Source organism: Nocardiopsis coralliicola (assembly GCF_054779695.1).
On sequence record NZ_BAAGXT010000003.1, the window covers coordinates 169,346 to 264,555 of the forward strand.

Here is a 95,210-nt window from a genome sequence, read left to right on the forward strand (position 1 = left end):
AGACTGGCTGCATGAACGCTTCCGCTGCCCCCGCGCCCGCCCGCAGCCACGGTGACCGCAGCGCCGCGCTCACGCGCGTTGCAGGCTGGACCGCCGCCGCCCACTGGCTCCTCTACACCGCAGAGAAGGTGTATCTGGCCTCCACCGGCACGATCGGCATGGTGGGCTCACCCGCCGGCCCCGACGCGTACGCCGAGATCCCCGATGCCGCCGCCGCTCAGCTGGGAAACGCGGCCATGGGGGCGGTGGCCGCGGCCGTCGTACTGCTCGCCCTCTCCCCCGTCGGCCCCCGCCTCCCGCGCTTCCTGCTGCTGCCCGCGCTGTGGGCGGTCACGGCGGTCACGGCTGCAGCGGTGGCACTGGTGGCCTCGCACGGCAACCTGCCGCACACAGCGGTGTCGGCAGTGGGGCTGGCGGGCAGCGCAGTGTTCGCCTACGCGCTGACACGTCACCCGCTCCGTAGCGGCAACGCGCCGGCGATGACCCTGTCGACCTCGCCGGCGAAGGCGGAGACCCGGGTGAAGTAGTCCGGGCTGCCCGGGTGGGCGCTGGGCGACCACGCGGCCACACCGGCCAGCGCGCCGTCCACGACCAGCGGCGATCCGCTGTCCGTCGCCCGCACCGGGACGGCGTCTCCATCCGCGCCGGCGCAGAGGTAGGCGCCCGCCGCGTAGCGGGTGCCGTGCAGCGCGGGGAGCACGAACCGAACCGAGTCCGCGGCGCGCCGGACGCACTCGCGCTCGGAGAGCAGGGTGGCGGAGGTCTGCCAGAGGACCGGATCGTCCTGCGGCGAGATCCGCCATCCGAGCAGCTGCCCGATCTCCCCTTCGGGAACGGGCGCACCCGCGGCAGCCATCGGCAGCGGTTCGGCGTCCAGCGGCTCGTCCAGGACGACGACCCCGATGTCGTCGGGGGCGGTCTCCACCGCCGTGGCCAGTCCCGCCAGCGCGAAAGGCGGCTCGAACCCCGCGAAGCCGGGCGCCGTCCACAGCTCGGCGGCTGCGACCGTGCGCCCCTCGCCGGTCCGCAGATCGGTGCGGCCGGCGACGACGGCGACCTCGTCCGGTTCCCGCACCGCGATGCAGTGGCCGGCGGTCACCACCGCCTGCGGATGTACGAGCGTCCCCACGCACCCCTTCTCCGAGGGGGTGCCGCGCCGGGCCTGCGGATAGCTGACCGCCACCAGCCAGGGGTGGTCGGCGGTCGCCGCGGGGCCCGCGGTCGGCTTTGCGGGCGGCTGCCCGCGCGTGTACTCCCACGCGATACCGCACGCATAGGCGGCCACCGCCAGGCCGAGCACTGCCGCCACTCCGGCGCCGATCCTCCGCATTCCACCCCTCCTGTCCGATACCAACCTGCTTACCGGAGGCGGGCGCGGCGGCACCGGCCATTCGGGCAGAACAGCAGGAACCCTGCGCGCCAGCGAAAGCAGGCGCGGAGCGTCAGGGCCGCGCGGGCGGAGCGTCCGTGCCGGCGGAGCCGGGTTCTGCGGAGCGGCGGGCGAAGAGGACGGCTTGGGGCGTGCGCTCGTGCGGGTGGGCGGGCCGCTGGCGGCGTTCCGTCTCGGCGAAGCCCGCCGCGGTGAGGAGGGCGGCGATCCGGTCGGGCTCCCACCGGTGGAAGTCGACGTCCATGCGGTGTCCGAACGCCTGGTCCAGGCGGAGCGCCCCGTCGCCCACCTGGAATGCCAGCAGGAGCGCCCCACCGGGGCGCAGCACCCGGTGGAATTCGGCGAACACCGCGGCCATCCGCTCCGGCGGGGTGTGGATGACCGAGTACCAGGCCACGATGCCGGCGAACGCGCGGTCGCCGTCGGGCAGCGCGTCCATAGAGCCGGTGTCGAAGCGGAGTCCGGGGTTTCTGGCGCGGGCAACGCGCACCATCTCCGGCGACAGGTCCGTGCCCCGCACGTCTGCCCCCAGGGCGTGCAGGTGGGCGGTGGTCCATCCGGGTCCGCAGCCGGCGTCCAGTACCGGGCCGCCGGTGCCGTCGCCAGAGCCGACCGCCGCTGGCACGCTCTGCGCGAAGTCGCGCAGCGCCGCATGCTCCCACTCCTGGCCGGCGAACTCGGCGGCGAAGTGCTCCGCGTAGGAGTCGGCGATGGCGTCGTAGGCGCGGCGTGCGGCGGCGAGGTGGTCCATGGCGCGCAGCCTAGGGGGCCTGTCGGACAGTGCGCCGGCGGGGCGGTCAACCGCCCTCGCGGACGAAGGTCGCCGCGATGGGCCGGTGGTCGGAGAGCGGGAGGTCCGGCGCGGCGGTATCGGCGGGCCGCAGACCGGGGGTCGCGAGCAGGTGGTCGATCTGCAGGGGGTCGCCGCCGCCGGTGGCGAGGGTGTTCACCGGCCGGTCGCCGGCGAAGGCGTCGGCGAGCCCGGTGCCGGTGAGGGCCGACCAGGCCGGACCGCCGGGCTCCAGGTTGAGGTCGCCGCCGAGGATGACGGGGCCCTCCTTCTGCGCGTCCTCCACGATGCGGGTGAGCGCCAGCAGCTGCGCGGTGTCGGCCGCGCTGTCCGCCGCGAACCCGTCGGCGGGCTGCAGGTGGGTGGCGATGGCGGTGACCGCGGTGCCGTCCCAGTCGAGTTCGGCGGCCAGCGCCTGCGCCCCCGTCGGCCCGGCGCTCGGCAGCGCGTGGCTTTCGGTGCGGGTGACCGGGAGCGACGTGAGGAGCGCGTCGCCCCACAGCGGCCCGTCCGCGGGTGCCCAGACGGCGGCCATCCCCAGTTGGCGCTCCATGGTCCGGAGCCCGTCGTGCCCGCCGTTGAGCGCCCATCCGCGGTCCAGTTCGGACAGGAAGACGACGTGGGGGTCGAGGGAGCGGACCGCGTCGGCCTGCGCCCCGGCGGAGTAGCGGCCGTCCAGGGCGAAGCCCATGCGGACGTTGTACGCGGCAACGCGCAGGCCCGCTGCGCCGGCCTGCTCGGGCGCGGCTGCAGGGGGCGGCGCGGCCGGCGCCGGCAGAACGGCTACGGCGGCCGCACCCGCCGCAAGCGCAGCCGCCGCGACCCCTCCCACGACCCTCGCCGGCAGCGCGGGGTCCCGCTTGAGGGACCGCACCCGCGGCACACCGGCGAGGGCGCACACGGCGAGCAGGCCCGCCGCGGCGAACGGCACGGGCGCATTGGAGAAGTGCAGGTCGTAGGCGGCGTAGAAGGCGAACATGAGGACGGGGAACAGCAGCACACCGCCGAGCGCCCCCGCCCCGGAGCGCAGCGGGCCCGCCGCCCGGCCGCTCCCCTGCACGGCCCAACCCGCGCACGCGGCAACCGCGAAGTGCCCCGCGACCTGCGCTGCGACCGCCCAGCCGGGAAGCACGTCGCGCATCCCCGCGGCGTCGGACGGAGCCAGCACGAAGGCTGCGGCCGCAGCGAGCACAGCGGCCGACGGAACTGCGGGATGGCCGGTCCACTGCGGGCGCTCGGCGAGCAGCACGGCGAGCACGGCCGCACCGCACACTGCGGCAGCCGCGGCCGGGTGCGGTTCGGCCACTCCGGTGACGGCGGTGTTCGCGGTGAACAGCGCCGGCAGGAAGAGCAGCGGGCCGAGGGCGAACCAGCCGGAGCCCGCACGCGCACCGCGCGCAGAGCGCGCGCCGGGACGGCCCGCCTCTGCGCGCGCGGCCCAGGACGCTGCGAGGAACACCGCCGCATACACGGCGGCAGTTCCCACCGCGGCGATTCCGCCGCGCCAGATCGGATCCACGGTATGCAGCAGCGTCTGCTGGACGGCCGTGACCGCGATACCCGCGGTGACACCGCTGACCACCGCACGGCTCTCCGCAGTGGCACAGAGCGCGACCAGCCACGCAGCGGCGAGGGCCACCGCCGCGGCCGATCCGTAGAGCTGCGCCGCTCCGCCGCCTGCCGCAGCCAGGGCGAGCGCCGCCGCGGCCGCAGCGCCGGCCGATCCGAGGACCGCGGTGCGCGGCGCCCGGCCGACCAGCGGCAGAACGGCGGCCGGCACCAGGAACACGGCCAGGGCGAACGCGCCCATGAAGAGCGGGTCGGTCTCTCCGGCACGCCCGAAGAGCGTGGTCAGCGAGGGGAAGAAGACACGGCAGGCCGCCAGGAGCAGGACGGTTCCGAAGGCTGCGGCGACGCGCACGCGCATGGGGGCTCCGCAATGGGGGGGACGGGGCATCAGACATGAATATTCTTCACTCTTTGGGCTCGGTGGGACAAGGCGTGCAGCCGCCGGGCGGCCGCCGGCACCGGTGCCGGCGGGCTGGAACACGTCCGCTTCCGGCCGCGGAACCTTCGCGGGAGCGCCGGTACGCCCCTCGCGCAAGCCGGGCGATCCGCAAGAATCGATGCATGGCCGACACACCGCAGGACCGGCGTGCGCTGCGCGCCTCGGACGCCGACCGCGACGCTGTCGCCCAGAACCTGCGCGAGGCGCTCGCCGAGGGCCGCCTCACCCCCGACGAGCACGGCGACCGCCTCGATGCCGTATACGCGGCGAAGACCATGGGCGAGCTCGAGCCGCTCACCGCGGACCTCCCCGCGGCCGGCGCCCCCGCGCTGGCTGTCCGCTCCGACTCCGTGCAGCCGTTCTCTTCACCGCGTCCGCCCTATGCCGGCGAGCGCGTGGTGGACGGAGCGCCCACCAGCCGGTTCGCGATCGCGGTGATGGGCGGGGCGGACCGCAGCGGGCACTGGGTGGTGCCGCCGAGCCACGTCTCGTTCACGGTGTGGGGCGGCGTCAACCTGGACCTGCGGGAGGCCCGGTTCACCGCCCGCGAGACCACGGTCTGGATCTACGCGCTGATGGGCGGCGGCGGAGTCACCGTCCCCGATGACATCCACGTCCGCGTGCACGGATTCGCCTTCATGGGCGGCTTCGGCGGCAGCGGCGACACCGCGGCCACCGTGCCGCCGGACGCCCCTGTCGTGCACATCCGCGGCATCGCCCTCATGGGCGGCGTCGGAGTCCGCCGCCGCCCCCGCAGCCACCAGAGGCGCACCGAGGACGACGGCGAGGACTGATCCGGGCGCCGCGCTCCGCCGCTAGCGGGAATCCGCGCCGTCCGGCAGCGCTACCGTCCGCGGGCTGCCGCACGAGGAGTCACGCCGGCGATCGTGAAACCCCGCCCGCCTGACCGCGGCGGCGCAGCCACCGCCGCGAAGGCCTCCCCTCGGCACGCGGCTCGGACGGGGCTCAGCGGGTGCCCCCGAACCCGGCGCCGGGGAGCGGACCGCGCGCTCCGGTCCGGACGAGGAAGCGCCCACGGGCCTGCTGGTGCCAACGGGCATCCTCCTGGGGGCAGAGGACCTCGAACCGGACTCTTGACGGCCTCCCAGCGGAGCTTCCACCCCCGAGTCCGCGGCACCACCGTCCTGCGGCACTGGTGCGGCCGCAGGGGGCAGCCCCGGGTCGGGAACCCGCGCTCCGGGTCGGGCGTCTCACCCGCCCGAGGCGGATCCGCCGCCGGCGGGCCATCCCCCGAGAAGGAGCACTCCGATGACGCTGAAGCCCATCACCCTCCTGACCGCCGCCGGAGCGGCCGTCGTCCTCGCCGCCAGCGGGTGCGGCATGCTCCCCGGCGGCGGATCCGCCTCGGGCGGCGGCGAGAGCACCGGCGGCGGCGACAGCGGCGAGGCGGCGCTGGACCCGGTGGCGATCGTGGAGAAGGCGGTGAACGGCGCCTCCGACGCCGACACCTATACCGCCACCATGACGATGTCGGGCAGTATCGAGGGCGCCTCGATGGACACCACCTCCGACATCCAGTACACGGCGGACCCCGAGCCCACCGTGAAGATGGAGACCATGGGCGAGGCCGCCGGCGAGTCGACCCTGATGATGCGCGGCTCGGAGGCGCTGCTGCTGGACCCCGGCAGCGGTGACTGGCTGCGGTTCGGCCCTTCCAATCCACGGTTCGACGTCGCGGCCCAGAACCCGTTGGCGGAAGTGGAGAAGCTGCTGGCGGCGGAGGGTGTCGAGGAGGCCGGGGAAGAGGAGGTCTCCGGGGAGGCGACCACGCATTACACCGGGTCGTTCACGGCGGAGGAGGCCGCGGCGGAGATCGGGGACGAGGAGCTGGCCGAGCTGGCGCGGGAGACCTACGCGCAGCTGGGCGTCGAGAGTGTCGACTTCGAAATCTGGGTGGACGGCGACGGGCTGCCGCGGAAGGTGACGCACTCGGCGGGGGATGCGGTGACGACTGTGCTGGAGTTCGAGGCGTTCAACGAGCCGGTCGACATCAGCTACCCGTCGGACGACGAGATCACCGACTTCGACCGGATGATGGAGGACATGGGGGCCTGAGTCAGCGCCTCCAGCGAGCCATCCGGCAGAGGCGGGCACCCGGGGGCCGGCCTCTGTGTATGTACGGCATCGGTAGCGCGGTGCCGGGCCGTTAGCCGTGGGCGACGCCCTCGAAGGACGGGAACTGTCCGAAGGTGATGTCGACGGTGGGAACTTCCGGAACGAAGGCCAGGGCGTAGTACTCCTGGGTGTCGCCGGCGTCCATGTTCCCATACCGCGCGGTCGCCGAGCAGGCGCAGCCGGTCTTGGGGATGCTCCCGTCGCGGTCCGGCTCCGATGGTGCCGGCGGCGGCGCGGTGGGGCGACCGTGGCGGCGCTTCGGTTCGGTGGGCCTGCTCGCGGCGCGGGGGTGTCTGTTCCGGACCGGGGGCTGGGTCAGCCGGCGGTGATCTTGAGTTCGCGGAAGCCCGGGGTGGCGGCGGTGGCGAGGACGGCGTCCCAGAGGCGGCCGGCGTCCTCGCCGTCCGGTGGGGCGTCGAGCACGGGGCCGAAGAAGGCTGTGGTCCCGCGGTCGGCGGTGCGGGCGGCGATGACCGGCGACCCGGCGTCGCCGGGAGCCAGGGTGCGCGCCTGGCGGTGCGAGGCGCGCAGTGCGCGGCCGGCCGGGTCGTCGGCGCCGATGCCGGTGGGACCGCTGGCTCCGCTGCCGCCCGCGTCGGCGGTCTCCGGCGGCAGCCCGGCGGCCTCGAGCGCCGCGCGGAGGTCGCCGATCCAGTCGCCGCCGCTGCGCTCGGTGTCGGCCCACAGGGCGTTGTGGAAGCGGTGCAGGGCCTCGGAGCCGTGCTCGGCACGGATGAGCGCGGCGATACGGGCGGGGATGAGGAGGTAGCCCTCGGGGTCGCCTTCCGGGTCCTCGGCCAGGCCGGCGTTGAGCAGGGTGAGGCTCATGACCTCCCAGGTGGGGGCGAATCCGCGCGCCTGCCCCGCGGCGGCGAGCCAGCGGGCGGTGATCCTGCTCAGCGGGCAGGAGGGATCGAACCACATTGTGACCGCGGTGCCGTCGACCATGGGGCGATCCTAAGGGAGCGGGCGGCTCCGGGAGGAGAGGTGCGGCAGCGGGTCTGGCGCCGGATCCGGCCGGGCGTGCCGCCGGCGGTCAGTTGGGCTCCAGGCGGCCGTTCTCAATGGTCAGCTGCGCCTGCGGGCCCTGTTCGCCGCATCCGGGGCCGTTGGGCTCGACCATTTCGGGGCGGACCGCAGCAGTCTCGTCGAAGACCTCCGCTCCGTCATCGGCGGTCAGCACCACCCGGACGTCGACCTGCTGGGTGGGCAGCCCGTCGAACTGGGCTTTGCCGCGCATCCCCCCGGTGGGTTCGGACCGGGCCGAGCAGGATCCGCCGTCGCAGCCCTCGTCGACGGTGCGCGTCTCGTCGGAGAGCTCCAGGTCCTCGGTGGTGCAGTCGCCGCCGTCGCAGACCTCGACTGTTCCACTGCGCACGTCCTCCGCGTCGCCGGGCGCGATCTCCACCGCGACCATCTCCGGGGCGCCGATCGCGGTGCACGGCTTCCCAGGGCCGGCACCGGGTTCGCCCCCGGCTCCGCACCCTGCCGCCCCCAGCAGCGGAACCCCTGCCAGCAGCAAGGCCGCCGACACCCCGATGGCGTACAGCCTGCTCCCCATCGCCGTTCCTCCTCGCCGGTCGCTGTCGCCGGTTGCCGTCGCCGGATTGGACGCAGCCGGCGGAGCCCGCGCTCCGGATGTTCCGCAAGGCGCGCGCAGACGCGGGCAGCGGGGGCAGCAGCGGCTGCGGTCTTCCCGGCCCGCTAGCGCACGAGCTCCTCGGCGAGCAGGTCCATGAGCAGCCCGTCGTGGAACGCGCCGTCGGGTCCGCGCTCGTAGGAACGCATCACCCCGACGGGCCGGAAGCCGACCTTCGTGTAGCAGCGGATGGCCGCGGTGTTGCCGGCCGCGGGGTCGATGGTGATGCGGTGGTGGCCGCGGCCGTCGATCAGGTAGGCGGCTGCGGTGCGCACCGCGTCCTCGCCCAGCCCGCGCCCGTGGAGCGAGGGGTCGAGGTAGATGTCGATGCCGGCGTGCCGGTAGGCCGGATCCGTCTCCTCGTGCCAGTGCAGGGCACCGGCGACGCGCCCTCGGCGGACGATCGCGAGGACATGCGAGGCGGGGTCACCGACCTCCGCGCGGACGACCTGTTCGAGCCGGCCGGGGTCGGCTGGCCCCCAAACGGCGTGGACTTCAGGCGTGGCGCGCACTGCGGCGAGCGCCGGGATATCGCCGGCCGCGGCGGTCCGCAGCAGGACGTGCGCGCCGCGGAGCACAGGGGTATCGCCGTCCGGGCCGCTGCCCTGCGCGGGCGCCGTGCCGTGTGCTGGCCCTGCTCGGGCCCCGGTGTGCTCTGGCGTCATGGGCCGAAGCTATCCCGCGCCCCGCGCCGCCTCCAGGGGATTTCCCAGGGCGGCGCGGGGCGGTGGGGCGCTACCGGACGGGCACGTCGAGCTCGCCTTCGCCGAAGGAGCCGGTGTGCAGCACGAACGACTCCCCCGGTTCTTCCGGCGCGGGGAAGTAGGCGATGGCGCGGTAGGCGGCGCCGGGAGCGAGCTCGTAGAGCGGCTCGGCGAGCGGGCCGTACTCCTCCTCGTGGACCGCCTGGGCCGGGTAGCGGACCGTGCCTTCACCGTCGGTCAGGCGCAGGGCGCCGAGCGAGTCGTCGGCGAAGCGGAGCGGCGCGCCGGCGTCGGAGCCGAATTCGGGGACCGCGGGCTCGTCGCCCTCGTTGGTGAGGGTGACGGTGGCGGCGAGGAACGCGCCGTCCTGCACGAGCGGCTGGACGTCCATCCGGACACCGCCCTCGGTCTGGGTTGCGGCCGGCTCGGGCTCCTCCACGATGAACGGGGCGGGGTCGCCCGTGTGCAGTTCGGCGGACTCAAGGCCCTGCTCGCCGTCCCCGCCGCCGCCCTCTTCCCCGGGCGCACCGGCCCGCGAACCGCGGTCGGTGGAGACGGCGTAGGTGATCTCGACGCGGCGGTTTGCGGCGCGGGCCTCGTCGTCCCCGGACCCGCCCTCCTCGGCGACCGGCTCCTCGGCGCCGCGGCCGGACACGTCGAGCTCGGTGCCGCCGAGCTCCTTCTCCAGCTGCTCGGCGACCGCCTCCGCGCGGTCCTCGGAGAGCTGCTGGTTGTAGTCGTCGTCCCCGGTGCCGTCGGTGTGGCCGGTCACGGCGACCGGGGTGTCGCCGTCGGCGCGGCGCGATCCGATGGTCGCGGCGGCTTCGGCGACGGTGGCGCCGGAGCCCTCGACCGGCTCGGCCTCGTCGTGGTCGAACATGACGTCGGAGTGCAGCGAGATGGTCTCGGTGTCCCCGGTGCGCGAGGTGGACGCCTCTTCGGTCTCGACGACGCCTTCGACCGGGTAGACGCCCTCCTCGGCACCGGATTCGGGCGCCTCTTCATCGAAGACGACGGGCGTTCCGTCCGGCGGCGGGTCGTCTTCGCTGAACTCCTCGTAGTTGGGGTCGGGGACGGGAATCTCCTCGGCGTCGGACACGGGGATGCCGGTCATGGCGCCGGTGCCGAAGCCGGCGAAGGTGACCTGCTCGGCGCCGTCTTCCAGGCGCGGATAGTAGATGCGCAGCGTGTGCGGCACATCCGTCCAGCCGAACCGGAGCATCCCGCCGCCGGGCAGGCTGGTGCCGTACACGTCGCCGCCGGGTGACTCCAGCGGCTCGTACGCGCGGCGTCCCTCAGCGTCGACCAGGACGGGGAAGTTCTGCTCGGCGGTCCCCTCGGGCACCGCGTCGCCGAGGGCGGTGACCTCGAGGTCGACCGCGGTGGCGTCGGGGCCGCGGGTGAGGCCGGTGACGGCGACCTGGACGTCGACGGCCTCGCCGGCTGCGCCGGCGAGGGCGCCTTCGCGGACGAACGGGAACTCGGTGCTGGTGGCGGGGTCGGCCGCGCCCTCCCCGTCGCCGCCTCCCCCGCTGCCTGCGGTATCGCCGCCGCCTGAGCAGCCGGTGAGCAGGACGGCTGCAGCGAGGGTTGCTGCGGCGGTGCGGGGACCGTGGGGCATGGGTCTCTCCCTCGATGACGGGTCAGGTCCGGGGTCCGACGTGCGGCGGCCGGAATCGCGTTCCCCGGCCCGCAGCGCCTGGCCGCATCCGGTCGCGCCCCCGCTGCGCTCCGTAACCCGGCGGGCCGATGCCGCACTTCGCGGCGGGGTCCGCCCGGCGCTGGGGGCGGAGGGGCCCCCGGGGAGCACGGTCCGGCTGGGGCGGGCGGGGCGGGTGCCGATCCCAGCGGCAGGCGGCAATTCCCGTGACAACCCCTTCACGGCGCGTTGTGGCACGTGCCATGATGGGCGGCGCTCGACGGTATGCGGTATGCGGTGTTGACAGGGAGCCGTCTCGGGGGCGCGGCCGCGACGTGGAAGCCGAGGTGGTCGGGTGTCGGCGTTGAGCGTGCTGGACCGGGAGCGGTCGGTCGCCCCGTGGAACTACAGCCGGTGGCTGATCCCGCCGGCGGCACTGGCGGTGCACCTGTCCATCGGGCAGGCATACGCCACGAGCGTCTACAAGAACTCGCTCGTGGCGCACTTCGGCACCGGCCAGACCGAGATCGGGATCATCTTCTCCATCGCCATCGTGATGCTGGGGCTGTCCGCCGCGGTCGGCGGAACCTGGGTGGAGCGGGCGGGCCCGCGCAAGGCGATGCTGGTGTCCGCGCTGTTCTGGAGCGCGGGCTTCTTCGTGAGCGCCGTCGGGATCGCGCTCGGGCAGCTGTGGCTGGTGTATGCGGGCTACGGCGTCCTGGGCGGGATCGGCCTGGGCATCGGCTACATCAGCCCGGTGTCGACGCTGATCAAGTGGTTTCCGGACCGCCCCGGCCTGGCCACCGGCATGGCGATCATGGGGTTCGGCGGCGGCGCGCTGATCGCGACGCCGCTCTCGGACGAGCTGATGCAGCTCTACGACCCCTCCTACGACTCCGGTGCGGCCGGCTCGGTGGCGTCCGGCGGCGCGCTGGTCGGCCTGTTCGCCACGCTCGGCGCCGGCTACCTGCTGCTGATGCTGATGGGCGTCCTGCTGATCCGCGTGCCCCCGGAGGGGTGGGCGCCCCCCGGATACAATCCGGCGGCCGCCGCGCGCGCCCCGATGGTCACGTCGGCGAGCGTGTCCGCCGCCAACGCGGTAAGGACACCGCAGTTCTGGCTCCTGTGGACGGTGCTGTTCACCAACGTCACGGCCGGCATCGGCATCCTGGAGCAGGCGAGCCCGCTGATCCAGGACTTCTTCCGCGAGGACGGGGTGACGCCGGTGACGGCGGTCGCCGCGGGCGGCTTCGTCGGCATGCTCTCGCTGTTCAACATGGGCGGCCGCTTCATCTGGTCGACCACCTCGGACTACATCGGCCGGAAGCCGATGTACATGGTCTATCTGGGCGTCGGCGCGGTGCTGTACACGGTGATGGCGACGGCGGGCGGCACCTCGATGCTGCTGTTCACCGCCACGGCCTGCATCATCCTGTCCTTCTACGGCGGCGGCTTCTCCACGGTGCCCGCCTACCTGCGGGACCTGTTCGGCACCTTCCAGGTCGGCGCGATCCACGGGCGGCTGCTGACCGCGTGGTCGGCGGCCGGGATCGCCGGCCCGCTGATCGTCAACACGTTCCTCGACTCCCAGGGCGAGCCGGGGACGCTGACCCAGGACGCCTACCACGCACCGCTGTTCACGATGGTGGGCCTGCTCGTCGTCGGGTTCATCGCGAACCTGCTGATCCGGCCGGTCAGCCGGCGCTTCCACGAGCCCGAGCCTCCGGCGGCCGCGCCGGGCGCGGCCGGGGGCTCCGGTGCAGCGGCCGGGGCACCGGCCGCGGAGCGCACCACCACGCCGCTGCCCGGCCGCCGGGTGTGGCTCACGCTCTCGTGGGGCGTGGTGACGGTCCTCCTCGGCTACGCCGTGGTCCGCATCCTGATGACGGCGGCGCTGCTCTTCGCCAGCTGACGCCGGCGCGCCCTGCCGCCGGCCGCCCTTGACCGCCCACTGGCCGAAAACTGGCGTGTCGGTGGTCATCAGGGCGGCCGGCGGTGGTGAGGTCTCCTGCAGCGGGCGCGCGGCGCCGCACCGGCGGCGCCGCGCCTGCACGGTGCAGGCACCCCGCACGGGGCGAGGAGGCGGTATGGCCGACGGGAAGAGCACGGCGCGCAGGACAGACGGGCAGACGGGCGGGGCGGAGCACGACGGCCTGAGCGCGGGCGCGCCGGGCGAGCCGGCGGCGGGGCGCGGCCCCGGCGGCGGCGTCCCGGAGCAGCAGGACTACGACCATCCCACGGCCGGATGGGGTGCGGCGCGCAGCGTGGGCAGCGTCATCGCGGGCACCCGCGAGCCGGTGGAGGGCGTGCGCGCCACGCTGCGGATGAACCACGAGAACAAGGGGTTCGACTGCCCGGGCTGCGCGTGGCCGGACGACCGCAAGGGCCTGCACCTCGACATCTGCGAGAACGGCATCAAGCACGTCACCTGGGAGATGACGGCCAAGCGGGTGGGCAAGGAGTTCTTCGCCCAGCACACCGTGAGCGAGCTCGCCGAGTGGTCCGACTACGCGCTGGAGGCGCAGGGCCGGCTGGTCGGCCCGCTGCGCTACGACGCGGCGACCGACACCTACCGGCCCATCGCCTGGGAGGACGCCTTCGCGCTGATCGGCGAGCGGCTGCGCGGCCTCGACTCGCCCGACCGGGCCGCGTTCTACACCTCCGGCCGACTCAGCAACGAGGGCTCCTTCCTCTACCAGCTGATGGCGCGGGCTCTGGGCACCAACAACCTGCCCGACTGCTCCAACATGTGCCACGAGGCGAGCGGCCGGGCGCTGACGGCGTCGATCGGCACCGGCAAGGGCACGGTCATGCTGGACGACTGGGACCAGGCCGAGGCGATCTTCGTGCTGGGCGCGAACGCGGCCTCGAACGCTCCGCGGATGCTGACCCGGCTCGCCGAGGGGTACCGCCGCGGCACCCGGATCGTGCACATCAACCCCCTGGTGGAGGCCGCCTCCGGGCGGACGATCGTGCCGCACGACTTCGTGGCGATGGGCACCTTCCACGCCACGCCGACCGGGTCCATGGACATCCAGCCGCGCATCGGCGGCGACATGGCGCTGATCCGCGGCACCGCGAAGGCCGTGCTGGCGCGGGCCGAATCCGACCCGAGCGCGATCGACCAGGAGTTCCTCGACCGGCACACCAGCGGCTTCGACGAGTACCGGGCCGCGGTGGCCGCCGAGGACTGGTCCGAGCTGGAGCGCCGGTCCGGCGTCAGCCGCCCCGCGATGGAGCGCCTGGCCGACATCTACCTGGGGTCGCGGCGCACCATCATCTCCTGGTGCCTGGGCATCACCCAGCAGGAGCACGGGGTGGACACGGTCCGCGAGATCATGAACCTCCTGCTGCTGCGCGGCAACATCGGCCGCGAAGGCGCCGGCCCCTGCCCGATCCGCGGGCACAGCAACGTGCAGGGCAACCGGACCTGCGGCATCGCGCACCGCCCGCCGGAGTCGCTCTCGGCCCGCCTGGAGGAGCTGTACGGGATCGACGCGCCGCGGGATCCGGGGCTGGACACCGTCTCCACGATCGAGGCCATGCTGCGCGGCGACGTGTCGGTGTTCGTCGGCATGGGCGGCAACTTCGCGCTGGCGGCGCCGGACACCGCGCGCACCGCGGCGGCGCTGCGCGGCTGCGACCTCACCGTTCACGTCAGCACCAAGCTCAACCGGAGCCACCTCGTGCACGGCAGGGACGCGCTGATCCTGCCCTGCCTGGCCCGCAGCGAGGTGGATTCGGCGGGCGGCACCAAGCAGGGCGTCACCGTCGAAGACTCGATGAGCATGGTGCACCTGTCCTACGGCATGAAGCGCCCCGCGTCGCCGCACCTGCTCTCCGAGCCCGCGATCATCTCCGGGATGGCGCGGGCGGCGCTGCCGGACAGTTCGATCCCATGGGAGCGGTACGCCCGCGACTACGATGCGGTGCGCGACGCGATGGGGCACGTGCTCGACGGGTTCGAGGACTTCAACCGGCGGGTGCGCCGGCCGCTGGGGTTCCGCATCGCCCAGCCGGCCCGCGAGCGGGTGTTCCTGACGCCGTCGGAGCGGGCCGAGTTCTCTGCGGCGCCGGTACCCGACCCGGACCCGGGCGAGGGGCGGCTGATGCTCAGCACGATGCGCTCGCACGACCAGTGGAACACCACGATCTACTCCGACAACGACCGGTACCGGGGGCTGAAGAACCTGCGCACCGCGGTCTTCATGAACGCCGACGACATGGCGGACCGCGGCTTGGACAAGTTCTCCCCGGTTGACGTCACCAGCATCGCCAAGGACGGGTCGCGGCGCACCGTCTACGGCTACAAGGCGGTCCCCTACGACATCCCGCGGGGCTGCGCGGCCGGGTACATGCCGGAGATGAACGCGCTGTGCCCCCTCGGGGACTTCAGCGCGCAGAGCGATCAGCCGCTGATGAAGCACGTGGTGGTGGAGGTGGCGCCGGCGGGCTGAGCCTCCGGGGCGGGGAACGGCTCCTCCCTCTGGTGTGGGGGACCACCCCCACGCCCCCGCAACCCGCGGCCTTCTACCGCTGCTTCCCCGGCAATAGTGCTTCCCGTAGCAGCAGGGGGCAGAGAACGGAGCGGCACGCGCGGACGTCGGATCCGCGCGTGCCGCTCGCTGCGTTGCGCTGCAGGGTGGCGCGGTACCGCCCGGCTGCGGCAGCACGCGCCCGCGGCGGTACTCTGCTCGCGCCGCTGTCCCCTTCCTCCCGCTACGCCCCCGAGGAGACCGATGTTCGGGCTCGACACCGAAGCGACGATCGCTCTCGCCGTCCTCGGCGGCGCCGTGCTGTTCAACCTGGCCAAGATGGCCTGGAAGGCCTACCGCAAGTCCCGCCGGGCGCAGGGGCCCGAAGTGGAGGCGGTGGTGGAGGCCGTGCTCCCCTTCGAGCCGCCGCAGAGCACGCAGCACCCCTTCGTGCTGCGCTACGCCGCTCCGTCCGGCCACGAGTACCGGGAGCGGTTCGACCGGGGGTTCGAGGGCGTGGTCCCGGCGGAGGGATGGCGGGTGAAGGTGCGGTACGCGCCGGACGACCCCGCCAACGCCGAGATCACCGAGAACCCCTATCTGCACCCGATCCCCGGCGCGCCGCCCGCGCAGCGCCCGAGCCGCGCGGTACCCGTGGCGATGCGCGTCGGCGCCCTGGCCGGGGTGGCCGCGTTCGCGTTCATCTTCGTTGCGGACCGGACCGGCGCCGCCGACCCGCTGCTGCCGATGGGCCTGTTCTTCATCGTGATCGCGTCGACGATCCTGGTGGCGGCCGTCGCCTCGTGGCGGTCGCAGCGGGGCGTACGCGAGGGCGAGTACGCGGTGGGGACCGTGCGCCACTCGTGGACGGAGCGCCGGCGCCGCAGGCGCGACAACCACGTCAGGGTCACCATCGTGAACGCCTACTCGGTCGAGTACGCGGTCGCGGACGGGCGGCGGATCCTCCGGCGCGCGCCGGAGGCGTCCAGCCACGTCCGGTACCAGCCCGGGCAGCAGGTCCACGTCTACTACGACCCGTCGTCTCCGTGGACGTTCTCCCCGCACAGGCCCGGCGGCGGATCGTCGGCCGGCGCGATGGTCGGTATCGGCCTCTCGGTGCTCTTCATCGCGGTGGGCACCGTGTTGGTCGCGTTCGGGCTCTCCTGACCCGCGCCTGCTGAACGTGCGCGCCGCGCCCGGAGGAGCCGCGCGGACGTTCCGAGCATCGGCCCCCATTCCCCACTATTCCGACCGCACTCCACCGTTGATCCTCCGCAATCCCGCACCGAATTCCAGCCGAAACCAGAACTCCACCAGCAGCCCCACGCGCCCCTCCATGCGCAAAAACCGGAAGGGCGCTCTGGTTCGTCCACAGGAATGGCGCGGGGGATTGACCGGAACGGCGGCTGATCCCTAGGTTCGTCGACACGCGCACCCGCTCGCCGAGGAGCGGGCACCGCCGCGAGGAGCCGAGGAGGACCATGTCCGCCACCGTCCGAGCAGCACTCGTCCAGACCGAATGGCCCGGCGACACGGAGTCCGCGCTCGCGGCGCACGAGCGCTACGCGCGCGACGCCGCAGCCCAGGGAGCCCGGATCATCGGGTTCCAGGAGGTCTTCAACGCGCCCTACTTCTGCCAGGTCCAGGACGAGGAGCACTACCACTGGGCCGAGCCGGTGCCGGACGGGCCCACCGTCGCCCGGTTCTCCGCGCTCGCCGCGGAACTGGGAATGGTCATGGTACTGCCCGTCTTCGAAGTGGACGGCTCCGGCTTCTACTACAATACCGCGGCCGTGGTCGATGCGGACGGCAGCTATCTCGGGAAATACCGCAAACACCATCTTCCGCAGCTGAAAGGGTTCTGGGAGAAGTTCTATTTCCGCCCCGGGAACCTGGGCTGGCCGGTTTTCGACACCGCGGTCGGGCGGGTCGGCGTCTACATCTGCTACGACCGGCACTTCCCGGAGGGCTGGCGCGCCCTGGGGCTGGCCGGTGCGCAGATCGTCTACAACCCCTCGGCCACCAGCCGCGGGCTCTCGTCGTACCTGTGGAAGCTGGAGCAGCCCGCTGCTGCGGTCGCCAACGAGTACTTCGTGGCGGCGATCAACCGGGTCGGCACCGAGCCCTACGGCGACAACGACTTCTACGGCACCAGCTACTTCGCGGACCCCCGCGGCCAGTTCGTGGGCGCCCCCGCCTCCGACACCAAGGCGGAGCTGGTGGTGCGCGACCTCGACCTCGGCCTGATCGACGAGGTGCGGCACCAGTGGGCCTTCTACCGCGACCGCCGGCCGGACGCCTACGGCCCGCTGACGGAAGCCTGAGCCGCCCGTACCGATCCGCGCAAGGAGCTGGACGTGCAGAGAACCCGCATTGCAGGCGGCCTGGTGGTGACCGAGTCAGGGACTGCCGAGGCCGACGTTCTGATCGAGGGCGAGCAGGTGGCCGCCGTCGCCGCACGCGGCAGCGAGGCCGCCCAGACCTGGGCGCGCAGCGGTGCCGACACCATCGACGCCGCCGGGCACTACGTCATCCCGGGCGGCGTCGACGCCCACACCCACATGGAGATGCCGTTCGGCGGCACCTACGCCTCCGACACGTTCGAGACCGGCACGCGCGCGGCGGCGTGGGGCGGCACCACCACCATCGTCGACTTCGCGATCCAGCCCATGGGCGGCTCGGTCCGAGAAGGGGTGGACGCCTGGCACGCCAAGGCGGAGGGCGCCTGCGCCGTCGACTACGGGTTCCACGCCATCCTCTCCGACGTCACCGAGGACTCCCTCAAGGAGCTCGACGCGCTGGTCGGCGAGGGCATCACGTCGTTCAAGATGTTCATGGCCTACCCCGGCGTGTTCTACAGCGACGACGGCAAGATCCTGCGGGCCATGCAGCGCGCGGCGGACAACGGCGGCCTCGTCATGATGCACGCCGAGAACGGCATCGCGATCGACGTGCTCGTGGAGCAGGCACTGGCCGCGGGCCGCACCGATCCGCGGATGCACGGCGAGGTGCGCCGGGAGCTGCTGGAGTCGGAGGCGGTGCACCGCGCGATCCAGCTGTCCCGGGTGGCCGGCTGCCCGCTGTACGTCGTGCACGTCTCAGCCGAGCAGGCCGTGGACGAGCTGGTGCGCGCCCGCGACCTGGGGCTGCCGGTCTTCGCCGAGACCTGCCCGCAGTACCTCTTCCTGACGGTGGACGAGCTCGCCCGCCCCGGCTTCGAGGGCGCCAAGTACGTGTGCTCGACGCCGCTGCGCCCGCAGGAGCACCAGGCGGCGCTCTGGCGCGGGCTGCGCACCGGCGACCTCTCCGTGGTCTCCACCGATCACTGCCCGTTCTGCTTCACCGGGCAGAAGGACCTGGGCACCGGCGACTTCTCCAAGATCCCGAACGGCATGCCGGGCGTGGAGAACCGGATGGACCTCCTGCACCAGGCCGTGCTGGACGGCCGGATCAGCCTGCGCAAGTGGATCGAGATCGCCTGCGCCGCCCCGGCGCGCATGTTCGGGCTCTATCCGCGCAAGGGCACGGTGGCGCCCGGCGCAGACGCCGACCTGGTGGTCTACGACCCCTCGGCCGAGCAGGTGATCTCCGCCGAGACGCACCACATGAACGTCGACTACTCGGCCTATGAGGGCAAGCGCGTCACCGGGAGGGCCCGGACAGTGCTGTCCCGCGGCCGGGTCGTGGTGGACGGCGGCGCCTACGTCGGCTCGGCCGGCCAGGGGTGCTTCGTTGAGCGCTCCACGTGCGGCTTCCTGGAGTAGTCAGCGCCGGGGCGGCGACCGCCCCTGGTGCGGCGCGCGGACGGCGCCGACGCGGCCGGGGCGTTCCCGGCACCGAGCGATGGAGGGGCCCGGGTGGACTACGGACTCGTACTGCAGACCGACCCGCCGGCGTCGGCGCTGGTGGAGCGGATGCGCCGCGCGGAGGACGGCGGCTTCAGCCACGGATGGACGTTCGACTCCTGCGTGCTGTGGCAGGAGCCGTTCACCGTGTTCGGCCGCATCCTGGACGCGACCGAGCGGATGCACGTCGGCACGATGGTCACCAATCCCAGCACCCGCACCTGGGAGGTGACGGCGTCGTCGTTCGCGACGCTCAACGACATGTACGGCAACCGGACGGTGTGCGGCATCGGCCGCGGCGACTCGGCGGTCCGGGTTGCCGGGCGCCAGCCGGCGACGCTGGCGCGGCTGGAGCAGGCGGTGACGGCGATCCGCGACCTCGCCGCGGGGCGCGAGGCCGATGTCGAGGGGGCCGCGCTCCGCTTCCCGTGGGTGGACGGCGGGCACCTGCCGGTATGGGTCGCCGCCTACGGGCCGAAGGCCCTGGCGATGGCGGGCCGCTGCGCCGACGGCCTCATCCTGCAGCTCGCCGACCCGGACCTGGTGGGCTGGATGGCCGGCGCCGCCCGCTCGGCGGCGGCCGATGCGGGTCGCGACCCGGCCGAGCTGTCGGTGTGCGTCGCCGCCCCCGCCTACGTCACCGGCAAGGGCACCGGGGCCGGGTCCGAGGAGGAGCTGGCGCACGCCCGCGAGCAGTGCCGCTGGTTCGGCGGGATGGTCGGCAACCACGTGGCCGACCTGGTCGCGCGGTACGGCGCGAAATCAGACGCGGTGCCCGAGGAGCTCACCGCCTACATCAAGGACCGGGAGGGCTACGACTACGGCCACCACGGCCGCGCCGGCAACCCCGACACCGCGTTCGTCCCGGACGCCATCGTCGACCGGTTCTGCCTGATCGGCCCGCCAGAGGCCCAGCTGGACAAGCTGGCCACCCTGCGCGACCGCGGCGCCGACCAGTTCGCCATCTACGCCATGCACGACGCCATCGACTCCACCATCGACGCCTACGCCCGCGACGTGATCCCGGCCGGCGTCTGACCGGCCGCCGGGAACCGCGCGGCCCCCGGCGGCGTCGGACCCGCCGAGCGGCCCGACGCCGCCGCACCGCGCCACCACCGGAGAGCGAGACCCATGCCGAACACCGAGGCCTACGCCGCCACCTTCGCCCTCGTCGACACCGACGGCAGCGGCCGGATCAGCCCGGCCGAACTCGTCAGCCTGATGGAGGCCCTCGGCGAACCCTGCACCCCCGCCCGCGCCCAGGAGGCCGTCGCCGCCATGGACAGCGACGGCGACAACCGCATCACCCTCCCCGAGTTCGCCCGGTACATGGAGCAGACCAAGCCCTGACCCCCCGGCCCTGCGGGGGCGGCGGGGATGCACGGCAGGCACCCCAGTACTCCCCGCCTCCCCCGCGCTCACCGCGCATGCCCGCGGTAACGGGCCCGCAGCGGGTCAGCCGCAGGGGACGTCGGTGTAGGCGAAGAGGGGCATCTCGTGCCACTGCTCGCCCTCCTGGTAGCAGACGCGCCCCGGCTTCCAGTCGTCATCCGTAGCATGTCCCCACAGCTCGTCCGGCGTCGTGTAGACGACCATCGGAACCGGGCGGCCGCCTTCAGAGCGGGGTGCGTCCGGGAACCGGACCGTGAACGGGGCCGGCGCGCCGCCGGCCTCTGCCTTGGCGAGGGCCCCCTCATCCGCGGCCGGCACGGGCTCGGGCGGGTCGTCGCCAATCTCCTCCGGGCTCTCCGCAACACCGCCGGCGGGCTGCACGGAGAGGTCGTCGCTGTGCAGCACGTACCCGCCGGTGTCGCCGCGATAGGCTGCCTCACCCTGTACTTCGAGTACGTCTCCATCGTGAACGGCGCTGTGGAAAGTCAGTGTGAAGCGCGGCTCCCACCCTTCCTGCTCTTCCCCCGCCCCTTCCTGGACCGCGTTGGGCACATCCCCGGCTCCGTCGGTCGGCTCCGCGCGGGTAGCGAGTTCGACGGTGTCGGGCGCCACCGCTTCCGTTTTGACCGCCCGCACCTCAAAGTCGGCGTTCCCGACCGGTCCGCCTTCGGTTGGCTCGGAAGCCGACGGGCTCTCCGCCCCGGCCGGCTCTTCTCCGCCGCTATCACCGCTGCCCGCCGCGCATCCTCCGGCGAGCAGGACTACGCACAGCGCGGCCGTTTGTCCGATGCGCCTCTGGACTCCTATCACCGTGGATCCCCACCCTTTCGGTAGCGGGCGCGCACCCGGGGTACGCGGTCCGCAGAGCGTCCCGCGAGCGCCCCGGGGAACCGCCTCCTCGGGGAGGGCTCGGGAGACCGGACGCGAAGTAGGACGCCGGCACTGAGCGGAACGGTTCCTCCTGCGGCCCATCGCGCCGCTGTGCAACCCCGCCCGGCAGCCGAACGCCCTGAGTGAGGCCGGTTCCGGCCAGGGTGGGGGGTGGTATAGAGGCGGACATTCCGGGGCAGAGTATTCGCAACACCCGCCACGCGGGGCCGACAGGACCCCAGGACCCCCCGACCTATCCCCTGACGCGTCCGGCTGAGGCCGACGGGACGCGGCCGCCCAGGTCAACTGCGGAGAGTAGCGAAACCGAACGCCAGCGACTCTGCACCCGAGCGATGACCAGGAGAGCCCATCGATGACCCCCTCCTCCTCCCCCACCGTCCTCATCGCCGACGACAACCTCGTCATGCGTGCGGGACTGGCGCACCAGCTGCAGCGCGCGGCGGAGCTCTCCGTCGTGGAGAGCGGCTCGGCCGCTGAAGCAGTGAAAGCCGCCGGTGAGGCACACCCCGATGCCGTGCTCGTCGACGCCCGCGTGATCCGCAACGGCGAGCCCGGCACGGTGCGGGAGCTGGCCGCAGCGGCCCCCGTGGTCGTCCTCGCGTTCAGCGGCGACGCCGCCGTCGCATCCGACTGCGTCGCCCAGGGCGCGCTGGCCTCGCTGCGCTACGGCGAGTTCACACCGCCCGAGCTGGCCGAGGTGGTGACCGCCCTGGCCCGGCCGGAGGGGCCGCCCGCCACGGCCGAGGAGATCGCCGGCCTGGTGGGCCGCGCCGGGCCCGCCACCGCCGCCGCGCTGCGCACCGAGAGCGGGCTGACCGAGCGCGAGGCCCAGGTGCTGCGGATGGTCGCCGGCGGCATGTCGAACGCGATGATCGCCGACCACCTGGTGGTGTCGGAGAAGACCGTGAAGAACCACATCAACCACATCTACGCCAAGCTCCACGTGCGCAACCGCGCCGAAGCGGTGGAGCTGTGGCGGTCGGCCTCCTCGGCCCTGGTGTAGCCGGGCAGTCGCGGCGCACCGCCCTCGCCGGGTGTCCGCCGCTGCGGCGGCCGGGGCCCGGTGCGGGGCCGCGCCGCCGCACCCGGCCAGTGCCCCGGCATTCCCGACGCTCTGCAGCCCGCCCCGCTCCCGCCCGGCCCGGGTGCCGTCCCGCTCCGGCCGCCTGTCCGGCGTCCGTCCCGCGCAACGGGGGGACTTGTGCACACGGAGTGGCGGTTCTTCTCTAGAGTGGGGGTTTTCCGCCCACGTCCGGCTCTGAAGGTGTCCGCCCCCGATGACCGCTCCGCCCCGACGACGACCGATCGGCGCCGCCGCAGCGGTCGTGCTGGCACTGGCCGCCGGGTGCGCGCCGGACGGCGGCACGGCCGAGCAGCAGGGCGCCCGCGACGAGGTCTACGATCCCCCCACCGAGTTCGACGCCGAGGCCGGCGTCCCCATCGACCTGGGTGAGCACCACGGGACCGGCATGCCGGCGTTCGACGCCGGCACGGTCTTCGTCGCCGACGCCGAGGGCGTGCACGCGCGCGACGGGCTGCGCGAGCAGGAGGAGTGGAGCGTCGAGGTGTCGCGGATGGCGCGCGGTGTCCGCCCGGACGCGGCCGCCGTCACCGAGCTGGACGGGCGCACCGCGGTCGTTGCGGCCTTCTCCACGATCGCTGGGGAGGGGGGCGCGGCGCACCGGATCGAGGTGGTCGCCGTGGACGCCGACAGCGGCGAGGAGCTGTGGCGGGCCGAGGAGCCGGTCGACGGCCCCGCGCCCGACCCGGCCGACGTGCAGGCGATCGGCGCCGGCGGCGGGTCCGTCGTCGTCTCCTACGGCGGGACCTACGCCTTCTCCGCCGCGGACGGTGCACTGCTCTGGAGTGACCCGGAGCTGAGGCCGGCCGCGGTGGAGAGCGGCGCCGTCGTGGGCTGGAGCACCGGGGAGGGCAGCGCCGCCCCCGGCGCCCTGCTCGCCCGGGACGCCGGCGACGGCGCGGAGCTGTGGGAGCTGTGGGAGGGCGCGGGCGACACGGCGCGCCCGGTCCACGCCGCGCCGCTGGACGACGGCCTGGTCCTGGTGGCCCGGCGCGACGGCAGCGGCGAAGGCACCCTCGACACGCTGGACGGGGTCTCCGAACGCGGCACGGATCCCGGCGCGGCCCCGGCGCCGACGCCGTCCGCCCGCGCCGGAACCGGTCCGGCCCCGGTGGAGTGGGCGGCGGTGGACACCGCCGACGGCACGGTCGCCTACTGGCCGGACCCGGTGGAGGACCAGTTCTGCCGCTACGACGAGCAGTCGCTGCTGGTGTGCTGGACGACGGGGTCCTCCCCGTCGGCGCAGGTGTACACGGCCGCGACCGGCGACCGGCTCTGGCGCGAAGACGGCCTGGGCGGCGGCGGGCCGATGGCGGTGCGCGGCGTCTGGCACGGCGTGGTCTACACCGACAAGGGCGTCGGCGGATCCGGCAGCGGCATCCTCAGCCTCGACTTCCAGGATGAGCTGGACCTCGATCCGCAGGTGGCGCCGGACGCGACGGACGGCATCATCGGGCTGCGCCTGCACGGCGACGGCACCCTCACCTCCTACCCTGCTGTCTCCTGAGCCGGGCTGCTGTTCACGGCGCGCCTGCCCGCCGCCCTGCTCCGCACGCGGCGCAGGCGGTGGGCGGGGGCGAATACAGTTCTCGTGGTCAGGGCGGCCGAGTGGGAGAGGGTATGGACGGGATCGATCCAGCGCGGCTGGAGGCGTGCCTGGAGGTGCTCGCCGAGGTGGACGGGCTGCCGCCGGAGCACCCCGATGCGGTGCGGGTGCAGCGGGCGACCGCGCGGCTCTTCAAGAACCTCAAGCGGCAGCGGCGCAGGGAGCGCCGTGCGGCGGTGACCGCCGCCGACGCCGCCGTCACCGCGCGCACCGCGACCGCAGCCCCCGGCCGCACGGACGACGAGACCCGCGGTGCTCCTCCGCTGCCCGGCCCCGCGCCGGCTCACGCAGCGGTGGCCGCAGGCAGCGGAGGCAGCGCGGCGGACTCAGCGGGCGCCGCCACGATCCGCACCGCCGGCCGGGACGGCGCAGCGGCCGCATCGCCCGGCACCGCCGGTGTCCTCAACCGGGCCCGGGCCTGCTATGTCTGCAAGGCGCGGTACCGCACCGTCGACGCCTTCTACCACCAGCTCTGCCCGGACTGCGCGGCCGAGAACCGGGCCCGGCGCGACGCCCGTACGGACCTCTCCGGCAAGCGCGCACTGCTGACCGGCGGCCGCGCCAAGATCGGCATGTACATCGCGCTGAGGCTGCTCCGCGACGGCGCGCACACCACCGTCACGACCCGCTTCCCCGGCGATGCCGCGCGCCGCTTCGCAGCGCTCGCCGACAGCGCCGAATGGCTGGACCGGCTCCGCATCGTCGGCGTCGACCTGCGCGACCCCGCCCAGGTGGTGCGGCTCGCCGACGAGACGGCGGCCGCGGGGCCGCTCGACATCCTGATCAACAACGCCGCGCAGACCGTGCGCCGGCCGCCGGAGTCCTACGCGCGGCTGGCCGAAGCCGAGGCCCAGCCGCCGGCGCTGCCGCCGGGCGTACAGCTCCCCGAGACCCGGATCCTCGGCGAGGCGGCCGGTGCCGGCGGTACCGCCCTGGCCGCCGGCGGAGCGCAGCCGGCGGCAGGCGCGGCGCTGACCGCGCTGGCGCTCACCGCCGGCTCGGCCGCACCGGCCCGGATCGCGGCCGGCACCGCCGTCGACGCGGGCGGACTCGTGCCCGACCTGGCACCGGTGAACAGCTGGACGCAGAGCGTGGAGCAGGTCGACCCGGTCGAGATGCTGGAAGTCCAGCTGTGCAACGTGACCGCGCCGTTCATCCTGGTGGGGCGGCTCCGGGCGGCGATGGCGGCCGCGCCGTCGCGGCGCACGCACGTCGTCAACGTCTCGGCGATGGAGGGCGTGTTCGGCCGCGGCTACAAGGGGGCGGGCCACCCGCACACGAACATGGCCAAGGCGTCGCTGAACATGCTGACGCGCACCAGCGCCCAGGAGATGCTCGCCGACGGGATCCTGATGAACGCCGTCGACACCGGCTGGATCACCGACGAGCGGCCGCATCCGGACCGGGTCCGGCTGGCCGGCTCCGGCTTCCACGCGCCGCTGGACCTGGTGGACGGAGCGGCCCGAGTCTACGACCCGATCGTGCGCGGCGAGGCCGGCGAGGACCTGTCCGGCCTGTTCCTCAAGGACTACCGGTCGGCGCCGTGGTGAGCGCCGGGGCACCGGAGAAGCAGGGCGGCCGGGCGTGCCCCAGGCTTCCGCCGCGGCCGCAGGCCGGCGGTGTGCGGCCGGTTTCCCGGCGGCGGGCCCCCGGTGTGCGGAAGAATCCTTCAACGGCGCAATCGGGAACGGCGCGGCGAAGGCGGACGTTCGGCCTCCGGGAGGTTCGGTAATGGTGCCCGACTGGGTGGCGCTGGATTTTGAGACGGCCAACGGCGACAACGGCAGCGTGTGCCGGGTCGGCATGGTGCGCGTCGAGGACGGCCGGATCGCCGACCGGATGCTGCGCTATGTCCGCCCGCCGGCGCCCGCCGACTGGTTCGACCCGGAGCTGGCTCCGTTCAACGGCGGTGTGACGGCCGCCGACGTGCGCGACGCCGAGGAGTGGCCGGACACGCTCAAGCGCATCCTCGCCTTCGCGGCCGGCTCGCCCGTGGTGGCGCACTACGCGCGCATGGAGATGGACGTCATCGACCGCGCCTGCACGCACACCGGCATCCCGGTTCCGGAGGTGCGGTTCGGCTGCTCGGTGGTGCTGTCGCGCGCGCTGTGGCGGGACAGTCCGGACCACAAGCTGCCGACGCTGTGCCGGCGGATCGGCTTCGCGCTCGACCACCACAACCCGCTCTCCGACGCCGAGGGCAGCGCGCACATCGTCCTGGAGCTGATGCGGGAGCGCGGCGCTGCGTCGCTTGCGGCGCTGACCGAGGCGGCCAGTGCGGAGTGGGGCAGCCTCGGCGGCGGGCGGCCGCAGCTCCCGCCGCGGCGGCGCCGCGGGCCGAGCGCCGACTCCGACCGCGGCGCCTCCGCCCTCACCGGCCAGTTCGCCCGGTGGCAGGAGCACAGCCGCGCCGAACCCCCGGGGCCCAACCTCGACGCCGACCCGGACGGCCCGCTCTACGGCGCGACGGTCTGCCTCAGCGACACCGGGCGGGACAAGATCGAGCTGTGGGCGGCCATCGCCGAGGCCGGCGGCAGCATCGCCAAGAACGTGACGAAGAAGGTCACCCTGCTCGTCGTCGGCGACCGCGCGGCGGCCACCGCGAAGCGCCGCAAGGCCGAGGAGTACCAAGCCAAGCGCCAGGACATCGCCATCATCGACGAGGCCGAGCTGGAGCAGATCCTCCGCGAAGGGGCCTGATCCGCCGCAGGCAAGCGCTGCCGGCTCCGGCCCGCTCCGCCGGCCCGGGGGATCGCCGCCCCCGGCCCTGTCGGGCCGCCGTCACCACTCGCCCGGACGGCTTCGAAGAGGCCTTCCGCCCATCGGCCCGGGGGCGATGCGGTTGCGCCGGACCGACCGGAAGCTGACGGAGAGACCGGGGGGCCGGCCTCGGATGATGTGGTCCCTCCGTGCCGTCGTGTCGTCACGGATTCCGCGGTCCCGTGCCGGCCCCCGCCATGCGGATACCCCCGTCGCGCCGGCGGAGCAGGCGGCCGGCCTGCCCCCGCCGGGCGACGGGCCGGAGCTGGTACCCGAACAGCGCGCCGCCCCCGCCCCCTGCGACGGCAGGGGGCGGAGGCGGCGCCGGGGCGGCAGGCCGGACGCTGCCGGCCGGTGCGCCCGCCCGGGAGCTGCCGGGCGGGCTGCGGACTGCCGGGGCGGCTACTCCTGGGGAGCGGTCCAGCCGACGTCGGCCCACTTCCAGTAGGACTGCAGGCCCGGGGCGCCGAAGTTGCCGAGGTCTTCGGCGACGGCGTAGGTCCCGGTGCGCTGGAAGAACGGGATGCCCTGGCCGTTCTCCCACAGCATGGCGTCGATCTCGTTGGCGATCTTGCCGTACTCCTCCGGGTCGGAGGTCTCGGACAGCTCGTCGTACTTCTCGTTGATCTCCGGCGTGGAGACGCGGGCGTTGTTGTTGCCCCAGTCGTCCTCGCCCTCGGTCTCGCCGAACGGGCCGGCGTTGTTCTCCTGCGTCTCACCGGAGTAGGGGGTGCTGCCGACCTGGACGAAGGAGGCCAGGTCGAAGTCGCCGGTGTAGATGTAGTCGTTGAAGTAGGCCTCGGTCGGGAACGAGTCCGTGGTGACCTTGATGCCGATCTCGGCGAGCTGGTCCTTGGTGATCTGCGCCTCGGCCTCGCAGGCCGCGACCTCCGCGGGGCAGTAGAACCGCAGGTTCAGCTCGTCGCCGTCGGCGTTGGTGCGGACCGCGCCCTCCTCCTCGCTCTCCAGAGTCCAGCCGGCCTCGTCGAGGAGCTGCCCGGCCTTCTCCTGGTCCTGCTCGCCGTACTCGCCGGAGTTGTCCTGGAAGTAGGGGTCGCTGGAGCGGAGCAGGCGGTTGGCGGTGGGGTCGCTCGGCCAGTTGATGCCTTCCAGCGACGCCTGTGCCAGCTGGCTGCGGTTGATGCCGAGCATCACCGCGTGGCGGACGTCCAGGTCCTCCAGGATGGGCGTGTCCGCGTTCATCTCGATGTAGCGGTAGCCGTTGTCGATGGCCTGGGTGATCCGGCCGTCCTCGCGGGCCTGGGCGGTCTCGTAGACCGGGGCGTCATAGCCGACGTAGAACGCGTCGAGCTCGCCGTTGGCGAACGCCTGCGCCTGGCCCTGGGGGTCGCCGGGCTGGAAGTGGATCTCGTCGAGGATCGCCTTCTCGCCCCAGAACTCCTCGTTGCGCTCGACGATCGCGGTCCCGGAGGACTCGTCGATCTCCTTGAAGTTGAACGGGCCCGCGGTGATCGGGATGTCGCTGAGGTAGTCCTCGTTGAACCGGTCCGGGTCCGCCATGACCTCCTTCGGGTACAGCAGCTCGAAGAGCAGGCCGTACTCGCCGAAGGGCTCGTCGAACTTCACGGTGAAGGAGTACTCGTCGTCGCCCTTCTCCACCGTGTCGATGCGCTCGTAGCCGTAGTTCTCGCCGCCGCCGCCGAAGTCGCCCTCCTCCTGGCCGGAGAGCGTCAGCGCCTGCTGCTCGTAGTCCTCCCAGGTGATCGGATCCCCGTTGGACCACTCGGCGTCCGGGTTGAGCTCGAAGGTCATCTCGGTGGACTCGTCGTTGATCTGGAAGTCGGTGACGTAGTCCGGGTCCGGGTTGGCCTCGCCCTCGTCGGTGAAGGTGAAGGCGCTCGGCATGACGGCCTTGAGGATCGTCACGGCCTCGGCGAGGTTGCCGTCGGTGTGGTGGCGGTTGAGCTGGGGGACCTCCTGGGAGGTTCCGTACACGAAGATGCCGCCCTCGTCGAGCTCCTCGCGCGGGGTGGGGTTGAGGTCGGAGGCCGCGATGTCCTCCAGGGTCGGCGTCTCCTCGTCGCCGCCCCCGCCGCCCGAGCACGCGCTGGCGGCGAGGACCACCGCCAGTGCCGGTGCGGCGAGCGTCAGTGCCCGTCTGCTTCGCATATGGTTCATTCCTCCTGGTCGGGCCGGCCTCGGGCCGGTGGGGGGGATCAGACGGCGGAGCTCACACCACGGCGCGCTCCGCCGCGTAGTGGCACGCGGCAGCCTGGTCGTCCTGTGCGGTGGGTTCCAGGTCGGGCGAGACGTCGATGCAGGGCTGCTTCTCGTGCTCGGACAGGGTGCGGAACTTCGGGCAGCGCGGCCGGAACCGGCATCCCGACGGCGGGTTGGCCGGGCTGGGAAGGTCGCCTTCGAGCACGATGTGCGAGCGCGTCCGCTCCTTCTCCGGGTCGGGGATCGGGATCGCCGACAGCAGCGCCTGGGTGTAGGGGTGCGCCGGTGCGCTGAAGAGGGCGTCGACCTGGCCGATCTCGACGATGCGGCCGAGGTACATGACGGCGACCCGGTCGGCGATGTGCCGAACCACCGACAGGTCGTGCGCGACGAAGAGGTAGGACAGGCCCATCCGGGCCTTGAGCTCCTCCAGGAGGTTGATGACGCCGGCCTGGATGGACACGTCCAGCGCCGACACCGGCTCGTCCAGCACCAGCAGGCGGGGTTCGAGCGCGAGTGCGCGCGCGATGCCGATGCGCTGCCGCTGGCCGCCGGAGAACTCGGTCGGATAGCGGGAGGCGTGCGCAGCGTCCAGGCCCACCAGGCGCAGCAGCTCCACCACGCGCCGCTGGAGGTCGCCGCGCGGGTGGCCGTGCGTGCGCAGCGGCTCGGCGATGATGTCGGAGACCATCATCCGCGGGTCGAGCGAGCTCATCGGGTCCTGGAAGACGACCTGGACGTCGCGGCGGACCGCGAACCGGTCCCGGGCGCCGAGCGTCCCCGACTGCTTGCCGAGCACCGACACGGCGCCGCTCTGCGGGCGGTCGAGGCTGAGGATCTCCATCAGCGTGGAGGACTTGCCGCAGCCGGACTCGCCGACCAGTCCGAGGGTCTCGCCCTCCGCGATGTCGAAGGTGACGCCGTCGACGGCGTAGACGGTGCCGACACGCCGCTTGAACACCGCGCCCTTCATCAGCGGGTGGTGCTTGACCAGGCCGTCGACGGCGAGCACGGTCTCCCGGTCGGCGCGCGGCAGGGCCGCTGCCGCGCGCTCGGGCAGTTCGGGGACCGGATAGACGTCGGCGGCGGTCCAGCCGTTCGCGCCGATCTCGCCGGAGCGCACGCAGGCGACGGTGTGGCCGGGCGCGCCCGCGTCGGCCAGTTCCGGCTCGGCCTCGCGGCAGGCGTCCGCGGCGAGCGGGCACCGCTCGGCGAACGGGCAGCCCGGCGGGAGCGCGTCCAGCGACGGCGGGTTTCCGGCGATCGGCACCAGCGGGGTGCGCTCGCCCAGGTCGAGCCGCGGGATGGAGCCGAGCAGGCCCATCGTGTAGGGCATCCGGGTGCGGTAGTAGACGTCGTCGACCGAGCCGATCTCCACCGGCCGCCCGGCGTACATCACCAGGACGCGGTCGACGAAGCCGGCGACCACACCGAGGTCGTGGGTGATCATCACGATGGCGGCGCCGGTCTCGCGCTGCGCGGTCGTGAGCACGTCCAGGATCTGCGCCTGGATGGTGACGTCGAGCGCGGTGGTGGGCTCGTCGCAGATGATGACGTCGGGGTCGTTGGCGATCGCGATGGCGATCATGACGCGCTGGCGCATGCCGCCGGAGAACTCGTGCGGGAACGCCTTGGCGCGCTGGGCGGCGTTGGGGATGCCGACCAGGTCGAGCAGCTCGACGGCGCGCTCGTCGGCCTGCTCGCGCGAGGCCGCCGGGTCGTGCACCCGCACCGCCTCGGCGATCTGGTCGCCCACCGTGTAGACGGGGGTGAGGCCGGACAGCGGGTCCTGGAACACCATCGAGATGACCGAGCCGCGCAGCTTCGAGAGGGCGCGGTCGTCGAGCCCGGTGAGCTCTTCGCCGTGCAGCCGGATGGAGCCCTGCACCCGCGCGCTGTCCGGCAGCAGGCCCATCGCGGCCATCGAGGAGACCGACTTGCCGGAACCGGACTCGCCGACGATGCCGAGGATCTCGCCGCGCCGCACCGCATAGGAGACGCCGCGCACGGCCTGCACGTCGGCTTCCCTTCCCCGGCCGGGGAAGGTGACGTGCAGGTCCTCGATCTCGAGTACGGGTGCCCCGCTGCCGCCGTCGTTCACACTGCTGTCCGTCACTGTCGTCCTCGCCGTCGGTCGTTTCGCTGCGCCCCGCGCCGAGGCGGGCCTGCCACCGGTGGTCATCGCTGTCGCCCCTCCCCTACCGGCGGCGCTTCGACTGGGGGTCGAGGGCGTCGCGGAGCCCGTCGCCGATCAGGTTGACGGCAAGCACGAGCAGGACGAGCAGGCCGGTGCAGAAGAGGAACGTCCACGGGTGGGTGGTGGCCTGGCGGGCGCCGAGGGAGATGAGCGAGCCGAGCGACACGTCGGGCGGCTGCACGCCGAAGCCGAAGTAGGACAGGCTCGTCTCGGTGATGATCGCCGCGCTGACGTTGATGGTGGCGTCCACGATCAGCAGCGAGGACATGTTGGGGATGATGTGCCGGAAGATGATCTTCCACGGCGGCACGCCCATGTACCGGGCCGCGAGCACGTACTCCCGCTCCTTGAGCGAGATCGTCATGCCGCGCACCATCTTCGCGGTCACCATCCACATGAACGCGGCGAGCAGGCCGACGAAGATCAGCCAGCCCTGGTCGCGCAGCACCGGGTAGAGGATGGCGAGGATGAGGAAGCTCGGCAGCACCAGGCCCAGGTCGGTGATCCACATCAGCACCCGGTCGGTGACGCCGAGGAAGTAGCCGGCGAAGGCGCCGACGATGGCCGCGACGAACGTCGACAGCAGCGCCACGAGCAGGCCGATGATGATCGACTTCTGCAGGCCGACCATGGTCGAGACGAACACGTCCCGGCCGGTGTTGTCGGTGCCCCACCAGTGCTCCGGGGAGGGCGGCCGGAGGAAGTTGGCGTAGTCGCGCTCGCCGAACTCCCACGGGCTGACCAGCGGCCCGAGCCACGCCATGGCGACCATGGCGAGGATGATGCCGATCCCGAAGACGACGCGCCGCGTCCGCAGCAGCTGCCGGAAGACGCTGCTCCACCGGCCGGAGGCGCCGGCTTCCTCGGGGCCGTGGTCGGGCGCGTCCTGGGCGCCGGCGCGCTCGGTGGACATGCTCATGGGCGGGGCTCCTGCCACGGGCTCGGTACGGGGGCGCCGGGCCGGGCGGCGCCCCGGGCACGGCGGGCTGCGTCGGGGGCGGACTGGGGCGCCATCAGCTGATCCTCACCCTCGGGTCGAGCCAGGCATAGAGGATGTCGGAGAGGAAGGCCGCCACCATCACGCAGACCGCCATGAAGAAGGAGACCGCGGCGACCGCGTGCACGTCCTGGGTGGCGATGGAGTCGATCAGCCAGGAGCCCATGCCCTTCCAGTTGTAGATCTTCTCGGTGAAGGTGGTGCCGGCCATCATCACGCCGAAGGTGAAGGTGAAGTAGGTGACCGTGGGGATGAGTGCGGTGCGCAGGGCGTGCTTGAGCAGCGCCGCGCGCTTGGTCAGCCCCTTGGCGCGGGCGGTGCGCACGAAGTCCGAGCCGAGCACGTCGAGCATCATGTTGCGCTGGTAGCGGCTGAACGCGGCGAACTGGCCGACCGCCAGCGCGATCGTGGGCAGCAGCATGTGCTGGAGGCGGTTCCAGAGCGTGCCGAAGAACCCCGCCTCCAAGCCGGGTGTTCGCTCCCCGTTGAAGACGAAGAACTGCGGTATGCCGGTGAGGTCGGCGATGATGCCGTTCAGCCAGATCGCCATTACCTGGAGGCTGACGGCGATCACGACGGCGGGCACGGCGAGCACGAGGAACGCAGCGCCGGTCGAGGTCTGGTCGAACCAGCCGTATTGGCGCACTGCGGCATAGGCGCCCACCGCGACGCCGACGGTGGCGCCGATCATGACGCCGGCGACGATGAGGCGCAGCGAGACGAAGGCCCGGACTTCGATCTCGTCGTTGACGCTCTTGCCGAAGATCGTTTTGCCGAAATCGCCCTGGGCGACGTCGCCCGCCCACACGACCCACCGCTCGGCCAGCGGGGTCTTGTCGTTGAGATTGAGCTCGTCCAGCCGGGCGTCGACCGCTTCCTCGGTCGGCCGGGGGCTCTGGTTCTCGTAGTTGACGCGGGGGCTCAGCGTGGAGGCGGCGAGCAGGTAGGCGCAGGTGGTCGCTACGACGATCAGAACCAGATAGTTCACCAGTCGCCGGACCAGGAACATGCCCAACGGGGGCCTCCTACCCTTCGCCTTCGCACGGTGCGGTCTCGGGGCCAGCGATGTCCACGGGCGGGCCTCCGCCCGCGGGGGCGGCCCGGCGAAGCTCCTGGGCGGCGTCCCGGAGGGTTTTCCGGGCACGGCACCGAAACACGTTTCACCCGATTCACGGTCCGCGAGTCGGATTTGAACGAGTGTGCGCCTTTTCCGGACACCGGCTGGTCACTATGACATCAAGAAAGCGCAACGGGCGCCCGATCGTCCAACGTCGCGAAACGGCATTTCCCCGCGGCCCGGAATCCGCTTCCCCGGTCGACCACGGCGTTTATCACGGCGGAAACACCAGCCCCAGGATGCACAGGGAAGGAACACGTTACCGAAACGCCGGCGGCCGCATCAGGCCACTGCGCGATGCATAACCGGCGCCATTCCGGATAGGGCGCGGAACCGCCCGCGGGCACCGGGCCCGCGGCGGCCTCAGGCGTCGCTGGAGCGCTGCCAGATGTTGATCCCGAGGTCGTGCGCGTGCCGGTCGACGGCGGCGCACTCCCCCTCGGTCAGCGCGGGGCCGCGCGCGGCCGCGGCGCTGTCCTCCAGCTGCGCCGTGCTGCTGGCCCCCACCAGCACCGACGTGACGCGGGGGTCGCGCAGGGCCCACTGGAGCGCGAACTGGGCAAGCGTCTGGCCGCGGTCGCGGGCCAGCCCGTCCAGTTCGCGGATCGTGGCCAGGTTCTCCTCGGTGAGCCAGTCCGGGTTGAGCGAGCCGGCCCGGGAAGCCCGCGAGCCGGCCGGAACGCCGCCGAGGTAGCGGTCGGTCAGCATGCCCTGGGCCAGCGGCGAGAAGGCGATGCAGCCGGCGCCCTCCCGCTCCAGGGTGTCCAGCAGGCCGTCCTCCTCGATCCACCGGTTCACCATCGAGTACGACGGCTGGTGGATGAGGAGCGGCGTGCCCAGCCCGCGCAGGATCGCGGCGGCTTCGGCGGTGCGTTCGGCGGAGTAGGACGAGATGCCGGCGTAGAGTGCGCGCCCGGAGCGCACCGCGGCGTCCAGCGCCCCCATGGTCTCCTCCAGCGGCGTGTCCGGGTCGAACCGGTGGCTGTAGAAGATGTCGACGTAGTCCAGCCCCATCCGGGCGAGCGACTGGTCGAGGCTGGCCAGCAGGTACTTGCGGGAGCCGCCGCCGCTGCCGTAGGGGCCGGGCCACATCGGGTAGCCGGCCTTGGTGGAGACCACCAGTTCGTCCCGGTGCGCGCGGAAGTCCTCGCGCAGGATGCGGCCGAAGTTGAGCTCCGCGGATCCGGGCGGCGGCCCGTAGTTGTTGGCGAGGTCGAAGTGGGTGATGCCGAGGTCGAAGGCGCGGCGCAGGATCGCGCGCTGCGCCTCCAGCGGCCGGTCGTCGCCGAAGTTCTGCCACAGCCCCAGCGACACCTCGGGCAGCAGCAGCCCGCTGCGCCCGGTCCGGCGGTAGGGCATCCGCCCGTCGTAGCGCTCGTCGTCGGCAGCGTGGACGCCCGCGGCAGGCACGTCCAGTCGGGGAATATCGGCTTCTCGCACCATGCGCACCATCATGCCAGCGCGGCCCGCGCAGCACACGGGTCCTGCGCACTGCGGCCCGCACCGGATCCGCGGAGGCGGCCGGTGCGGGCCGCAGAGCAGCCGGGCCCGCCGGGGCCGGGAGCTCCGGCGGGCCCGCGGCCACGGCCGGGTCAGGTGCCGATCGGCTTGCCCTTGCGGTGCCAGATGGAGACGACCGAGGGCCGCGGGTAGCCCTCGTGGTCGGGCCAGGTGCTGGTCGGCTCCTCGTAGGTGCCGTCCTCGCCCGGGTGCTGCGGCGCGATGAAGGCGGTCATCCCGTCCTCGGTGATGAACGGGCCGCAGCACTCGGCCTCGACCGGAACGGTGGCGAACGTCTTCAGCTCGCCCTTGTACTTGCCCCACATCGGCACGGCGTGCAGGCCGTCGTTGAAGCCGAGCGAGCCGGGGGCGCCGTCCGTCGAGATCCACAGGTTGCCGACCGGGTCGAAGGTGACGTTGTCCGGCGAGGACAGCGGAGCGACCTTGGACTTGTCGTAGCCGGCGAAGTAGGTGGACGGGTCCTCCGGGTCGCCGCAGACGAGCGGCACGTCCCAGGCGAACTCGGTCGCCGCGGCGTCGTTGCCGGCCTCGCTCACCTCGAGGATGTGGCCGAACTTGTTGGGGCCGCGCGGGTTGGGCTCGTCGGCCTGGCCGGGCTCGCGGGCGTCGTTGTTGGTGAGCGCGCAGTAGACCTTGCCGGTGACGGGGCTGGGCTCGAAGTCCTCGGGCCGGTCCATCTTGGTGGCGCCGGCGCGGTCGGCGGCGATCCGGGTGTAGACGAGCACCTCGGCGACGCTCATGCCCTCGACGAAGCTCTCCTCGTCGGTGCAGAGCGCGACCCACTCGCCGGCTCCGTCGAAGGCGCCGTCCTCGGGCAGGGTGCCGCTGCCGTCGATCTCCTCCGCGGGGCTGTTGCCGCTCAGCTTGGCCACGTAGAGGGTGCCCGAGTCGAGCACGGCTGTGTTGTGCCGCTTGGAGCCCTTCTTGTACTTCTTCGCGCTGACGAACTTGTAGATGTACTCGAAGCGCTCGTCGTCGCCCATGTAGACGGCGACGCGGCCGTCGTCGGTGAGGCGGGTGGTGGCGCCCTCGTGCTTGAAGCGGCCGAGCATGGTGTGCTTCAGCGGCTTGGCGGAGGGGTCGGTGGGGTCGATCTCCACCACCCAGCCGAACCGGTTGGGCTCGTTGTTGTGCCGGCTGATGTCGAACCGCTCGTCCACGCGGTCGAAGCGGCGGTTGTCGGTGCGGGTGTCGCCCTCGACCTTGAAGGCGTACCGGGCGAGCTTGGGCTTGAGCTCCTCCGGAGCTTCCTCGCCGCCCACGAAGTACTGGTCGACGTTCTCCTCGCAGGTGAGCACGGTGCCCCACGGGGTGGTGCCGCCGGCGCAGTTGTTCAGCATGCCGAGGACCTCGGTGCCCTCGGCGTCGGCGGCGGTCTGCAGCAGGGCGTGGCCCGCCGCGGGACCGGTGAAGCGCATCGGGGTGGTGGCGGTGATGCGCCGGTTGAACCTCCGCTTGCCGCGGGCGGGCTTCCAGCCCTCCCCCTTCTCCCACTGGAGCTCCACGATGGAGCCGCCGTGGGCGGCCATGGACACCTCGATGAGCGCGGTGTCGATGTCGCCGCCGTCGGTGTAGCCGGGGAACATCAGGTTCTCGTTGGTGTACTCGTGGTTCACCCAGAGCAGCCCGCGGTTCGCGGACAGCGGGAAGAAGGCGACGTAGTCGCAGTTGTAGCCGAACTGCTGGGCCTGCGCCTCGGGGTTCTGGTCCTCGATGTCGAACTCGGGCGCGCCGGGCAGCACCGGGTCGCCCCAGCGGATCACGACGTTGTGGTCGTAGCCGTCGGCGACGGTGACGGTGTCTTCGGTGGACGTCGACAGGCTGGTGAAGCCGAGGCGCGGGTGGCGGCGGCCCGCGCCTCCGGTGTCGGCGGCCGCGGGGGCGGCGAACCCGCCGAGTGCGCCGATGCCCAGTGCGGTGGCACCGGCTCCGGCGGCGCCGGCCTGCAGTGCGGTGCGGCGGCTCAGCAGCGCGCCGAAGACGTCACCGAAGTAGGGGTTGTCGCTGGTGTTGGGGGCCTCGTGGAAGCAGGCGTTGCCGCATCGGAAGCGGCAGGTGGCGGCCGATCTGTTGCCGCCTACGCCGAGCAGCGGCAGGCGGCGGCGTGCCGGCACGTGCGCGGAGTCGTGCACGGTTCCTCCAGGGATGTCGCGGGGTCGTGGTCGGTCGTGCCCGCATTCGGGACTCGGGTACCGGCCCAAATTCACAGTGTCACGAGCCGACACCGCCGACCTTGGCGAAACTCCGGTGCGCCGCCGTGAACCCCGCATGAACCGGGCGCCAACACTCCCGTTCGACCACGAGAAACGCACGAGCCCCCTGCGCAGCACCGCATCCCGGACACGTCCGGTCAGCGCACGGACGCTCTCCGTCCCTGCCCGATCGGCACTCCACCGCTCCGGAGCGTGAGCACCAGCGGGGCCCACGGTCCGCACGGGAGTACCGGCGTCGTATCCTGTGCGTGGATTCGTCCCCCTCCGATCCCCCACGGTTATCCCCTCCCTCCCGATCGCGCGGCCGCGCCCCAGCCGTGCGGCGCACTGCCGTCCGCACGCCCTGAACGGGCTCCGGAACGAAAGGGCGCGCCGGGGGAGGGCTGCTGTTCGGACCGGCCGCGGGTCCAGCGCGCCACCCGTCCACCCGCCGAACTCCGGTGCACACCATGACCGAGCACTCTCATCCGCACGACGTCCTGGGGGATCCGGTCCGCCGCCGGTTCCCCGGCCTCGCCCACCAGGTCAAGCACGCCCGCCGCTTCGTCGAGCGCCAGCTCGGCGCCTCACCGGAGTGCGCCACGGCGACGCTGCTCACCAGCGAGCTCGCCACGAACGCCATCACGCACAGCGAATCGGGCGCCGACGGCGGCAAGTTCGAGGTGTCCGTCTTCCGCGCACCCGGCTGGGTGCGGGTGGAGGTGAGCGACCTCGGCAGTACGGAGCAGCCGCGGCCGCAGCACCGGTCGCCCTGCGATGTCAGCGAGCACGGCCGCGGCCTCGACCTGGTCGAGGCGCTGTCGTGGAAGTGGGGCGCCCAGGACCGGGAGGACGGCCTGGGCCGCTGCATCTGGTACGAGCTGGCATGGTCTGCGGCGGACGAGGATCCGTCCGCGGCAGCAGAGGGACGGCAGGCGGAGGAGCCGCCGGCCTAGCGTCCGGCCCGGTCAGCGGCGGGCGGCGCCGCAGGCGGAACAGCTTGGGCCCCCCGCGTCCGGGAGGCCCGTGCCGGAGGCGCGCCGGTGCGCGGCGCGCCGAAGTCGTGGTGTGCGGTGTGTCGGTGCTGCTGTCGGTGCGGTGTGGTCGCCGGGCTCGCGCCCGGGCACTACTCGCCCTCTTCCGGACCGGCTCCGTCCTTCGCCGGCGCCTGCCCCTCCCCTTCCGGCGCCGCGGTGCGCAGCCGGTACTTCTCGTAGAGCTCGCGCGCGTAATCCTTGGCCTCTTGCGACGGCTCGTCGCCCAGCTCGTCGCGAACCAGGTCGTCGAGGTCCCTCTCCTTGCCATCCATACAGGGAAGCTTGCCTGGCACATCGGCGGATCACAAATCGGCGCGGCGGCGTCGCTTCCTGCCATATGGCGTGCTCAGCGGCACTGCGGCGCGCCGTCCCAGCGCACAGGCGCACCGGGGCCGCCGCCGTGCCGGACGCGGGCGGAGCGGGAGACCTGTCGCGCACACCGCACCACCCCGCACACAGCGGTGCCGTGCGCCCCACCAGGGCACACGGCACCGCCCCCAGCACAGCGGTGCCGCGCGCCCCACAGGACACGCGGCACCGCCCCCAGCACAGCAGTGCCGCGCACCCCGCAGGACACGCGGCACCACCACAAGTCAGGCCCCCGAGGAAACCCCCTCCTCCGGAACCGACTCCCGCTCCGCACGCGCCTTCTCCACCGCAGCCTCAAACCGCGCAGCACGCCGCTTCGCACGACGCTCCTTGCGACCCTCAGCCATGGTGTAGAGCACAGGCACCAGAACCAGCGTCAGCAGCGTCGACGTGAACAGGCCGCCGATGACGACGAGGGCGAGCGGCTGGGAGACGAACGCGCCTCCGCCGGTGATGCCGAGCGCCATCGGGGTGAGGGCGCCCATGGTCGCCAGCGCCGTCATGAGGATGGGGCGCAGGCGGTGCCGCGCGCCTTCCACGACCGCTTCGCGCAGTTCCATGCCGTCGGCGCGGTACTGGTTGATGAGGTCGATGAGGACGATGGCGTTGGTGACGACGACGCCGATGAGCATCAGCAGGCCGATCAGCGCCGGCAGGCCCAGCGGCTCGCCGGTGAGCACCAGCAGGCCGAGGGACCCGGTGGCGGCGAACGGGATCGACACCAGCAGGATGAACGGCTGCATGAGGCTCTTGAACGTCGCCACCATGATCAGGTAGACGATCACGATCGCGGCGAGCATGGCCAGGCCGAGCTGCGCGAACGCCTCGTTCTGGTCGCTGCTGACGCCGCCGATGCTGGCTTCGGCGCCCTCCGGCAGGTCGAGGGTGTCCAGGACCGTGACGAGCTCCGCACTGACCGTGCCGAGGTCGTCGGCGGTGGGCGATGCGGACACGGTGGCGCTGGTGACGCCGTCGGTCCGGTTGAGCTCCGGTGCCTGCATGACCTCGTCGACGTCGGCGACGTCGCGCAGTTCGACGGTGCCGCCGGCGGGCGCCGCGATCTCGAGGTCGCGGAGCTCCTTGACGGTCTCCGGCGCCGACTCGGCCCGCACAACCATGTCGTGCTGCTGGTTGTCGAGGGTGACGGTGCCGGCCTCGGCGCCCTCGAAGGCGTCGGAGACGGCCTGGCCGATGGCGCCTTCGGTGAGGCCCTCCTCCGCGGCGGCCTCACCGTCGACGGTGACTTCCAGGGCGGGCATCGCCGCGGCGATGCTGTTCTGCACGTCGGCGGCGCCGTCGATGCCGGCGACGGCCTCCTGCACCTGGTCGGCGGCTGTCTCCAGGGTCTCCGGGTCGTCCGCGGTGATCTCGACTTCGAGGCCGGCCATGCCGCCGGTGTCGGCGAGGGCCACCTCGTGCTCGGTGTCGATGTCCTCGAGCGCGGTGCGCAGCTTCTCCTGGTAGACCTCCTGGTCGCCGTCGGGGTTGGTGGTGATGGTGAACTGCGTCGCGCCTGCGCCGCCGCCCATCATCGCCGCCATCGGGTCGCCGCCCCCGCCGACCGAGGCCTGGTAGGAGTCGACCCAGGAGAGGCCTTCGAGGGCCTTCTCCACCTTCTCGGCCTCGGTGTCGGCGACACCGACGGAGGTGCCCGGAGGCATCTCCTGGGTGGCCTGGTAGGTGTTCTGGCCCTGGTCGCCGAGGAAGTTGGTCTTCAGCATCGGGCTCATGGCGAGGCCGACCGTGCCGACCAGCACCAGGACGGACGCGGCCAGGGTGAGGAAGCGGTGCTTGGTGGCCCATCGGACGACCGGCAGGTAGCCCCGCTGCAGCGGCGAGCGCAGCTCGCGGCGGTGCTCCTCGGCGCGGACCTCGTCGACCTGCTCCGGCGGGACCGGGGTGGTCTTCATGAACCAGTAGGCGAGCACCGGGATGATCGTCAGCGAGACGATCAGCGAGACCGCCAGGGCGAGGCTGGCCGTGACCGCGAACGGCCGGAACAGCTCGCCCACCATGCCGCCCACGAAGCCGACGGGCAGGAACACGGCGATGGTGGTCAGCGTGGATGCGGTGATCGCGGTGGAGACCTCCTTGACGCCGGTGAACACCGCGCGGCCCTTCTCCTCGCCATAGCCGAGGTGGCGCTTGATGTTCTCCAGGACGACGATGGAGTCGTCGACGACGCGTCCGATCGACACGGTGATGGCGCCGAGGGTGAGGATGTTCAGGCTGTAGCCGAACACCTGCATGCCGATCATGGTGATCAGCAGCGATACCGGGATCGACACGGCCGACACGATGGTGGACCGGAACGACAGCAGGAAGATGAGGATCACGGCCACCGCGAAGATGAGGCCGAGACCGCCTTCCTCCGCCATGGCGACGATGGACTCGTTGATGAACGGCGCCTGGTCGAAGACGACGGAGACCGCCGCGTCCTCGCCGAGCATCGGACCGACGTCGTCGAGGGTGGACTGGACCGCCTCGGAGATCTCGACGGTGTTGCCCTCGGGCGTCTTGGTGACCATCACGCCGAGGCTGGGCTGTCCGTCGGTGCGGGTGATGGAGGAGGACTCGTTGGCGGCGAGCTCGACGTCGGCCACCTCGGAGAGCTGGACCGGTTCGGGCGCCGCGGCAGCTGCGCCGGGCACCGCGCCCGCCGCACCGCCGGCCGCACCGCCCGCGGCTGAGCCGGCCGCGCCGTCGGGGGCCGGGGCCGCGGCACCGCCGGAGGGCGTGAGCCAGAGGTCTTCGACGTCCTCGACGGATTCGAGCTTGGTTCCGGTCGTGGCGGTGAGGGTGCGGCCGTCCTCGGTGATGTCGCCGCCCGGGGAGAGAACGCCGCTGGCCTGCAGGGCCGAGGTGATGTCGGCCTCGGTCAGCCCGGCGTCCTCCAGCTCGTCCTCGTCGGGGGTGACGGTGACGGTGGAGTCGTTGACGCCGGTGACGGTGGCGGCGCGCACGCCGTCGATCGACTCCAGGGCCGGCACGAGCTGCTCTTCGAGCGGCTCGGCCAGTGCCTGGGCGTCGCCGTCGCCGGCGCCCGCGGCGAGCATCACGACCGGCATGTCGTCCAGGCCGAACGACTGCACGGTGGGCTCGATGTCGTCGGGCAGCATCGCCCGCGCCTGGTCGACGGCGAGCTGGACCTCGCGGACGACGTCGTCGGTGCTGTCGCCGTAGTCGAACTCGGCGACGACCTGGGCGCTGCCGTTGGCCGAGGTGGAGGTGTAGGAGGTGATCCCGGAAACGCCCTTGACCGCCTGCTCCAGCGGAACGGTCACCTCGTCCTCGACGACCTCCGGCGAGGCGCCCTGGTACTGGGCGCCGACCATGACCATGGGCAGTTCCATGGACGGCATCAGCTCGCGCTTGGCGGAGCCGGCCGCGATCACGCCGAAGACCAGCGCGGAAAGGGTGATGAGCAGGATCAGTGCCCGGTTGCCCAAGGAGACCTTGGCGAGTCGGTTCACGCGGCGCCTCCCGGCTGCGGTGCGTGCGGCCGTCGGCCGGGGAGGCCAAGCGCGCCCAGGGGGCTCTTGGCAGATGTCGACATTAGAGGCGTACTCCTCGCAAGTGTGCGGTATCGCGCGGCAGGCCGGCCGAGGAGCCGGCGGCGCCTCGCGGGCGGTGACGGGGCCGCAGAGGCGTTTCGGGCACGCATCATCACGATACTTCCGGTCTCGAACCGGTCGCTGCGCTTCCTGCCCGATTTGGGGGCAGAGGCGGGGAGTTGCCGGGGGGCGCTCAGGGTTCTGTCAGCGAAATGTCAGGGTGTCCGCTATCGGCCGCCCCGAGTCGCGTGAGCCGCGTCATAGCCGCGTGGCTGCAGGGGCATCCGGAACCCGGCGGGGCGGGCGGGAATACGGGCTGCATTCGCCCCGAGAGGCAAAGCGGCCGGAATTCGCGCCCGATTCCGGATTCTCCCCGAACGGCCGTTCCCGATCTGTATTTCCGGACCGCCGAACGCCGCCGCGCGGACCGGGCGGACGATCCCCGGCGCCCGCCGGCGGAGCCCTCCTGCGGCGCGGCCGAACCGCGCACCCGGGCCGGCCGGGGCTCAGGCGGTGGGGACCGGTGTGCTCTCGCCGGGCGGCACGTGCGCGCCGGCCACCCCCCAGACGACCCCGAGCAGGTCCTCCAGCGCATGCGCCAGCGCCGGGTCGACGAGCTCGTAGGTGACCGAGCGGCCCGACCGGCCGCCGTGCACCAGGCCGCATTCACGCAGGCAGGTGAGGTGATTGGAGACGTTCTGCCGGGTAAGTTCCAACCGGTCTGCGAGCCGGGCCGGCGTGCACGGACCGTCGAGCAGGGCAAGGAGCAGCCGGCACCGCGTGGGGTCGGCCAGGGCCCTGCCGAGCCGGTGCAGGGCCGCGAGGCGCTGCTCGGCGGTGAGCCGCTGGGCGCCCGGCAGGGCGGCATCCGGCGGCGCGGCGGCTGCGGGCGAAGGGGGTGCGGCGGCGGGGTCGGCGGGCGCGGAACCGTCGAGGGTGGACATGGTAATCATTGTACACTATTTGCTGTATAGACAGCCGTGGCTGTATAACGGGGACCGGGCCGGCGGCGGCCAGGATCCGCCGCGCGGGGAGCGCCACGGGAGGCGGACATGGGAACCGGACACGGACACGGGCACGGCGGCACTGCGGCGTCCGCCCATCGGGGGCGCCTCGGGCTCGTCCTCGGCCTCATGCTCACCGTGGCCGCCGTCCAGGTGGTCGGCGCCGCGGGTTCAGGGAGCCTCGCGCTGCTCGCCGACGCCGGGCACACCGTCACCGACTCGGCGGGCGTCGCCATCGCGCTCTTCGCGGTCTGGATCGCCGCCCGCCCGCCCAGCCCGAAGCGCACCTTCGGCACCCAGCGCGCCGAGGTCCTCGCGGCCGCGGGCAACGCGCTCCTGCTGTTCGCCCTGTGTGCGTTCATCGCCTACGAGGCGATCGAGCGCATCGCCAGCCCGCAGGAGGTCGCCGGCCCCTGGGTGGTGGCGGTCGCCGCGTTCGGCCTGGTCATGAACATCGCCGCGCTGTTCATCCTGCGCACCGGGCAGAAGGAGAGCATCAACGTCCGCGGCGCCTACCTTGAGGTGCTCGGCGACGCGCTCGCCTCGGTCGGCGTCATCGTCGGCGGCGCCGTCATCTGGGCCACCGGCTGGTCCCAGGTGGACACGGTCGTCTCGCTGCTGATCCTCGCCATCATCGTGCCGCGCGCCTGGAGCCTGCTGCGCGAAGCCGTCCACGTCCTGCTGGAGGCGACCCCGCACGGGGTCGACCTGACCGAGGTGCGCGCCCACCTGCTGCGCGAGCCCGGGGTGCTCGACGTCCACGACCTGCACGCCTGGACCATCACCTCCGGCGTCCCGGTGCTGTCCGCGCACGTCGTCGTGGAGGAGGGCCGGCTGGCTGACGCGGGCCGCATGCTCGACCGGCTGCACGCCTGCCTCGACGGCCACTTCGACGTGGAGCACTCCACCCTGCAGCTGGAGCCGCACGGCCACGTGGACCACGAGGGCGCCCGGCACACGTGACCCGCGCAACACTCCCCTGCCCGGCACCCGCGCTGTCGCGCCCGCGAAGGAAAGCTGTCGCGCGCGCGAAGGAAACTCGAGCGGCCGCCGCCTGCCGCCCTCCGCTGCAGGGGCGACCTGCCGGGACGACGCGCCCACCGCCCACTCCCCTGCGCCACCCGGTATCGGTTCCGGAGTAAGGTCGGACCGCAGTTCACGCCCATTCAGGGACACATCGCCCAGGGCGCGCGGCCGCGCCAGCGCGGCCGGGCCCGTCTCCGGGCCGTCGGGGGCGATCCGGCGGGCGGGGCTGCCGACAGCCACGCAGGGAGCCAGGAGGAAAACACGCATGTCCATCGAACGCCGCGGCCTGTCGGGTTTCGCGGACTGGCTCCGCGACGACGTCGTCGCCGGGTTCATGCTGATCGGCGGCGCGGTGGTCGCCCTGGTCTGGGCCAACTCGCCGCTCAGCGGCGGCTATGAGGCGCTCCGCGACTTCTCGTTCGGGCCCGCTTCGCTGCACCTCGACCTCTCGGTGCACGCGTGGGCGGCCGACGCGCTGCTCGCCGTGTTCTTCTTCGTGGTCGGCAACGAGCTCAAGCAGGAGTTCGTCCACGGCGAGCTGCGCAATCCACGCCGCGCGATGCTGCCGATCGTCGCCGCCCTGTGCGGCATGGTGGTCCCCGCGGCGATCTACATGCTGGTCAACGCGGGCAGCCCGGACACGCTGCACGGCTGGGGCATCCCGATGGCGACCGACATCGCGTTCGCCGTGGCCATCCTCGCCGTGATCGGCCGCTACCTGCCGCCCGCGCTGCGCACCTTCCTGCTGACCCTGGCGATCGTGGACGACCTCGGCGCGATCATCGTCATCGCGGTCTTCTACACCGCCGACCTGGCATTCCTCCCGCTCCTCGGCGCGGCCGCCCTGCTGGCCGCCTTCGGCTACCTGCAGCGCGGCCGGGGGCTCGCCGCCCGGCTCAACGCCTCCGCGCTGCCCAACTGGGTCGTCTACGTCCCGCTCGCCGCAGCCATCTGGACTCTGGTGCACGCCAGCGGCGTGCACGCCACGATCGCCGGTGTCGCCATGGGCCTGCTCATGCGCACCGTCGCCCACCAGGGCGAGGCCGACAGCCCGTCGCACCGGGTGGAGCAGCTGATCCGGCCCTGGTCCAACGGGATCGTGCTGCCGGTCTTCGCGCTGATGTCGGCGGGCGTCGTCTTCACCGGGTTCGCACCGCTGTTCTCCGACACCGCGGCGATGGGCGTGGTGCTGGGGCTGGTGGCCGGAAAGCTCATCGGAATCCTCGGCGGGTCCTGGCTCACCACCAAGCTGACCGCGGCCGAACTGAACCCGACGCTCAAGTGGATCGACATCGCCGGCATGTCGCTGCTGGCCGGCATCGGCTTCACGGTCTCCCTGCTCATCACCGAGCTCTCGTTCACCGACCCGCACACCGTCGAGGCGGCGAAGACCGGTGTCATCGCCGCCTCGCTCATCGCGACCGTGCTCGCGGCGTGCGTGCTGCTCGTGCGCAGCCGGCACTACCGCAAGCACGGCTGGGGCGACCCGGCACCGCGCAGCGGCAACACGGAGAACGCCGCCGGCTGAGGCGGAACGGACCCGCGCGAACGCCCGCCCGCTGCCGACACGTGTCGGCAGCGGGCGGGCGTTCGCGCGGTCTGCCTGTTGGATGGGAACCGGCGCCGCCTGGTGCACACTGACTGCCATCAGGAGCGGCGGCGCAGGGCCGCGGCAGCGCTCAGGACCGCGCTGCAGCACACCGGGCCGCTGGCCGGACCGGGCCAGGCCCGCAGACGAGTGGTGCGACGGAAGGCGGCGACCGGCAGATGCGACGACTCGGAGCGCCCGGCTGGGGCGCGCTCGCGGGGAAGGGCGCCCCGCCCACCGCGGGCAACGCCCCCTGGCGGCGGCCGGCGAGTCTGTTCGTCCTGGTCTACGTCACCGCCGGGCTGATCGGCGCCGGGCTGCTCACCCTGCCCGCCGCACACGCCCGCGACGCCCAGCTGAGCTTCGTCGACGCGCTGTTCACCTCCACGTCCGCACTGACCGTGTGCGGGCTCGCGGTGATCGACCTCGGCGGAGACCTGTCGCTGTTCGGCCGGGTGGTCGTCGCGGTGCTCATCCAGATCGGCGGCATCGGCATCATGTCGCTGGCCTCGCTGCTGGGCCTCGCGGTCATCCACCGGTTCGGGCTGCGGCTGCGGATGACACTCAGCCAGGAGAACCGCGCGCTGGGCACCGGCGACGTCCGCGGGGTGGTGCTGCGCATCCTGGGGGTGAGCCTGCTCTGCGAAGCCGTGGTCGCCCTGGTCCTGTTCCCGCGGTTCTGGCTGGCGCACGGCGAGGGGCCGCTCGCCGCGGCGGGGCTGGGCGCCTTCCACGCCGTCTCGGCCTTCAACAACGCGGGGCTGGCGCTGTACGGCGACAGCCTGACCCGGTTCGCCGCCGACCCGGTCATCCTCACCGTGATCGCCGCCGCGTCGATCGTCGGCGGCCTCGGCTTCCCGGTGCTCCTGGAGATCCGCCGCCACCTGCACCGGCACGCCCAGTGGAGCCTGCACACCAAGCTGACGCTGGTGACCACGGCGCTGCTGTTCGCCGGCGGCGCGGCAGCGGTCACCCTGCTGGAGTGGAACAACCCGGCGACGCTGGGCGGCATGCCGTGGTGGCAGCGGCTGCTCGACGGCGGCTTCCACGGCGTAATGCCGCGCAGCGGCGGGTTCAACGTCGTCGACACCGGCGCCATGCACGACGCCACGCTGATGGTGACGATGATGCTGATGTTCGTCGGCGGCGGCACCGCGGGCACGGCCGGCGGCATCAAGGTGGTGACGCTCGCGGTGGTGTTCCTGGTGGTCTGGGCCGAGATCCGGGGCCGCTCCGAGGTGCACGTGTTCGGCCGCAAACTGCCGCCGGACGTCATCCGGCAGGCGCTGAGTCTGCTGTTCCTCTCCATGACGGTGGTGGTCGTCTCCACCGTGGTGCTGCTCGGCACCACGCGGTTCGGCCTGGTTCCGGTGATGTTCGAGGTGATCTCGGCGTTCGGCGTGGTCGGGCTGTCCACCGGCGTCACCCCCGATCTGCCGCCGGCGGCCCACGTGCTGCTGGCGGTGCTGATGGTGGCGGGCCGGATCGGCCCGGTCACCTTCGCTACCGCGCTCGCCCTGCGCGAGCGCACCCGCCGCTTCGACCGCCCGGTGGGCCGCCCGTTCATCGGATAGCCCGCGGAGCAGCACCGACACCGCCGCCGGAGCGCTTCCGGCGGCGCAGCAGAGCAGAGCCGGCCGGACGCCGGCGCGACCACCGAGGAGGGCACCGTGCCCCGGAGCAACGCCAACGACAAGCGGGTTCTGGTGATCGGGCTGGGCCGGTTCGGCAGCTCGCTCGCCATGGAGCTGATCGCGCAGAACTGGGAGGTGCTGGGGGTCGACTCCAACCCGCGGCTGGTCCAGTCGCTCGCCGACACCCTCACCCAGAGCGCGGTGGCCGACGCCACTGACGAGGAGGCGCTGCGCCAGCTCGGCGCGGCCGACTTCAGCCGGGCCGTCGTCGCCATCGGCACCCACCTCGAAGAGAGCATCCTGACCACGTCGCTGCTGGTGGACATGGGGGTGCCGCGGATCTGGGCGAAGGCCATCAGCCGGCGGCACGGCCGCATCCTGCAGCAGGTGGGCGCCCACCACGTGGTGCTGCCCGAGCACGACATGGGCGAGCGGGTCGCGCACCTGCTCTCCGGCCGGATGCTGGACTACGTGGAGATCGAGGAGGGCTTCGCGCTGGGCAAGACGCGGGCTCCGCGGGCGCTGCTCGACCAGCGGCTCGGCGACTCCGGCCTCCGCGCCCGCTACGGCGTCACCGTGGTGAGCATCAAGCGGCACGGTGCGGAGTTCACCTACGCGACCGCCGACACTGTGCCGCAGAAGGGCGATGTGATCGTGGTCGCCGGCAGCACCCGCGACGTGGAGCGGTTCGCCGAGGTGAACTGAGGCGATCCGGCGCCGACGCGGCACATCCGGGGCCACCCCGGAGCATAACCGGCAGAACGGTGGAAACCCACCAAATTGACAACGGTTTTCATTCTCTTGAGAATAAGGAGCATGAGAACAGCGAAGCCGGTCAAGATCGTCGCGGCCTGCGCCGCGGGCGCCGTCCTCGCCGCGGGCTGCGGCGCTGACGGCGGGGGCAGCGGCGGCGGCGAGGGGATCTCCATCGTCACCGGCGTCTACCCGCTCCAGTGGCTCGCCGAGGAGGTCGCCGGCGAGCACGGATCGGTCACCAACCTGACCAAGCCCGGTGCCGAGCCGCACGACCTGGAGCTCACCGGGCGGCAGACCGGCGAGGTCGTCGACGCCGACGTCGCCTTCTACATCGGCGGCCTGCAGCCGGCGGTGGACGAGGCGGTCGCCCAGAGCGAGACGGGCAACGCGCTCGACGTCGCCGACCTCGTCGAACTGCGCAGCGCCACCGAGGACGACGGCGACCCCGGACACGGCCACGGCGAGGAGGACGGCCACGGCCACGGCGAGGAGGACTCCCATGACCATGGCGAGTCCGACCCGCACATGTGGCTCGACACCGAGCGGATGGCCGAGACCGCCGCCGGCCTCGCCGACCGGCTCGCCGAAGCCGATCCGGACCACGCCGAGGACTACGCCGGCAACGCCGAGCGGGTGCGCGAGGAGCTCACCGGGATCGGCGACGACTACACGTCCGGCCTGGCCGAGTGCGACAGCCGCGAGATGGTGGTCGACCACGCCGCGTTCGGCTACCTCGCCGCGCAGCACGACCTGCACCAGATCTCGGTCGCCGGGATCGACCCCGACTCCGAGCCCTCCCCCGCGCGCATCGCCGAGGTGGCCGAGACCGTCCGCGAGCACGACGTCAGCACGGTGTTCACCGAGACGCTGACCAGCCCCGAGACGGCCGAGACCATCGCCAGCGAGACCGGCGCCGACACCGCGGTCCTCGATCCGCTGGAAGGCATCACCGACCAGTCGCCGGGCGAGGACTACCCCTCCATCATGCGGGCCAACCTGGAGTCGCTGTCCGGCGGACTCGGCTGCGGCTAGGCACGCAACCGGCCGCAGGCCGCAGCGGGCACTCCCCCGGCGCCCGACGCCGGCAGCCGGCGCGGGCCGCGGACTCGGCCGCCGACAGGAAGAACGCAGCCTGAGCGCGCCAGGGCCGAGCAGCAGGACGGCGATCCGCCGCCCCGGCGCCGGACGGCGCCGGCTGCCACCGCATCGCCGCAGGACAGCGCCGACACAGACGGGGCCCCGCCGGATCCGGCGGGGCCCGCTGTCATCCCCGGCGCGCCCTCTCCTGCAATTCACGCCGCGGGATTGCACATCCTTACATGCCGCATACATCGGACGAAAGCGCCCCGCACGCTGCATTCACGTGCGCTATCCTGAGCAAAGTACGGTGCTGATGCACGTGCATCCGAGAGTGCACATGCATGGCTCCGACCACCGGATCAAGGAGGACTCGCAGCATATGAGCACGTACAACGGCATTGCAGCGTCCGAACTGAACGACGTCGCCTGGCAGAAGAGCCGGCGGAGCAACTCACGGGGCTCCTGCGTGGAGTTCGCCAAGCTCTCCGACGGATCGATCGCCATGCGCAACTCCCGGTTCCCCACCGGCCCGGCCCTCGTCTACACCCAGGACGAGATCGACTGCCTCATCCTCGGTGCCAAGGACGGCGACTTCGACAACCTCCTCGGCTGACACCGGTGGACACCGGCCCGGAGCTGAGCGCCCTGGCCGGGACCTGCCGACCGAAGCGGCCGGCCGCCCCGCGGCACCGCTGATCCACCGGGGCCCGCCGCCCTCTCCGCTGCACACCGGAGTGGGCGGCGGACGACCGGTCCCATCGGAGGCTCCGGGCGCAGCAGCGCCCGGAGCCTCCGATCGACGTGAGGCCGGGGCGCGCTAACGGGGGCTCGCCCCGGCCGCGCCCGGTCGTGCCGCGCAGGACAGCAGGCCCGGTACACCGATCACGCCGGGCTCCCGCGACCGCGGCGAACGCGCCGCGGGCGAACGCCGGCTCGCCGGAGGCGGCGGGCGGCAGGCCGAACGGCGACGGCGGCTGCCGGGCGTGCACAGCAGCGGCACGGTGCGCGGCTTGCGGTCTCCGCCAGGGCTACCCCAGTGCGGCAGCCGCGTGCGCGGAACCGTCCGCACCGGCCGCGGTCCGAAGCGCCCGGCGGGAAAGCGGGCGTGCGGCCGCCGGCGGTTCGCGGCAGTGCAGCCGTCAGAACTCGTCGATCATCGCCCTGAGGATCTTCTCCGTCTCGGCGGGCGCCTCGGCGACGATGCTGAGCCGCTCCATCGCCATGCTGTAGAGGTCCACCTCGGAGCGCTTGTCGAGGCTGAGCGAGCCGGTCAGGTGCTCGATGTAGACGACGTCGCCGAGCTCGAAGTCGGGGTAGCGCAGGATCGTGAACGACCCGGCCTCTGCGGCGTGCGCGCCGGCGCTGAACGGCACGATCTGCAGCGTGATGTTGGGCCGCTGGCAGAGCTCGACGAGGTGCTCCAGCTGCCGGCGCATGACGTCGACACTGCTGCTCTTCTCGTCCACCGGCCCCACCGGGCGGCGCACGGCGGCCTCGTCCAGGATGGCCCACACGGTGAGGTCGGGCTCGTCGAGGCGCCGCTGGCGCTGCATGCGCACCTGGACGCGTTCTTCGACCGTGTGCTCGGGCGGCGAGACACCGCCGCTGATGACGGAGCGCGCATACTCCTCGGTCTGCAGCAGGCCGTGGATGAACTGCGCCTCGTAGATCCGGATGCGGCTGGCCGCCTCTTCCAGGCCCACGTACGAGCGGAACCACTGGGGCAGCGACTCGCCGTACTGCTGCCACCAGCCCGGCTTGTTCGTCTCCCGGGCCATGTCGCCCATCAGCTTGATGAGCTGGCGGTCGGCCACTCCGTAGAGTTCGAGGAGATCTTCGACGTCACGCGGCTTGAAGCCGACGCGGCCCAGCTCCATGCGGCTGATCTTCGACTCCGAGCCGCGGATGTGGTGCCCGGCTTCGGCGCGGGTGATGTTCGCCTGCTCGCGGTACTTCCGCAGTTCGGATCCGAGCAGCATGCGGCGCACAGTGGGCCCCGCCCCCTCCTTGATGCGGGAGATCCCGCTCATGACCGCTGCCTCCCCGGCTTCACTCGCGAACGCGGTGCCCGGTTGGCTCCGCGGCGCCCGGACTGCCCGATGCGTCGGATTTCAGTGCTGCACCCACCCACGATAGCGCCGCTGAGCGCGCGCGTCCGGACGGACGGTACGGCATGGCGTAAGCCACGGTTGCGGCGGCCCGATGCGCGGCGGCCGGTTGCGCACGGCGACGCAGCGGTGCGGGCTCCGGCCCGTCCGCCGCGGGTCAGCCGATCAGCGCCCAGACGTACTTCCCGCACGGGCGCGCCGGAACAACGCCCCAGCTGCGGGAAAAGCACCCGACCAGGTGCAATCCGCGCCCCGACTCCAGCAGCAGGTCGGGATCGCGCGGCGCGGGCGGGCGGGTGCTCGGGTCGTGGACCGCGCAGACGACCTGCGCGCCGCGGCGCATCAGACGTACGCGGATAACGTTCGCATATCCGTATCCGGGCGGTGCGTCAGGACGTCCGTGCCGGACCGCGTTGGTGACGAGTTCGGACAGGACGAGGTCGAGCGCCTCACCCGCGGTGCGCAGCCCCCACTCGGCGAGGACGGCGGCGCCCGCACTGCGCGCTGCGGCCGGCGCACCGGTCCCGGCCGGCACGGCGACCTCGACGTCGGCGCCGGCGCTTGCGGCAGCGCCCGCCGCAGCCGCATCGGCTGCGGGGACGCCGGCACGTTCAAGCGCGGCGATCCACCAGCGGGCGGGGTCCGCGGAACGGCGCGGAAACCGGGCCGCGAACCGGCCGAAACCCGCCCTGCCGGACGTGTCCTCCACTGACGCTCCGTTCACCGCGATCCCCTCGCAGTCATGTGGCCGACTATGTCGCCATCCCTGTGTGCGCGGTCCGGAGATGCTCCGCGCAAACGCCATATGCACGTGCATATTCCTCATGCATGGCATCCTAGGTCACTCCGTCCCGGCGCACAGGAGATTGGCGCACTTGACCGCACGCAATCCCGGATAAGCGACGTCGCCGCCGATCGGGCAGCACAGCCGCGGCCCGGAGCAGGGAGGCACCGCAGCCCGTTTCGGCCGCAGGGCGCACCGCGGGCAGGAGGCGGAGGACGGGCCTCGCCCGCCGCACCGGGCCTCGGGCGCCGGGGCCGCGGCGAACCGCAGGCACGGCCGGCCCCCGCGGGCCGAGGGGCTGGAGCGCGCCGGCGCACTCCGCGGGCGCGGTCGGCGCGGCCGCAGCCGCGGCAGGGTCAGGCTGCGGCGACGCGGTCCGGGTAGTCGGTGATGATCCCGTCCACCCCGTCCCGGACCAGGCGGCGGATCGCACTGGGATGGTTCGCGGTCCAGCCGAACATCGCCATCCCCTGCCGGTGCACCTGGCGCACATAGGCCGCGGTGACGCGCAGGTGGTGCGGGTGCAGCTGCTGGGCGTAGCGCGCGACGCGGCGCAGCCCGTACCGGCTGTAGGGCCGCCCCAGAGCGGCGGTGCGCAGGCCGGGGACTGCGTCGGCGACGGCGCGCAGGGTCATCCAGTCGAAGCTCTGCAGCACCACGACGCCGAGGTCGGCCGCCGGCGCCCCGCTGGCGCCGAGGAAGGCGGCCAGCCGCGCGCCGACCACCCGGTCGCGGCGCTCCGTCTTCAGCTCGACGAGGGCCCGCACCCCCGTGTCGCGGAGGACTTCGAGCGCCTCGGCGAGAGTCGGGACGCGCTCGCCGGCGAACTCGGGGGCGAACCAGGAGCCAGCGTCCAGCGACCGCACCTCCTCCAGGGTGAAGTCGGTGACGCGCCAGGGACGCCGCTCCGGGAAGCGCGCGGCGGCGTCGGTGGTGCGGATGAGGGTGGGGTCGTGCACGACGACCAGCTCGCCGTCGCGGGTGCTGCGCACATCGATCTCCGCCATGTCCGCGCCGCAGCTGCCCGCGGCGCGCAGAGCGGCGAGCGTGTTCTCCGGCGCATAGGCGGAGGCCCCTCGGTGCGCGACCACGATCACCGCGCCCACCCCCACTTCCCTCGTCCGCGACCGGCAGCGAACCACCGATCAACTCGTAGAGTTACGATACCCCGGTTTGTGGCGGATTTTCGCTACTCTAAGTATTGTCCAGCCGCCCCCACCCGGGGGGGTGGTGCTACCCCGAATCGGACGCGGGAGCCCGCACTCCCGGGCGGCCGCGGAGGGGGAGCCCGGCAATGCTACCGCTACCCAGCGTGACTTTTGCGCTGCGATACGTCGCGGCGGCGCCGGTTGGCGGCGGAGCGCGGCGGCCCGGAAGACCGGTGCGGCGCGGTCGGGGTCACGCTGCGCGATCGGGACGGGGCCGGCACCCGGGAGGCGAGGGCCGGCCGAGCCCCGCAGAGGGGCTCCGTTCAGGCACGGCGGCCGCGCGGTCCGCGCCCCCTGGATCGCGGTCGCGGGCGGCGGCGCTCCCGGGCCGAGCAGGACAGGCCCTCGCACGGCCCGGACCGGGCAGGCCGGGGCGCGGCTGCGGGCCCGCGCGTCAGCCCGCCGAGGAGTGGGCGGAGAGGCCGTAGAAGTCTCGGGCGTTGCGCTCGAACGCGCGCTCCGCCTCTTCGGCGGTGAGGACCTCGGCGACGAGGTCGGCGTCGGTGTCGCGGAAGGGCCGCTCGGAGCGGGTGGAGGGCAGGTCGGTGCCGAACATGAGGGCGCCGGGGTTGACGTCGGCGATGGCGCGCAGGGCCCGGGCGGGGTCGACGTCGCCGCGGCCGAAGCCGGTCGCCTTCACCCGGGCGCCGGAGCCCACCAGGTCGAGCAGGGCCGGCAGGCCCTCCGCGGCGAGGCCGAGGTGGTCGATCGCGATCCGCGGCAGCGGCGCGATGACCGGCGCGACCGCGGGCAGCGTCCGGGAGTCGATGTAGAGCTCGGCGCGCCAGCCGAGCAGGTCGGCCGCACGCAGCCCGAGCTGGACGTGCGCGTCCAGGTCCTCGGCCATGCCGCGGACCAGGTTGAGCCGGAGCGCGCGCACGCCCGCGGCGTGCAGGTCGCGCAGGTCGGAGTCAGAGGTGTCCGGCGGCAGCTGCGCCACGCCGACGAAGGACGGCCCCAGGTCCCGGAGCGCGGCGAGCAGGTGGCCCTGGTCGAACCCCTGGAAGGACGCGGCAACCACGGCGCCCCCGGTGATGCCGAGGGCCCGGGTGCGCTCCCGGTAGTCGTCGACCGTGAACGGGTCGGGCACGTAGCCGCCACCGGTGGCGGCGAAGCGCGGGTCGATGATGTGGAGGTGGGCGTCAAACAAAACGCCATGGCCTTTCGCATGCGGGAACGCGGGACGGTCCTGCGCGGCAGCGCCGGCTGGGGTGCAGCTGCGGGGGCGGAAGGGTCCGTCGTGACCACCGTAGCGCCCGCGGGGCACCGTACCGGGACACCTCCCCCTGCGCCGCGCTCCCGCGCGCCGCGCGCCGCCTGCTGCGGCGCCGGCTCAGCGGGCTTTTTCGCGCTCCCACATACCGCCCGGTCGGTCCCGGCGGTTAGGATCTCCCCCACGTATGCACTGGACCACATCCGCGCCCGGCAGACCCGGCCGGACGCGGGGTGCCGCACCGCCAGGAGGAGCCCACCATGGCCGAAACACCCCGCCGCGTCGCCATCGTCACCGGCGGCGCCCGCGGCATCGGCGCCGCCACCGCACGGCGGCTCGCCGCTGAGGGCCGCGCCGTCGGCATCGTCGACCTCGACGCAGCGGAGGCGCAGGCGGTCGCCGACCAGATCACCGCAGACGGCGGCGAGGCGGTCGGGATCGGCGCCGACGTGTCCGACGCCGACGCGGTGGCCGCGGCCGTCGACACCGTCGCCGAACGCCTCGGCCCGCCGGTCATCCTGGTCAACAACGCCGGCGTGATCCGGGACAACCTCCTGTTCAAGATGACCGAGTCCGACTGGGACACGGTCATGAACGTGCACCTGCGCGGCGCGTTCCTGGCCAGCCGCGCGGCCCAGGCGCACATGACCAAGGAGGGCTTCGGCCGCATCGTCAACCTCTCCTCCAGCTCGGCGCAGGGCAACCGCGGCCAAGTGAACTACTCGGCGGCCAAGGCCGGCCTGCAGGGCTTCACCAAGACCCTCGCCATCGAGCTCGGCAAGTTCGGCGTCACCGCCAACGCGGTCGCGCCCGGCTTCATCCAGACCGACATGACGAAGGCCACCGCCGAGCGGGTCGGCCTGGACTTCGAGACGTTCTCCAAGGCGGCAGCGGACAACATCCCGGTCCGCCGCCCGGGGCGCCCCGAGGACATCGCCAACACCATCGCCTTCCTCACCGGCGAGGAGGCGGGCTTCGTCTCCGGCCAGGTGATCTACGTGGCCGGCGGCCCGCTGGACTGACCCCGCCGGGGCCCACCGGCCGCAGCAGGAGCACAGCGCACAGCAGGCGCCCGGGCCGGGCGCCCCGATCGGCTCCCCGGAGCAGTCGCGCGGAGCCCACCGCGGCAGCCGGCCGACCCCCGCGGTCGGGCCGGCTGCCCGACGCAGAGCCCACGATGCAGGAGGTCTCATGTCAGCGGTCCCCGACGCGGCGGAACTGGACGCCGCCGAACTGCGGCGGCGCGTCGCAGAGTTCACTGCGGCGCACGATCCCGACCAGACGCCGCAGCAGGAGTTCCTGGCCGCGCGCTTCGACGCCGGCCTGGCCTGGGTGCACTTCCCGGAGGGGGCGGGCGGGCTCGGCGCCCCCCGCGCGCTGCAGGCGGTGGTCGATGCGGAGTTCGCGCGGCTCGGCGCCGCGCCCACCGGCCGCGAGGGCCTGGTGATCGGTCTGGGCATGGCGGCGCCGACCATCCTGGCCTTCGGCACCCCGGAGCAGCGCGCCCGCTACCTCAAGCCGCTCTACACCGGCGAGGAGGTGTGGTGCCAGCTGTTCAGCGAGCCGGGCGCGGGCTCGGACCTGGCCGCCCTGGGCACCCGCGCCGTGCGCGGCGGCGGGGAGGGAGACTGGACCGTCGACGGACAGAAGGTGTGGACGTCGCTGGCCCACCGGGCGCGGTGGGCGATCCTGATCGCGCGCACCGACCCGGACGTGCCCAAGCACAAGGGCCTCAGCTACTTCATCTGCGACATGCAGGCCGACGGCGTGGAGGTGCGTCCGCTCCGCCAGCTCACCGGCGAGGCCGAGTTCAACGAGGTCTACCTGTCCGGGGTGCGCATCCCCGACTCCCAGCGGCTCGGCGCGGTCGGTGAGGGCTGGAAGGTCGCGCAGACCACCCTGATGAACGAGCGGGTCGCCATCGGCGGCCAGGCCGACCCGCGTGAGGGCGGCATGATCGGCGTCGTCGCCGACCTGTGGCGGTCCCGGCCCGAACTGCGCACCCCCGGCGGCCACGACGCGCTGCTGCGCCTGTGGGCGGAGGCCGAGGCGGCGCGGCTGACCAAGGAGCGGTTGCGCCAGCAGCTCGCGGCCGGCGCGCCCGGCCCGGAGGGGTCGGCGGCCAAGTACGCGTTCTCCCGGCTGAACCAGGCGATCTCCGGGCTGGAGCTGGAGCTGCTCGGCGAGGAGGGGCTGGCCTACGACGACTGGACCTTCCGCCGGCCCGAGGGGGTCGGCTTCGCCGACCGCAGCCCCGGCTTCCGCTATCTGCGCAGCAAGGGCAACTCGATCGAGGGCGGCACGACCGAGATCCTGCGGACCATCATCGCCGAGCGCGTGCTGGGGCTGCCGCCGGAGATCCGGGTGGACAAGGACGTCGCGTGGAAGGACCTGCCGAAGTGAGCGAAGCAGCAGCCGACCTCCTGTACAGCGAGGTCGAAGAGGAACTGCGGGCGAGCGTGCGGTCGCTGCTGGCGGACCGGTGCCCGCCCGAGGCGGTCCTGGCCCGGGTGGAGACCGCCGAGGTGGCCGACGCGGCGCTGACCAAGGACCTTGCCGGCCTGGGCGCGCTGGCGCTGCCGATCCCCGAGGAGCTCGGCGGCGCCGGGGCGTCCTGGCGGGAGGCGTCGGTGGTGGCCGAGGAGCTGGGGCGGGCGGTCGCACCGGTGCCGTTCCTCGGCAGCGCGGTGCTGGCCGCCGGAACGCTGCTGGCGGCCGGCCCGGGAGCGGAGCCGGCGCTTCGCGAGCTCGCCGGCGGCGAGGTCACGGCGGCGCTCGCCGTCGGCCTGGGGACTGCGCCGGGCGCGCCGTTCCCCGGCACGGTGCGCGCCGAAGGAGGGCGGCTGTCCGGCGCGGTCTCCGCGGTGGCCGACGCGCTCCCGGCGGGCCGGTTCGCGGTACCCGCCACCGGCCCGGACGGACCTGCGCTGTACTGGGTGAACGCCGGCGACGCGACGGTCTCAGCCGCGGTCACGCTGGACCTGACCCGGCCGCTGGCCGAGGTGCGGCTGGACGGCGCGCCCGGCGAGCTGATCGCCTCCGGGGACGCCGCCGAGCGGGCGGTCGCCGCGGGACTCCGCACCGGCGCAGCGCTGCTGGCCGCCGAGCAGCTGGGCGTGGCCGAATGGGCGCTGTCCACCACCGTGGACTACCTGAAGACACGCACCCAGTTCGGCCGGCCGGTCGGCTCGTTCCAGGCGCTCAAGCACCGGCTGGCCGATCTGTGGGTCTCGATCGCCCAGGCGCGCGCGGTGGTGCGGGCGGCTGCGTCGACGGCGGGCGGGGACGGCCGCGAGGCCGACCTGAACGCCGCACTGGCCCAGGCGTTCGTGTCCGGCGTGGCGGTCACGGCGGCGGAGGAGGCGGTGCAGCTGCACGGCGGCATCGGATTCACCTGGGAGCACCCGGCCCACCTGTACCTGAAGCGCGCCAAGAGCGCCTCCCTGGCACTGGGTACCGCCGACCGCAACCGCCAGCGCCTCGCCGCGCTGGCCGACCTGCCCCCGGCGTAGCCCGCGGCCCGGTCCCCCGGCCCAGCCCGCGCAGTGTGGGCCGGGGGCCGTCTGCACCCGGCGGGCCCGCACCGTACATGCGTGCACCAACCGCACGCGAGGCTCTTCGCCGTACCCGGCCCCTCGCTCGAACCCCCCCCCATGAACGACGATGCTGCCCGCTCCGGCACCGCCGAGATCCACCCGGAGCGCATGGCCGAGGTCGCCGAGTCGTGGAACGCCTCGGGTGACGGCCCCTCGCCCTCCGCCCGCTCGACATCATCGACTCCTCCTTCACCGGCCTGGAGTACCTGGAGCCCGGCTTGGGTGCCGCTGAACCGCTGGCGCCCCTCCCCATCGACGTCGGCACCCCCGGCGACGTCGACGCCTACTGCGCAGTCCTCCGCGAGCCGTAACCCGCCCGGCCCCAACTCCCCACCAGAAATCCCCGGGCCGGAGACCCGATATCTCCGGCCCGGGGATTCTCTGCATGCAATCCCCTCCCCGAGAGAATTTGCGAGATGATTTCATGATTCCGCACTGACATTCCGGAACATTTCTATTTTCCGCTGCGGAGAAGTCACTGCGTGACTATTTTCCTGGCATGACTTCGACACAGGCCCCCGCAGGCCACAAGCATCCAGGAGATTCCGTGGGCGCGCCCGACTGCGACGTGCGATTCTGCGACGCATACCGCCAAGGAAAGTCTGGAGGAATGGAAATAGGCAGGCGAGAGGGTCGGGTCGAAGGACTTCAGACTTCCCTTTCGGTCGTCTTGAAGGCGCGCGGTTTCGAGGTTTCAGAGCATAGCGGCCGGTACAGCAGCTGCACCGAAACCGAAAAGCTGACCATGTGGCTTCGCCGTTCCGCGGTCGCCGGGACAGCAGAGGACGTGTTCCGGGAGGACGACCGCTCTCGCCCCGGAGAGCGCGGTTTTCAGACAGGGTTCTTCCGTTACCCCTTCTTGAGTGGAAAGACCGAGGCCGCACTCACCGTCCTACGAGAGCGCAGCGGCGGTGTGTCGGCCGCGCAGTGGGAGCTCATCGCGTCGTTCGGATCCCGACAGCTGAACGCCTGGCTCCAAAACGCCCGAACGGAAGTCCGCATCGCCTCCGCCGATGTCCGCCCGGTGTTCAGGAGCGCTACTGGCTGCTGTCGGTTCGGTGAGCGCGAGATCCAATACGAGTTGTTCCGATGCGCCTTCCGCAATGGTTTCGAGTTCGGTTGCCGTCTCCTTCACGGCGAAACCGAGGCCGAGGCCGTGCTGGGGCTCCTGCTGATGCGGGGAGTCGAGCTGACGGAGTCCGCGCGGAAGCGAATCATGGACTGCGCCGACTCCGACCAGCTGGACACCTGGGCGGTGCGTGCTGTCGTCTCACGTACCGCTGAAGATGTCTTCGAGCGCTGGCCAGATGAGGATCCGGTGGATACCGACTGAACTGTTCGGCGACCGACGCCCCCGCCCCCGACGTCCTCCTCGCCAGGGTCGGGGGCGTCTGGTCAGGCCTCGCCTGCCAGTGGCGCGGACGCCTTCGCGATGCGGCTGACGGCGTCGTCGACGGCGGAGGCGGAGACATCGAGGTGGCAGACCATGCGGAGGCTGCCGGGGCCGAGGACGACGCTGCCGACGCCGGCGCCGGCGAAGGCGGTGGCGTAGCGCTCCGCGCGGCCGGCGGGCGTGGCCACGATGGCCATGTTGGTCTGGGCGCGGGCGTCCAGCCCCGGGAGGGTGGCGATACCGGCGGCCAGCCGCTCGGCGTTGGCGTGGTCCTCGGCGAGCCGGTCGACGTGGTGGTCGAGCGCGTACAGGGCGCCCGCAGCGATGATGCCGGCCTGCCGCATGCCGCCGCCGAGGAGCTTGCGGGCGCGGCGGGCGCGCGCGATGGTGCCGGCGGTCCCGGCGAGCGCGGCGCCCACCGGCGCGCCCAGGCCCTTGGAGAAGCACACGGTGACGGTGTCGGCGCCGGCCGCGGCCTCGGCCGGCGTCACGCCGCGCGCAACCGCCGCGTTCCACAGCCGCGACCCGTCCAGGTGCACTGCCAGGCCGTGCTCGGCGGCGAAGGCGGCGACCCGGCGCTGGCCGGCGGCCGGCATGACGCGGCCGGTGAAGGTGTTCTCCAGCGCGATGACGGCCGGCGCAGCGCGGTGCACGTCGTCGGTTCCGGCGATCCACGCGTCCAGCACGTCCTGCGGCGGCATGCTCTCCGGCCCGTCGAAGGTGCGCGGCAGCAGGCGGGACAGCACCGAGGATGCGCCCTGCTCGTTGGCGACGACGTGGCTCTGCGCGTGCGCCCACAGCTCGGTGCCGCTGGCGGCCGAGACGTATAGCGCGATCTGGTTCGCCATGTGCGCCGACGGCGTGTAGAGCGCAGCCTCCTTGCCGAGCAGTTCGGCGGTGCGCTCCTCCAGGGCGCGCACCGCCGGGTCCTCGCCGAAGACGTCGTCGCCCACCTCCGCGTCGGCCATTGCGCGCCGCATCGCGGGCGTGGGGCGGGTCATGGTGTCCGAGCGGAGGTCGATGTCGGGCATGCGGGACTCCCGTCTGCAGGATGGGCCGGTGGAGGGGGGCGGTGTGCGCCACGGACACCGCCAGGGGGTTCAGGGCGCCGAGCAGGAGGAGGCCCCTGCTGCGTACGCCCCGGCACCCCAGCCTATGCACCGCGGCTCAGCCCGCCCGGCCCCGGCCCGCCCCGCCGCGGCGCAGCCGGGCCCCGCCTACCCGCCCTGATCCGGGCCGGCGCCGTGCCCGCTGCGGCGGGCGGAGGCGAGCGCGTCCACGACGGCGGAGGCGACGTGCTCGGTGCAGTCGATCCCGGCGCCGTAGGTGGCGTGGCCGGCGGAGAGCACGGCAACGAGGTACTCCTGCCCGCCCGCGCGCACCCGCCCGAAGCTGTTCGCGGCCCACAGTCCGCCTTCGGAGTCCTGCGGAGCCCAGCCGTTCTTCAGCTCGGCGGCGCCGTCCGAGGCGGCGGAGACCCCCCACGCCTGCTCCGGCGCCACGTCCCCCATCAGGGAGCGGAGCCATTCGCGGTCCTCCTCCGCCAGCGGCCCGGCGGAGGTGAAGATGCTCTGCAGCAGCGTGATGCGGTCCTCGGCGGTGGTCCGGGTCTGGCCCCACCGGCCGGTGTCGGAGGAGACCGTGCCCTGCAGGCCGAGCTCGCCGATGCGCTCATCGAAGCCGGCGGTGGCGCCGAGGTCGGCGAACAGGGCGTCGGCCGCCTCGTTGTCGCTGTAGCGCAGCGCCTCTTCGATCCGCGTCCGGTCGGCGCTGTCCAGCGCGCGGTCGCCGGAGCGGTCCTGGAGCAGCAGCAGGGCGGCGATGTCGACCTTGACGGCGCTGGCGGTGGGGAACGGCTCCCCGGCTGCATAGCCGTAGTCGGCCGCGCCGTCCAGGGCCACCGCGGCCACTGCGAAGCGCCCCTGGACCTGGTCGGCGTAGGCGTCCAGGTCCTCGGTCAGTGCGCGGTCCGCCCGGCTGCTGAGCCCGGCGGCCGGACGGGGCGCGGACGCCTCCCAGAGCGAGGGGGCTGCTGCGCCCGCTGCCGGCGGAGGCGGCGCGGGGAGCGCGGGGGGTGCGCCCGGCGCGCTCAGCGGCAGGAGGACGACCGCGGCCGGGGCGACCAGCAGGCCGGCGCAGGCCGCGCGGAGCAGTGCCCAGCCCGGTCCGGGGCCGGAGTCGTTGCGCGTCCCCGCCGGAAATGCGTCAGATCTTTTCGGACTTTTCATGACGAATCACCGCCAACCCCCATGGTGGCATGACCGCTCCGCAACGATCCGGATCCGCGGGCCCGCATGCGTGTCGGCAGGGGCCCGGCCCCGAGGGGAAGGGTCCGCCGTCCGCTCCGGCGCCAGCGGCGCCGCGTGCGGGGCGGCGCGCGCCTCACCGGACGGCAGGACCGAGCGGGACGGCCACGGGGCGGCGCGGCTCAGTCCAGGCCGCGGGCCGTCATCGCCTCGCCCATGGACTCTGCGGAGCGGATCAGGCCGACGACGATGGGCACCACGAGGAGGTGGGGGCGGCGGCGGATGCCGCGGGCGGCGTAGGCCTCGCGGCAGGAGCGCGCCACGTCGGCGACGAGCGGGACCGCGCGCACGGTCAGCGCCAGTACCAGCGCCACCCGCCGCGGGTCCGCGCCCAGCGGGGCAAGCGGCCGGCAGAGCCGCTCGAAGAGGGTGAGCATCGCGGCGACCCGGGTGGTGGCGGTGACCAGGCCTGCCAGCAGGACCGCCGAGGACAGCAGCGCCGCCATCCGCAGCGCCGCCGCTGCGTCGCCGGCCAGTGCCTGGAAGAGCGCGAGGAGGGCGATGAACGGCAGCACGGCCCGCAGGATGCCGAGCGGGCGCCGCAGACCGAGGCCGCAGAGCGGGTAGGCGGCGAGGGCCGCGGCGGCGGTGGCCGCGCCCGCGGCGGGGCCGCCGGCCGCCACCAGCAGGGTGATGCCGGCGAGCAGGCCGGCCAGTTTCGCGCCGGCCGGCGCGCGGTGCAGGACCGAGCGGCCCGGCACGTAGCTGGCGACCGGGTTCACCGGCCGCCCTCCGGGCCGGCGCCGCGGGCAGCGCTGTCCGCCCCTCCGGGCCCCTCCCCCGCCCCGCCCTGCGCGCGGCTCTCCATCAGTGCGGTGTAGTGGGCTGCCGCCGCGTCCGGGACGCCGTCGAAGACCACGGCGCCGCCGTCCATGACGAGGACGCGGTCGAACCCGGCGAGCAGGTCGAGGTGGTGGGTGAGCAGGATGAGCTGCTGCGGCAGGTCGCGCAGCGTGCGCGCGATGACGCGGGCGTTGTGCAGGTCGAGGAGGGTGGTGGGCTCGTCGCAGACCAGCACCTCGGGCTCGGTGGCCAGCACCGAGGCCAGCGCCAGCATCTGCTTCTGGCCTCCGGAGAGCAGGTGGGCCGGATGGTCCCGGTGGCCGTCCAGGCCGTGCCGGCGCAGCACCCCGTCGACGCGGCGCTCCACCTCGTCTGCGGGCAGTCCGCTGCCGCGCAGGCCGAGGGCGACGTCTTCGGCGACGGTCGGCATGAGGATCTGCGTCGCGGCGTCGGAGAACACGAAGCCGACCCGCCGCCGGACCGCGCGGGTGCGCGTGCGGGTGTCGTCGCCGTCCACCGCCACCCGGCCGGAATCGGGGATGACCAGGCCGTTGAAGGTGCGCGCCAGCGTCGACTTGCCGGATCCGTTGGCGCCGATCACCCCGATCCGCCGCTCAGCCAGGTCGAGGGTGATTCCGGACAGCACGGTCCGCCCCTCGTAGGCGTGGGTGACGTTGCGGAGTTCGATCATGGCGGCCTTCTGGCGGTGGGCGGGCGGGGCAGGGTCAGTCGGCGGGCGCGGCCGCACCGGTTCTGCGGCCGGCCGGCGGCACCGGGTAGGCGCGCTGGACGCCGGCGGCGACGGCGGCGGCGAGCGCCGCCTTGGCCAGGTCGCCGGGGAGGAACGCCACCGCGCCGAGCAGCGCGGCGGCGGTGAAGTCGCCGGTGTAGAGGGCGGTCCACGGGATGCCGACAAGGTAGACGACCGCGATGCCGCCGACCGCATTGGCGGCAAAGAGGATCCAGAACGGACGCCGCGCGGCGCTGCGCACGAGCAGGCCGATGACCAGCGCGCCGAAGACCCAGCCGACCATGTAGCCGCCGGTGGGGCCGATGAACGGCTCGACCCCGCCCCGCCCGCCGGGCAGCAGCGGGAGTCCGGCCAGGACGAGCGCGAGGAAGGTGAGGACGGCGAGGGTGCCGCGCTTCGCGCCGAGGATGGACGGCGCCAGCATCACTCCGAGGGACTGCAGCGTGATCGGCACCGGGCCGACCGGGATGGCGAACGGCATGCTGAGCACGGCGATGAGCGCGGCGAACACGGCGATGAGCGCGAGGTCGCGGGCGGCGAGACCGCGGTAGCGGACGTCGTGCGGCCCGGACGCGCCGCGGGGGGACTCGGACATGGGGCTCCCTGCAACCGGCTGACCTGGACGTTCCCATTGTCCGTCATGCCCGGTTCCGCGGGAGCGCCGAGCCCCACAGATTCCCCCCGGCTGTTTTTGTCGGCCCCTGCCTTCCCAGGCGCTCCGGACCGCCTGGTCCGCTGGGGAGGGCTGCAGCCCGGGCCCCGCGCAGTGCGCCGCGGGCCGGGACCGCGCTGTGGGCCTCCGCCGCGCCGGGTGGGCGGCCGGGAGCGGGCGGCACGGCACCGTGCCGGGCCCAGCGGTCCCCACCGCCCTTATGCCCCACCGCGCGCTTCGGCCGGCGGCTGGGCCGGTCGCCCCGCCTGCGCCGGGAGACGCGGGACTACAGCGGCAGCACACACGCCGGGTCGGGGACCGCGAATTCGGCGGCGGGCGGCCCCGGGACGCCGGTGTCCGGGTCGATGGGGAGAGCGGTCACGGTGCCGGAGTACTGGTTGGCGGCGACGAGGAAGCTGCCGGCGCGGGCGATGTGGCGGGGCCAGGCTCCGCCGGTCGGTGCGGCGCCGACCCGGCGCAGCGCGCCGTCGGCGACGTCGAAGACCGCGACCGTGTCCGGGCCGCGGAGCGACACGGTGAGCCGGCGTCCGTCCGGGGACAGCAGGATCTCCCCCGGGAACGCCGCGCCCGGTTCACCCGCCGGAGCGGCACCGAGCGGGCGCGCGGTTCCGGAGCCGGGGTCGAAGGCGAGCGCGTGCACCCGCGCGTCGAGTTCGCCCGCGACGAAGACGCGGCCGTCGGGGTGGACCGCGCAGTGCCGCGGCCCCGTGCCGTCCGGCAGCCGGATCGCGACTGCGGGCGGGCCTGCGGGCTCCGCTGCTGAAGCGTCGAACGGGACGCTGTACAGGGCGTCGGCCCCCAGGTCGGCGATGAGGAGGTGGCGGCCGCCGGGCGCCAGCACCGTGCTGTGCGCGTGCGGGCCCTCCTGCCGGTCGGGGACGCCGCCCGATCCGGGTGCCGCTGCGGCGATCCGGGCAGCCACGGCTCCGGCTCCGGGACCGCCGAGGGAGTGCACGGTGACCGAGCCGTCGCCGTAGTGTGCGGCGACCGCGTGCCGCCCTGCCGGATGCACCAGCACGTGGCAGGGGGCCGTCCCGCCGGTCTCCGCCGCCCAGTCGGCACTGCCGGAAGCGTCCGCACCCCCGGTCCCCTCCGGGCCGCCGGCGAGGAAGGCCAGGCCGCCGGCCGGGCGCTCGGCGACGGCGACGATCCCGCCCGGCGCCGCCGCCAGGAACGACGGGCCGACGGCCGGCCGCGGCGGCCCGCCGGCGCGGAGCCTTCCGGTGGCGGTGTCCAACAGGACCGGGTAGGCACCCGCTCCCCCGCCCTCCGGCTCCGAGCCCGGCGTGTAGGTCCCGATCCAGAGGAGCCGCTCTCCCCCGCCGTGTGCTCCGGCCATGCCGCCTCCGCCGTCCTCTCCGCCTGGCTGCCGCCCCTACCGCGGGCCCGGCCAGCATGCCCCACCGGCCTGCCGCGGGGTAAGGGCGGCGCCCCCTCGTTGTGCATCCGGCGGGCGCGCACCGAACGGTCCGGCCGCGGTCAGCCGCCGGCGCCGAGGCGGCCTTCGCGGCGGTCGATCCAGTAGCGGCGGACGACGTCGAGCAGGACCGAGGAGCGGACGTCGGCCACTCCGGGCAGGTCGGCGAGGTCCCCGGTGAGGAAGCGGCCGAGCCCGGTCTCGTCCCGGAACACGCCGTGGTGGATGACCGACACCGCGCCGGCCACCACCGAGACGTAGCGGGCCGACGGGTGCGCGGCCAGCCGCTGCGCGACGCGCGCGATCGCGCCCGGGTGCACCGTCAGCGACAGCACCACCTCCAGGTGCATCCCCAGTGCGGTCGGCTCGATCTCCACCCGCGGGCGCACGGCGCCGCGCTCCAGCAGCCCCTGCACGATCCGGTAGGCGGTCGACTGGCTGGTGCCGAGCGCCCGCGCCACCTCACCCGAGCCGGCGCGCGCGTCGCGGTGCAGCAGGCGCACGGCGGCGGCCTCCTCCGCGGACAGGGCGTCCGCCCGCTCGCGCACGGTGCCGTCGTCGGGCACCTGCAGGCGGTAGGGCTCCAGCGGCGCCAGCCGCTCCGGGCCCAGCCGGTCCAGCCGCCAGGCGTCGGCCCGCGCGACGGCCTGCACCACCAGGTCGGACTGCGTGGCGCGGACCCCGGAGACGCCCGGCACGTCCCGGGTGAGCAGCCGGGCCGCGTGCTCGCGGCCGGTGGGGTGGGCGACGCAGTACACGTCGGCGCGGCCGCTGCTCACCGCAGCGAGCTGGATGTCGCTGCGCTCGGCCAGCCGCCGCGCGACGTCCGGCGACGCGCCGGGCACCGTGTCCAGCCAGATGTGCCGCGGCGTGGTGGCCGAGAAGAACGCCCAGTCGAGCTGCCCGACGACGCGGAGCAGCCCGTCCGCCCGCAGCCGGGCCAGCCGGCGCGCCACCGTGCTCGGCGCCGTGTCCAGCGCGGCGGCGACGGCGCTCGCGGGAGCGCGGGGCGCGAACTGCAGCGCATCGACGAGGTCCAGGTCGCGCTCGTCCAGCAGCGCTGCCCCTGGCACCGGGGCGGCGCTCCGGGGACTGGCGGCATCGGCGGCACCGCCGGCGGAGCGGTCAGGGCGGGGGTCAGGGTCAGCAGCCACATTCGGATCATAGCCGCGATCCCCCGGCCGAAATCTGACTTAATCAACCGTTACCAGCACTGATCTTGACAGGAACCTGCACAGAACGGGAGTCTCTCGATATCGCCCCGCCGGGCGGATCCCCGCACGCCACAGGCCCGCACCGCTCCGCCGCTCCTACCGCGCGGACGCGTCCCGCAACCCGCACCATCCGCCGAGGAGGACCCCGATGGCCGCAGCCGACCCCGGCGCCGCCAGCCGGCCCATGGCCGCGCTGATGCGCGCCCTGCAGTTCATCGAGCGGGCGGGCAACAAGCTGCCGCACCCGTTCTGGCTGTTCAGCCTGATGGCCCTGTTCGTGATCCTGCTGAGCGCCGTGCTCAACGCGTTCGGCGTGTCGGCCGTATCCCCGGTGGACGGCGGGGAGATCGCGGTCAAGAGCCTGCTCAGTGCCGAGGGCGCCGCGATGATGCTGGACGGCGCGGTGGAGAACTTCGCCGGCTTCCCGCCGCTCGCGCTGATCCTGGTGGTGATGCTCGGCGTCGCGGTGGCCGAGCGCGCCGGGATGCTCAACGCGCTGCTCCGCGGAAGTGTCACCCGCGTCCCGCCGCGGCTGCTCACCTTCACGCTGGCGCTGACCGGCATCTGCGGCTCGATCGCCTCGGACGCGGCCTACGTGGTGCTCATCCCGCTGGGCGCCATGGTGTTCAAGGCGGCCGGCCGCAGCCCGATCCTCGGCCTGGTGGTGGCGTTCGGCTCCATCTCCGCCGGCTATGACGCCTCGATCATGGTCACCCCGGTCGACGCCCTGTTCGCCGGCCTCACCACGAGCGCCGCGCAGGTGATCGATCCGGACTACGTCGTCTCCCCACTGGGCAACTACTTCTTCAACGCGGTCAGCGCGCTCCTGCTCGCGCTCATCGTCACGGCCGTCGCCGAACTGCTGCTGGCGCGCAGCACCGCCTCGATGGAGGTCGACGGCGACACGGAGGGCGCCGAGGAGGAGTTCGGCGCGCTGAAGCTGTCCGCCGTGGAGCGCAAGGGCCTGCGCAACGCCGGCCTGGTGCTGCTGGCCGTCGCGGCGGTGCTGATCGCGTCGCTGGTGCCGGCGGGCTCTCCACTGCGCGGCGAGGACGGCTCGGTGATCGCCTCGCCGATCATCACCGGCATCGCGTTCATCATCGGCCTCGTCTTCCTCGCCATGGGCGCCGTCTACGGGCGGACCACCGGCTCGCTGCCCACCATGCGCGACATCCCCGACGCGATGGCGCAGGGCGTGCGCGATCTGGCGCCGGTCATCGTGCTGTTCTTCGCGGCCTCGCAGTTCATCGCCTACTTCGCCTGGACCGGCCTGGGCGAGGTCATCGCGATCCACGGCTCGGCAGTCCTCGGCGATGCCGGGGTGCCGATCCCGGTGATGCTGCTCGGCATGCTGCTGATCATCTGCGTCCTCAACCTCATGATCACCAGCGGCTCGGCGCTGCTCACGCTGATCGCACCGGTGTTCGTGCCGATGTTCATGCTGCTGTCGATCCCGCCGGAGACCACCATGGCGGTCTACCGGGTCGCCGACTCCACCACCAACGTCATCAGTCCGATGTCGCCGTACTTCGCAATGGCGCTCGGCTTCCTCCAGCGCTACCGCCGCGACGCCGGGATCGGCACCCTGCTGTCGATGACGCTGCCGCTCTCGGTCTGCATGCTCATCGGCTGGACCGCGCTGCTGATGCTCTGGTGGGCCCTGGGCATCCCGCTGGGCCCGGGCGCCCCCGTCCGCTGACCCGGGTGCGGCCGCCCGGCGGCGCCGCGCCCGTGCACCCTGCACCCACTCGAAGAGGAGAACCCGTGACGGACGCGGCACCCGCTGCAGCCGAGATGACCGCTCTGGCCGCCCTGGCCCGGCGCGACCTGCCGGAGGTCCTCGCCGACCTGCGGCGGATGGTGGAGCACGAGACGCCCAGCGACGACAAGCCCCTCCTCGACGCCGGACTGGACGACATCGAGGCGTGGCTGACCGAGCGCCTGGGGGCGCCGGCCGAGCGGGCCCGCCACGCCGGCGGCGGCTACGGCGACGTGCTGGAGGTGCTCTATCCGGGCACCGGGGACGGCGCCGCGGCCGGCACCGTCCTGCTGCTGTGCCACTACGACACGGTCTGGCCGCGCGGCACGCTCGCCGAGTGGCCGGTCGCGATCGACGGCGACCGGTTCACCGGCCCCGGCTGCTTCGACATGAAGGCCGGCATCGTGCAGGGCGTGTGGGCGCTGCGCGCGCTCCGCGAGCAGGGCCTTCCGGTGCCCGCGGTGCGGTTCCTGCTCACCGGCGACGAGGAGATCGGCAGCCCGGCCTCCCGGGAGCACATCGAGCGGTGCGGCGCAGCGAGCGCGCTGACCCTGGTGCTGGAGCCGAGCCGGGCCGGCAAGGTGAAGACGGGCCGCAAGGGCATGGGCCTGTTCGACGTCGAGGCCATCGGGGTGGAGTCGCACGCCGGGCTCGACCCGGAGTCGGGGGCGAGCGCGGTGCACGCGCTGGCCGAACTGGTGCCGCAGATCGCCGCACTCGCCGCCCCGGAGCGCGGCACCACCGTGAATGTCGGCGTGATCTCCGGCGGTACCGGGCGCAACGTCGTCGCGGGGCGCGCGGCGGCCCAGGTCGACGTGCGCGTCACCGATCCGGCCGAGCAGGAGCGGGTGTCGGCGGGCTTCGCCGCGCTCGAACCGCGCGACGACCGGGTCTCGGTGGCGGTCACCGGCGGCTGGAACCGGCCGCCGATGAACCCGGGCCCGATGACCGGCGCCGCGTTCGCCCTGGCCCGCGCTGTCGCCGCGGAACTCGGCGCCGACCTCGGCCAGATCTCGGTGGGCGGCGCGAGCGACGGCAACCTCGTCGCCGCGCTGGGCCGCCCCGTCCTGGACGGCCTCGGCGCCGCGGGCGCCGGCCCGCACTCCCGCGACGAGCACGTCTCCGTCTCCGGAACTCCGCACCAGACCGCCCTCGTCGCCGGCCTCCTCACCCGCCTCGCCGCCCATGGCGGCCTGCCGGCGGCGTCCTGACGGGCGCTGGGCCCGCGGCACACCAGAGCCGCACCGGTTCGGGCCGGCCAGCCCGACCGCGGAGCCCTCGGAGCGCGGGCCGCTCCGGGGGCTCCGCCGCTTCCCGAACCCCGAGATCCCGCGCTCACCTCGGGGGAGGGCTGGGCCGCATGGCGGGCCCGATCCTCGCCGGCACGAACGCGGCAGCGGAGCGTGCCCGCTGCGCGCCGTGGTGGGGCACCTGGCGGCGACCGCCCCGGGCGAAGCGCCGTCGCCGCTGCACGCGCCGGCCGGCTGCACGCGCACGTCCGCGGCGGAACCGCCCACCTGCAGGCCGCGGACGAGGCCGAGACGCGGCCGCGCAGCACCGTCAGTGCCGGCGGCCCTGCGGGGCGCCCCGCGGCGGAGCGCGGTGGTCTGCTGCCCGCGCTCAGGCCGCCTTGACGGCCTCGGCGGCCTTGGCGATGCGCTTCTCGGAGACGGGGTAGGCCGTACCGACCTGCTGCGCGAAGAGGCTGAGGCGGAACTCCTCCAGCATCCAGCCGAGTTCACGGGCGTCGGGGTCGTCCCCGCGGCCGGCCGGCAGGGCGCCGCGGGTCCGCTCGACCAGGGCGCGGGCCTGCTCCACCTGCGCCATGCCGACCTGGTCCCGCCGCGGGTTCTCGGCGAGTTTGCCGATGCGGTGGTCGAGGCCGGACAGGTACCGCTGCAGGGCGGGCAGCCGCCGGATCCCGGCTTCGGTGACGAAACCCGGCTTGATCAGGCCGGCGAGCTGCCCCTGGGCGTCGTTGAGCGAGGGCAGCACCGCGAGGCTGGTGGAGCCCTTGATCCGCTTGGCCACGGCTGCGGCCTGCGCCAGGATGCGCGCGGTGCGGCGGACGCCGTCGTCGAGCAGGTCGCCCAGTTCGGCCCGCACGTACTCGCGCAGCCGGTCGAAGGCGTCCGGGTCCCAGACGCCGTCCCCCGCGCCGTCCGGCGCGGAGCGGGCGCCCCAGTCCTCGGCGAGCGCGTCGACCGCCGCGTCGGTGCAGTCCTCGAACAGGGCGTCGACGCTGCCGTGCGGGTTCTGGTTGAGGGCGAGCTTGGCGGTGTTGTCGAGGCCGCGGCGCACCGCTGCGGCGGGTGAGGGGACGGTGAGCCGGAGCAGCCGGCGGATGCCGCGGCGGTGCGCGGCGCGCTGCTCGACCGGGGTGTCGAAGATCCGGATGCCGACGGAGGAGCCCTCGTCGACCAGCGCCGGGTAGCCCTTCACGGTCCGACCGGCCGAGCGGCGCTCGAAGGTGCGCTGCAGCGGGCCGAAGTCCCAGCTGGTCAGTCCGGAGCGCTCGATGCCGGCGGCCTCGGCCGAGATGGCCTCCTGCAGCCGCGGCTTGAGCGTGCCGCGCAGCGCCTCCAGGTCCTTGCCCTCGGCGAGGCGGCGCCCCTTCTTGTCCACGGCGCGGTAGGTGATCCGCAGGTGGTCGGGGACCCGCTCCAGGTCGAAGTCGGCCGCGGAGATCCGCTCGCCGCTCATCCGGGTGAGCTCGCCGGCGAGCGCTTCGGCGAGCGGGCGGCCGTCGTCCTCGGCGAGCGCGCCGAGGGCGCGCGCCGCGTGGTCGGGGACGGGGACGAAGTTGCGCCGCAGCGGTTTGGGCAGCGACCGGATGAGCGCCGTCACCACGTCCTTGCGCAGGCCGGGGACCTGGCGGTCGAAGCCGCCGGCGTCGATCTGGTTGAGGACCTCGATCGGGATCTGCACGGTGACGCCGTCGGCCTCGGAGCCCGGCTCGAACTGGTAGCTCAGCGGCAGCGCGAACTCGCCGCTGGTCCACACGTCGGGGTAGTCCGCTTCGCTGACGTCCCCGGCGCCCTCGTTGACCAGCATGGCGGTGGAGAAGTCCAGCAGGTGCGGCTGCGTGCGGCGGGCCTGCTTCCACCAGCTGTCGAAGTGGGCGGCGGAGACGGCGCCGACGCCGACGCGGGCGTCGTAGAAGGCGAAGAGCGCCTCGTCGTCGACGAGGATGTCCCGGCGGCGGGCGCGGTGCTCCAGGTCCTCGACCTGTTCGAGGAGGCGCTGGTTGTCGTGGAAGAACGCGTGCCGGGTCTCCCAGTCGCCCTCGACCAGGGCGTGCCGGATGAACAGCTCGCGCGCCATCTGCGGATCGACCGCGGCGTAGCCGGTCTTGCGGCCGGTGACCACCGGGACCCCGAACAGGGTGGCGCGCTCATAGGCCATGACGGCGCCGCGCTTCTTCTCCCAGTGCGGCTCGCTGTAGGTGCGCTTGAGGAGGTGGCCGCCGACTTCCTCGGCCCACTCCGGCTCGATCCGGGCGGCCATGCGGCCCCACAGGCGGGTGGTCTCCACGAGCTCGCCGGCCATGACGAACCGCGGTTTCCGCTTGAACAGCGAGGATCCCGGGAAGACGGCGAACCGGGTGCCGCGCCCGCCCAGGTAGTCGCCCTTGTCGGGGTCCTTCATGCCGACGTGCGACAGCAGGCCGCTGAGCAGCGCCTTGTGCACCGCGTCGGGGTCGGCGTCCGAGGTGTTCAGCCGGGCGCCCATCTGCTTGGCGACCTGCTTGATCTGGCCGTAGACGTCCTGCCACTCGCGGATGCGCAGGTAGTTGAGGTAGTCGGCGCGGCACTGCTTGCGGAACTGGTTGCCGGACAGGTCGCGCTGCTGCTCGGCGAGGTGGTTCCACAGGTTGAGGAAGGCGAGGAAGTCGGAGTCCTTCTCGGCGAAGCGCGCGTGCTTCTGCTGGGCCGCCTCGCGGGCCTCGGCGGGCCGCTCCCGCGGGTCCTGGATGGACAGCGCGGCCGCGATGATCATGACTTCGCGCAGGCAGCCGCGCTCTTCGGCCTCGAGCACCATGCGGCCGAGCCGCGGGTCGACGGGCAGCCGGGAGAGCCGGCGGCCGGTCTCGGTGAGGCCCTGCGCGGCGTCCGGCGCGCCGGGGTCGAGCGCACCGAGCTCCTCCAGCAGCGCCATGCCGTCCTTCACCTGGCGCCGGTCGGGGCCTTCCACGAAGGGGAAGCCGGCGACGTCGCCCAGCCCCAGCGACGCCATCTGCAGGATGACCGAGGCGAGGTTGGTGCGCAGGATCTCGGGGTCGGTGAACTCCGGCCGGGACAGGAAGTCCTCTTCGGAGTAGAGCCGGATGCAGATGCCTTCGGCCACGCGGCCGCAGCGGCCCTTGCGCTGGTTGGCCGACGCCTGGGAGATCCGCTCGATGGGCAGCCGCTGGACCTTGGTGCGGTGGCTGTAGCGGGAGATGCGGGCGGTGCCGGGGTCGATCACGTAGCGGATGCCGGGCACGGTCAGCGACGTCTCGGCGACGTTGGTGGCGAGCACGATGCGGCGGCCGCGGTGCGGCCGGAACACCCGGTGCTGCTCCGCGGAGGACAGCCGTGCGAACAGCGGCAGGATCTCGGTCTCGGGCAGGCGCATCTTCTCCAGCGCCTCCGCCGTGTCCCGGATCTCGCGCTCGCCGGAGAGGAAGACCAGGACGTCGCCGGCCTTCTCGCGGCGCAGCTCGGACACGGCGTCGCAGATCGCCTGCACCTGGTCGCGCTCGTCGGCACCGCCGTCGTCCGGCTCCTCCTCGATCGGCCGGTACCGCACCTGGACCGGGTAGGTGCGCCCCGAGACCTCGACGATGGGCGCGCCGCCGAAGTGCTCGGCGAAGCGCTCCGGGTCGATGGTGGCCGAGGTGATGACGAGCTTCAGGTCGGGCCGGCGCGGCAGGAGCCGCTTGAGGTAGCCGAGGAGGAAGTCGATGTTGAGGCTGCGCTCGTGCGCCTCGTCGATGATGATCGTGTCGTAGGCCCGCAGCATGCGGTCGCGCTGGATCTCGGCGAGCAGGATGCCGTCGGTCATCACCTTGACGAGGGTGTCGTCGGAGGACTCGTCGGTGAACCGCACCTTGTAGCCGATGGTGTCGCCGAGTTCGGTGCCGACCTCCTCGGCGATGCGCTCGGCCACGGTGCGCGCCGCGATCCGCCGCGGCTGGGTGTGGCCGATGGTGCCGTGCACGCCGCGGCCGAGCTCCATGCAGATCTTGGGGAGCTGGGTGGTCTTGCCCGATCCGGTCTCGCCCGCGACGATCACCACCTGGTGGTCGCGGATGGCGGCCGCGATGTCCTCGCGCCGGCCGCTGACCGGCAGCTCCTCGGGGTAGGACGGCGCGGGGACCGCGTCGCGGCGGCGCTGCACGCGCCGCTCGGCGCCGTCCATATCGGCGGCGATGCGGGCCGCGGCCTTGTCCCGGCGCCCCTTGTCGCGGATCTTCTTCAGCCCGTCGATGCGCCGCGCCATCCGGTGGCGATCGGCAGCGGTCAGACCGTCGAGGCGTCCTCGCAGGTCGGCGGCTGGAGTGGCGGAGGGCGAGGTCAACATAGCGCTGTCCAGGATAAGCGGCAGCGGCAAGCGGATATTCCGACGGGCCCCGCCGCAGCGGGGCCGGCGCCGGTCAGGTGCGCCGGCCCGCTGGTTCTCCGGCGGCCGCGGTCAGCTGCCGCCGTCCACCACCGGAAGCAGGGTCCGGCGGGCGGCGGCGCCGTCCGGGTCGACCGTCGGGGCGATGCGCTCGTAGAGCGTGCCGCGCTGCCGGACCGGGCGGCCGATCCCGCCGGCGATCTCCGCGATCTCGGCCACGCTCTTCTCCGAGCCGTGCTGCGACCCGGCCATCCGGCTGATGGTCTCCTCCATCAGCGTGCCGCCGAGGTCGTCGGCGCCGCCCTGGAGCATCGCGCGTGTGCCCTGGGTACCGAGCTTGACCCAGGACGTCTGGACGTGGTCGATCCGGCCGTGCAGCATGAGCCGGGCCACCGCGTGCACGGCCCGGTTGTCCCGCAGCGTGGGCCCCGGCCGGGCGATCCCGGCCAGGTAGACGGGCGCGTTGGTGTGCACGAACGGCAGCGGCACGAACTCGGTGAAGCCGCCGGTGCGGTCCTGGATGCCGATCAGCGTGCGCAGGTGGGCCACCCAGTGGTGCGGCTGGTCGACGTGGCCGTACATCATCGTGGCGGAGGAGCGCAGGCCCAGCGAGTGGGCGGCCTCGACCACCTCGATCCACGCCGACGCCGGCAGTTTGCCCTTCGTCAGCACCCAGCGGACCTCGTCGTCGAGGATCTCCGCGGCGGTCCCCGGGATCGAGCCGAGCCCGGCCGCCTGCACCTCGGCCAGCCACGCCCGGACCGGCCGGCCCGCCTTCGCGGCTGCGGTGGCGGCTTCCATCGGGGAGAAGGCGTGCACGTGCATGTCCGGGACGGCCTCCTTCACCGCGCGGACGATGCCGGCGTAGGCGTCCGGGCCGAGGTCGGGCGAGATTCCGCCCTGCATGCACACCTCGGTGGCGCCGAACTCCCGCGCTTCGGCGGCGCGGGCGGCGACCTCGCCCAGGGACAGCGTGTAGGCGTCGGCGTCGGTCTTGCGCTGCGCGAACGCGCAGAACCGGCAGCCCACGTAGCAGACATTGGTGAAGTTGATGTTCCGGTTCACCACGTAGGTGACGTCGTCGCCGACCGTGTCCCGGCGGACGTCGTCGGCCAGCGCGGCGAGCGCGTCGAGGGCGGGCCCGTCCGCCGCCATCAGGGCGAGGTAGCCGCGGTCGGAGAGCCCGGCCGGGTCGTCGGCGGCACGGCGCAGCGCTGCGGCGGTCTCGGCGTCGAGCCGCTCGGGGGCCGCGTCGGCGCGCTGCCCGGCCGAGCGGTCGACGCCGGCGCGCGCGGCGATGGCGTCCCAGTCGCCGTAGACCTCGTCGAAGTCGCCGCGCCGGTCGGCGCTGCGGCCGACCGTGTCCACTTCGCGGTGGAGTCCGGTCCGGCCGGACGACTCGGCGAGCCCCCCGTCGGGCTCCTGCCACGGCCGCCCCTCGGCGCGGGCCTGCTCGTCGGCGAGGCCGGTCTCGGCGTCGGCCAGGGCGCGGACGTGCGGGTGCAGCCGCGGGTCGATCCAGGCGCGGTCTTCGCCGAGGGCGCCGCGGATGAACCGCGGATGCGCGGTGAGCCGCTCGCGCAGGCGGAGGCCGGCCGCTGCGGTCGCGGCGGAGAGGTCGGCGATGTGCGGCCAGGGGCGCTCCGGGTTCACGTGGTCCGGGGTGAGGGGCGAGACGCCGCCCCAGTCGTCGACGCCCGCGGCGAGCAGCCGGGGAACCTCGCCCGGGTCGGAGAGGTTCGGCGGTGCCTGGACGGTGACCGAGGGGCCGAGCAGCAGCCGCGCCACCGCGATCACCGCGAGGTATTCCTCGGCGCCGAGGTCGCCGGCGGAGCGCATCGCGGTGTCGTCCTTGGCCCGGAAGTTCTGCACGATGACTTCCTGGACGCTGCCGTACTCGCGGGCGATGCGGCGGATCGCCAGCAGCGCGTCGACCCGCTCGGCCGGGGTCTCGCCGATGCCGACGAGTACGCCGGTGGTGAAGGGGATGCCGATGCGCCCGGCGTCCTCCAGTACCCGCAGCCGTACCGCAGGGTCCTTGTCCGGCGAGCCGTAGTGCGGACCGGACCGCTCGCTCCACAGCCGTGTCGCGGTGGTCTCCAGCATCATCCCCATCGACGGGGCGGCCGGCCGCAGCCGCTGCATCTGCGCCCAGGACATGACGCCGGGGTTGAGGTGCGGCAGCAGCCCGGTCTCCTCCAGGACCCGCACCGCCATCGCGCGCACGTAGGAGAGCGTGTCGTCGTACCCGTGCGCACTGAGCCAGTCGCGGGCGGCCGGCCAGCGGTCCTCAGGCTGGTCGCCCAGGGTGAACAGGGCTTCCTTGCACCCCTGCCGGGCGCCTTCGCGGGCGATGGCCAGGACGTCGTCCGGCGGCAGGTAGGGCGACTCCAGCCGGTGCGGCACCGTCACGAACGTGCAGTAGTGGCAGCGGTCCCGGCAGAGCCGGGTCAGCGGGATGAACACCTTGCGGGAGTAGGTGACGGTGCCGGGCCGGCCCGCGGCGGCCATCGCGGCGTCGCGGACGCGGCTGGACACCGCGAACAGCCGATCGAGGTCGGTGCCGCGCGCATGCAGCAGCACTTCGGCTTCGGCGGCGTCGAGCGCCTTGCCGTCCCGGGCCCGGGCGAGGGCGCGGCGCAGCTGGGCGGGGGTGGGTTCGGAGTCGGGAACCGTGGTGCGGGGGGCACTGGCCATAACCGCATGCTACAAACCGGATGCGCGCCGTGGCAGCGGCGCCCTCCCCGGAAGCACCCCGGGGGATACGCCTGATCTGACGCCTGATCTGACCATATTATTTCGATTTTCCCATTATTCCGAAACTTCGCTGATTTGGCATTTGCCAAGAATCGGCACACTCCTTCGCCACCGGATCGCCACACCCGCCGCCGAACGGGTTCTCTTTTCGCCACCGGACGTGCCAAGATCACTGCACATATCGCCGCGCGGCAGGCGAAGCGGCCCGGCACCCGGCCCTGTCCGGAACACGCACGGGCGATCGACCGGGACCGCCGCCCCGCTACCGTCCAGAAATGAGGCGCGGATTTGCTCGACACCCTTGCGAAAAGGCTCGGCCTGCGCACGGATCCACCGATCTTCTTCGCGTCCGCGGCGCTCGCCTGCGTGTTCGTGGTCATCGCGATCGCGTTCACCGGAGCCATGGACCGGCTCTTCGGGGCCGTTTCAGGGTGGGTTCTGGACCGCCTCGGCTGGTTCTACATCCTCGGTGTGACCACGTTCCTGATCTTCCTCATCGTGATCGCCCTCAGCCGGTTCGGCGGGCTGCGGCTGGGGGCCGAGGATTCGCGTCCGGACTACAGCCTGGGCACCTGGTTCGCCATGCTGTTCGCGGCCGGCATCGGCACCATCCTGATGTTCTGGGGCGTCGCCGAGCCGATCAGCCATTTCGCCGAGCCGCCGCGGGCCGGCGTCGATCCGGGGTCGGTGGCTGCCGCCGAAGAGGCGATGGCCTTCACCCTCTACCATTTCGGCCTGCACACCTGGACGATCTTCACGCTTCCCGCGCTGGCGTTCGCCTATTTCGCCTACCGGCGGAAGCTGCCGTTCCGGGTCAGCTCGATTTTCCACCCGTTCCTCGGCGACCGCATCAACGGCTGGGCCGGCCGCGCCATCGACGTGCTCGCGGTGCTCGGCACGCTGTTCGGCGTCGCCGTGTCGATCGGACTGGGCACACTGCAGATCAACAGCGGCCTGCACGGACTGTTCGGCGTGCCCGAGGGCGCGCCGGCGCAGATCGTGCTGATCGCCGTGGTGACCGGGATCGCGGTCGTCTCGGTGGCGCTGGGCCTGGACGCCGGCATCAAGCACCTGTCGTCGATCAACATCGTGATGGCCGTCGTGCTGCTGCTGTTCGTGTTCGCGGCGGGCTCGCCGCTGTTCCTCGCCCGCGGCATCATCGAAACCACCGGCACCTACCTGTCGCACCTGCCGCAGCTCGCATTCTGGAACGACACGTTCGCCCACACCGGCTGGCAGGAGTCCTGGACCACCTTCTACTGGGCCTGGACCATCACGTGGGCGCCGTTCGTGGGCATCTTCATCGCCCGGATCTCGCGCGGGCGCACGGTGCGCGAGTTCGTGTTCGGCGTGCTCGGGCTGCCCACGGCGTTCAGCATCATCTGGTTCTCGGTGTTCGGGCTGTCGGCGATCAACATCGAGCGCAGCGGCGACAGCGGCCTGGTGCAGCGGGTGGTCGAGGAGGGCGACATCCCCGGGGCGCTGTTCGCGTTCCTCGGGCACTTCCCGGCCCCGGAGCTGATGTCCGGGTTCGCGGTGCTCATCGTGGTCATCTTCTTCACCACCTCGTCCGACTCCGCAGCGCTGGTTATGGACATGCTCTGCAACGGGACATCCGAGGAGGCGCCCACCCGCCAGCGCGTCTTCTGGGGCGTGCTGACCGGGGTGGTCGCGGCGACGCTGCTGGCCGCGACCGGCAAGGGCGGCCTGGAGGCGCTCCAGGACGTCATCACCGTGGTGGGCCTGCCGTTCTTCGCGGTGGCCTTCCTGATGATGGCGGCCCTGGTGAAGGCGATGTACGAGGAGTACGGGGGGACCGCGGCGGGCGCCGGGTCGCGGCCCCGCGGCGGGGTCCGCGCAGTGGGCAGGCGGCGCCGGCGGGAGCTGCGCCGCGCGAAGCAGGGCGCGGGCAACGGCAACGGCGGCTGAGAGGGCGGCAGGGCGCGGGGCGGGCGGGGACGCCCGCTTCCCGCCCTGCCTCTGCCGTCAGCCGCTGAACTTGGGGATCGACGACGCCTCGCGCGCCGCCGCGGCGACCGTCTCGCGGTCGGCGCCGGTGCGCAGCAGCACACCTGCGGCCACGGCGCCCTCGACGAAGGGGGCGTCGACCAGAACGGCACCGGGATGCCCGCCGTCCTCCAGGGCGAGCCGTGCGGTGAGCACGGCGCTGCCGATATCGGCGAGGACCACGACGCCGGCGCCGCGCTCGGCACTGCGCAGCGCGGCCGCGACACGCTCGGGGTCGGTGCCGATCCCGCCGTCGGGACCGCCGCCGGCGCCGACCACCGCACCCTCTGGGGCGCCGAGCTGTCCGAGCAGCTCAACGACCCCCTCGGCGAGTTTGGCGCTGTGCGAGACGAGAACGATACCGACGGTGGCGTCCATGGGCGCCTACGCTACTCGACACAGGCGGCGTCCGGCACGGAACGGCCCGGGGCGTGTGGCGGGGCTGCCGTCTGCGCACCAGCCCGAACGGCAGTTCCGTCCGCACCCGCAGGGGGTCTGAGCGTGAAGAAGTTCCTGAACAGCCCGGAAAGCTACCTGGCCGACGCGCTCGCCGGCTTCGCCGCGGCACACCCGCAGCTGCACGTCGACCCCGCAACGCAGGTGGTCAGCCGCGGCAGTGGGCCGGTGGCCGGGCGCGTGGGCCTGGTGTCCGGGGGCGGCTCCGGGCATGAGCCGCTGCACGCCGGATTCGTCGGCGACGGCATGCTGTCGGCGGCCTGCCCGGGCGAGGTCTTCACCTCGCCCACCCCCGACCGTTTCCTGGCCGGGCTGAAGGCCGCCGACGCCGGCGAGGGCTGCGTGCTGGTGGTGAAGAACTACACCGGCGACGTGATGAACGCCCAGCTCGCCGTGGAGCTGGCCGAGGACGAGGGCATCCGCGTCGAGCAGGTGCTGGTCGACGACGACGTCGCGGTGGAGGACTCCACGTTCACCGCGGGGCGGCGCGGTACCGGCGCCACGCTGCTGGTGGAGAAGATCGCCGGGGCCGCTGCGGCGCGCGGCGCCGGCCTCGCCGAGGTCGCCGACATCGCACGTCGGGTGGACGCCGCGTCGCGCTCGTTCGCGGTGGCGCTCACGTCGGGCACCGTGCCGGCCGCCGGGCACCCGGGGTTCGACCTGCCCGCCGACGAGATCGAGGTCGGCGTCGGCATCCACGGCGAGCCGGGGCGCCGCCGGGAGAAGCTGCGGCCCGCCGCCGAACTGGTCGGCGAGATGCTCGGCGCGATCCTCGGCGACCGCCCGATCTCTGCGGGCGGTTCGACCATCGTGCTGGTCAACGGGCTGGGCGGGACGCCGCTCAGCGAGCTGTACCTGGTGTTCGGCGAGGTGGCCGCCGAGTTCGGCAAGCGCGGCGTCGGCATCGCGCGCAACCTGGTCGGCGACTACGTCACCAGCCTGGACATGGCCGGCTGCTCCATCACGGTCTGCGAGGTGGAGGAGGACTTCCTGCCGCTGTGGGACGCGCCGGTGAACACCCCCGGGCTGCGCTGGGGCGCCTGACCGGAGCGGCGGACCGGCCCCGCGCCGCCGGCCGGGCGGGCGCTCTCCCTCCGCCGGCGCGCCCAGCCGGGCGGTCTGGAGCACACAGCGGGGAGACGACCCCGGGACGAGAGGAGACCCATGAGCGACAGCGATGCGGCACCGGGCGGACTGGATGCGGCGCTGGCCCGGCAGTGGCTCGGTGCCGCCGCCGACGCGGTGCACGCCGACCGCGAGCGGCTCGGCGAACTGGATGCGGCGATCGGCGACGGAGACCACGGCGGCAACATGGACCGCGGGATGGCTGCCGCGCGCGCGGCCGGCGCGGACGCCGACGGCCCCGGTGCGGTGCTGGCCGCGGCCGGTACGGCGCTGGTGTCGAAGGTGGGCGGCGCGTCCGGCCCGCTGTACGGGACCCTGCTGCGCACCGCCGGCAAGGCGCTCGACGGGCCCTCGGTCGGCACCGCAGCGGTGGCCTACGCCCTGCGCGCCGGCCTCGACCGGGTGCGCGCACTGGGCGGCGCCGGCGTCGGCGACGCCACCATGGTCGACGCGTGGGAGCCCGCAGTGGCCGCGCTGGAGCAGGCCGCGGGCGGCGGCGCCGCGCTGCCCGCAGCCGCATCGGCGGCCGCGGACGCGGCCGAGGAGGGGGCGCGGTCCACGATCCCGCTGCAGGCGCGCAAGGGCCGCGCCTCCTATCTCGGTGAGCGCAGCATCGGCCACGAGGACCCGGGCGCCGCCTCGTCGGTTCTGCTGCTGCGCGCTCTGGCCGAGACTCTGGAGTCCTGACCCTCTCCCCCGGCCGCGCCGCGCTCCGGCGCGGCGCGGTCAGGCTCCGGCCCTGTGCTGCCTGCGCTGCAGGGAGAAGGCCATCGCGGCGGCTCCCGCGGCCAGCACACCCACCCCGATCACACCGCCGAGCCCGCCCGGGTAGAGCATCCGGTCGGTGACGCCGTCGACGTGCGCCAGGGTGAGGAAGGGGACGATGTTGAAGGTGTTGTTGGCCGCGTGGCCGACCACCGCCGGCCACACCGACCCGGTCACCAGGCGGAGGAAGCCGAACGCTGCGGCGAACGCCACCACGGAGGCGAGGAACAGGAGCACCTGGCCGAGAGTGAAACTGCCCGAGGTGTACTGGATGAACAGCTGCGGCCCGTGCCAGAGTCCGTGCACGGCGCCGGACACCAGCAGCGCCGTCCACAGGCCGGCCGGCAGCAGCCGCGGCAGGAGGTAGCCGCGCCACGCCAGCTCCTCGCCGAAGCAGAGCAGCAGCGACATGGGCAGCACGGTCGCGATCAGCAGGCCGAGCCCGGAGAGGTAGGCCGCGACCGGGAACCCGCTCTCCGGCGCACCTTCCATGGTTCCCGGGAACTGCTCGGCGAGGGTCTGCCGCAGCAGCGAGAAGTCCTTCAGGTCCAGCGCCAGCGCGCCGGTGGCACCCGCGATGAGCGTGGCGGCGAGCCCCAGGGCGGCGAAGACGACCAGTGCGAAGGCGAGCGCGCCGGCCAGTCTTCCGAACGGCCGCAGCGGCCAGATCCCGGTGGCGCGGAGGAACCCCTCCTGCGGCCGCCAGACGCGCACCGCGAACAGCGAGACGACGACCAGGGCCGGCGTCAGCATGTAGGTCTGCGCGGCGAGGCCGTAGGCCGGATCGTCAGGTCCGGCCCCGCGCAGCAGCAGCGGCAGGTGGATCAGCCACGCGACGGCGTAGGCCACCGCGGTGAAGAGGGCGATATCGCCCCACGGGACGGCGCTGCGGGGCACCGGGGAGCGCGTCGTCGAGAGGTCTTCCATGGTGGACGACGCTAGGTTCGGGCACCCGCGGCGCGCCGCCCTGCTGCCCCGCCAGAACGGCTGCGGTTGTCCGCACCGGGTTGGGGGGCGGCACCACCACCCGGCGCACCGCCGGGCCGGGCGGCGTGCCGCGTACGGCCCGACCACCCTCGCCTTACCGAAGGGCCGGGCTGCCGCGCCTGCGCTTGCGCACGGCGACCGCCATGATGGCGGCGCCCGCGGCGCCCACCAGGACCAGCCCGACCACGCCGCCCAGTCCGGTGGGATAGATGAGCGGGGCGGAGCTCCCTTCCGTGTCCGTCAGCGTGAGGAAGGCGAGAACGTTGAAGGTGTTGTTGGCGGCGTGCCCGACCACGGCCGGCCACACCGATCCGGTGACGAGGCGCAGCCCCGAGAGCACGACGCCGATCGCCACCACGAAGGCGACGAACAGCAGGGCCTCGGCCGGCGTGAAGGCCCCCGCGTCCAGCTGGATGAAGATCTGAGGGCTGTGCCAGAAGGCGTGGATGAGCCCGGAGATCAGCAGCGCCGCCCGCAGCCCGGCCGGCAGCAGCCGGGGGAAGAGGTAGCCGCGCCACGCCAGCTCCTCGCCGGCGAAGGTGATCAGGCTGAACGGGAACACAGCCACCATCATCAGGCCGAGGGCTGCGAGGTAGGCGCCCGCGGGGAAGCCCTCCGCGGGCGCGCCCGCCAGCAGGTCGGGGAACTGCTCCCCCAGCGTTTTCCGGAGGCCGGAGAAGTTCTCCAGGTCCAGCCCGACCACGCCGAGGGCGGCCGCGGTCAGCGTCGCCACCAGGCCGAGCACGATGAACAGGGCGAAGGCGAACAGCAGGGCCCCGGCGAGCCGCCCGGCCGGGCGCAGCGGCACCATTCCGGTGGCGCGGAGGAACCCCTCCTGCGGCCGCCACGCGCGCACGGCGAACATCAGCAGCACGACCAGTGCCGGAGTGTGCGCGTAGATGCGGGCGGCGGTGTTGTACCCGGGGTCGTCCGGGCCGCCGCCGCTGAGCAGCAGCGGCAAATGGATGAGCCACGCGACGGCGTAGGCGAGGAAGGTGAACAGGGCGATCTCGCCCCACGGGACGGCGGACCACGCGGTCCGCTTGGGCATGATTGTTGGTTCCATGCCCAGCGACGCTAAGAACGGCCGGCCGCCCTGCGCGGCGGGGCGGCCCCGCCGGTCCGGCTGCGGTTTTCCGCAGCGGAAGTGGGGCGGGACCACCACCCGAACCGCCGGTGGGCGCCGCAGTGCAGGTCAGAGCCGGCGGAAGCGGTCTCGCCCGGCGCGGCAGGCCGGTCCCCGCCGGATAGGGTTCGGCCCTATGAGCGCGGACCGCGCCGCCGGGCCGTCCGGCGTATACCCATCCGTCCACCTCCCTGCCCGACCGGGGCGGCAGCTGCTGGCCACCGCCGGGCTCCGTATCACCGGCCAGGCCGCGGGCGCATGCACCGCTCTTGCCGCCGTCGGCCTGCTGGCCGCGGCAGGAGCGGCGCTCCTGGTGTCGCTGCCGGTACCGCCGCTGCGGCGGCGCGTCCAACGGGGCGCGGAAGCGGCCGTCGAACTGCTCGCCGCGCTGGAGCGGCGGAGGCTGGGCCACTTCCTCGGCGAAGAGGTCGCCTCAGGTACTGCGCCCCTGCGGGTGGCCGCCTATCTCGCGGTCCACGGGATGACGGGCCTGGCGTTCGGCCTTCTGCTGCTGTGCGGCGTGTTCCTGGCCACGATGCTGATCGGCGGCACGGTGGTGGGGTTCGCGACCCGCGACCTGGAGACCCTGTACGTGGATCTGCCGGGCATCTCCTTCTTCTTCGACCTGCGCCTGCTGGGGCTGGTCGGCGCCGCGGTGATGGTCGCGGTGATCGCCGCCGGCTCCGCGGCGGCGTCGGCGCTGCAGCGCTGGATCGCGCGGCGGCTGGTCGGCGGCGACCGCTCCGACCGGCTGCGCAGCAGGATCACCGAGCTCGCGCAGAGCCGCGCGGCCGTGGTCGGCGCGATCGACGAGGAGCGCCGCCGCATCGAGCGCGACCTGCACGACGGAGCGCAGCAGCGGGTGGTCGCGCTGGCGATGATGCTCGGGCGGGCGCGGCGCGCCGAAGGGATGCCGGAGCGCTCGCGGGCGCTGGTGGAGCGGGCGCACGAAGAGTCGCGGCGGCTGGTCGAGGAGCTGCGCGATGTGGCGTGGCGGGTGTACCCGCGGGCGCTGGACGAGCTGGGTCTGGGCGCGGCTCTGGGCGGCGCGGTGGAGCGCGCCGGGCTGCCGGTTTCGGTGGACGACCGGATGTCCGGGCGGGCGGCGCGGGCGGTGGAGACCGCGGCGTTCTTCACCGCGCGGGAAGCGGTGACGAACGCGGTGAAGCACTCCGGCGCGGACCGGGTGGAGGTGCTGCTGCACGGCGGCGCGGACCGGCCGGTGTCGGTGGCGGTGGCCGATGACGGCCGCGGCGGCGCCGACCCCGCCGGCGGCGGCCTGTCCGGCCTGCGGCGCCGGGTGGAGTCGGCCGAGGGGCGGCTTACCGTGGACAGCCCTCCGGGCGGTCCGACGGTCGTGGCCGCGGTCTTTCCCGGCGGGACCGGCGGCGCGGATGCAGAGCCGGGCACCGCGCCGCGGTAGGTGCAGGACGCTGACAGCCGGACGGCGGCGCAGGCGGAGCGAACGAGAGCAGGGGTGCCGTGCGGGTGATGCTGGCCGAGGACTCGGTCCTGCTGCGCGAGGGGCTGGTGCGGCTGCTGGCGGAGGAGGGGCACACCGTGGCGGCCGCGGTCGGCGACGCCGAGGAGCTGCTGGCGGCGGTCGCCGGCGGTCCGCCGGACGTCGCGGTCGTGGACGTCCGTATGCCGCCGACGCACACCGACGAGGGCATGCGCGCTGCGCTGCACCTGCGGGCCGCGTATCCGGGCACGGGCGTGCTGGTGCTGTCCCAGTATGTGGAGCGGCGGTACGCGGTGGAGCTGCTCACCGGCGCCCCGGCGGGCGTCGGCTACATCCTCAAGGACCGGGTGGCCGACGTCGACGGCTTCCTGGACGCCCTGGACCGGGTCGGGGCGGGCGGCGCCGTGTTCGACCCCGAAGTGGTCTCCCGGCTCCTGGTCCACACCAGACGCACCGACCCCCTGTCCCGGCTCTCCGACCGCGAGTCGGCGGTTCTCCGCCTCATGGCCCAGGGCCGCACCAACACCGCGATCGCCGGCGACCTCGCCCTCTCGGTCAGCGCCGTCGAGAAGTACGTGCACGCGCTCTTCGCCCGCCTCGCCCTGCCTCCCACTCCGGATTACAGCCGGCGCGTCCTCGCCATCCTGAAGTACCTCGACTCCTAGCGGATGCCGGCGGGCCGGCCCCTCAGGCGCTCCAGCGGCCTGCCAGGGCGTGTTGGGTGGTGGCGTTCGTCGCGAGCGGTGTCCTGGTGCACCCATCGCAAGGCCGACGAATGAGTCAGGGCGGGTTTTCCTCCTCGATTGAGGAGAACGCAGCGAGGGGCGTGCCAGGGCGCCGCGCAGCAGGACAGGTGGCCGCCCAGCACGCCCTAAACCCGCCCCGCCCGCCAGTCGGGGAACGGGGCGAGGCCGGCGGCTTCGGGCACGGCGAGCAGAACGCAGTGCGCGAAGGCGGTCGTCAGGTCGCGAACCATGCGGTCGAAGTCGGCGCGCGGGAGGTACTCGTCGGCGGGGTCGGGGGTCTCGCCGGTGCCGTGCTCGTCGGGGACGCAGCGGATGCGGACCCGGTCGCCCTCGTCGTGCAGGTGGAGTTGCCGCTGGGTGCCCTGCTCGCAGAACCAGATGGTGCCCGTCCGGCCCGCGCGCAAGTCCTCGAGTGCTTCGGGGAGGTCCTCCATGCACAGCGACAGGTCGGTGGAGTCGACCGGCCAGCGCAGCCCGAACCCGCTCACCCGGAACTGGAAGTCGGTGTCCCGCATCCGTTCGCAGGCCTCCATGACGACCGGGATGTACTCGTCGAGGGGGTTGATCACCTCGGGGTCTCCCGGGCCCGGTGGCGTGCTCGGCGGCACCAGCGTCATCGTGAACATGCGGCGAAGCTAGTGCCCGCCCCGCTGCGCAGCCACTGGTTTTCGCCCTGCGCGGCCGCCGGTCAGGGCTCCGCGGCGAACCCCGCTACCGCCGCGGTGAGTGCCGCGGTGTCGGCGGTGCCGGGGCGGATACCGAAGACACCGGAGAGCACCTCGGGGATCTCGGCGGGGGCCAGGTCCCGCCGGTCTTCGCGGCCGTCGGGATGCTCGGTGGTGAGCACCGTGTCCATCAGGCGGAAGCGCACGGCCGCGCCGTCCGCGGTGGCCGACGGCGCCTGGATCATGAGTCGCCCGGTGAACGGCGATCGCGGATGCGTCGCGCAGTAGTAGCTCAGGATCGCGAAGTCGGCGGGGATGCGCGGGTCCTCGGTGAATCCGTAGAGGTCGCTCCACTCCCCTCCGGACCGGGAGCGCAGCACACGGACGCCGCCCTCCTCCCGGGCGAGGCGGAAGCCCCAGCCGTCCTGCTCGGCCGGTTCGGCGGCGTCCAGCTGCAGCGGCGCGAGCAGGCCTCCGCCGCCGAAGCCGACGTCGGCGAGGTAGCGCCCCTCGGGCGTGGCGACGGTGAGCACCATGTGCGTGGCGGGCCGCCCGGTCCCCCCGACCCGGATGCGTGCCGCGTGCCCGACCGGAGCGAAGCCTGCCCGTTCCAGCACCGCGGCGAAAAGGAGATTCTGCTCGTAGCAGTAGCCGCCCCGGTCCGCGGCGACCAGCTTCTCCTGGAGCTGCTCGACACCGAGCGGGACGTCGCGGCCCAGCGCCGGGTCGATGTTCTCGAACGGGATCGCGGCGGCATGCGCGCGGTGCAGTCGCTCGAGCGTGGCGGCGTCGGGTCCGAGCGGCCCGTCGACGCCGATCCGCGCGAGGTAGGCGGAGAGGTCGAGAGCATCGGAGGCCCAGTGCGGGACGGCCATGGCGGCTCCTTATTATTAGCCGGACAACATCCAGCAAATCATTAGTCAGCTAACGAGTCAAAGCGGCGGGTGGCAGCGGATGCAGGAGTGGCTGCGCGGATGGGACGACGCGTTCGTCCCCGCGTTCTGGTCGGCGAAGAACGCGATGCTGCAGGCGGCGGGCGCGGCGTTCGAGCGGCACGGAGTGCGCGAGGGCCAGCAGTTCGTCCTCATGTGCCTGTGGCAGGAGGACGGCCTTTCGACCGGCGAGATCGCACAGCGGATCGGCGTCGCCACCCCCACGGTGACGCGCACGACCACCCGGATGGAGGCGTCCGGCCTCGTGCTGCGCGGCCCGCACCCCACCGACGCCCGCCTGGTCAGCGTCCGCCTGACCGAACGCGGCCGCGGCCTGCGCGAAGTACTCGACGCCGAGATGAACGCCCTGTCCGACCGGGCCCTCGCCGGCCTCTCCCCCGCCGAGCGCGACGAGTTCGTCCGGCTGCTGACCGCCCTGACCGGCAACCTCCGCCGGACCCGCTGACCGGGGCCGGCCCCGGCCGCGGACCGGCGCGCAGACGCCGCCCGGGCTCGGTCGACACCTACCGCTGCCCCGGCCTGATCAGCCGCTGGACGGACAGCCCTCGCCACCGAACGCCGTCGCGGCCGCAGACGAGGACGCAGACGCACCCGGTGCCCCGTCGACGAGGCCGGCGGACACCCAAGCCCGCCGACGACATCCGAGCCGGTCCGGGCGTTCTCCGGCCGACCAGCCGCTGGTCGGCCCCGTCGCCAAGCCCTCCGCGGCCGCGGCGACCCACGCCGCGTCCCCGACGAGGACGCGGCCCCCTGAATCCCTGTCGACGCGATCAGCGGACGCCCGCAGGCGGCAGACGACGCCAGGCCCACCCGCGACATGCTCCAGGCCGATCATCCGCTGAGCGGACAGACCACCGCCGGACGCCATGGCGAGGCCGGCGGGCATGCACAGCCCGCCGACGACATCAGAGCCGGTAGGAGCGTTCTCCGGATCCATCGACCACTGGACGGACAGCCCACCGCCGAACACCGATACGGCCGCAGGCTAGGACGCAGGAGCGCCCGGAGCACCATCGACCAGATCGGCCAGCGCCCGCAGTCCGCGGGCGACATCCGCGCCGGTCGGAGCGTTCTCCGGATCGATCAGCCGCTGGACGGCCAGACCGTCGCCGAGCGCCATGGTGACCGCGGCGAGCGCACGCGCCGTGCCCGCGTCACCGTCCGGCACCAGCTCCGCCCGGAGGACCCGCTCCGCCCCGTCAGCACGGTCGCGCTCGAACATCGCGGCGATGCGCTCGCGCAGCTCGGGCGAGCGCTCTGCCCGCGCCCAGGCTTCGACCTGCGCCACCAGGAGCGGCCGCACCTCGTCCAGCCTGGCGATGATCGCATCCCATTCGCCGAACCGCTGCACGTCGCCGCCGAGGACGCCCGCCACACTCAGGTCGGACAGCTCCCGCCCCATCTCGCCGAGGGCGTCGACCAGGGCCGCGTCCAGCAGGGCCTCTTTCGAGCCGTAGTGGTAGCCGATCGACGCGAGGTTGGCGCCCGAGGCCGCGACGATGTCGCGCGCCGTGGTGTGCGCGTACCCCTTCTCGTACAGGCAGTGCTTCGCGCCTGCCAGCAAGTCCTCCCGGTGGCCCATGGCCGCCGATCCTAGCGCCCGCACCCCGTTCACCCCGCAGCACGGGCCCACGATCCACACAAACGTCATATACATTTGTCTTATACGGATGTACATTCGCCGTATGGAACCTTCCGCGCAACCACCGCACTCGGCGCCGCCGCCGGCCTTCGCACCTGCACCGCCGCGCGCCGGCCGGCGCGCCTGGACCGGGCTGGCCGTGCTCACGCTCCCCGCGCTCCTGGTCTCGATGGACCTGACGGTGCTGTTCATGGCCGGGCCGCTGATCAGCGCCGACCTGCGGCCCACCGGTGAGCAGCTGCTGTGGATCATGGACGTCTACGGCTTCCTCCTTGCCGGCTGCCTGCTGACCATGGGGCCGCTCGGCGACCGGATCGGCCGGCGCCGCCTCCTCCTGATCGGCGCCGCCGCGTTCGGCGCGGCCTCGCTGTCGGCCGCCCTGGCGCCCAGCGCGCCAGCGCTCATCGCGGCCCGGGCCCTCCTCGGGATCGGCGGCGCGACACTGGCCCCGTCGAGCCTGTCGCTGATCCGCACCCTGTTCGCCGACAGCCGGCAGCGGCGGACCGCCGTCGGCGTGTGGACCTCCGCGTTCGCGGGCGGCGTCCCACTGGGCTGGATCATCGGCGGACTGCTGGTCGAGCACTTCCCCTGGGGCTCGGTCTTCCTGATCAACATCCCGGTCATGCTGCTGCTGCTCGCCGCAGCGCCGCTGCTGCTGCCCGAATACCGCGTGCCGTCCCCCGACCGGTTCGACGCGGCGAGCGCAGGCCTCTCGCTGGCCGCGGTGCTCCCCCTGGTCTGGGGCATCAAGCGCGCCGCGGCCGGCGGGCCGTCTCCGGAGGCCGCCGCCGCGCTCGCCGTCGGCCTGCTGCTCGGGGCGGCGTTCATCCGGCGCCAGCTGCGCAGCACGGCGCCGCTGATCGACCCCGCGCTCTTCCGGAACCGGCGGTTCTCCGCGGCGCTGGGCGCCAGCACCGTGTTCACCCTGGCGAGTGCGGGGACCGGGCTGCTCGTGGTGCAGTTCCTGCTCTTGGTCGCCGGCCTCAGGCCGTTCGCGTCGGCGCTGTGGATGCTTCCGTCGTTCCTCGTGCTCGTCGCAGGGGTGGCGGTGGCGAACGTGCTGGCAGCCCGGCTGGGCCCGGGCCCGGTGATCGCGGTGGGCGCGGCCGCAATGGGCGGCGGCCTGCTGCTGGTCGCCGGCCTGGGTCCGGACGACGGCCCCGGCTCGGTCCTGGCGGCCTACTCCCTGGTCAATGCCGGGATGGGGATGGGTATCTCGCTCTGCTCGGACACGGTGCTGGCCACCGCTCCTGCGGAGAAGGCGGGGGCGGCGGCTTCCTCCAACGAAGCGCTGACCGAGTTCGGCGGCGCGGTGGGGATCGCCGTGCTCGGCTCGATCAGCGCCGCCGCCTACACGGCGGCGGTCGGCCCCGCCCTCCCGGCCGGCCTCAGCTCCGGGGCGGCCGAAGCGGCGCGCGGCACTCTGGGCGGCGCGGCTGCCGTCGCCGCCGACCTGCCCGCCAGCCAGGCGGGCCCGCTCCTGCGGACCGCCGAGGCGGCGTTCACCGACGGACTGACCGCGGCAGCGGGGACCGGCGCGGCTCTGCTGTTCGCCGCCGCGGCCGCGGCGGCGGTGCTCCTGCGCAGCCGCGCCGGCGCGGCCCCGTGATGAGTCCGCGGGGGCGCGGGGCCGGCCGTCCTCCGGCTCCGCGCCCCAGCGGGTTCAGGTGGCGGCCGGGGTGCGGCCGCGCAGCGGGCGGTAGGTCATCCGGCGCAGGAACCATTCCGCCGGCCCCTGCTCGAAGCCGGCCCTGCGCAGCAGGTCGGACAGCACGACCGTGGCCAGCCACACCCCGGCGCCCAGCGCGACGGCCTGGGCGTCGGTGAGCGACGGCGCGATGCCCAGGGCGTAGGGCGGGACGAGCGCGGCCCAGGCAACCGACTGAAGCAGGTAGCAGGTCATCGACCGGCGCCCGGTGGCCGCCAGCGCGGTCGCCACCGGGCCGCGGCGGCTGCCCATCCGGACCGCGATGAGGGCGATCAGCGCCGCGTAGCCGAACCCGCCGGCGTAGCCGGTGAGCAGGTGGAACCAGAACACGAGGGTGCCGACCGCAGGCTCGGGGTCCCAGACCGCCGTGGTCATCAGGGCGTGCGGCACGCCGCCGAGCAGCGAAAGCCCGATGCCGTATCCGGCGATGCGGCGGAGCAGCGGCAGGTGGCGCTCCGGCTCCTCGAGCAGCTTGCGGCGCGCAGCCCATACGCCGACCAGGAAGGGCGCCAGCGAGATCAGGATCATCAGCGGCCAGAAGACCGGCAGCGTGGCGACCCGGAAGACCGCGTCCAGCAGTGGGTTGGCGACGGGCTCCTGCTCCCCCGCGGCGCCGAACAGGACGTTCTCGGCCAGGGCGTAGACCAGCGTGCCCGCCGCACCCCAGATCGCGGCGTGGGTGAGGAGCCGGCGGTCGGTGGCGGCGAGCAGCCCGGCGAAGACCACGGCGATCAGGCCGTACACCGAGATGATGTCGCCGAAGAAGAGCAGCACCGTGTGCGCGAGGCCGATCGCGATGAGCCACCGGCCGCGGCGGCGGACCAGGCGCCGCACCCAGTCGGGGCCGTACCCCTCGGCGGTGCGGCGCCGGATGATCTGAGCGAGCCCGTAGCCGAACAGCGCGGCGAACATCGGATAGCCGCGGTTCTCGGCGAACAGCGCCATCGCCGCGGTCACGGCGGTGTCCAGCGGTCCGCTCAGCGAGTAGTCGCCGCCGGCGGCGAACCGGAACATGTGCGCGTGCACGGTGGCGATCACCAGCAGCATGAATCCGCGCGCCAGGTCGGGAGCGAGCGAGCGCTGTGCGGCCGGGAGGGGCGCCGGGGGCGCGTTGATCGTCATGGCGGCCGTCCTCTTCACCGGGCCGGAGCGTGCGCGTCCGGCACCTTCGGAGCTATTTTTAGATACGTGGTCGTTTCTTATTGGGCATCGTAAGATACGGCCCCGTATCTAGTGAACGACTGCGGGGCAGCTGTCCGCATGCGGACGCTGCACCCCGGCGCCGTGCGACGATGGCGGCGCGACACAGCGGGAGCGAGGCGGCATGGACGAGGATCGGGCCCGTTGCGCGGGCTCCCCCGGTGAGCTGCGCATCCCTGCGGCCGGGGCGGAGGAGGCCCCGCCGCAGCGGCGCCGGCGGGGCAGGGAACTGGTGGCAGCCATCCACGAGGCCGCCCTGGAGGAGACGGCCGACCACGGGATCGGCCGGCTCACCATGGAGGGGATCGCGCGCCGCGCAGGGACCGCGAAGACGTCGCTGTACCGCCGCTGGTCCACTCCGGAGGACATCGTGCTGGACGCGCTCTACGAGGTCTATCCGCAGGAGGGCGTCTCCCCCGGCACCGACGACCTGCGCGGCGATCTCATCGCCGCGCTCACGCTGATGCGCGACAGCCTCAAAGACGAACGGCACCGCGCCGTCATGTCGTCGCTGCTCGATGCGGGCACCCGCCGCCCCGAACTGCGCAAGCGCCTCTACGCCGAGGTGTTCGACGCGCGCGGCGGCCGGTTCACCAAGACCGTGCTGCAGCACTATGCCGCGCACGGCCGCATCGAGCCGGCCCGCGTCACCCCGGTGGTGGTCGACATGGGCGAGGCGCTGCTGCTGAAGTACTCCGTCGACACCTTCCGCCTGCCCGACGACGCCTACATCGCGGCAATCGTCGACCAGGCCGTCCTTCCCGCCCTCGGGCAGGACCCGCAGGCCGGGGCGGCGCGGCGGGAGGACTAGGGACCAGGCCCGGCCGGAGCGCGGTGGGGCGCTGCCGTCCGGGCCTTCGGGCGCAGTCCGGAACAGCCCCGCGCAGCGCCGCAGTGCAGCCGCGATGCGCGGGGCCCGGACCGGGCGGTACCGGTCAGATGCGGACGAGCATCTTGCCGGTGTTGGCGCCGCGCATCATGTCGAGGAAGGCGTCGAAGGTGTTCTCGATGCCGTCGACGACCGTCTCGGAGTAGACCAGCTTTCCGTCGGCGACCCACGGCCCGGCTTCGGCGGCGAAGTCGCGCATCCGGTGGGTGTGGTAGCCGACGGTGAAGCCTTCCAGCATCAGGTTCTTCTTGATCAGCTGGAACAGGTTGCGCGGCGCCGCCGGCGGCTCCTCGGCGTTGTAGCCGGAGATCATTCCGCAGATCGCGGCGCGGCCGTCGCGGTTGAACACCGACAGCGCGGCCTCAAGGTGCTCGCCGCCGACATTGTCGAAGTAGACGTCGATGCCCTCCGGTGCGGCGTCGCGCAGCTGTCCGGTGATGTCGCCCTGGCGGTAGTCGAAGGCGGCGTCGAAGCCGAACTCCGACGTCAGCCGGGCCACCTTGGCCGGACCGCCGGCCGACCCGATGACCCGGCTCGCGCCCTTGAGCTTGGCGATCTGCCCGACGGTGCTGCCGACCGCCCCGGCGGCACCGGAGACGAAGACCGTGTCGCCCTCCTTGAAGCGGGCGATGTCGAGCAGGCCGACGTAGGCGGTCAACCCGGTCATGCCGAGCGCGTGCAGCAGCACCGAGTCCTCGACCCCGGGCACCTTCGGCGCGGTGCGGAACGCGGTGGCCGGACCCTGCGCGACGTCGCGCCAGCCGAGGTTGTGCAGCACGGTGTCGCCGGGCGCGAAGGCGTCGGAGGCGGACTCCACCACCTCGCCGAGCGCCCCGCCCTCCAGCGGCTGGTCCAGCTGGAAGGGCGCAATGTAGGACGGCTTGTCGTCCATCCGGCCGCGCATGTAGGGGTCGACGGACAGGTAGCGGTTGCGCACCCGCACCTCGCCCGCGCTGAGCGGCGGCAGTTCACGCTCGACCAGGCGCACGTCCTGCGAGGTCGGCCAGCCCGTCGGCCGCGCCGCGAGCTGCCATTCGCGGGACCGTGCGGCGCCCTGTCCGGCGCCTCCCTGTTCCGGCTGTGCAGACGACATGGATCTCCCAATCCTGTTCGGCGTAGGGCGGTGCCCTGGCATGGCGCCGCCCCTCGGTCGGACCGCGGCGCACGCGCGCGGCCCCGCTCCCCGCAAACCGACCGTACGGTCTGCAGCTTCCCCTTCGCGCGCAGGAGCGAGACTGCCCACATTCGCCGGGCGGCCCCGCGGACCGCCCGGCAGCGCCGGCGCTCCCGCTATTCGAAGGACTCGGCGTCGCTGCCCAGTCCCTTGTCGTCGAGGTACTGCTCCAGGCCGCCTCCGCGGACGTGTTCGAAGATCCCGTCGGCCGCCTCCTCGTCGAGGTAGAGCACGTTCTTGTCGTCCTCCCAGCCGGTCGCCTCCACCGGCAGGCTGACGAACGCGGTCCGGTCGACGCCGACGTCGATCAGCCGCAGCGCCAGGCTCCGCATCATCGCGAAGCTGGTCTCGCTGTCCACTGAGACGGCCTTGCTGGCGGCGGTGAGGAAGGCGTCGAGGCGGGCCGGGTCGCCGCGCACCTCGGAGCTGCCGGCCTTCTCCGCCATGGCCCGCAGGAAGAAGTGCTGGCGCTCGATGCGGCCGGTGTCGCTGCCGCCGAGGCCCTTGCGCTCGCGGACGAACCGGAGCGCCTCCTCGCCGTCCATGTGGTTCTCGCCGGCTTCCCAGTACCAGCCGTTGCTCTCGTCGTAGACCTCGTAGGGCAGGTCGAGCTCGACCCCGCCGAGCGCGTCGGTCATCTGCTCGAAACCGGCGAAGTCGATCGCGGCGAAGTGGTCGATGCGCACCCCGCTCAGGTCCTCGACGGTGCTGGTGAGCAGGGCCGGGCCGCCTTCGGCGAACGCCTCGTTGATCTTGTGCTCGCCGTTGTCCGGGATGTCGGTCCAGGCGTCCCGCGGGATGGAGATGACGTAGGCGCGCTTCTCGTGGTCGGGGACGTGCAGGAGCATGATGACGTCGGAGTGCGCCTCTCCGCTGCGCCACTTCTCCGGCGTGCTCTCGCCCCGCAGGTCCGAGCCCATGAGCAGCCAGTTCTCGCCGGGATCGTCGCTGGGCCGGTCCTGCTCCGCCGGGACGGCGCCGTCGATGCGGGCGATGTTGCCGTCGATGGTCCCGGCGCGCATGGTGACGGCGGTCGCCAGGCCGGCGACGAGGAAGAGCACGACCGCGGCCGCCCCGAAGGAGATGGCGATCCAGCGGCGGCGCCGCGGCTGCTCCGTCTCCGCCATGTGCCCCCCGCTCACGCCCGTGTACCGGTCCGCTCCATATCCCCTACCCGCTGGTCCGACTTCACTCCTTGGGACGCTTCCTCACTATTTGTTCCCATTTGCGCATTGTGTTCACTTCGCCACCGCCGCACCTGCGGCAATCCGGAGCCACCCGCGGAGACCGCCCCGCACACGGCACCGCCCCGACGCCGAAACTCCCGGCAGCGCCACATCCACCTTCCCCGCAGGGGGACAACTAAGAGACGTTGCGTTCCTTAAAGCAGGCGGCGTACATTAGAAACGCACCGTTCACTAAGAAGCCACATCCCGAAGCCAGCACCGATCGAGGAGGCAGCCATGGCGGCCCCCGGACGCGTTGCCCGCGCCCTTCCCGGGCTGCTCCTCGCCATGGGCATCGCCGCGCTGGACCAGACGGCGCTCTCCCCCGCCCTCCCGGCCATCGCCGGCGACCTGGGCGGGCTCGACGCCATGCCGCTCGTGGTCTCCGCCTACCTCGTCGCGGCCACGGCCGTCATGCCGGTCTACGGCCGGCTCGGTGACACCGTCGGCCGGGTCCCGCTGCTCCAAGCGGCGCTCGCACTGTTCGGACTGGGCGCGGCGGCCTCGGCGCTGGCGCCGGACCTCGGCTGGCTGGTGGCCGGCCGGATCGTTCAGGGCGCGGGCGGCGGCGGACTGATGATCGGTGCGCAGGCCGCGGTCGGCGACCTGGTCTCGCCGCGCGAGCGCGGGCGCTACCTCGGCCTGTTCGGCGCGGTCTACGCCGTGGCCGCGGTAGCCGGCCCGGTGCTCGGCGGGATCGTGGCCGACGCGGCGTCCTGGCGGTGGATCTTCGCCGTGCACCCGCCGCTGGCGCTGATCGCGATGGCCACCATGGCCGCCACGCTGCGGCTGCCGCGCCCGGACCGTACCGCCCGGCCGCGGTTCGACGCCGCCGGCGCGCTCGGCCTCCCCGCCGTCGTCTTCGGGGCGGCGCAGCTGGCCGGGGCGCCGGGCTCCGGCGCCG

Annotated in this window: 75 protein-coding genes; 36 read left to right on the top strand and 39 right to left on the bottom strand. The window is 73.4% G+C overall.

All coding sequences use genetic code 11. The features are described from left to right. The first annotated feature begins 11 nt into the window (after nt 1-11). Nucleotides 12-527: a hypothetical protein gene (locus ACYVGT_RS04195; RefSeq protein WP_460855047.1), complete on the top strand. Its 516-nt coding sequence runs from the start codon at nt 12-14 to the stop codon at nt 525-527. Here ACYVGT_RS04195 and ACYVGT_RS04200 read toward each other — a convergent pair. The 3 genes from ACYVGT_RS04200 to ACYVGT_RS04210 form a co-directional block, all read right to left on the bottom strand. Beyond that, on the bottom strand, nt 449-1,330 hold the full coding sequence (locus tag ACYVGT_RS04200) for a S1 family peptidase (protein WP_460855048.1): 882 nt from the start codon (nt 1,328-1,330) through the stop codon (nt 449-451). The genes ACYVGT_RS04195 and ACYVGT_RS04200 overlap by 79 nt on opposite strands. A 112-nt stretch (nt 1,331-1,442) precedes the next feature. Further along, nucleotides 1,443-2,141 (bottom strand): class I SAM-dependent DNA methyltransferase, encoded by a 699-nt coding sequence (locus tag ACYVGT_RS04205; RefSeq protein ID WP_460855049.1) that lies wholly within the window; start codon nt 2,139-2,141, stop codon nt 1,443-1,445. Between the two features lie 46 nt (nt 2,142-2,187). Further along, entirely contained in the window at nt 2,188-4,107 is a 1,920-nt protein-coding gene (locus ACYVGT_RS04210) for an endonuclease/exonuclease/phosphatase family protein (protein WP_460855050.1), read from the bottom strand. 203 nt (nt 4,108-4,310) lie between these two features. On the opposite strand from ACYVGT_RS04210, the gene ACYVGT_RS04215 reads away from it, so the two are divergent. Both ACYVGT_RS04215 and ACYVGT_RS04220 read left to right on the top strand, forming a co-directional pair. Beyond that, on the top strand, nt 4,311-4,982 hold the full coding sequence (locus ACYVGT_RS04215; protein ID WP_460855051.1) for a DUF1707 SHOCT-like domain-containing protein: 672 nt from the start codon (nt 4,311-4,313) through the stop codon (nt 4,980-4,982). Between the two features lie 475 nt (nt 4,983-5,457). After that, nucleotides 5,458-6,264 carry a hypothetical protein gene (locus ACYVGT_RS04220; protein ID WP_460855054.1) on the top strand — a complete coding sequence of 269 codons (807 nt, stop codon included), beginning with the start codon at nt 5,458-5,460 and terminating at the stop codon, nt 6,262-6,264. A gap of 375 nt (nt 6,265-6,639) precedes the next feature. Here ACYVGT_RS04220 and ACYVGT_RS04225 read toward each other — a convergent pair whose 3' ends face one another. From ACYVGT_RS04225 to ACYVGT_RS04240, 4 genes are all read right to left on the bottom strand, one after another. Continuing rightward, nucleotides 6,640-7,272: a mycothiol-dependent nitroreductase Rv2466c family protein gene (locus tag ACYVGT_RS04225; protein ID WP_460855056.1), complete on the bottom strand. Its 633-nt coding sequence runs from the start codon at nt 7,270-7,272 to the stop codon at nt 6,640-6,642. Between the two features lie 88 nt (nt 7,273-7,360). Then, nucleotides 7,361-7,885 (bottom strand): hypothetical protein, encoded by a 525-nt coding sequence (locus ACYVGT_RS04230; RefSeq protein ID WP_460855057.1) that lies wholly within the window; start codon nt 7,883-7,885, stop codon nt 7,361-7,363. Between the two features lie 143 nt (nt 7,886-8,028). Beyond that, nucleotides 8,029-8,628: a GNAT family N-acetyltransferase gene (locus ACYVGT_RS04235; RefSeq protein ID WP_460855058.1), complete on the bottom strand. Its 600-nt coding sequence runs from the start codon at nt 8,626-8,628 to the stop codon at nt 8,029-8,031. A 70-nt stretch (nt 8,629-8,698) separates the two neighbouring features. After that, nucleotides 8,699-10,288 carry an OmpA family protein gene (locus tag ACYVGT_RS04240; RefSeq protein WP_460855059.1) on the bottom strand — a complete coding sequence of 530 codons (1,590 nt, stop codon included), beginning with the start codon at nt 10,286-10,288 and terminating at the stop codon, nt 8,699-8,701. Nucleotides 10,289-10,670: 382 nt separating this feature from the next. Here ACYVGT_RS04240 and ACYVGT_RS04245 point away from each other — a divergent pair, with 382 nt between their 5' ends. The 7 genes from ACYVGT_RS04245 to ACYVGT_RS04275 all read left to right on the top strand — a co-directional run bounded on the left by ACYVGT_RS04245 (nt 10,671) and on the right by ACYVGT_RS04275 (nt 19,976). Continuing rightward, entirely contained in the window at nt 10,671-12,218 is a 1,548-nt protein-coding gene (locus ACYVGT_RS04245; protein WP_460855132.1) for an OFA family MFS transporter, read from the top strand. A gap of 175 nt (nt 12,219-12,393) precedes the next feature. Next, on the top strand, nt 12,394-14,763 hold the full coding sequence (locus ACYVGT_RS04250; protein WP_460855060.1) for an FdhF/YdeP family oxidoreductase: 2,370 nt from the start codon (nt 12,394-12,396) through the stop codon (nt 14,761-14,763). Nucleotides 14,764-15,045: 282 nt separating this feature from the next. Continuing rightward, the gene (locus tag ACYVGT_RS04255; RefSeq protein ID WP_460855061.1) at nt 15,046-15,948 is read left to right on the top strand and encodes a DUF3592 domain-containing protein; all 903 of its coding nucleotides are present in this window, start codon (nt 15,046-15,048) and stop codon (nt 15,946-15,948) included. A gap of 314 nt (nt 15,949-16,262) precedes the next feature. Further along, on the top strand, nt 16,263-17,105 hold the full coding sequence (locus ACYVGT_RS04260) for a nitrilase-related carbon-nitrogen hydrolase (protein WP_460855062.1): 843 nt from the start codon (nt 16,263-16,265) through the stop codon (nt 17,103-17,105). Between the two features lie 33 nt (nt 17,106-17,138). Continuing rightward, nucleotides 17,139-18,545 (top strand): dihydropyrimidinase, encoded by a 1,407-nt coding sequence (gene hydA / locus ACYVGT_RS04265; RefSeq protein ID WP_460855063.1) that lies wholly within the window; start codon nt 17,139-17,141, stop codon nt 18,543-18,545. Between the two features lie 93 nt (nt 18,546-18,638). Next, nucleotides 18,639-19,664, top strand: a complete 1,026-nt coding sequence (locus ACYVGT_RS04270) for a TIGR03842 family LLM class F420-dependent oxidoreductase (protein ID WP_460855066.1) — start codon at nt 18,639-18,641, stop codon at nt 19,662-19,664. Between the two features lie 93 nt (nt 19,665-19,757). Then, entirely contained in the window at nt 19,758-19,976 is a 219-nt protein-coding gene (locus tag ACYVGT_RS04275) for an EF-hand domain-containing protein (RefSeq protein WP_460855068.1), read from the top strand. A gap of 105 nt (nt 19,977-20,081) precedes the next feature. Here the strand turns inward: ACYVGT_RS04275 and ACYVGT_RS04280 are convergent, their stop codons facing one another. Further along, nucleotides 20,082-20,630, bottom strand: coding sequence for a hypothetical protein (locus ACYVGT_RS04280; protein WP_460855069.1), 549 nt, complete (start codon nt 20,628-20,630; stop codon nt 20,082-20,084). Nucleotides 20,631-21,261: 631 nt separating this feature from the next. Between ACYVGT_RS04280 and ACYVGT_RS04285 the strand changes: the two genes are divergently transcribed. From ACYVGT_RS04285 to ACYVGT_RS04300, 4 genes are all read left to right on the top strand, one after another. Beyond that, entirely contained in the window at nt 21,262-21,912 is a 651-nt protein-coding gene (locus ACYVGT_RS04285) for a response regulator transcription factor (RefSeq protein ID WP_460855070.1), read from the top strand. A 274-nt stretch (nt 21,913-22,186) separates the two neighbouring features. Further along, nucleotides 22,187-23,497, top strand: a complete 1,311-nt coding sequence (locus tag ACYVGT_RS04290) for an outer membrane protein assembly factor BamB family protein (protein ID WP_460855071.1) — start codon at nt 22,187-22,189, stop codon at nt 23,495-23,497. Between the two features lie 113 nt (nt 23,498-23,610). Beyond that, nucleotides 23,611-25,146: an SDR family NAD(P)-dependent oxidoreductase gene (locus tag ACYVGT_RS04295; protein WP_460855072.1), complete on the top strand. Its 1,536-nt coding sequence runs from the start codon at nt 23,611-23,613 to the stop codon at nt 25,144-25,146. Nucleotides 25,147-25,327: 181 nt separating this feature from the next. Beyond that, entirely contained in the window at nt 25,328-26,296 is a 969-nt protein-coding gene (locus ACYVGT_RS04300) for a BRCT domain-containing protein (RefSeq protein ID WP_460855073.1), read from the top strand. Nucleotides 26,297-26,758: 462 nt separating this feature from the next. On the opposite strand, the gene ACYVGT_RS04305 is transcribed toward ACYVGT_RS04300, so the two are convergent. The 6 genes from ACYVGT_RS04305 to ACYVGT_RS04330 form a co-directional block, all read right to left on the bottom strand. Continuing rightward, the gene (locus tag ACYVGT_RS04305; protein WP_460855074.1) at nt 26,759-28,486 is read right to left on the bottom strand and encodes an ABC transporter family substrate-binding protein; all 1,728 of its coding nucleotides are present in this window, start codon (nt 28,484-28,486) and stop codon (nt 26,759-26,761) included. 61 nt (nt 28,487-28,547) lie between these two features. Beyond that, nucleotides 28,548-30,719: a dipeptide ABC transporter ATP-binding protein gene (locus ACYVGT_RS04310; RefSeq protein WP_460855075.1), complete on the bottom strand. Its 2,172-nt coding sequence runs from the start codon at nt 30,717-30,719 to the stop codon at nt 28,548-28,550. Nucleotides 30,720-30,735: 16 nt separating this feature from the next. Further along, nucleotides 30,736-31,653 carry an ABC transporter permease gene (locus tag ACYVGT_RS04315; protein WP_460855076.1) on the bottom strand — a complete coding sequence of 306 codons (918 nt, stop codon included), beginning with the start codon at nt 31,651-31,653 and terminating at the stop codon, nt 30,736-30,738. Between the two features lie 94 nt (nt 31,654-31,747). Then, a complete protein-coding gene (locus ACYVGT_RS04320) occupies nt 31,748-32,746 on the bottom strand; it encodes an ABC transporter permease (protein WP_460855077.1) in 999 nt (332 codons plus the stop codon). A gap of 465 nt (nt 32,747-33,211) precedes the next feature. Next, complete coding sequence (gene mgrA, locus ACYVGT_RS04325; RefSeq protein ID WP_460855078.1) at nt 33,212-34,291, bottom strand: L-glyceraldehyde 3-phosphate reductase; 1,080 nt, start codon at nt 34,289-34,291, stop codon at nt 33,212-33,214. A 149-nt stretch (nt 34,292-34,440) separates the two neighbouring features. Further along, nucleotides 34,441-36,501 (bottom strand): PhoX family protein, encoded by a 2,061-nt coding sequence (locus tag ACYVGT_RS04330; protein ID WP_460855079.1) that lies wholly within the window; start codon nt 36,499-36,501, stop codon nt 34,441-34,443. A gap of 530 nt (nt 36,502-37,031) precedes the next feature. Here ACYVGT_RS04330 and ACYVGT_RS04335 point away from each other — a divergent pair. After that, nucleotides 37,032-37,517, top strand: a complete 486-nt coding sequence (locus tag ACYVGT_RS04335) for an ATP-binding protein (protein ID WP_460855080.1) — start codon at nt 37,032-37,034, stop codon at nt 37,515-37,517. 170 nt (nt 37,518-37,687) lie between these two features. Here ACYVGT_RS04335 and ACYVGT_RS04340 read toward each other — a convergent pair whose 3' ends face one another. The 3 genes from ACYVGT_RS04340 to cmtR all read right to left on the bottom strand — a co-directional run bounded on the left by ACYVGT_RS04340 (nt 37,688) and on the right by cmtR (nt 42,381). Continuing rightward, nucleotides 37,688-37,870: a hypothetical protein gene (locus ACYVGT_RS04340; RefSeq protein ID WP_460855081.1), complete on the bottom strand. Its 183-nt coding sequence runs from the start codon at nt 37,868-37,870 to the stop codon at nt 37,688-37,690. Between the two features lie 321 nt (nt 37,871-38,191). Further along, complete coding sequence (locus ACYVGT_RS04345) at nt 38,192-41,440, bottom strand: efflux RND transporter permease subunit (protein WP_460855082.1); 3,249 nt, start codon at nt 41,438-41,440, stop codon at nt 38,192-38,194. 587 nt (nt 41,441-42,027) lie between these two features. Then, on the bottom strand, nt 42,028-42,381 hold the full coding sequence (gene cmtR, locus ACYVGT_RS04350; protein WP_460855133.1) for a Cd(II)/Pb(II)-sensing metalloregulatory transcriptional regulator CmtR: 354 nt from the start codon (nt 42,379-42,381) through the stop codon (nt 42,028-42,030). 192 nt (nt 42,382-42,573) lie between these two features. Here cmtR and ACYVGT_RS04355 point away from each other — a divergent pair, with 192 nt between their 5' ends. The 6 genes from ACYVGT_RS04355 (at nt 42,574) to ACYVGT_RS04380 (ending at nt 49,222) form a co-directional block, all read left to right on the top strand. Beyond that, nucleotides 42,574-43,488 (top strand): cation diffusion facilitator family transporter, encoded by a 915-nt coding sequence (locus ACYVGT_RS04355; protein WP_460855083.1) that lies wholly within the window; start codon nt 42,574-42,576, stop codon nt 43,486-43,488. 328 nt (nt 43,489-43,816) lie between these two features. Continuing rightward, nucleotides 43,817-45,079: a Na+/H+ antiporter NhaA gene (gene nhaA, locus ACYVGT_RS04360; RefSeq protein WP_460855084.1), complete on the top strand. Its 1,263-nt coding sequence runs from the start codon at nt 43,817-43,819 to the stop codon at nt 45,077-45,079. Between the two features lie 239 nt (nt 45,080-45,318). After that, entirely contained in the window at nt 45,319-46,713 is a 1,395-nt protein-coding gene (locus tag ACYVGT_RS04365; protein ID WP_460855085.1) for a TrkH family potassium uptake protein, read from the top strand. 96 nt (nt 46,714-46,809) lie between these two features. Further along, nucleotides 46,810-47,478 (top strand): potassium channel family protein, encoded by a 669-nt coding sequence (locus ACYVGT_RS04370; protein WP_460855086.1) that lies wholly within the window; start codon nt 46,810-46,812, stop codon nt 47,476-47,478. 111 nt (nt 47,479-47,589) lie between these two features. Then, nucleotides 47,590-48,561 (top strand): metal ABC transporter solute-binding protein, Zn/Mn family, encoded by a 972-nt coding sequence (locus ACYVGT_RS04375; RefSeq protein ID WP_460855087.1) that lies wholly within the window; start codon nt 47,590-47,592, stop codon nt 48,559-48,561. 427 nt (nt 48,562-48,988) lie between these two features. Next, entirely contained in the window at nt 48,989-49,222 is a 234-nt protein-coding gene (locus ACYVGT_RS04380) for a DUF397 domain-containing protein (protein ID WP_460855088.1), read from the top strand. A 526-nt stretch (nt 49,223-49,748) separates the two neighbouring features. On the opposite strand, the gene ACYVGT_RS04385 is transcribed toward ACYVGT_RS04380, so the two are convergent. From ACYVGT_RS04385 to ACYVGT_RS04400, 4 genes are all read right to left on the bottom strand, one after another. Next, the gene (locus ACYVGT_RS04385) at nt 49,749-50,639 is read right to left on the bottom strand and encodes a helix-turn-helix domain-containing protein (RefSeq protein ID WP_460855089.1); all 891 of its coding nucleotides are present in this window, start codon (nt 50,637-50,639) and stop codon (nt 49,749-49,751) included. A gap of 235 nt (nt 50,640-50,874) precedes the next feature. Beyond that, nucleotides 50,875-51,426 (bottom strand): ATP-binding protein, encoded by a 552-nt coding sequence (locus ACYVGT_RS04390; protein WP_460855090.1) that lies wholly within the window; start codon nt 51,424-51,426, stop codon nt 50,875-50,877. A gap of 431 nt (nt 51,427-51,857) precedes the next feature. Further along, complete coding sequence (locus tag ACYVGT_RS04395; protein WP_460855134.1) at nt 51,858-52,598, bottom strand: glycerophosphodiester phosphodiesterase; 741 nt, start codon at nt 52,596-52,598, stop codon at nt 51,858-51,860. A 505-nt stretch (nt 52,599-53,103) separates the two neighbouring features. Continuing rightward, nucleotides 53,104-53,859, bottom strand: coding sequence for an amidohydrolase family protein (locus ACYVGT_RS04400; protein ID WP_460855091.1), 756 nt, complete (start codon nt 53,857-53,859; stop codon nt 53,104-53,106). Nucleotides 53,860-54,182: 323 nt separating this feature from the next. On the opposite strand from ACYVGT_RS04400, the gene ACYVGT_RS04405 reads away from it, so the two are divergent. The 4 genes from ACYVGT_RS04405 to ACYVGT_RS04420 all read left to right on the top strand — a co-directional run bounded on the left by ACYVGT_RS04405 (nt 54,183) and on the right by ACYVGT_RS04420 (nt 58,851). Next, on the top strand, nt 54,183-54,944 hold the full coding sequence (locus ACYVGT_RS04405) for an SDR family oxidoreductase (RefSeq protein WP_460855092.1): 762 nt from the start codon (nt 54,183-54,185) through the stop codon (nt 54,942-54,944). Between the two features lie 169 nt (nt 54,945-55,113). Further along, complete coding sequence (locus ACYVGT_RS04410) at nt 55,114-56,325, top strand: acyl-CoA dehydrogenase family protein (RefSeq protein WP_460855093.1); 1,212 nt, start codon at nt 55,114-55,116, stop codon at nt 56,323-56,325. Continuing rightward, nucleotides 56,322-57,434: an acyl-CoA dehydrogenase family protein gene (locus ACYVGT_RS04415; protein ID WP_460855094.1), complete on the top strand. Its 1,113-nt coding sequence runs from the start codon at nt 56,322-56,324 to the stop codon at nt 57,432-57,434. Before ACYVGT_RS04410 ends, ACYVGT_RS04415 begins: the two co-directional genes overlap by 4 nt. A 631-nt stretch (nt 57,435-58,065) precedes the next feature. Continuing rightward, entirely contained in the window at nt 58,066-58,851 is a 786-nt protein-coding gene (locus tag ACYVGT_RS04420; protein WP_460855095.1) for a hypothetical protein, read from the top strand. A gap of 62 nt (nt 58,852-58,913) precedes the next feature. Here the strand turns inward: ACYVGT_RS04420 and ACYVGT_RS04425 are convergent, their stop codons facing one another. From ACYVGT_RS04425 to ACYVGT_RS04455, 7 genes are all read right to left on the bottom strand, one after another. Next, nucleotides 58,914-59,942: a threonine aldolase family protein gene (locus ACYVGT_RS04425; protein WP_460855096.1), complete on the bottom strand. Its 1,029-nt coding sequence runs from the start codon at nt 59,940-59,942 to the stop codon at nt 58,914-58,916. Nucleotides 59,943-60,128: 186 nt separating this feature from the next. Next, a complete protein-coding gene (locus ACYVGT_RS04430; RefSeq protein WP_460855097.1) occupies nt 60,129-61,139 on the bottom strand; it encodes a serine hydrolase in 1,011 nt (336 codons plus the stop codon). A 200-nt stretch (nt 61,140-61,339) separates the two neighbouring features. Then, on the bottom strand, nt 61,340-61,939 hold the full coding sequence (locus ACYVGT_RS04435) for a CbiQ family ECF transporter T component (RefSeq protein WP_460855098.1): 600 nt from the start codon (nt 61,937-61,939) through the stop codon (nt 61,340-61,342). Continuing rightward, entirely contained in the window at nt 61,936-62,691 is a 756-nt protein-coding gene (locus ACYVGT_RS04440; RefSeq protein WP_460855099.1) for an energy-coupling factor ABC transporter ATP-binding protein, read from the bottom strand. Before ACYVGT_RS04440 ends, ACYVGT_RS04435 begins: the two co-directional genes overlap by 4 nt. A 34-nt stretch (nt 62,692-62,725) precedes the next feature. Beyond that, entirely contained in the window at nt 62,726-63,346 is a 621-nt protein-coding gene (locus ACYVGT_RS04445; RefSeq protein ID WP_460855100.1) for a biotin transporter BioY, read from the bottom strand. 343 nt (nt 63,347-63,689) lie between these two features. After that, nucleotides 63,690-64,763: a lactonase family protein gene (locus tag ACYVGT_RS04450; RefSeq protein WP_460855101.1), complete on the bottom strand. Its 1,074-nt coding sequence runs from the start codon at nt 64,761-64,763 to the stop codon at nt 63,690-63,692. Between the two features lie 140 nt (nt 64,764-64,903). Next, a complete protein-coding gene (locus ACYVGT_RS04455; RefSeq protein ID WP_460855102.1) occupies nt 64,904-65,995 on the bottom strand; it encodes an Lrp/AsnC family transcriptional regulator in 1,092 nt (363 codons plus the stop codon). 208 nt (nt 65,996-66,203) lie between these two features. On the opposite strand from ACYVGT_RS04455, the gene ACYVGT_RS04460 reads away from it, so the two are divergent. Together ACYVGT_RS04460 and ACYVGT_RS04465 are read left to right on the top strand one after the other, a co-directional pair. Then, on the top strand, nt 66,204-67,754 hold the full coding sequence (locus tag ACYVGT_RS04460) for an AbgT family transporter (protein WP_460855103.1): 1,551 nt from the start codon (nt 66,204-66,206) through the stop codon (nt 67,752-67,754). A gap of 95 nt (nt 67,755-67,849) precedes the next feature. Next, nucleotides 67,850-69,025 (top strand): M20 family metallopeptidase, encoded by a 1,176-nt coding sequence (locus ACYVGT_RS04465; RefSeq protein WP_460855135.1) that lies wholly within the window; start codon nt 67,850-67,852, stop codon nt 69,023-69,025. Between the two features lie 409 nt (nt 69,026-69,434). Here ACYVGT_RS04465 and hrpA read toward each other — a convergent pair whose 3' ends face one another. Both hrpA and ACYVGT_RS04475 read right to left on the bottom strand, forming a co-directional pair. Then, complete coding sequence (gene hrpA, locus ACYVGT_RS04470) at nt 69,435-73,379, bottom strand: ATP-dependent RNA helicase HrpA (protein ID WP_460855104.1); 3,945 nt, start codon at nt 73,377-73,379, stop codon at nt 69,435-69,437. A gap of 111 nt (nt 73,380-73,490) precedes the next feature. Further along, a complete protein-coding gene (locus ACYVGT_RS04475; protein ID WP_460855105.1) occupies nt 73,491-76,115 on the bottom strand; it encodes a bifunctional FO biosynthesis protein CofGH in 2,625 nt (874 codons plus the stop codon). A gap of 348 nt (nt 76,116-76,463) precedes the next feature. Here ACYVGT_RS04475 and ACYVGT_RS04480 point away from each other — a divergent pair, with 348 nt between their 5' ends. Continuing rightward, on the top strand, nt 76,464-78,104 hold the full coding sequence (locus ACYVGT_RS04480; RefSeq protein ID WP_460855106.1) for a BCCT family transporter: 1,641 nt from the start codon (nt 76,464-76,466) through the stop codon (nt 78,102-78,104). 57 nt (nt 78,105-78,161) lie between these two features. On the opposite strand, the gene dhaM is transcribed toward ACYVGT_RS04480, so the two are convergent. Further along, complete coding sequence (dhaM, locus tag ACYVGT_RS04485) at nt 78,162-78,560, bottom strand: dihydroxyacetone kinase phosphoryl donor subunit DhaM (protein WP_460855107.1); 399 nt, start codon at nt 78,558-78,560, stop codon at nt 78,162-78,164. A gap of 123 nt (nt 78,561-78,683) precedes the next feature. Between dhaM and dhaK the strand changes: the two genes are divergently transcribed. Both dhaK and dhaL read left to right on the top strand, forming a co-directional pair. Beyond that, on the top strand, nt 78,684-79,682 hold the full coding sequence (gene dhaK / locus ACYVGT_RS04490; RefSeq protein WP_460855108.1) for a dihydroxyacetone kinase subunit DhaK: 999 nt from the start codon (nt 78,684-78,686) through the stop codon (nt 79,680-79,682). Between the two features lie 120 nt (nt 79,683-79,802). After that, complete coding sequence (dhaL, locus tag ACYVGT_RS04495; protein WP_460855109.1) at nt 79,803-80,450, top strand: dihydroxyacetone kinase subunit DhaL; 648 nt, start codon at nt 79,803-79,805, stop codon at nt 80,448-80,450. 39 nt (nt 80,451-80,489) lie between these two features. Here dhaL and ACYVGT_RS04500 read toward each other — a convergent pair whose 3' ends face one another. Then, nucleotides 80,490-81,455 (bottom strand): CPBP family intramembrane glutamic endopeptidase, encoded by a 966-nt coding sequence (locus ACYVGT_RS04500; protein ID WP_460855110.1) that lies wholly within the window; start codon nt 81,453-81,455, stop codon nt 80,490-80,492. A gap of 154 nt (nt 81,456-81,609) precedes the next feature. After that, the gene (locus ACYVGT_RS04505; RefSeq protein WP_460855111.1) at nt 81,610-82,581 is read right to left on the bottom strand and encodes a CPBP family intramembrane glutamic endopeptidase; all 972 of its coding nucleotides are present in this window, start codon (nt 82,579-82,581) and stop codon (nt 81,610-81,612) included. 196 nt (nt 82,582-82,777) lie between these two features. On the opposite strand from ACYVGT_RS04505, the gene ACYVGT_RS04510 reads away from it, so the two are divergent. Together ACYVGT_RS04510 and ACYVGT_RS04515 are read left to right on the top strand one after the other, a co-directional pair. Then, on the top strand, nt 82,778-84,064 hold the full coding sequence (locus tag ACYVGT_RS04510; protein ID WP_460855112.1) for a sensor histidine kinase: 1,287 nt from the start codon (nt 82,778-82,780) through the stop codon (nt 84,062-84,064). 59 nt (nt 84,065-84,123) lie between these two features. Next, nucleotides 84,124-84,768 (top strand): response regulator transcription factor, encoded by a 645-nt coding sequence (locus ACYVGT_RS04515; protein WP_460855113.1) that lies wholly within the window; start codon nt 84,124-84,126, stop codon nt 84,766-84,768. A 206-nt stretch (nt 84,769-84,974) separates the two neighbouring features. Here ACYVGT_RS04515 and ACYVGT_RS04520 read toward each other — a convergent pair whose 3' ends face one another. Both ACYVGT_RS04520 and ACYVGT_RS04525 read right to left on the bottom strand, forming a co-directional pair. Then, the gene (locus tag ACYVGT_RS04520) at nt 84,975-85,475 is read right to left on the bottom strand and encodes a hypothetical protein (RefSeq protein ID WP_460855114.1); all 501 of its coding nucleotides are present in this window, start codon (nt 85,473-85,475) and stop codon (nt 84,975-84,977) included. 62 nt (nt 85,476-85,537) lie between these two features. Further along, complete coding sequence (locus ACYVGT_RS04525; protein WP_460855115.1) at nt 85,538-86,389, bottom strand: arylamine N-acetyltransferase family protein; 852 nt, start codon at nt 86,387-86,389, stop codon at nt 85,538-85,540. Nucleotides 86,390-86,468: 79 nt separating this feature from the next. On the opposite strand from ACYVGT_RS04525, the gene ACYVGT_RS04530 reads away from it, so the two are divergent. After that, nucleotides 86,469-86,912: a MarR family winged helix-turn-helix transcriptional regulator gene (locus ACYVGT_RS04530; RefSeq protein WP_460855116.1), complete on the top strand. Its 444-nt coding sequence runs from the start codon at nt 86,469-86,471 to the stop codon at nt 86,910-86,912. 540 nt (nt 86,913-87,452) lie between these two features. Here the strand turns inward: ACYVGT_RS04530 and ACYVGT_RS04535 are convergent. Continuing rightward, nucleotides 87,453-88,118: a TetR/AcrR family transcriptional regulator gene (locus ACYVGT_RS04535; RefSeq protein ID WP_460855117.1), complete on the bottom strand. Its 666-nt coding sequence runs from the start codon at nt 88,116-88,118 to the stop codon at nt 87,453-87,455. Between the two features lie 34 nt (nt 88,119-88,152). Here ACYVGT_RS04535 and ACYVGT_RS04540 point away from each other — a divergent pair, with 34 nt between their 5' ends. Continuing rightward, nucleotides 88,153-89,718 (top strand): MFS transporter, encoded by a 1,566-nt coding sequence (locus ACYVGT_RS04540; protein WP_460855118.1) that lies wholly within the window; start codon nt 88,153-88,155, stop codon nt 89,716-89,718. 54 nt (nt 89,719-89,772) lie between these two features. On the opposite strand, the gene ACYVGT_RS04545 is transcribed toward ACYVGT_RS04540, so the two are convergent. Continuing rightward, nucleotides 89,773-90,939 carry a DUF418 domain-containing protein gene (locus ACYVGT_RS04545; RefSeq protein WP_460855119.1) on the bottom strand — a complete coding sequence of 389 codons (1,167 nt, stop codon included), beginning with the start codon at nt 90,937-90,939 and terminating at the stop codon, nt 89,773-89,775. A gap of 310 nt (nt 90,940-91,249) precedes the next feature. Between ACYVGT_RS04545 and ACYVGT_RS04550 the strand changes: the two genes are divergently transcribed. Continuing rightward, a complete protein-coding gene (locus ACYVGT_RS04550; protein WP_460855120.1) occupies nt 91,250-91,828 on the top strand; it encodes a TetR/AcrR family transcriptional regulator in 579 nt (192 codons plus the stop codon). Nucleotides 91,829-91,952: 124 nt separating this feature from the next. Here the strand turns inward: ACYVGT_RS04550 and ACYVGT_RS04555 are convergent, their stop codons facing one another. Then, nucleotides 91,953-92,999 carry an NADP-dependent oxidoreductase gene (locus tag ACYVGT_RS04555; protein WP_460855121.1) on the bottom strand — a complete coding sequence of 349 codons (1,047 nt, stop codon included), beginning with the start codon at nt 92,997-92,999 and terminating at the stop codon, nt 91,953-91,955. Nucleotides 93,000-93,196: 197 nt separating this feature from the next. Continuing rightward, nucleotides 93,197-94,207: an LCP family protein gene (locus ACYVGT_RS04560; RefSeq protein WP_460855122.1), complete on the bottom strand. Its 1,011-nt coding sequence runs from the start codon at nt 94,205-94,207 to the stop codon at nt 93,197-93,199. Between the two features lie 336 nt (nt 94,208-94,543). On the opposite strand from ACYVGT_RS04560, the gene ACYVGT_RS04565 reads away from it, so the two are divergent. Next, on the top strand, nt 94,544-95,210 hold a 667-nt coding region (locus ACYVGT_RS04565; protein WP_460855123.1), incomplete at its 3' end, for an MFS transporter.

Coding starts and splice junctions, on each gene's coding strand:
- ACYVGT_RS04195 (WP_460855047.1), top strand. CDS start 12: ATGAACGCTTCCGCTGCCCCCGCGCCCGCCCGCAGCCACGGTGACCGC.
- ACYVGT_RS04200 (WP_460855048.1), bottom strand. CDS start 1,330: ATGCGGAGGATCGGCGCCGGAGTGGCGGCAGTGCTCGGCCTGGCGGTG.
- ACYVGT_RS04205 (WP_460855049.1), bottom strand. CDS start 2,141: ATGGACCACCTCGCCGCCGCACGCCGCGCCTACGACGCCATCGCCGAC.
- ACYVGT_RS04210 (WP_460855050.1), bottom strand. CDS start 4,107: ATGCGCGTGCGCGTCGCCGCAGCCTTCGGAACCGTCCTGCTCCTGGCG.
- ACYVGT_RS04215 (WP_460855051.1), top strand. CDS start 4,311: ATGGCCGACACACCGCAGGACCGGCGTGCGCTGCGCGCCTCGGACGCC.
- ACYVGT_RS04220 (WP_460855054.1), top strand. CDS start 5,458: ATGACGCTGAAGCCCATCACCCTCCTGACCGCCGCCGGAGCGGCCGTC.
- ACYVGT_RS04225 (WP_460855056.1), bottom strand. CDS start 7,272: ATGGTCGACGGCACCGCGGTCACAATGTGGTTCGATCCCTCCTGCCCG.
- ACYVGT_RS04230 (WP_460855057.1), bottom strand. CDS start 7,885: ATGGGGAGCAGGCTGTACGCCATCGGGGTGTCGGCGGCCTTGCTGCTG.
- ACYVGT_RS04235 (WP_460855058.1), bottom strand. CDS start 8,628: ATGACGCCAGAGCACACCGGGGCCCGAGCAGGGCCAGCACACGGCACG.
- ACYVGT_RS04240 (WP_460855059.1), bottom strand. CDS start 10,288: ATGCCCCACGGTCCCCGCACCGCCGCAGCAACCCTCGCTGCAGCCGTC.
- ACYVGT_RS04250 (WP_460855060.1), top strand. CDS start 12,394: ATGGCCGACGGGAAGAGCACGGCGCGCAGGACAGACGGGCAGACGGGC.
- ACYVGT_RS04255 (WP_460855061.1), top strand. CDS start 15,046: ATGTTCGGGCTCGACACCGAAGCGACGATCGCTCTCGCCGTCCTCGGC.
- ACYVGT_RS04260 (WP_460855062.1), top strand. CDS start 16,263: ATGTCCGCCACCGTCCGAGCAGCACTCGTCCAGACCGAATGGCCCGGC.
- ACYVGT_RS04275 (WP_460855068.1), top strand. CDS start 19,758: ATGCCGAACACCGAGGCCTACGCCGCCACCTTCGCCCTCGTCGACACC.
- ACYVGT_RS04285 (WP_460855070.1), top strand. CDS start 21,262: ATGACCCCCTCCTCCTCCCCCACCGTCCTCATCGCCGACGACAACCTC.
- ACYVGT_RS04290 (WP_460855071.1), top strand. CDS start 22,187: ATGACCGCTCCGCCCCGACGACGACCGATCGGCGCCGCCGCAGCGGTC.
- ACYVGT_RS04295 (WP_460855072.1), top strand. CDS start 23,611: ATGGACGGGATCGATCCAGCGCGGCTGGAGGCGTGCCTGGAGGTGCTC.
- ACYVGT_RS04300 (WP_460855073.1), top strand. CDS start 25,328: ATGGTGCCCGACTGGGTGGCGCTGGATTTTGAGACGGCCAACGGCGAC.
- ACYVGT_RS04305 (WP_460855074.1), bottom strand. CDS start 28,486: ATGCGAAGCAGACGGGCACTGACGCTCGCCGCACCGGCACTGGCGGTG.
- ACYVGT_RS04310 (WP_460855075.1), bottom strand. CDS start 30,719: ATGACCACCGGTGGCAGGCCCGCCTCGGCGCGGGGCGCAGCGAAACGA.
- ACYVGT_RS04315 (WP_460855076.1), bottom strand. CDS start 31,653: ATGAGCATGTCCACCGAGCGCGCCGGCGCCCAGGACGCGCCCGACCAC.
- mgrA (WP_460855078.1), bottom strand. CDS start 34,291: ATGGTGCGAGAAGCCGATATTCCCCGACTGGACGTGCCTGCCGCGGGC.
- ACYVGT_RS04335 (WP_460855080.1), top strand. CDS start 37,032: ATGACCGAGCACTCTCATCCGCACGACGTCCTGGGGGATCCGGTCCGC.
- ACYVGT_RS04340 (WP_460855081.1), bottom strand. CDS start 37,870: ATGGATGGCAAGGAGAGGGACCTCGACGACCTGGTTCGCGACGAGCTG.
- ACYVGT_RS04355 (WP_460855083.1), top strand. CDS start 42,574: ATGGGAACCGGACACGGACACGGGCACGGCGGCACTGCGGCGTCCGCC.
- nhaA (WP_460855084.1), top strand. CDS start 43,817: ATGTCCATCGAACGCCGCGGCCTGTCGGGTTTCGCGGACTGGCTCCGC.
- ACYVGT_RS04365 (WP_460855085.1), top strand. CDS start 45,319: ATGCGACGACTCGGAGCGCCCGGCTGGGGCGCGCTCGCGGGGAAGGGC.
- ACYVGT_RS04375 (WP_460855087.1), top strand. CDS start 47,590: ATGAGAACAGCGAAGCCGGTCAAGATCGTCGCGGCCTGCGCCGCGGGC.
- ACYVGT_RS04380 (WP_460855088.1), top strand. CDS start 48,989: ATGAGCACGTACAACGGCATTGCAGCGTCCGAACTGAACGACGTCGCC.
- ACYVGT_RS04385 (WP_460855089.1), bottom strand. CDS start 50,639: ATGAGCGGGATCTCCCGCATCAAGGAGGGGGCGGGGCCCACTGTGCGC.
- ACYVGT_RS04405 (WP_460855092.1), top strand. CDS start 54,183: ATGGCCGAAACACCCCGCCGCGTCGCCATCGTCACCGGCGGCGCCCGC.
- ACYVGT_RS04410 (WP_460855093.1), top strand. CDS start 55,114: ATGTCAGCGGTCCCCGACGCGGCGGAACTGGACGCCGCCGAACTGCGG.
- ACYVGT_RS04425 (WP_460855096.1), bottom strand. CDS start 59,942: ATGCCCGACATCGACCTCCGCTCGGACACCATGACCCGCCCCACGCCC.
- ACYVGT_RS04430 (WP_460855097.1), bottom strand. CDS start 61,139: ATGAAAAGTCCGAAAAGATCTGACGCATTTCCGGCGGGGACGCGCAAC.
- ACYVGT_RS04440 (WP_460855099.1), bottom strand. CDS start 62,691: ATGATCGAACTCCGCAACGTCACCCACGCCTACGAGGGGCGGACCGTG.
- ACYVGT_RS04445 (WP_460855100.1), bottom strand. CDS start 63,346: ATGTCCGAGTCCCCCCGCGGCGCGTCCGGGCCGCACGACGTCCGCTAC.
- ACYVGT_RS04450 (WP_460855101.1), bottom strand. CDS start 64,763: ATGGCCGGAGCACACGGCGGGGGAGAGCGGCTCCTCTGGATCGGGACC.
- ACYVGT_RS04460 (WP_460855103.1), top strand. CDS start 66,204: ATGGCCGCAGCCGACCCCGGCGCCGCCAGCCGGCCCATGGCCGCGCTG.
- ACYVGT_RS04465 (WP_460855135.1), top strand. CDS start 67,850: ATGACCGCTCTGGCCGCCCTGGCCCGGCGCGACCTGCCGGAGGTCCTC.
- hrpA (WP_460855104.1), bottom strand. CDS start 73,379: ATGTTGACCTCGCCCTCCGCCACTCCAGCCGCCGACCTGCGAGGACGC.
- ACYVGT_RS04475 (WP_460855105.1), bottom strand. CDS start 76,115: ATGGCCAGTGCCCCCCGCACCACGGTTCCCGACTCCGAACCCACCCCC.
- dhaM (WP_460855107.1), bottom strand. CDS start 78,560: ATGGACGCCACCGTCGGTATCGTTCTCGTCTCGCACAGCGCCAAACTC.
- dhaL (WP_460855109.1), top strand. CDS start 79,803: ATGAGCGACAGCGATGCGGCACCGGGCGGACTGGATGCGGCGCTGGCC.
- ACYVGT_RS04500 (WP_460855110.1), bottom strand. CDS start 81,455: ATGGAAGACCTCTCGACGACGCGCTCCCCGGTGCCCCGCAGCGCCGTC.
- ACYVGT_RS04505 (WP_460855111.1), bottom strand. CDS start 82,581: ATGGAACCAACAATCATGCCCAAGCGGACCGCGTGGTCCGCCGTCCCG.
- ACYVGT_RS04510 (WP_460855112.1), top strand. CDS start 82,778: ATGAGCGCGGACCGCGCCGCCGGGCCGTCCGGCGTATACCCATCCGTC.
- ACYVGT_RS04520 (WP_460855114.1), bottom strand. CDS start 85,475: ATGTTCACGATGACGCTGGTGCCGCCGAGCACGCCACCGGGCCCGGGA.
- ACYVGT_RS04525 (WP_460855115.1), bottom strand. CDS start 86,389: ATGGCCGTCCCGCACTGGGCCTCCGATGCTCTCGACCTCTCCGCCTAC.
- ACYVGT_RS04530 (WP_460855116.1), top strand. CDS start 86,469: ATGCAGGAGTGGCTGCGCGGATGGGACGACGCGTTCGTCCCCGCGTTC.
- ACYVGT_RS04535 (WP_460855117.1), bottom strand. CDS start 88,118: ATGACGTTTGTGTGGATCGTGGGCCCGTGCTGCGGGGTGAACGGGGTG.
- ACYVGT_RS04540 (WP_460855118.1), top strand. CDS start 88,153: ATGGAACCTTCCGCGCAACCACCGCACTCGGCGCCGCCGCCGGCCTTC.
- ACYVGT_RS04545 (WP_460855119.1), bottom strand. CDS start 90,939: ATGACGATCAACGCGCCCCCGGCGCCCCTCCCGGCCGCACAGCGCTCG.
- ACYVGT_RS04555 (WP_460855121.1), bottom strand. CDS start 92,999: ATGTCGTCTGCACAGCCGGAACAGGGAGGCGCCGGACAGGGCGCCGCA.
- ACYVGT_RS04560 (WP_460855122.1), bottom strand. CDS start 94,207: ATGGCGGAGACGGAGCAGCCGCGGCGCCGCCGCTGGATCGCCATCTCC.